An 84,721-nucleotide genomic window follows, 5' to 3' on the forward strand; every position below is an offset into this window, starting at 1 on the left:
GCGGGAAGACGGTCTCCCGGATACCCTTCGACGGCGCCGAAGCGATCGGAGGAGTTCTGCCAGTCGTCGCGGGCCTTGGCGATGTCCTCGTGGCTGCGCCCGATGAAGTTCCACCACATGACGATGTCCTCCTCGAACGGGGTTCCGCCGAGCAGGACCGTCCGTGCGGCGTCGTCCGACTCGTTCGTCAGCGTCAGCGCGTCGATGCCCGGGTGGGCGTAGCCCAACTCCGCGGGGCCGAGCAGGGTGTCGGCCAGGCGTACCTGCCCCTGGTCGACCAGCAGGCCGTGCTCGAAGCCGGGGTCCACCGTGAGCGTGAGGGCCGCGCGTGGCTGGAGGACGATCTCGGCGCCGAGCAGGGGAGTGAAGGTCCGCACCGGTGAGACGTGGCCGGCGAGGGAGCCCAGGAAGACCCTGATCACGGCCCCGTCGATCTGTACGGTCTCGGGTGCGTAGTGCTGGAAGTCCCGTTCGGTGTTGCGGTGTTCCTCCGGCAGGGCCACCCACAGCTGGACGCCGTGCAGGACGGTGGTGCGCGGGGTGGAGACCTCCGAGTGGCAGATGCCGTACCCGCCCGTCATGAGGTTCAGCTCGCCCGGCCGTACGAAGGCGTGGCTGCCCAGGCTGTCACGGTGCTCGATCTCCCCGCTGAACAGCCAGCTCACCGTCTGCAGCCCGGTGTGCGGATGCGGGGCGACATCCATGCCGCCCGTCACCGAGACGTCGTCGGGGCCGTAGTGATCGGCGAAACACCAGGCGCCGATCAGGGTCCGGGCCCGCTGCGGCAGTGTCCGCCGCACGGTCATCGCCCGGGGACCGCCGAGGGGCACATCACGCGCGGTCAGTACGTCGACCCTCGCCGCCCCGGCCGGCCGCTCCCCGTCCACCGCCGCCCCGCACCGCAGTTCCAAGGGTTTCGTTTCGACATTGCTCACTGAAGTCAGCCTCCCACCCAGAAGTTGTTATACATTCAACTATCATGCCGTGACGACAGGCGGTGGCACCAACAGGTGTACACCACACGACGAGGGAGCCGGACAGGCCCCGGAGGAGTCCCAGTTGAGCACCCACGCGACCGGGTCCGCGAGCCGGCGGATCTTCATCGACAAGCAGAGCCCCACCGCCTACCACGCACTGGTACAGACCTCGGAAGCAGTCCGCGCGGTCGCCGCCGAGGCGGGGCTCGACCGGACGCTCGTGGAACTGGTCAACCTGCGTGTGTCGCAGATCAACGGCTGTGCCTCCTGCCTCAACGTACACACCAGGGCCGCCCTGCGTGCGGGCGAGACCGCGCAGCGGCTGGGCGTGCTGGCGGCCTGGCGGGACACCGACCTGTTCACCCCGGACGAACGCGCGGCGCTCGCGCTCGCGGAGGCGACCACCCACCCCGGCGACGCGGCGCTGCAGGAGACCGCTTACGGCACGGCCCGCGAGGTGCTCACCGACGACCAGATCTCCGCCGTGATCTGGGTCGCGGTCACCATCAACGCGTTCAACCGCGTCTCGATCATGAGCAAGCATCCGGTACGGCCGCAGTAGACGGTCACCGGGGCGCGCCGATCACTCGGGTACGCCGATCAGAAGCAGCGTCACGTCGTCGTCATGGGCGGCTGCGTCGGGCATGAGGGTGCTGACGAGCCGGGCTGCGGCGTGATCGAGGTGCTCCGGGTCCGCGGGAGCGCCCTTCAGTGTGACGTCGAGGGTGTGGGCGAGGGCGTCGATCTGGGCGTCGATGTCGGTGCCCGGCCGCTCGACCAGTCCGTCCGTGTAGAGGGCGAGCGTGCTGCCCGGCGGCAGCGGATGGGTCGTCTGCTCGTACGGCTCGCCGCCGCACGCATCGTTGACCCCCAGCGGCACACTGACCGGTGCCGGCAGCCGACGGGCGGAGCCGTCGGGGTCGAGAGCGATGACCGGAGGGTGCCCGGCCGAGCACAGGGTGACCTCGCGGGTGCCCTGGTCGATCACCAGGTAGCAGCACGTGACGAGCTGGTCCGCCAGGTCGCTGACGAACGCGTCCAGCCCGGTCATGAGCCGGCCGGGCGGTACGCCCGTGCGGGCCAGGGCGTGCGCGGCGGCGCGCAGCTGGCCCATGACGGCCGCCGCGTCGAGGCCCCGGCCCATCACGTCTCCGATGACGATGCCGGTGCGGTCCTTGTCCAGGGGAATGATGTCGAACCAGTCGCCGCCCACTCCGGGGTCCTGGACGGACGCGAGGTACCGGTGGGCGCTGGGCAGGTACGGCAGGCGGGGCGGTTCGCCCATGAGGCTGTGCTGCAGGGTGTAGGCGATGCGTCGTTGCTGCTCGTAGCGCTCGGCCCGTTCGGCCTCGGCCTTCTTGCGTTCGGTGATGTCCCGCACGGTCAGGAACACCAGCGTTTCCTGCTCGGCCTGGAGGGTGCTGACGCTCACCTCGACGGGGAACTCACCGCCGTCGCTGTGCAGCCCGTACAGGTCCTTGTCCACCACCGTCGGCTGCGGGTCGGGCAGCCGCAGGTACCGGCGCAGCAGCGCGCTGTGCCGCGGACGCCGTGAACCGGGCACCAGCTGGTCGACCGTGGTGCCGACGAGGCCCGCCGGCGCATGGCCGAACAGCTGTTCCACCTGCGCGTTGGCCATGACGATGGTGCCGTCGCCGTCCGTGATGAGAGTGGCGTCGGGTGCGGACTCCAGCAGTGCGTGGAAGCGCCGGTTGGCCTGCTGGACCTCGCGCTGGGCCGCGACGCGTTCGGTGATGTCGGTGAACACACCGCATACGGCGTAGGGCGCGCCGGACGGATCGTTGAGCGGGAACAAGGTGGCGAGGACGTCCTGTGGGCCCACCGGCAGGCGGAGATGCTCGTGCCGTTGGACGGGGGTGCCCCGTGCCAGCATGTCGAGGTCGGCGTCCCGCGCCTGACGCACCATGTCCGGCGGCAGGACGTCCCGATCCAGGCGCCCCAGTACCTGTTCGCGGGAGCGGCCCAGGGACTCCTCGAACCGCGTGTTCACTGCCAGGAAGCGACCGTCCAGGTCCTTGATGAACATCGCCGCGGGCGTGTGGTCCATGAACGCCTGCAGCAGTTCGTTCTGCCGCACCTGCGACTCGGCACGGGCGTGCGCCACCTCGATGCGGCGGCCCACGTTCAGGGTGGTGAAAATGACCGCGGTGAACACGATCACGTGGCCACACACCAGCAGCGCGGTGCCCAGTCGCGCCTCGTACAGACCGGTGTCCTCACCGGTCAGGACGCCCCAGCCCAGCAGCAGCGGAGCGATCAGGGTGGTGGTGAACAGCCGGCGACCCAGCGCTCCCGTGGTGCCCGCGTTCATCAGCAGTCCCGCAGGGCCCTCGTCCGGCCGGGCCAGGAAGGCCGCTGTGCCTGCCAGCACCAGGGCGAGCGCGGTGTGCAGGGCCATGGCCGTGTAGTCGCCGAAGTGTTCCAGCTCCGGCACTTCGTAGGCGAAACCGTAGAGCCTCAGCATGCCCAGGGCGAGGACGGCCAGGCCAGGGATCTGACTCGTCCAGGCGGGCAGCCGGAATGTGCTCGCGCACAGTGACGCCACGCTTCCGAGCACCAGCGCCGCAGCCGTGTTCGGTGCCATGCGTCCGGGCGCCCCCGCCGCCACGCGCACGGTGCCGTCGTGGAAGAGGAACTGGTCGAAGCCCAGGTCCGCCCGAGTGATGTATTCCACAAGGGTGAGCACGCCGATCAGGGCCGCCAGGACTGCCGTCGTACGGGCCACGACGGTCATCCGCCGGGTCACGGGTCCGCGGGCCGTGATGGCCAGGGAGAGTCCCAGCGCCAGCAGAGCCAGGGCGGTGTTCGGCTTCATGGACCCGGCAACGCCGGGCAGCACACTCCTGAGGGCATCGATGCCGAAGAGCCAGCCGAACAGGCCTGCCGCGCCGAACAGTGCCGCCACGAGGGCCGCACCCTGAGCCACGAGGCCGACACCCGTCACGGCGCGCTCGTGGAACGGCAGCCCCTCGGCCGGCCCCCTGTCTGTCACCCAACATCACCCTCGGTCATAAACCACTCAATCGGCGCAATCGGATTAAGTGTCGCAAATGGTCGTGAGTTTGGTGGTGGGCCTGGGTGTCAGGAGCGTGACTATGAGTGACGTGCACCCGTAGCGGACAGCGATACCCGCATCTCCACGTACGTCCCGGAGCCGGGAGCCGACTCCACCTGTACCCGGCCGCCGACACCGGTCACCCGGTCCCGTACGGAGCTGCGCAGGCCCAGGCCGCCGCCCGGCACCGCGGACGGGTCGAAGCCGGTGCCGTTGTCGAGGACGCTGACCAGGACCGCGTTCCCGGACAGTTCCGCCCGTACCACCGCCCGTTCGGTTCCGGCGTGCCGGAGGACGTTGGCCAGGGCCTCCCGGGTGGCGTCGACCAGGGCTTCGGCGACCAGGGCCGGGACGGCTGCCCCGGTCCCCTCACGGCGGCCCGCGCTGCGCAGCTGGGCGGTGTTCAGCTCCACGGCGAGGCCGACGCGTGCCATGTCCTCCGCGAGGGACGACAGCCCGTGCACCAGGTGCGCCGTCCCGTCAGTCCCCGCCCCGCCCGGCGCCGGGTGCTCGCCGCGCACGAACCCGCGCAGCCACACCGCCTCCGCCCGCACATGGGCGCGTAAACCCGGATCGGTGATCCAGGGGGTGCGAGCCAGCGTCTCCAGGGTCTGCAGCACCCGGTCGTGCAGCAGGCGGGCGTGCCGGACCCGTTCCCGTTCGGCGGCGAGTTCCGCCTCTCGGGCGGCCGCGGTGGAGGTGGCCGCGTCCAGCTCCCGTCCGGTGCGCCGCAGGGCGCGGGCGACCGCCCAGGCGATGCCCGCGTTGGCCAGGTAGGGGACAGCGTTGGGGACCGCGTTCCACACGGGTTCGCCGAGCCGGAGTACGGCGGTGGCGGCGTACGCGCTCGCCGGCACGGCGGCCAGTGCGAGGACGGCCGGCAGCCGCGTGACCACGAGACCGAAGCCGATGCTGGCCAGCAGGCTGAACGGGTACGCGAAGTACGCCCAGGTGGAGCCGTGCGTGCGGTCGGCCAGCCCGCCGCCCACCACCAGGGCGACGGCCAGTACGGCGGAGTCCGCGACGGCGAGTACGGGCGGTGGCACCCGGCGGCGCCGTAACGCCACGGCCACGAGCGCAAGGCTCTCGGCGAACACCGCCGCGCACAGCGCCAGGCCGGCCCAGAGCGGGCGGTAGTGCGGGTGGGTCGCGACCGCGCCGACCGCCACCTGGAGCAGCCCGCCGAGGCGGAAAAGGACATACGCTCGCAGCACGATCCGCTCGTTGCGCAGGACCCCGCCACACCCGGGGTCCGCTCTCTCCTCCGCCGTTGTCACAGTGGCGCGGGCCCCGTGGAGTCGCGCCGCATCCTCGCGAGCGCGGCCCGGGTCAGCTCGGCCTTGTTGCCGACCTGGAGCTTCGCCCGGATCCGCTCGACGTAGGTGTCCACGGTGGTCTTGCGTACGCCGAGCCGTGTGGCGATCTGTGCGTGGGTGAAGCCGCGTGCCACGTAGCTCAGTGTCTCCTCCTCGCGGGCGGAGAGCCGGGGACTCCCGGGGTCGGCTGGGCCGCCGCCCACCCGGGTCAGCTCGGCCTGGAGGATGTCGGCCAGCTCGGCCGAGAGGGAGAAGCCGCCCGCGGCCACCGTCTCCACCGCCGACACGAACAGCTCCGCGCTGCAGTGCTTGGTGACGTAGCCGCAGGCACCGGCCCGAATCGCGCCGAGTACGTCCGCCGGGCGCGCCGAGGCGGACATCACCATGACCCGGGTGGTGGCGGCGAGCGCCGCGACGCCGTCCAGGGCGGGGGTGTCCGCGTCGAGGTAGAGATCCATGACGATCACGTCGGGGGCCGCGCCGGCCGCCAGCGCCTCTTCCAGTTCGGCGAGCGATCCCACGGACACGGATACGGATACGTCCCCGGACACGGTTCCGGAGGCGTCTGCCGACGTGCCCGAGCCCGGCGGGGCGCCGAGGATGTGGGCGACGCCGTGCCGGGCGAGGGGGTGGTCGTCCACCACCGCGACGGTGATCAAGCCGGGGTCCTCGGCGGCCGGGCCGCCGCGGGAGGGCGGCGCCACCGCGACGGGCGCAGGGGCACGGGCATGGGCATGGGCACGGGGATGGTCATGGTCATGTTCATCGGCGGTCATTGTTTACCTTCCTCCCGCCGCAGAGAAGTGCGAGGCGAAGAGAGCCGGGCCGGACTCCGCCCCGGTGCCCGCGCGGCGTCTTTGCGTGCTGCGCGGGGCCTTCCCGGTGTGGTGGCGGAGTCCGGCCCGGTGGCCGGTGCCCGAAGCGGTCAGTACGTCAGTAACAGACCTTCTGGCCCTTGGTGATGTAGTCGTAGTAGCCCTGTCCGCAGCCGAGGTGCCACAGACGGCGCGGCTGGGCGCTCTGGCCGCCGTAGACGCCGCCGGCCGCGGTCAGCTTGGCGTTGTACATGAGCGAGAAGTGCAGATGCGGAGCGAAGCCGCCCGTACCGCCCACCAGGCCGATGACGGTGGCGTCGGTGATCTGCTGGCCCTTGCTGACCAGGATCCTGCTCAGGTGGCACACCACGCTCCAGTAGCCGCCGCCGTGGTCCACGACGATGTACTGCCCGCAGGTCTCCCAGCCGGCCGGGGCCCATCCGGCGTAGAGGACGGTGCCGGGGCCGCCGGGGGCGAGCACCTCGTCGCCCTGGGCCATGCCGAGGTCGAGCGCGTAGTACTGGTTCATGTTGCCGGCGGCGTTGCAGTTGACGTGGTAGCCCTCGCCGTAGTAGCTGCCGTTCTGCCAGGCGTAGCCCGCGCCGCCGTTGGCCTTGTAGGTCAGCGGGGTCTGCAGGAACTTGCTGGTCGGCCAGTCCACGCAGCCGGCGATCGCCGACGGTGCGGCCGGTGCGGCGGACGCGGTGGGCACCGTGATGAGGGCGGCGAGCGCCGCCACCGCCGCGGTCAGCGCCAGAGCGAGCCGCCCCGGGCGTCTCGGCCGTCGGATCGGCATGGAACGTAGTGAGCGTCTGGAACGCATGGAGCCTCCCTGGGGGGTGACAAACAGGGGTGCCGAAGTGTCTGTACATCGGTCAGCCGCCCAAGAGTCACAGCGGAGGCGTCGCTGGGAGCAGGGTGCACTCTGTCGGCAATTCGCACGACAGGGGACTGTGGCGCGGGTGTGGTGCGGCCGGACGCTGCCGGCGGTGGCGGCGAGCGCCAAAAGGCGTCGTCGGATTGCCCGTCAAGAACGCTGCTTTCCCCTCAAGAACGCTGCAGACAGCCTTCCGGCAACCTCGCCCCGGTGTCGCACAGATGCTCGATGGCCGCCGCGAAGGAATAGCAGTCGAAAAGAGCCGAGTGCTCTTTCCCGGCCGCGGGCCTGGGGAGACCCAGAACCTGCCACAGGCGACCCACGTTGACGGTCGCCGTCGTCGGCGCGACGGCGTTCAACCAAGGGCGGATATTCAGGAAATGGGCAGCGAGGTAGCTGTTCTTGACTTCTTCTCCCCGGGCTCGCGCCCAGCCCACGTTCTCCCCGAGAACGACCATGTCGTTGCCGTAGGAGAGTACGGACTGACCGCGGCAGAAGCCCAGGAAGTCGCCAAGTGCTTCCGCCGGGGAGAGCCCTTCGCGGTCCACGGTGTCCTGGTCGATTCCGGTGAGCTCGGTGAAGTACGAGGACAGTTGCGGATTGGCCACGGGCCGTACCAGCGCTTCGTACTTCTCGACGATGGAAAAGTCCTCGCGCAGGCGTAGCGCGCCGATCTGCACAATCTCGCGAAGCTGCCCCGATGCCCCCCAGTCCTGCTCAAGTGCCCCCGGCCATGACGTGAATTCCAGGTCGAATAGAACGAACGTACGCAAAATGATTCTCCCTCTGGCATGGGTCGCTGACAGGCTAGCCCTGTTCCTTGGGCTCCTGCGCCGGCAGAGGTGATTTCCCGTCACGGCAACTTCGCCCGCCCTTGCAGAATCGCCGTCATTTATTAATGGCGAGTACAGCCTTCATTGCCTTGTGCGGCAAGCGGCGGCGCAAGGGCTGCCGTCCCCCTGAGGGCATCAGGCTCTAGACAAGACTGGACATGTATGGCTAGCTTCCAGCCATGCCCAAACAGGTCCTCAAGCATCAGCGCATCGCCCGTGTCCTGGCCCGCGAGATCCACAGCGGTGCTCTGGAGCCGGGCAGCAGGCTGCCCGGCGAACACGCGCTCACCCGGCGCTTCGAGGTCAGCCGGACCACGGTCCGGCAGGCGCTGGACGAGCTCAGCAGGCAAGGGCTGATCTCCACCCACGCCGGTGTCGGCTCGTTCGTCACCTTCGACGGCAGCCTGCTGGACAACCGCCTGGGGTGGACCAGGGCACTGGCCGACCAGGGTGCCCGGATCACCACCGAGACACTCCGCCTTGAGGCGGTGCGCGATGCCCGGCTGGCCGAGGAACTCGGCGTCGAGGAAACCGAGTTCATGGTGCTCGACCGGATGCGCGTGCTGCCGGAGGGCACCCCCGTCGCGCTGGAGCGCAGCAGGGTCCCGCTGGTCCCGGCCCTGGCCGACGTCCCGTTCCGCGGGCTGCTGGACGACTCGCTGACCAAGACCCTGGCCGCGGCCGGGCTGCGCGCCACCCACGGCGACGAGTGGGCGGGCGTGCAGCCGCTGACCACCGACGAGGCGGCACTGCTCCGCCGCACGGAGGGCGAGACCTGGCTCAGGACCCGCCGGGTCAGCCGCGGAGCGGACGGCCGGGTCGTGGAGCAGGTGACCAGCCTGCTCGACCCCGCCCGTTTCCAGTTGCACCTCGGCTTCGGCGAGCAGCCGGAATGAGCCGTCTCGTACCCGACGTACACGCGCACACTCGACACTCACAGGAACCGCGAATGAACCACCAGCATGACCGCGCGCTCGGCGCCCTGTACGGCCTGGCCATGGGCGACGCGCTGGGGATGCCCACCCAGATCATGTCCCGGCGGTCGATCGTCGCCCGGTTCGGCACCGTCACCGGCTTCGAGCCCGGCCCGTCGGACAATCCGGTGAGTGCCGGAATGCCCGCCGGTTCGGTCACGGACGACACCGACCAGGCCGTCATCGTCGGCAGGCTGCTCACCGAGTCCGGTGGCCGTATCGACCCGCTGCGGCTCGCACACGAGCTCCTGGAGTGGGAGCGCGACATGAAGGCCAAGGGCTCCTTCGACCTGCTCGGCCCCTCCACCAAGGCCGCCTTGGAGGCCGTGTCCCGCGGTGTACCGCCTCAGGAGGCGGGCAAGTCCGGTGCCACCAACGGCGCGGCCATGCGGATCACTCCTGTCGGTGTCGCCTTCTCCTCCACACCGCTGGAGCGCTTCCTCGACCAGGTCGCGGCGGCGTGCCAGGTCACCCATGACACCACCATCGGCATCGCCTCCGCCGCCGCCGTGGCCGCGGCGGTGAGCCGGGGCGTCGACGGCGGTGCCCTGGAGGACGTCTTCGACGCGGCGATCACGGCGGCCGCGGCCGGTGCGGAGCGCGGCCACTGGGTCGCCGGCGCCGATATCGCAGCCCGTATCGGCTGGGCCGTGGACCTGGTCCGCGGTCTGCCCGAGCAGCAGGCCCTGGACCGCATATGCGATCTGGTCGGCACCAGCGTCGCCAGCCAGGAGTCGATCCCCGCGGCCTTCGCCGTACTGGCCCTCGCCGACGGCGACCCATGGCGGGCCTGCCTGCTGGCGGCGAACCTCGGCGGCGACTGCGACACCATCGGCGCCATCGCCGGCGCTGTCGCCGGCGCCATCAGCGGGGCCTCCGGGCTGCCCGCCGAGGCACTGGCCACCCTGCGCTCGGTCAACGATCTCGACCTGGAACCGATGGCCACCGCTCTCCTCGCGCTGCGCGCGGATCCGGCCCAGTGACCCCATGCCCGCACACCGCCCCGCACCGGAGCTCCCCCGGCCAACGAGGCCGGGGAGCCCGGAGGGACGGGAGAGACCGGACAGCCCAGACAGCCAGACAGCCCGGACGGGCCGGATAGCCCGACAGCCCAGATAGCCCGGACAGGCCGGAGAGACCGGACAGCCCGGAGAGAAAGACAGGTACGACCATGGCGGCTTCAGAGAACGACCGCGTCGGCACCGTGGAGACCAGAGGCATCGAGCCGGTACCGGACACCGAGCGTCACGGCCACGCCGGACAGATGTTCTGGACCTGGTTCGCCGCGAACATCAGCATCCTCGGCCTGCCGCTCGGCGCGGCGCTCGTCAGCTTCCGCGGCCTGAACATCTGGCAGGCGGCCATCGTGGCCGTGCTCGGGTCCTTCGGCTCCTTCGCCCTGGTGGGCGCGCTCAGCATCGGCGGCAAGCGGGGCGGAGCGCCCGCGCTCACCCTCTCCCGGGCCGTGTTCGGGGTGCGCGGCAACGCGGGCCCCACGCTGGTCACCTGGCTCAGCCGGCTCGGCTGGGAGACCATCAACACCACCACGGCGGCGTTCGCCCTGCTGGCGCTCCTCGACGTCGCCTTCGGCATCCGGCGCAACACCGTGCTCACCGTGGTGTGTCTGCTGGTCTTCATCGGCTGCACCCTGCTGATCAGCGGCCTCGGGCACGCCACCATCATGTGGATCAACAAGTGGGCCACCTACGTCTTCGGTGTGCTCAACCTGATCGTCATCGCCTTCCTCGCGGCCACGGTGGACTGGAACAAGGTCTTCAGCGCGCCGGTGGGGCCGGTGAGCTCGATGGTCGTGGGAATCGGCATGATCGCCGCGGGGACCGGCATCGGCTGGGCCAACGCGGGCGCCGACTACGCCCGTTACCTGCCCCGGAAGGTCCCCGGCGGAAGGCTGGTGGCCGCCTCCGCCTTCGGCGCCGGTATTCCGCTCGTCGTGCTGATCTCCCTGGGGTCGCTGCTCGCGGCGGGTGAGCCGGACCTCGCCTCCGCCTCCGACCCGGTGTCGGCGATCAACGCGATGCTGCCCTCGTGGATGTCCATCCCGTACCTCATCGCCGCCTTCGGCGGGCTGCTGCTCTCCAACCACCTGTCCGTCTACTCGGCCGGACTCACCATGATTACCCTGGGGATACGGGTCCGGCGTACCCTCGCCGTCGGCCTGGACGTCGTCGTCACCTTCGCGGGCGGGATCTACTTCATCCTGATCGCCCAGGACTTCTACGGCCCGTTCATCACCTTCCTCACTCTCCTCGCCGTGCCGATCACCGCCTGGGTGGGCGTCTTCGCGGTGGACCTCATGGTCCGCCGGTCCTACGACAGCGACGCCCTGATGAACGTCGGACGCTCCAGCCGCTACTGGTTCCGCGGCGGTGTGGCCTGGGCCGCGATGATCGCCTGGGCGACGGCCATCGTGGTGGGCCTGCTGTTCACCGAGGCGAGCACCAGCGCGACCGATGTGTGGTTCTCCGGGCCGCTCGCCCACAGCTGGATCGGGTCCAACGGGCTCGGGTGGGTCGTGACCCTGGTGCTCGCGGCCGGCGTCTACGCACTGTTGCGCAGGCTGGACGGCACCGTCCGCCAGGAGGCGTCCGAACAGCTTCCTCAGCAGCAGGTCCTTCCCGCCGCGGCTGCGCAGGAGACCTCATGAACCGTCAGGCGGGAGACCTCGTGAACGGTCGGGCGGGAGGCCTGCTGAACGGCCAGGCGGGAGACCTGGTCAGCGGTCGGAACAGCGGCCTCGGCGAGATCACGGGTGCCCGGCTGGTCCTGGTCGGCAACGCCATCGTCGACCTGGTGATGCGGGTGCCCGCACTGCCCGAACGGGGCGGCGACATCATCTCCAGCGACACCGCCCTCACCACGGGTGGCGGCTTCAACGTCCTTACGGCCGCCCGCCGTCTGGGCCTGCCGGCTCTGTACGCGGGCGCCCATGGCACAGGTCCGTTCGGCGACCGGGTACGGACGGACCTCGCCCGGGAAGGCGTCGGACTGGCGCTGTCTCCGGTCACGGAGACGGACACCGGATTCTGTGTCGCCCTGGTCGACGACGGTGGCGAGCGCACCTTCGCCACCAGCCTCGGCGCGGAGGCCCGGCTGACCGAGGCCGACGCCACAGCCGTACTCGCCGCGCTGCGACCCGGCGACATGGTGCAGATCTCCGGATACGGGCTCGCCTACCCGGTCAACGGCCCGGTCCTGGCCTCTCTCGTGGCGCGGCTGCCGGAGCACACCCGGGTCTTCCTCGATCCGGGGCCCCTGGTCGCCCAGATCCCCGAGCAGGTACTGGAACCCGTCCTGGCGCGCTGCGACTGGGTCAGCTGCAACCAGCGGGAAGGGCGGTTGCTGACCGGACTGGCCGACGCCCGCGAAGCAGCGGTCGCGCTCGCCGCCCGGCTGGGTTCCCGCACCGGGGTGCTGCTGCGGGCCGACGCGGCCGGCTGCTGGCTGGTCCCGCCCGGCGGCGAGGCCCAGCACCTCCCCGGCCGCCGGGTGACCGCGGTCGACAGCAACGGCGCGGGCGATGCCCACATGGGAGCCTTCCTGGCCCTCCTCGGCCGCGGTCTTGACCCGACCGCCGCCGCACAGGGCGCCAACGCCGCGGCGGCCTTCGCGGTCACCCGGCACGGCCCCGCCACCGGACCGACACTCGGTGAGTTGCTCGACGTCCTCGACCAGGATCCGTCAGCGGCGCGGCTGGCGTCGGTGCTCCGGCGGTAGCCCGCCAACTGTGCCCAGTGCGCCAAGTACGACGTGGTCGTCGGAGAACACCTCCGTGCGCGACAGGTCATATGCCCCAAGACTGTACGATTTGCGTAGTGATACGCGTCCTCCTTCTCGGGCAAGCCGACCGATTCGAGGAGGTGCAACGGTATGCCCGGCAGACGTCCCCCACCTGAGTCACACGACTTTCCCGCGTGTACAGCTCCTTCGATGACCACGGTCCGGGAACTGGACGTGGCGGTGGCCGCATGCCGGGCCTGCCCGCGGCTGGTGGCCTGGCGGGAGGAGGTGGCGCGCGTCAAGCGCCGGACCTTCAGGGACTGGGAGTACTGGGCCAGGCCGGTGCCCGGCTTCGGCCCGCCGGACGCTCCCCTCGCGATCATCGGGCTCGCGCCGGCCGCGCACGGCGGCAACCGCACGGGGCGCATCTTCACCGGGGACCCGGCCGGCGACGCGCTGTACGCCGCGCTGTACGGCATCGGGCTGGCCTCCCGGCCGACCGCCACGCACCGTGGCGACGGGATGGAGCTGTACGGGGTGCGGATCACCGTGCCGGTGCACTGCGCGCCGCCTGACAACCGGCCGACCACCACCGAACGGGACACCTGCCGCCCCTGGCTCGCCCGCGAGCTGGAGCTGTTGCGGCCCACCCTGCGGGCGGTCCTGGTGCTCGGCGCCTTCGCGTGGCACGCGCTGTGGCCGGTGCTGTCGGAAGCGGGATGGCAAGTGCCCCGTCCGCGCCCGGCCTTCGGACACGGTGCCCACGTACGGGTCGTCGGCCCCGACGGCGAGCGGCAGGTGCATCTGCTGGGCGGCTACCACCCCAGCCAGCGCAATCTCTTCACCCGCACCCTCACCCCCACCATGCTCCGAGACGTGCTGCGCCACGGTGCCGACCTCGCCGGACTGCCGACCGGGCAGCGCCCAGACCCGCCGCCCGGCGCCTGATGTGCGTCCGCCCAGCTGCGCAGGGGTTCAGTCTCCCCGCCTGACCGGGAGGGTGATCGCGGAGGGGTGCACGGGGTCGTGGAAGACCTGCTGGTCCGCGGAGCGGAGTGTCGTGGCGGTGCCACGTGGTTCGCCGGTGCCGGGGTTGCGGTTGTAGCGGGGGAAGGCGCCGCTGGATATCTGCACGCGGATGCGGTGGCCCCGCTTGAAGCGGTAGGCCGTCGGCCACAACCGCACGGTCGCGCACGTGAGTTCGTCGGCGCCCGTGAGGCTGGTCAGGCCGTCGCAGACATTGACGGAGCGTCCCGACTCGTCGACGTCGCACAGGCGGACGAAGACATCTGCGTGAGGCAGGCTGGAGCGGAAGAAGATCTCCGCGCCGACCTCGCCGATCACCTCCACGTCCCCCTCCAGCGCGGACGTCGTGTAGGTCAGCACGTCGGGCCGGGCCTCCAGCTCCGCCTGGTCGACGGGGCCCGCCGTGGCGGCGAAGGACATGCGGGCGCCGCCGACGGCGGGCGTGGGGTCGGCCGGGTCGTAGCGGTAGCCGTCCGGGGCCGCGTCGGCGGGCGGTGGTTCGGTGGCCAGGGCGGCGCCGGGCCGGAGATGGAAGCGCTGAGGCGCGTGTCCGGGCGGCGGCCAGGAGGGGAAGCCGCGCCACTTGTCCTCGCCCATGACGTACAGGCGCACCGGGGCGCGTTCGGCGGGCTCCTCGCCCCGGCACAGGGTGAGGCCGAAGTCGACCGCCTCGCGGGCCGCAAGTCCGCCCACCTCAAGGGAGGTGTGCGGCCAGGGGCCGACGGTGAGGCGCAGGGGGGTGGCGCGCCCGGTGTCCTGCAGGACGCGGTAGTCGCGGAGCTGGCCGGGCAGGAAGATGTCGTACCAGCCGCCGATCACGCTGGCCGGCACGGTGATGTCGGCGACCCGGTGGCGGTGGTCGCCCGCCGACCAGAACGGGTCGTCGGTGGGATGGGCGAGGATGTTCTGGATGTACTCGTAGCGGTATCCCAGGGCGGCGGTGTCGGCCTGGTTCAACGGCAGTGTGCTCAGGGCGCGCAGGGTCTTCTTCGCTCCCGGCAGTTGGCGCGGCCTCGCGAACCGTCCTTCCTGGCCTGCGACCATGACGCCCCAGTTGAACGGGGTCTCCAGGGAGAACCCGTCCGAGCGGAGGAATTCCAGGGTGAGGGCCGATTCGGACACCACGGGGATCATGGCCTTGACCTGGGGTGGTACGGCGTCGGCGACCGCCCATTGGGTGAAGCCGCTGTAGCTGGCGCCGACCAGGATCATCGACTCGCCGAACCAGGGCTGCTTGATCACCCAGTCGATGGTGTCGAGGCCGTCCCCGCGCTCGCACCGCATCGGGTCGAAGGGGCCGTCGGAACCGAAGGTGCCGCGGGTGCTGTGGATGAGGACCTGGAAGCCGCGTTCTGCCAGGGGCCGGACCATCGGTTCTGCGGTCATTGGCCCATCGACATCTGATGCTCCGGAGCGGCGTGGGGCCGGTGCCCCGGAGGGCACCGGCCCCACATTCAGCCGACGAACTCGACCATGACGGTCGCCGTGCCGGGCACATGCTGGGCGTCGCCCGCGTAGGCGACCGTGTACTGGGGGTACGTGTTCCAGTCGGGCGGTGTGTCCCTGAAGCTGAAGGTGCCGTCCGGTCCGACCTTCACATCCGGCAACTGCACGCCGTTGCGTGTCACCGTGACCGTTCGGTGCTTGGGGAAGGGGACCAACGAGGTCAGGTGCCCCGTCACGGTGACCGGCGTGCCGACGGGGTTCGTCGGCGGGGCGGACAGAGTGATCGTGCTGGACGCCTTGGCGACGTCGGTGACGATGTCGAGAACTACCTCGCCCGAGTAGGGGAAGCGGGTGGTGAACAGCCTGTTGCCGTCGGGCGCCCAGGCCACGCCTCGGTCGAGTAGATCCGCGTACCCCGGCGACAACGCGACCGTGCGATAGGCGGCGGTCTCTCCCGGGCGGTAGACGTAGACGTCCCACTCCCCTCCCGCCACGATCCCCGCGGCGACCGTGCCGTGGGAGTCGACAGCGACGGAGTTGGGGTAGGCGCCGGTGTTGTACTGGGCCTCCTCCGTCAGGTCCGACAGGCGCCACCGCTGGTGGTAGTAGTTGGAGCCGTTTGCGGTGATCGCACTGCTGCCGTCCGGCGTCACCGCCACGTCCTCGACATCACCGACGGCCTCGCTGTAGGCGGTCTCCTGAAGCGTGCCGGTGTCCACGTCGTACACGCGCATGCCATTCGCGCCCTGGCTCTCCGCGGCGACGAGCCGGTCGGGGGCGCCCGGCGACGAGGCGAGCCGCGGCTTGCCGTACCAGACGGGGTTGTCGTCCAGGCTGACGGTCGGGGTCGCCTCGGCGATGGCGACCGACCCGATGCCGGCGTCGAAGACGGTGGCCTGGTAGCCGAAGAACAGCCGGCCGCCGGCGAGGGCGAGGCTCTCCGGTTCGGTGTCGGCCCCGGTTGAGATGCGCCGCGTCTCGGTCAAGGTCGCGGTGTCGATGACGGAGATCGCGTCAGCGTCCGGGAGCGCCACGTACAGGGTGGACTCGTCGGCCGACTCGGCCATGCCCCGCGCCCCGTCGAGACCCTCCACCTTCTTCACGACCTGCCCGTCGTGGTCGGTGGCCAGCACCGCGTCGTCGCCGGGCGCGCTGATGTACACATGGCGGCTGTCGGCGAGGGTCTGCCAGTGCGACCGCACGGGCAGAACGATGCCGCCCTGGGGTTGTGCCGCTGCCGTGCCGGGGGCACCGAGCAGATGGAACGACGCGGCCGCCAGGAGCAGCACGACACCCGCCGCACGTCTTCGTATACGCACCTTAAGAGCTCCTTCGAGAACGGATCCGACCGCACGGGCGCGGTCGGCGGAGCAACTGTAGTGATCCGCACTGACATTGGGCCCGCAGGACGATCGCGTACGGAGCGCGCGTCAGGCCACGGACGCGCCGGCAGCTCTCGCATCTGGCTCCGCACCCTGCCCACCGAGGCCGAGTGGGAGTACGCCGCGCATGGCGGCCTGGAGTAACAGCGCGGTCATGCAGTCACGTCCAGGGTGGTGGTGAGCTGGGCCGCGGAACTGCCCCCGACCCAGATGTCGAGTGTCGTGGCGTCCGCGACGAAGTCGCGGGTGGCGGCGGACCACCTCGTCGGCCGTGCGAGCGGAGGTGTTGCTGACCTCGACGGAGACTCTCGCGGTCCCGCCCACCGGGATCGATGTGCTGTCGACGCGCAGGTTCGCGTACTCGAACTCCCCGTAGGTCAGGCCGTGCCCGAACGGGTAGAGCGGCGTGCTCTCCTCCTCGAAGTAGCGCGCACCCTGCTGATCCGGTTCGAACGTCCGGTAGTGCGCGTACACCATGGGCACCTGGCTGACGTGCCGGGGCCAGGTGAACGGCAGACGCCCGGCCGGGGAGACGCCACCCAGCAGCAGGGCCGCGACGGCCTCGCCGCCACGCGTTTCCGGATACCACGCTTGCACGATCGCCGGTACGTTGGCGTCCGCCCAGCGGAGGTCCACCGGACGGCCGGTCATGACGACGACCACGATCGGGAGCCGGTGGCGGTGATCTGCTGGAGCTGTTCGAGTCGGCCTGGCGTGGTGAGGGCTGCCGCGGGATAGCCCCAGGCGAGGAAGGCGACGACGGCGACGGCGAAGAGGCCGAGGGTGGTGCCGCTGGTCCAGCCCCAGTCGCCGCCCTTGGAGATGGCCAGCAGCAGGCAGATCAGGGCGCTCGCCAGACCGAGGCCGCCGGTCAGGTCGAAGCGGCCGCCGGTGCGTACCTTGGACTCGGGTACGAGGGCCAGCACGGTGACGAGGGCGATGGCGCCCATGATGGCGGAGGCCCAGAACAGGACGTGCCAGTCGAAGTTGTCGGCGATGAAGGCGGCGATGGGCAGGCCGAGGGCGGCGCCGATACCGAGGGAGGCGCTCATCAGTGCGGTCGACGCACCGAGCCGGTCGGCGGGCAGTTCGTCGCGCATGATGCTGAGCCCGAGCGGGATGACCCCGGCGGACAGGCACTGCAGGACACGGCCGGTAACGCCAGTCGATGGTCGCCTTCAAGTCGGGCTGGCTGAGTCCACGGGAAGGCCACGTGCAGGGCCACGTGCAGGGCCATGCGGAGTGATCGTGGCGGAGGATGGTCTGAGGTGGCCGGTGCCGTTGCGTACGCTTTCGTCGTTTGACCTCGCCGACCTGGTCGAGGGGCTGCGGTGGCCTGGGGGACGGGCCCCGCGGGCTGATCCGATGTCCCGAAGTGGTGGTGGTGATGGCCGGCAGGACGAGGCGGGATGAGCAGGTCAGTGCGACGCGGGAGGCGCTCCTGATTGCGGCGGAGCGGCTGTTCGCCGAGCACGGGGTGCATGCGGTTGCCAACCGTCAGATCAGCGAGGCCGCCGGGCAGGGCAACAACGCCGCGGTCAGTTATCACTTCGGCACCAAGATCGACCTGGTGCGGGCCCTCGCTCGTCGGCATGCCGAGGGAATAGAGGCCGGCCGCGTGCGCATGCTGGCCGACATCGGCGATTCCGCCGACCTGCGGGAGTGGGTGGCCTGTGCGGTGCGCCCGGTCACCCGGCATGTGGAGGCTCTGGGGGCCTCCAGCTGGTACGGCCGGTTCATCGCCCAGGTCACGGCCGACCCGGCCCTCCGGGCGGTCACGAGTGAGGAGTTCGCGGCCGCGTCCCCGTCGATGCAGAAGCTGCAGGACGGCCTGAACCGCTGTCTGCCCGACCTCCCGGCCGAGGTGCACACGGAACGCAGTGCCATGACCCGACACCTGATCACGCAGATGGTCGCCGAACGGGAACGCGCCCTCGCGGACAACGCACCGACGTACCGCGCCAGTTGGCGTGAGACGGCGAACGGTCTGATCGATGCCATCGTTGCCCTGTGGCAGGCGCCGGTCACGCGGGAGGACTGACCGCGGCGCGGGGTCGCTGCCCGCGTCGATTGCCGCTTCGGCTCCGCTTCTCCGCTCGGGTTGCCGGTCGACTTCGGTGGGTGCGTGGGTCCTCGTGTGGGCTCGTGAAGAATTAAATCAATGAATTGACTTAATTTGCTGAGTGGGGTTGCCTGGTTCCCAGGGACGTCGAGTCGAAGGGGGTCGGATGGGCCGCACGACGAGTGACGGATATCGCCCGCTGCGGGGCCACGGCCACGGGGCGGCCGCGGTGGCCACGACGTCTGGCCGCATGGCGGGCAGAACCGCCGTCGGTTCGCGGGCCGCGTCGATGTGTGGAACGGGCTGAACAGCCCGGCGCACTCGCGTCCTGAACACGCGGCTCTCCTCGGTAGCGCTGTGCTCCGTGCTCCGTGCTCCGTGCTCCGCGATCCAGCGGTTGAGGAGCCTCTCGTACCCCTGCGGATGCGGTGGTTGAGCGCCCCCTCGACAAGGGCCATCCGAGTCTGCCACCCGTCCTACGAGCGCATCGCCATGGCTGTGCGCCGGTTCATTACACCCCTTTGCCCGAGCGGCGCATACAACAAAGCGGCGGTTTCCGAATCGTCGTTTCCAGAGGAGGAATCCAGTGACGACGTTGAACGATGCGGCGAGTGGCACCCCGGCCGAGATCCCGGAGTACGACATCAGCAGGCCCGCGCGGTGTCCGCTCGACCCCGCGCCGGCCATGCGGGCACGGCAGGCCGAGGGCCCGCTGGTGCGTATCCGGCTGTGGGACGGCACCATCGCCTGGCTGGTGACCGGTTGGGACGCGCACCGGGCGCTGCTGTCCGACCACCGGGTCAGCGTGGACCCCTTTGAGTGGAGGCGATCCGTCCACCCACCCAGAAGATCGTGGACGACCTGATCGACAAGATGCTCGACGGGCCGAAGCCGGCCGATCTGGTCGAGGCGTTCGCGCTGCCGGTGCCGTCGCTGGTGATCTCCGAACTGCTCGGGGTGCCCTACGACGACCACGACTTCTTCCAGTCCAACAGCAAGGCCATCATCAACCGGGACACGCCTGGCGAAGAGCGGGTAGCGGCCCGGCAGCGGCTGGCCGACTATCTGGGCGGACTGCTGGAGGAGAAGCTCGCCCACCCCCGTGAGGACCTGCTCTCCATGCTCGCCGAGCGGATCAACGCCGGCGAGCTGACCCGGCAGGAAGCCACCGAGATGGGCGTGCTGATGCTGTTCGCGGGGCACGAGACCACCGCGAACATGATCACCCTGGGCGCGCTGGCCCTGCTCCAGCACCCCGACCAACTGGCCCTCCTGCGCGACAGCGACGACGCCAAGCTGATCGCCTCCGCGGTCGATGAGCTGCTGCGCTACCTGACCATCACTCACGGGGGGTTGCGGCGGGTGGCCCTGGAGGACATCGAGATCGCCGGCCAGGTCATCCGCGCCGGCGAGGGGATCATCCCGGTGAACGAGACCGCCAACCGGGACCCGTCCCTCTTCCCCGACCCCGACCGGCTCGACCTCACGCGCGGCGCCCGCCGCCATGTGACCTTCGGATACGGCATCCACCAGTGCCTGGGACAGCCGCTGGCCCGAATGGAGCTGCAGGTCGTCTACCCCGCCCTGCTGCGGCGGATCCCCACCCTGGCGCTCGCCGTGGACCTGGAGGAGATCCCGTTCAAGCACGACGGGTTCGTCTACGGGGCCTACGAGCTGCCGGTGACCTGGTGAGGGACGCCCTGCCCAATGATGTGGTGATCGTAGCTGCCTCGGCAGCGGGACTGGCCACGGCCGAGGCCCTGCGCAACAAGGGATACGACGGGGCACTGACCCTCGTCGGAGACGAGTTGCACCTTCCGTACGACCGGCCGCCGCTGTCGAAGCAGATCCTGTCCGGCGCCTGGGAGCCGGAGCGGGTACGCCTGCGCGACCAAGAGGCCATCGGCAAGCTCTACGCGAACTTCCGGCTCGGCCGCGCAGCGGTCGGGCTGGATCTGCCCGAGCGCCGGGTGCTGCTGGACGGCGGCGACCCGCTCGGTTTCGACGCCCTGGTCATCGCCACCGGCGTTACCGCGCGCCGACTGCCCGACGACGACCTCGCGGGCGTGCACGTCCTGCGCACCCTCGACGACGCCCTGGGCCTGCGCGCCCATCTGTTGGGCGGACCGAAGGTCGTGGTGGTCGGCGCCGGGTTCCTCGGGGCCGAAGTGGCGGCGGTGGCCCGCACCATGGGGCTTGAGGTCACGCTGGTCGACCCGCTGCCAGTGCCCATGCAGCGCCAAGTCGGCGACCGGATCGGGGAACTGGTCGGGCAGATGCACAGAGACCACGGGGTCGAACTCCGCCTCGGCCTCGGAGTGACCCGGTTCGAGGAGTCCGCCGGCCGCGTGGTCGCCGTCGAACTGGCCGACGGTACCAAGCTCGACGCGGACGCGGTCGTGGTCGCCGTGGGGTCCACACCGGCGACCAACTGGCTGACCGGCTCGGGCCTGCCGCTCGGCAACGGCGTGGAATGCGACGCCAACTGCCGAGCCGCCCCGGGCATCTACGCCGCCGGAGACGTGGCGTCCTGGCACAACCCGCACTTCGACCGGCGGATGCGCATCGAGCACCGGCTCAACGCCGCCGAACAGGGCATGGCCGTGGCCGCCAACCTCCTGGGCGAGGATCGTCCCTTCGCCCCCGTCCCGTACTTCTGGAGCGACCAGTACGACGCCAGCATCCAGGCCTACGGCATCTTCCCTGAGGGCGCGGAGGTCACGGTCCTGCACGGGAGCCTGGACGACCGCAAGTTCGTCGCCGCCTACGGCCACGAGGGCAAGGTTGTCGGCGTACTCGGCTGGAACAGCCACCGTGAACTGCGCAAACTCCGTCAGCTCGTCGTCGACCGCGCTCCGGACCCTGGTCAGCGCACAGCGGAAGGAAGGCAGGAGCCGTGAAAGATCACCTGATGTACCGGCGGGAGTTCTTCCTAGGGGGCGAGTGGGTCAAGCCATCGGGTACCGCGGTCCTGGAGGTCGTCTCGCCGTCGACAGAGGACGTTGTCGGCGAGGTTCCGGTCTCGACCATTGTGGACATGGACCGCGCGGTGGCGGCTGCCCGTGCCGCGTTCGACGACGGTCCCTGGCCCCGGACGACACCGGACGAACGAGCCGACGTCCTGGCCCGCGCCGCCGAGTTGCTCCGGCAGCGGCGCGCCGAGATCGAAGTCCTCGTCGACGAGATGGGCGTGGCCAGCAGTCAGGTACCCCTCCAGACGGGGAGGATCGCCCCGGTCTTCGACTACTACGCCGACCTGATCCGCACCTTCGAGTTCGACCGCGTGGAAGCCGGTCGTCCTGCGTACCAGCCTCGACGCGCCCGAAGCAACGGATGCCGCGCCTGAGGCAGACGAAACGGGCCGCGCGTCCGTCGGTGACGCGCGGCCCGATCCGAACCGGTGAGCTGGGCACAGGCCGCGCCCGTCAGCAGCCCGGGGAAGCGGCCACTGCGGCCACTGCGGCCATCGGCGGCTCGGTCCGCCTCGATCACGCAGTCGTTGACGATCGCGCCGGTTCCGCCGGTGACCAGCGCCTTCACGTCGTGCGATGAGTTCCCGTTCGACCAGGTTGGTCGCGGCCGCGACGAGGTGCGCGTCACGGAGGCCGGTCCGATGGCGGAGCACGCGGCGGTCTGGCCGGCCGCGCTTGTGCAGCCTCCACACCACCGGGCAGTCGCGTACCGCGCGACGCCGTCCAACGCACGCTATGACCAGGGCAGGACCAGCGCGCCCCAGGCGACGACGGGCCCCAGGGCGACGATGCCGCCGGTGTAGCCGATGACCTGGCGGTAGAAGCGGCGGGGGTCCACCCCGCGGGCGTTGCTGAGGACGAGTGCGCCGTTGGTGGAGAAGGGCGAGGTGTCGACGATCGTCGTGGAGACGGCGAGCGCGGCGATCAGCCCGGCGGCGCTGAGGTGGCTGGAGAGCAGCAGCGGTACGGCGATGGGGATGATCGCGGTGAGGATCGCGGTGGAGGAGGCGAAGGCGGAGGTGATGGCCACGGTGAAGCACAGCAGCAGGGCGACGGCGATCGGGGCCCCGAGGTTCGCGGCGTGTTCGGAGATGTTCTCGATGATGCCGGCCTTCTCCAGCATGGCGATGTAGGTCATCATGCCCGCGACCAGCAGCAGAGTGGACCAGCTGACGCCGTCCACGGCCTTCTCCTGACGCTTCATGTCCACCAGGGCCAGCAGGGCGCCGGCCGCCAGCGCCAGGAAGCCGATCTCCAGATGGAATCCGAGCGCGCCGACGACGAGGGCGACCAGGCAGGCGAGGGTGAGCCACTGGCGCCAGTCGGGCCTGCCGGACACCGCGAGGTCCCCGTCCTCGGCCGCTTCCTCGGAACCCTCGGCCAGCGGGGCTTGGCGCTTGGCGAGCAGCACGTAGGTGAGTGCCGAGAGCACCAGGTTGATCAGGAAGCTGGCGCTGAACAACGTCACCGCGGAGACGTGCAGTTCGGTCTTGTCGACCAGGCCGAGCACCAGCGCACCGGACACGGCGAGTGGGGAGAACGCGCCCGCGTGCCCGCCGCTGATCACCATCATGCCGACGACCAGCGGATTGAGCTTGTAGCGGTAGGCGAAGTTCATGCCGATCGGCGCGAGGATCGCGACCGCGGCAGGAGTGAAGGTGCCGAACGCCGTCAGCAGGGCGGCCACCAGGAACAGTACCCAGGGAATGAGCGCGACGTTGCCGCGCACCAGCCGTACCCCGGCCGCGACGAGCCAGTCGATGGTGCCGTTGCGGCGGGCGACGGAGAACAGATAGGTGACCCCGACGATGGTGACGAAGAGCTTCGCCGGGAACCCCTCGAAAATCTCGTCCTCGGTGAGGCCGAGCGAGGCGGTGCCGACCGCGAAGGTGGCGACGAAGGCGAGGATGCCCAGGTTGATCGGCAGCACTGTGCCGACCACGAACATCACCAGCAGCGCGCCTATGGAGATCACTTCAGCAGACATCTTTGTCCTTGGTGCGATGAGGAGGGGCGCGCCCCGAGGGCGCGAGGGTATCCCGGTGCGGACGGCTGGGGGACCGGCCGGCCGAGGTGATGTCCGTCCCAGCTCAGGCGGCTTGCGTGCGGCCTGTTTCGGGGACGTAGATGCGGGCGTCGGCGAGCAGCCGTGCCGCGCGTTGCACGGTGACCCGCTGCGGCAGGCCGTCCCGTACGTCGGTGCAGCGGACCGCGACGATGCCGGCGGGTGTGCCGAGGCGCAGCCATTCGTCGGTCGGACCGCCCGTGATCCGCCAGACCACGGAGCCTTCGACGAGCCCGGCCGCCGCGACGGCGACGGCGGAGGTCAGGCCGATCGCGGGGTGCGGGGCGTTCATGCTGAGCATGCGCACCGAAATGTCGTAGTCCTCGGCCGGGACGGGTTCGCCGAGGGTGGTGGTGTAGGGCACCGGCGGGCCCACCAGGCCCACCTTGGGCACCGCGTCGCCCGGTTCTTCGCCCGGCTTGAGCAGTCCCATCAGTGGTGCGGCGGTGTGACGGACGGTGCGTAGCCAGGGCACGTCCGTGCTGATCCGTTCCAGGGGCTCGGAGCCGGTGCGCTGAGCTTCGAGGGCGTCGATGAGGACGACGGGCGCTCCGGCGTCCACCATGCTCACCCGTACCGGTTCGGCGGCAGCGACCGGCAGGTCCTGCGCGGCCTGCCCGGTGGGGAGCAGTAAACCGGTGGTGCCGCCGGCCGGATCACGGAAGGTGAGGCCGACGGCGACCCCGCCGGCAAGGGTGCCGGGCACCGTCTGGCGGCCGAAGTGGTGTACGACGCCACCGGTGGTGTCCACGAGCCCTTCGAGGACCGCGCCGGTGTTGGTATTGCGCATCACCACACGAGTCCGGTCACCGGTGATCGCCACCATGCCCTTTGCGACCGCGTACAGCGCGACCCCGGTGGCGCAGTTGCCGCAGTTGCTCGTCCACTCGACCTGGCCCGTGCCGATGCCGACCTGGGCGAAGAGGTAGTCCACGTCCACGCCGGGTTCGGGGGAGGCGCTGACAACCGCCGCCTTCGAGGTGGTGGGGGTCGCCCCGCCCACGCCGTCCAGTTCCACGGGATCGGTGGCGCCGTACGCGGAGACCAGCAACTTCTCCAGTTCGCCACGGCGGGCGGGGACGTCGACCTGGTTGAACAGCCAGCATTTGCTGGTGCCGCCACGCACCAGGGTCGCGGGAGTGTGCACGTCTGAGCTCTTCCTTGATCAACGAAGGGAGGGAAAGGGCCGAGGCGGTGGTTACGGGCGCATTGCGGGCCGGTGACCGCTCGGCGATTGCGGAGACCTTCGCAGAGGCGTGACTTCGGAACAATCGCAGTTCGCTTCACATGGGTTTAGGTCAGCTAAAGTCTCAGGCGTGTTGAACGTGCGCCGACTGCTGCTGCTCACCGAGGCCACCGAACGCGGTTCGCTCACCGCGGCGGCGGAGGCGCTGGGCATGACCACCTCCGCCGCCTCCCAGCAGATGTCCCTGCTGGAGCAGGAGGCCGGGCAGCCCCTGATCGAGCGGCTGCCGCGCGGGATCCGCCCCACCCCGGCCGGTGCCGCGCTGGCCGAACGCGGTCAGGTGATCCGCCGTGAACTGCGCGCCGCTCAGGCCGACTTGGACTCCTTCACGGCCCTCGACCAGGGCACGCTCCGGCTCGGTTCCTTCCCCACAGCCAGCGCATCCCTGCTGCCGCTCGCGCTCACCCGCTTCCGACGCAGCCACGCCGGCATCCGCATCGAGGTACGCGCCGGGGTCCTCGCGGAGCTCCGGGAGATGCTGCACACCGGGGAGGTGGAGCAGGGCCTGCTCTGGGACTACGAATGGAACCGGTTCGACGATCCCGCGCTCTCCCTCACCCACCTCCTGGACGACCCCACGGTGCTGGTCGTCCCCGCCGACTCGCCCCTGCGCAGCCATCCCTCCGTGCGCCTCGGCGACCTCGCCGACCAGGAGTGGATCATCCGCGCCGACAACCACCCCGTCGCCGACGTCCTGCGCCGGAGCTGCCGCCAGGCGGGATTCGAGCCGCGCATCGCCTACTCCTCGCACGACTACCAGGAGGCACAGGCCATGGTCGCCGCCGGTCTCGGCATCGCCCTCGCCCCCCGCCTGGCCCTCACCAGCCGACGCAGCGACGTACGTCTCCTGCCCTTCGCCTCCGACGTACCCGCACCCACCCGCCGCATCCTCCTCGCACGCGCCGCGGCACGCCCCGCCACGCCGCCCGCCCAGGCGATGGCCCGCGTCCTGCGCACCGTGGCGCAGCGCTTCACCGCCCCCGGCCTGCACAGGGCCCAACTCGGGGCGGTCCGGCGCGGCTGAGGATGCAAGTCTCCGTATCCGGAGAGAGCCCGAATCCCGAAGGAACCACGCATGGGGCGCGGGAGCGGTGCGGCCCGGGACGGCCGGAGTTCCACCGGCGCGTCCCGGGCGTCCGCGGGTTACTTCTGTGTGAGCGGTGTGACGGCGATACGGTCGATGACCGGCGCGTACGGGGAGCGCTGGTCGTACTCGTTGTAGGTGTCGCCGTTGAAGTCGGGCAGTTCTTCGGCGGTGAAGGTGAGCCGGTTGGTGCCCTTCTTCAGGGTGACCGGGACGGTCAGGTCCCAGAAGTTGTTGAAGTGGAAGGTCGTGGGGAAGAGGACGCGACGGGCGGGTCCGCCGTTGACGGAGAGGTCGGCGTGACGGGCGATCGGGTCGGGGTTGTAATGGGTGGCGGGGGCCTGTTCGGCGTTGGAGTAACGGATCGTCAGTGCGTGGCGGCCGGAGTGTTCGGCGACGACGTCGACAGTGAGGGCGTTGGTCTTTCCCTTGCCGATATCGGTGACCGTCTTCCCACCGGAGGCGAAGCTGTAGGCGCCGGTCACCTTGGCGGCGCCACTGAGTGAACCGTCTTCCGCCTGGTAGACCCTCGGCACCAGAGTGCCGCTGGACTGTGTGACACGCAGGCGGTCCAGGAGCAGCTCGCCCGAGGCGCCCGTGATGGTGATCTTGTTGATGCCGCCGGACAGGAACAGCCGTACGTCGTCAGTGCCCTTCCTGCCGCCGCCGGCCTGGGGGATGTCGAGCTTCTCGCCGTTGAGGGAAAGCCCGGCCCGGCCGCCGCCGAGGTGGTCCACGGACACGGTTGCCTCGCCGTCGGTGGGGGAGTGGACCCAGAAGCTCGCGGAGGCACCCTTCGGCAGCGGCACCGTGCCCGGCCCCGAGGCTCCGGCGTAGGAGTAGCGCGGCTCGGCTCCGGTGAGCGTGGCGTACTCCGCCTCGTAGATCGCGGGCGCGGTCACGCGTGCGTCGCGCAGGGACAGGTCGATCTTGTCGACGATCGCGTCGCCCCTGGTGACGCCCAGGTCCGGGTCCTGGGCGGAGAGCGTGATGCGGTGCTTGCCCGCGGTCAGCTTCACCGTGGTGTCGGTGTGGCCCCAGACCACCCACTTGTAGCCCAGCGGCAGGCGCAGCTCCTGCGGGTCCTTGCCGTCGACGCGCAGGAAGACGTTGGTGGGGCCCTGCTCCTTCACCAGGTCGTAGAGGTTGTAGGAGTTGGCGAAGACGCTCAGGTCGTACGTGCCATCCTGCGGGACCTCGACGTCGAACGCGAGCACTCCATCCGAACCCGTGCGCAGGCCGCCGACGTTGTAGCCGCCGGAGGTCGCGAACTTCCCCACCTCGGAAGGCGATCCCTCGGGACCGTTCTTGGAGTAGCCCTTGCCGGTGTAGGTGGCGTTCTCCGCCTCGTACGTCTTCCGCCAGCTCACCGAGGGCTCGGCCGGGATGCCGCCGCTGCCGCCGGGGGAGAGGATGACCTGGTAGGCGGACATCTCGTTCATGCCCGTCATCGGGAGGGTGACGGTGCCGTCCGCGCCGACCTCGAACTCCTGGTCCGCGAGCCGCAGCGGCTGGGGGGAGTCGCCGACCTGGCCGGTCCAGGGGATCTCCTGCACGGTGGCGTGCACGGTCGTACCGAACAGTGAGGGGTCGATGTTCTTGAAGACGATGTCCGCGTCGCCGCTGTTGCCGCCGAAGATGGCCCGGGACTGCTTCTTGTCCTTGTCGAGGGTGGCGACGCCCTGGAGGGTGTACTGCTGGTTGGGGTGCGGGGCCGTCACCTGGACGGTGCGGCCGGTCATCTGGCCGTAGGCGTTGAACAGCCACCACTGGCCGTTGCCCTTGTTGGCCTCCACGGCCGAGTCATTGAGGTTGCCGTCGATGTTCCAGTACGCCAGGTCGGCGTCGATCTTGGACTCCTCGATGGCGGAGACCCACTGGACGACCTGGCCGGGCACGGACAGGTGGTAGTTGTGGCCGTACTCGTTGACGTTGATGGGCAGCGGGCCGACGCCGGCGTCCTTCTCCATCTGCCGGTACTTGGCCACGTTGGTGCGGACCGCGGCGGGCGACGACAGCTCGTGCCAGGTCATCACGTCGGGGACGACGTCGTTGGCCTTGGCGTACTGCAGGAAGCCCTTGATCTGGTCGTAGAGCACGCTGGTGTTGGGACCGGCGACACGGGCGTCAGGGTCGAGGCTCTTGATGAGCTGGTAGACCTCCTTCCAGGCCGCGAAGTAGTACTGGGGGTCGTTCAGCCAGGAGACCTTGTTGTAGCTCCACTCGCCGGTGCCGAACATGTTCCCTTCGGGCTCGTTGAAGGGCACGTAGACGACGTGGTCCTTGTACTCGCCCAGGGTCAGGACCTGCTGGACCTGCTTCCTGATCTTCTCCTTGAAGTCGGCGAGCCGCGCGGGACCGTCGGCGCCCGGCCACTGGTAGGGGAAGCCGCGGTAGATGTCGGTCATGTAGATGTAGACGTCCTTGCCGCCCGAGTCCACGAAAGGCGGCAGGACCTCCAGGGCGTCCGCGCCCGGATGCTGGGGCCCGTCCTGTGCCTTCGTCGACACCGTACGCACATGCATGCCCTCCAGAAGGTTGCGGCTGGGCACCCCGTCGCCATAGACGCCGTACAGCGAGCCGGAGGCGCCCCCGTGGAACGCGCCGGTGTCGCTGCCGAGGTCCACGACGAGCCGTTCCGGCTCCGCGGCGCCTGCCGTGCCTGTGGTGGTGGCGAGTGCGGTGGCCAGGACCGTCACCGCCACCGCCGCGGCGCCTGCTCCTGTGGTTCTTCTTCTGCGTCGCACTGAAATCTCCGTTTGTCGGTGAGGGTGCGAGGTCGGTCGGGATGGTCGAACCGGTTCGACAGGGGTGTGAGACCACCTGGCTCGCTGTCACGGGGGAGGGGCGTGTGTACGGCGGGTCGACGGCAACTGTCGAACCGGTTCGCCGGAAGTTAGCACCGGCGAACCGGGCCAGCAATACTCCCCGCGCGACTCTCTCTGCCGGTAGATACCGGTTTCCCGTGTGGTGTGGGAACTGTGCTCAAGGCATTGACACGTGAGCGGTCAGCTCCTACCTTCCCTTCACGCGAACCGGTTCGATGACGTCGGACGAACTCGATGAAGGAGCCCCCGTGAACATCGGTGAGATCGCCAAGCGGGCCGGTGTCTCGCGGAGCACCGTGTCGTACGCACTGAGCGGCAAGCGCCCGGTGTCGAACGACACCCGCGAGAAGATCCAGCGGGTCATCGACGACCTGGGCTACCGGCCGAACGCGAGCGCACGCGCCCTCGCCAACGGCCGGACCAGGACCATCGGCCTGGTCTTTCCGCCGGCCGGCGACCACTACACCGGGATGCAGCTCGATTTCATCGGCAGCGTGGTGGAGGCCGCGGCCGCCTACGACTACGACGTACTGCTCTCCCCGAGCGGTGTGGACAGAGACCGTTCGTTCCAGCGGCTGCTGGGGGAGCGACGCGTCGACGGCGCGATCCTGATGGAGATCAGGCTCCAGGACGACCGGGTCGACCACCTCCTCGCCGCACACTTCCCCGCCGTCTGTATCGGCCGCACCGCGCAGCCGGAGCGCGACTGGTGGGTCGGCCTTGACCACACCGTGCTTGCGGCGGCCTGTGTCCACCACCTCGCTGACCTGGGTCACCGCAGGGTCGCCTTCGTCAATCGGCCCGAGCGGCTCCTGCGCGCCGGGTACGAGTCCGCGCACCGGGGGCTCGACGGCTTCACCAAGGCCGCCGCGGAACGCGGGCTCACCGTCCGCACGTACACCTGTGGCGACGACGCACCCTCGGGGCAGGCGTGCCTGGAGCGGATCCTGCACGACGACCCCGCCACCACGGCCCTGGTCACACTGAACGAGGCCGCACTGGGCGGCCTCTACCGGGGCTTGGCCCATGCGGGTCGCCATGTGCCGCGTGACTTCTCCGTCACCGGCGTCGTCGCCGCCCGGTGGGCCGAGACGGTGACACCGCAGCTCACAGCGGCCGACGTGCCCGCGGCGCAGATGGGGCGCCTGGCCGTCGAACTGCTCGTCGAGCGGCTCGACCAACCTGACGCGCCCCCTCGCCACCAGTTGCTTGCTCCGCCGATCTCTCTTCGTGCCAGCACCGGGCCCGTGGGCACGGTTGCGCCCGTGAGTGCGGGCTCCGACGTGAACGCCTGACCGGCTGCCCCGCGTCGGGGCCGCGACCGTCCGAGCGGGAGGCGCTTTTCGCCCCGCCGCCCCTACCCTTCCCGTCCCTTCCGGCCTCAGGGGCTCCGACCAGGCCCCGGCTCCTCAAACGCCAGGGGGGCGGCCGGCGTGGGCGGCGATGAGATGTGCGGGCCGGCCCCTCAACGCACCGACAACAACGGACCCCTAAGAGGAACACCCCCATGAACAGATTCACCAGACGCCATCTCACCGCCACCGCCATGACCGTCGTCGCCCTCACCATCGGCACCACCGCGTGCTCCTCCGGCGACGGCACCACATCCGCGAAGGCGGAGGACGACGGCAGCTACACCATCTGGGATCCTTACCCGCAGTTCGACAAGGGATCGGACTGGGCGAAGCTGCTGGACGGCTGCGGCAGCAAGGCCGGGGTCAAGACCAAGCGGACGGCCTTCGACACCAGCGACCTCACGAACAAGGCGCTGCTGGCAGCGCAGCAGGCCAATTCCCCGGACGTCCTCATCCTCGACAACCCCGTAGTGTCGACGCTCGCCGAGGCAGGCGTGCTCTCCACGACCGACGAGAACAAGGTGGACACCTCGAAGGTGGACCCGAACCTGCTCGCGGCTGGTCAGGCGGGCGGCAAGACCTATGGCACGCCCATCGGCGCCAACACCCTGGCCCTGTACTACAACAAGGATGTCCTCAAGGCGGCCGGCGTGGACATCGCCTCGGTCAAGGGCTGGAAGTCGCTGACGGCGGCGCTGGCGAAGGTCAAGAAGGCAGGGAAGAAAGGCATCACCTTCTCGGCGATCGGGACCGAGGAGGGCAGCTTCCAGTTCCTGCCGTGGTTCTGGGGCGCGGGCGCGAAGCTGACCGAACTCGGCTCCCCCCAGGCCGTGTCGGCCCTGTCCCTGTGGAGCGACTGGCTGAAGAAGGGCTACGCGCCGAACTCGGTCATCAACAACACCCAGACCACCAGCTGGCAGGAGTTCGTGAGCGGCGACTACGCGTTCGCCGAAAACGGCACCTGGCAGCTCGCGGGCGCGGAGAAGGCCGGCTTCGACTACGGCGTCCTGCCCATCCCCGGCCCCGACGGCGGCAACGCCGCGGCCCCGACCGGCGGCGAGTTCGTCACCGTCCCGGTCCAGGGCGACACCGGCCGGTACGCCACCACGCGGAAGCTCGTGTCCTGCCTGACCAGCACCGAGAACCTCTACGACACCGACACCACCCTCTCCTATGTGGCCCCCACCAGCGAAGTGCGGGACAAGCAAGTGGCGACCGACGCCGAGTTGAAGCCCTGGGTCGAGGCGGTCAAGGCGGCCAAGGGACGCACCAGCGACGACCTCGGCACCAAGTACCCCAAGATCTCAGAGCAGCTGTGGAAGGCGGTCCAGTCCGCCCTCAGCGGGTCCAAGTCGCCGAAGGAAGCGCTCACCGCGGCACAGGACGCCGTCAAGTAAACCGTCAGCCAACCGCGACCCGGGGCCAGTTGATGAACCGCACGACACGCCCGCCGGACCGTCGGCCGGTGCGCGACCGGAACGGGGCGGCCACCCCACCCCCGGCCCGCACCGCGCCGCGTCGCCGTCGTCCCACCTCACAGCAGTGGGCCGCCTGGGCCTTCCTCGCTCCGGTGACCCTCTACCTCGCCCTCTTCTACGCCTATCCGCTCTACCGCAACGTCGACCTCAGCCTGCGCGACTACACGGTCCGCTCCTTCGTCCAGGGCAACGCACCGTTCACCGGACTGGAGAACTACGAAACCGTCTTCCAGGACCCGGCCTTCCGCCCCGCCTTGACGCACACCATCGTGTTCACGGCCGTGTGCCTGTTCTTCCAGTACGCCATCGGCCTGGCCCTCGCGGTCTTCTTCAACCAGCACTTCCGGCTCTCCGCCACCCTGCGCGCCCTGTTCCTGGTGCCCTGGCTGCTGCCACTGATCGTGTCGGCCTCCACCTGGTCGTGGATGCTCAACAGCGACTCCGGTGTCGTCAACGCCGCCCTGCACACCGTCGGTATCGGCCCGGTGAACTGGCTGACCGCACCGTCGTGGTCGCTGACCTCGGTGATCATCGCCAACATATGGATCGGTGTGCCGTTCAACCTGGTCGTGCTCTACAGCGGACTGCAGTCGATCCCCCGAAGCCTCTACGAGGCGGCCGCCCTCGACGGGGCGAACGCCTGGCAGCGTTTCAGATGCGTCACCTTCCCGTTGCTGCGTCCGGTCTCCGCCGTCACCCTCCTGCTGGGCCTGGTCTACACGCTCAAGGTCTTCGACATCATCTGGATCATGACCAAGGGCGGCCCGGCGGACTCGTCCACCACCTTCGCCACCTGGTCCTACCGGCTCGGCTTCGGCAACCTGCTCCCCGCCTTCGGCCCCGGCGCGGCCGTCGGAAACCTGCTCGTCGTCGCGGCCCTGGTCTTCGGCCTGGTGTACCTGAGGCTCCAGCGAAAGCAGGCACTGACGTGACCGGGACCGCCATGAATGCCATGAATGCCAGGAATGATATGAAGCGACGCAACCGTACGTGGTGGAAGACCGCCACTGGCCTGCTGCTCACGGCTGTCATGCTCTTCCCGGTCTACTGGATGCTCAATGTGTCCTTCACCCGCGACCAGGACATGCGCAAGTCCCCACCCGACTGGTTCCCGGTCCACAGCACCCTGGACGGCTACCGCACCGTCCTCGACCAGCAAATGCCCTACCTCGCCACGAGCCTGGTCATCGGCCTGGGCACGGTCGTCCTGACCGTGGCGGTGGCCGCGCCCGCGGGCTACGCGCTGGCGAAACTCCGTCCGCGCGGCGGGGGCGTGATCGGCTTCCTTCTCCTGGTCGCTCAGATGATCCCCGGCATCATCATGGCGATGGGCTTCTACGCCATCTACCTCCAACTCGGCCTGCTGCAGTCGGTACCCGGTCTGATCGTCGCGGACTCCACACTGGCCGTCCCGTTCGCCGTACTGATCTTCACCGCGTTCATGTCCGGCATTCCCCGTGAGCTGATCCAGGCCGCGCAGATGGACGGAGCAAGGGCCCTGCGCACCTTCTGGTCCGTGGTGCTGCCCATGAGCCGGAACGCCGTCGTCACGGTGTCGCTGTTCGCGTTCCTGTGGTCCTGGTCCGACTTCGTCTTCGCCAGCACCCTCGCGGGCGGCGGGGCCCATGAGCCCGTCACCCTCGGCATCTACCACTACATCGGCAACAACAACCAGGAGTGGAACGCCATCATGGCGACCGCCGTCGTGGCCTCGCTGCCCGCCACAGTGATCCTCGTCCTCGCCCAGCGCTACGTCGCGGCCGGCGTCACAGCCGGAGCCGTCAAGGACTAGGGCGTGTTTCGAAAGTCCCGTCGTCCGCCCGAAGGGCGGGCCCCGCGACGTCTGGTGCGTGCGATCGCAAGGCGCCGGAGCGCCCTAATAGCGGAGCTATTCGGGCGTTTCGGCAACGCCGCGAGCGTGCGTGCCAGGCGTCGCGGGGCAGGCGGGACTTTCGAAACACGCCCTAGGCCCTCACCGGACACCGCTCCGACCTCCACGGAGATCCAACAGAAGGGCCCCAACCCTCCTGCGGCCAGTCCACCGTCCGGCCAGTCCGAGTCCCGCCCGGTCCTCTCTCGCCAGACCGCCGCGCCCACCGCCGAAGAAACGAGTAACAACCCATGACCGCCGCCCGATCCGGCCCGGCCTTCTCCGTCCACGACATCCCGTTCAGCACACACGGCTCCTGGTTCGACCTCTCGCCCGTGGTGGCGGAGAAGACGTACGCCGAGGACCTCCACCTGGTCTCCCACCAGAACGGCATGCACGCCGTCCTGCGTTTCGTGCCCCTCGACCCGACGACGGGCGACCGGGCCGAGACCCGCGTCGAGACGACGCCGAGCCTGCTCAGGTGGGCTCACCGAGGCGGGGGCATCGGCTGCGCCTACGAGTCACCGGACACCGTCCGCCTCCGGGGTGAGGGACTGGCGCTGCGTATCACCGCGGTCGCGGAGTCCCTCACCTCCTTCACGGGCACCTACTTCCACCACGACCCGGTGGCCGGCGCGCACGTCTTCACCTCGTACGAGACCGGGCGCAGGTACCGGATCACCGTGCTGTCCGGCTCCCTTGCCGAGGTGTCCGGCAGCCAGGCGCTCGGCAGCGGCGACCGCGGCCTCATGCTCACCGCGGACGGCGGCGGAGTCTGGGAAGCGGCGGTGGAGGAACTGGACAGCGCACGGCACCCCTACACCTCTTCCGGGACCTTCGGGCGGGTCGTGAAGGCCGCGGAGCGCGCCTTCGCCACCTTCGCCGACGCGGTGGCCCCCTGGCGCTCGTCCGACACCCCGGCCGCCGAACTCGCCGCGTACGTCCTGTGGTCGGCGACGGTCCGCCCGGCATCCCTGGTCACCCGCCCCGCCGTACTGATGTCCAAGCACTGGATGGACAAGGTCTGGAGCTGGGACCACTGCTTCAACGCCCTCGCGCTGGCACCCGGAGCACCCGCTCTCGCCCGGGACCAGTTCTCGCTGCCGTTCGACCATCAGGACGAGAGCGGGGCCCTGCCCGACTCGGTGACCCACTCGGAGGTCCTCTACAACTTCGTCAAACCACCCATCCACGGCTGGACCCTTGGCCACCTTCGCAGACGGCTCCCCGACCCCCTCGACCCGACCGACATCAGTGTGATCTACCGCCGGTTGGCGCGCTGGACGGACTTCTGGCTCACCTCGCGCCGCGCACCGGGCGCCGCCCTGCCCCACTACCAGCACGGCAACGACAGCGGCTGGGACAACGCCACGACCTTCGACCCCGAGCGCGTGGTCGTCAGCGCCGACCTGGCCGCCTTCCTCATCCTGCAACTCCGCGAACTCGCCGCCCTGGCCACGGGACTGGGCCTTCCCGACGCGGCCCGCCGCTGGACCCGTACCGCCGAGACCACGCAGGCGGCGATGCTCGACGAACTGTGGACGGGAGAGCGGTTCGTGGCCCGGAGCGTCGACAGTTCGGAGACCTGGAGCACCTCCAGCCTGCTGGACCTCATGCCGATGGTACTGGGCGAGCACCTGCCCGAGAACGTCTCCACCGCACTGGCGGCCCGTATCGAGGCGCACCTGACACCGTACGGACTCGCCACCGAACTGCCCACCTCACCCCACTACCGCTCCGACGGCTACTGGCGCGGCCCGATCTGGGCACCCGCCACCGTCCTCATCGAGGACGGCCTGCGCCGTAGCGGCCACCAGCGCCTCGCGGACGAGATCAGCGCCCGCTTCCGGGTCCTGTGCGAAACCCACGGCTTCGCCGAGAACTTCGACGCCCTCACCGGCACGGGCCTGCGCGACCGCGCCTACACCTGGACCGCGGCCGGCTACCTCCTCCTGGCCGAGGCACACGCACTCCGGGCAACCGCGGTTGCCTCACGCCCCGAAACACTCATCGAACAACAGGCGACATACCAGGCCCCCTGAAGGGGGGCGAGGATCCACCAGTGGACCTGCCCTCCGGCCGCTTGGGGGCTACCGCGTCGGGAGGACGATCGCAGAGGGGTGTTCGGGATCGTGGAAGACCTGCTGGTCGGCGGCGCGGAGGGTGGTGGCGGTGGCGCGGGGTTCGCCGGTTCCGGGGTTGCGGTTGTAGCGGGGGAAGGCGCCGCTGGATATCTGGACGCGGATGCTGTGGCCGCGTTGGAAGCGGTACGCGGTCGGCCACAGGGTCACTCGCGCCGCGCGGGTCTCGTCGGCGCCCGTGAGGCTGGTCAGGCCGTCGCAGACGTTGGTCGAGCGGCCGTCGGTGTCGACGTCGCAGAGGCGGACGAAGACGTCGGCGTGGGGCAGGCTGGAACGGAAGAAGATCTCGGCGCTGACGTCGCCGACGACCTCGACGTCCTTGTCCAGTACGGGGGTTGTGTAGGTGAGGACGTCGGGGCGGGCTTCCAGGGCGGTGTTGTCGACCCGGCCGGGCTTGACGCCGAAGGCCATGCGGACGCCGCCGACGGCGGGGGTGGGGTCGGCCGGGTCGTAGCGGTAGCCGTCGGGGGGTGAGTCGGCGGGTGTCCTGGGAGAGAGGGCGCCGCCCGGCTGGAGGTGGAAGCGCTGGGGCTCGTACCCCGGTGGCGGCCAGGACGGGAAGTCACGCCACTTCTCCTCGCCCATGACGAACAGGCGTACCGGGGCGCGCTCGGCCGGTTCCTCACCCTTGGCGAGGGCCAGGCCGAAGCCGAGGGCCTCGCCGAAGGCCGCCTCTCCCACGCCCCTGGAGGTGTGGGCCCAGGGGCCGACGGTCAGGCGGAGAGGGGAACGTCCGGCGTCCTGTAGGACGCGGTAGTCGCGGAGTTGGCCGGGCAGGAAGATGTCGTGCCAGCCGGCGACGCTGCTCACGGGCAGGTGCATGTCGGCGACCCGGTGGCGGTGGTCGAGGCCCTGCCAGAACGGCGCGTCGGCGTCGTGGTCGAGGATGTTCTGGACGTAGTCGTAGCGGTGCCCGATGGCGACGGTGTCGGCCTGGTTCAACGGCAGTGTGTGCAGGGCGCGTTGGACCTTCTTCGCGCCCAGCATCGCGCGGGGCATCGCGAACCGGCGCTCTTGCCCCGCGACCTGGACGGCCCAGCCGAAGGGGGTTTCCAGGGAGAAGCCGTCCGCGCGGAGGAATTCCAGGGTGAGGGCCGATTCGGAGACGATCGGAATCATGGCCTTGACCTGGGGCGGTACGGCGTCGGCGACGGCCCACTGGACGAAACCGAGGTAACTGAGCCCGTAAAGGATCATCGATTCGCCGAACCAGGATTGCCTGGTCACCCAGTCGATGGTGTCGAGGCCGTCCTCGCGCTCGCGGCGCAGCGGGTCGAAGGGGCCGTCGGAGCCGAAGGTGCCGCGCGTGCTCTGGACGAGCACCTGGAAGCCGCGCTCCGCCAGTGGCCTGGCCATCTGGCCGCCGACCATGCCCGCCCGGCCGTAGGGGATGCGGATGAGTGCGGTCGGCAGACCGTCGCCGCCGGACTTCGGGACCCAGCGGTCGGCCAGCAGGTCGGCACCGTCGCGCATCGGGACGCGCAGGTCCCGATGCACGGTCAGGTTCCTGGTGAGGGGCGGGGGCAGGCGAAGCACACGTTCGGTGATGTGGCTGCTCAGGTTCATCGGGGGAGGCCTCCGCGGGTGGCAGCGAGGGTGGGGTGGCTGCGGGCCAGTGTCGTGGAGAGGCGCAGCAGGCGGTCCGCCAGTTCTTCGGGGTCGAGGGGGTCGGCGGCGTCGACCAGCCAGTCTTTGACGATCGCGCCGGTTCCGCCGGTGATCAGTGCCTTCAGGTCCTCGGCCGTGGTCTCGTCGAGGTCGCCGAACAACTCCCGCAGGCCCGTCGTACTGATGAGGGACCCGAACAGCCTGTTCAGTGACCGGGCCATGAGGAAGGCGCAGGATCCGGTGAGCATCGCGCGGTAGAAGGGCCGGTGCCGGGCGAAGTGCCGAGCCATCGCCAGCAGGCGCGCATGAGGCGGTGCGCTGTCGTCCCCGGCCTCGGGGAGGAGCTCCCGTTCGACCAGATCGGTCGCGGCCGCCACGAGGAGCGCGTCACGGTCCCCGAACTGGATGTACACCAGTTGCCGGCTGACGTCCGCGGCCTCGGAGAGATCGATGACGGGGAGCGCGGTGGTGCCGCGCTCGGAGACCAGGCGGACGGCGGCGTCCATGAGGGCGGCACGGTTGCGGCGCACCTGGCGGGTGTGTCGATCCTGCATGTCCGCGAGGTTAGACAGATGTCGAAAGATGGGCAACTGTTAAATCAATCAATTTATTGATCCGATCGAGGAGCGCCCCCCATGGCCACAGTCCAATCCCCCGAACCCGAGGTCCGTACCACCGCCGGTCTGGTGCGCGGCCGCGCCGAGGGCGGCCTGGCCGTCTTCCGCGGCATTCCGTACGCCGAGGCCCCTCTCGGCGAGGCCCGCTTCCAGGCGCCGCCGCCCGTGCGCGGCTGGGACGGTGTTCGGGAGACGTACGACTTCGGTCCGCCGCCCCCGCAGGGCGCGAACATGCGCGGCCGCAGCGACAACGGCCTCTTCAGCGGCACCGGCGACAACTGGCTGACGGTCAACGTCTGGACCCCCGCACCGGCTCGGGCCGCCCGTCGCCCGGTGAGGGTGTGGATCCACGGCGGCGCCTACAAGCACGGCTTCTCCGGCAGCCCCGGCTACGACGCCCAGCACATCGCCCGCGACGGCGACGTGGTGTTCGTCTCGCTGAACTACCGCGTCGGCATCGAGGGCTTCGCGCAGATCGAGGGCGCGCCCGCCAACCGTGGCTTCCTGGACCAGGTGGCGGCGCTGGAGTGGGTGCGGGAGAACATCACGGCGTTCGGCGGCGACCCCGATCAGGTGACCGTCCTCGGTGACTCGGCCGGCGCAGGGTCCATCGCCTCACTGATGGTCATGCCGACCGCCTGACGCGCGATGAGTTTTCTGCTCGGCGCCGGTCCGTGTGTGGGGAGGAGAGCAGACTCGCCCCTCGCGTTCCGGCGCGACAACGGCGGTGAAAGGAACCGGTATCGGTATGTCCGACGACACTGAGCAGATCCGCGACCTGATCGAGCGGTGGGCGGCGGCCGTGCATCAGGGCGCCCTGAACGTGGTCACGGCCGAGCACGCCGACGACATCGTGATGTTCGATGTGCCGCCTCCGTACGAGGGCGTGCGGGGCCTTGACGCGTATCGGGAGGTCTGGCCGCCGTTCTTCGTCTGGCAGGCGCAAGGCGCCTGCTTCGACATCGAGGAGCTTGAGGTCACGGCGGGCGAGGACGTCGCCTTCGCCTTCGCGCTGCTGCGCTGCGGCACCGAGGAGGAGCTTGCCGATCAGCCCGAGCTCCGGCTGCGGCTCACATGGGGACTGCGCAAGGAGGAGGGACGCTGGGTGGTGGCGCACGAACACCATTCCTTCCCCGACCTCCACGGCCCGGACGAACAGGCCCGGGCCGAACGCGAGGTGCGCGCGGTGCACCAGCACTGGTTCGACCGCACCGCCGCGAAGGACCTGGACGGGCTGATGGCCCACATCGCCGAGGACATCGTCTCCTACGAGCACGACGCGCCCCTGCAGTACATCGGCCGGGACCGGGTGCGTGAGGTCTGCCGCGCGGGCCTGGACTCGGCGCCAGGCGCGGTGACCTGGGACGTGCCCGAGTTGAAGGTCCTGATCCGCGACGACCTCGCGGTTGTCTGGGGACTGAACCACATGACCGGCGAGACGGACGACGGGACAACCGACGGCACCTGGTCACGGGGCACCCGGGTGTTCCAGCGACGCGGCGGCGAATGGCACATGATCCACCAGCATGTCTCCTACCCCTACGACCCGGAAACCGGCGAGACGAAGACCGACCTCCGCCCCTGACCTCCCACACCGAACCCACACCGAACACCGCAGCCTTCAAAGAGTGCCGGCTCACGCGCCAGGGGTGCTCCTTCTCGATGTGGCGAAGCCGTGGCGTGGCGGCACTCGGCGGCACGGGTGAGGCTGGAAGTGCAGCGAACGGACGGCGGCGCGGAGACCTTGGAGGTGCTCATGACTGCTGCGTACGGGCGTCGGCCGATCGTTGTGGGCGTCGACCCCGATCCTTCGAAGCGGCTGGCACTGGCCTGGGCCGCCGACGAAGCGAGGCGACGTGGCCTGCCGCTGCGGCTCGTCCACGCCCAGGGCACGCCGACCCGTGGGTATCGATCGGGGGAGGTGCGGCCGTCCTGGGAGGAGTGGAACCGGGCGCTGCACGGCCTGGGCAACCAGGTGCTCAAGGAGGCGGTTGCGTTCGTCGAGTCCCGGTGGCCCGCGGTGGAGGTGTCGACGCTGCTGGCGGAGGGAGAGCCGGCGTGGGTCCTGCGCGAGGAGGCGCGGGGCGCCGCCCAGGTCGTGGTGGGCTCCTGGCGCCTGAGCAGACGACGTGAGATGTTCTCCTCCGCCTCGGTGGCGCTTCCGCTCGCGGCGCACGCTCCCTGCCCTGTTGTGGTCGTACCGGAGCCGGAACACATCACCCAGCAGCCCGCGTACTTCGTGGTCGGCGTCGACGGCAGCCCGCATTCGGCAGCGGCGGTGGACGCGGCGTTCGAGGAGGCATCCCTGCGGGGAGCGCTCCTGCGGGCCCTGTACGTGTGGCACCCGCCGCTTCTCGGTGCCCTGGACGAGGGTGCCGCGGTGCGGGAGTGCCGTCGTGTGCTGTCTGAGACTGTCGCGGGCCGCAGGGCGACGCACCCGGATGTGGAGTTGCACCACGAAGTCGTCCGCGGGCACCCGGTGCAGGTCCTGACGGAAGCCTCGGGACACGCCCTGGGCCTGGTCGTGGGCACCCGGGGGCGCGGCGGATTCACGGGCATGCTGCTGGGCTCGGTGAGCCAGGGAGTACTGCACCACGCCCGCTGCCCCGTCATCACGGTCCCGGTGTGAGTCGGCTCCCTGACGGAAGCCGCACTCAAGGCACTCCGCGTGCGGGGCCGATTCCACCGGCGAAGACCTCGTCACCGCGCGGGAACGCATGATGCGCACCGGCCCGGCTGGAGCGGTGGAACGGGAGATCCATGCGGCTTTCCAGCGAGCTGCCTTGCATGGAAGGAGCACGCGGAACGGTCACCATCCAGCCGCCCGGGCGGCCCAGCGTCGGCGGACGGTGTCCTCGTGCTCGGCCTGCTCCAACGACAGGTTGGCATGGTCGAGCGCCTCCCGCAGGTGGGGGATCCAGTGGCGCCGCAGGGCACGGACCCTGTGCCGGGTGCTGATGAGCTCCGCGCCCACCAACTCGGTTGCGGCGTGCGCGGCCGCGTACTCGGCGGCGGCACGCACCGCGTGGCCGTAGGCCGCTTCGGCGTGCACGAGGGCCGTGTTGGCGGGAGCGGCGGCGGAGGGCGGACGGGCGGGTACGGTCAGGGAGACCGCCGCCGGGTGGCGTACCCCCATGGAGACGGTCCAGCGAACCGTGACATCGGCAGGGCCGATGCCCGCGGCGGCCGAGTCGAGGGCCTGTTGGCCGCCCAGGAGCAGTCCTCGCAGTAGCCAGCTCTCGGCCTCCGACAGCAGGTTCCGCCAGGCGCGGTCGGCTGCCTCCTCCGCGTGCAGCAGCCGCTGGTGCTCGGAGCGCAGGATGCGGAGCTTGTGTTCCAGCAGGTCGGCTCCGCGCTCGGCGACATCGAGGCTGTGCCGCAGCCGCAGTCGTCCCGCGCGGCCGGGCGGCGTACGACGGGCGCCGGTCATCGGGACGCCTCCCCGTCGAGACCGTCGAGACCGTCGAGATGGTCGAGATCATCGGGATGGCCGGGGTGGCCGGGCTCGTCGAGGCCCTTCGCCCCGTGGGCGTCCAGGAGGCGGGCGGGAAGCATGGAGAGCTGGCTGCGGGGCAGCGTGAGCAGAGCCCGCCAGCCCCGCTCCAGCGAGGCGTCGAGGGCGCGCGGTTCGTCACTGCGCTGGTCGACGAAGTCCCACAGGAACGCCTCCTCGAAGTCGAGGTAGCGGCGGTCGGTGGGGCTCAGCGCCGCCTGGCCGACCAGGTCCGCGAGATCGCGGACCTGCCGGACCCGGGCCAGGGCGGCCAGTAGCTGGGCCGCGACGTCGAGGTGGTCGTCACGGGTACGGCCGGGACCGGCGCCCTTGCGCATCAGCCGGGAGAGCGAGGACAGGGCGTCCAGCGGCGGGTACACGCCCCGCGCGTGTGTCTCGGCCGAGAGCACGATCTGGCCCTCGGTGATGTAACCGGTCAGGTCCGGCACGGGGTGGGTGATGTCCCCCGCGGGCATGGTGAGCACCGGCAGCACGGTGACGGAGCCGGGACGGTCGCGGAGGCGTCCGCAACGTTCGTACAGCGAGGCCAGGTCGCTGTACAGATAGCCGGGGTAGGCGCGGCGGGCGGGGATCTCCCCGCGGGCGGCGGAGACCTCGCGCAGGGCTTCGGCGTACGTGGTCATATCGGTCATCACCACGAGGACGTGCCGTGCCTCGGTGAAGGCGAGGTGTTCGGCGACGGTGAGCGCGATGCGCGGGGTGAGAATTCGTTCGATCACCGGGTCGTCGGCGGTGTTCAGCAGCAGGACGAGCTCTCCGGCCACGGACCGTGCCTCCAGGGCGTCCCGTACGAAGGAGGCGTCGGCGTGGGTCAGGCCCATGCCCGCGAAGACCACGCTGAACGCCTCTCCCGCGGTGGTGGCCTGGGCGGCGATCTGGGCGGCCAGTTCCAGATGCGGCAGCCCGGCCACGGAGAACACCGGCAGTTTCTGTCCCCGTACCAGCGTGGTCAGGGCGTCGACGGCCCCGACACCGGTGAGCACCGGCTCGGACGGCGGCTCGCGGCGCACCGGGTTGAGGGGGGCGCCGCCCACCTCGGCGGTGTGGGAGCCGAGGACGGGCGGGCCTCCGTCGAGGGGCTCGCCGCGGCCGTTGCAGACACGGCCGAGCCAGTCCGTGCCGACCGGAACGCGCAGCGGGCTGCCCGTGAACGCCGCCCGGACGCCCTCCGGGTCCATGCCCGCGGTGCCCTCCAGCACCTGTACCACCGCCCTGTCGCGGTCGGCGTCCAGGACCACGCCGTGGCGCCGTTCGCCCGACGCGAGGGTGATGCGTACGTATTCGTCCCAGCCGACCCCCGAGACGCCTTCGACGATGGCGAGCGGACCTCGAAGTTCGCCCACATGCGTGTACTCGATCGCACCGGACAGGCTCATGGATCCGGACGGGTTCATGGCTGCACCGCTCCCAGTCCGGCGAGCATGGCGTCCCGCCGCGCCGCCACCCCGGCGATATCGTGCGGGCCGGTGTCCTCGCGGGCGCGCAGGAGCGGACCGAAGTCGACCTCCTCGACCGAGGCCGCCGGGACGCCGGAGTCCACCAGTTCACGGCAGCGGTCGGCGACCGCGAGGACGGCGTCGGTCAGGGCGGCCGTCTTCTCCCGGCCGCAGTACGCGTCCCGCTCGGACAGTGCGCTCTGCTGCAGCACGCCCTCCCGGACCAGCCTCCCCGCCAGCACACTCATCCGCTCCCGCGCGGGCAGGGCCGCTATGCCGATCAGTTCCACCAGATCGGCCAGCCGGTCGGCCTCCGCCAGCACCGCCCCCACCCGGTCGCGACGCCCGGCCCATGCCGGGTCTCCGGCCGCCCGGTGTCCCGCGGCCAGAACCGGTACGTCCCGGGAGAAGGACCCCGCCCAGGAGAGGGCCGGGTAGTGGCGGGCGTACGCGAGGTCGCGGTCGAGGGACCACAGACAGCGGACGAAGCGTTCGGTGTGCGCGGTCACCGGTTCCGTCATGTCCCCGCCGGGCGGGGACACCGCGCCGATCACGGTCACCGATCCCCGTTCGCCGCCAAGGGTGGTCACGGCGGCGGCCCGCTCGTAGAAGGCCGCGATCGCGGAGGCAAGCCCGGCCGGGTAGCCCTCCTCGGCGGGCAGCGCGCCGGTACGGGACGCGAACTCGCGCAGCGCCTCGGCCCACCGGGAGGTCGAGTCGGCGATGACCACCACGTCCAGACCCATGTCCCGGAAGTACTCGGCGACCGTCACCCCCGTGTGGACGCTCGCCTCACGCGCCATCATCGGCATGTTGGAGGTGTTGGCGATCGTCACGGTGCGGTCCGCGAGGCGTCCGCCCGTGCGCGGGTCCCGCAGCTCCGACAGTTCGGTGATGACGTCGGCCATCTCGTTGCCACGCTCCCCGCAGCCGACGTAGACGATGACGTCGGCGTCGCACCACTTGGCGATCTGCTGCAGCAGTACGGTCTTGCCGGTGCCGAAGCCACCGGGCACGGCCACCGTGCTGCCCCGGGCCACGGGGAAGAGCAGGTCGATCACCCGCTGACCGGTGTTCAGGGCCTCGTGGCTGTCGACCCGCTCCCGCACCGGGCGTGGCCGACGCACCGGCCACCGGGTGCCGGCCGTCACCTCGGTACCGTCCACCACCGCCACCACTGCCTCCCGAGGGTGGTCCCCGGCGACGGCGATCTCCTCCACCGCGCCCCGGCATCCGGGTGGCACGAGGACTTTCACCGGCACCGGTCCGGCACCGCGGATCTCCCCAAGCGTCTGTCCCTCGGTCACCTGCTCGTCCTGAGCCACCAAGGGGGAGAAGGACCAGGTGCGTTCCTCTGCCGCGGCTCGCTGCGTGCCGGGCAGCAGCCAGTCCCCGGCACCGGACAGGGGGCGCAGCAGACCGTCGAAGATTCCGCCGAGCAGTTCTGGACCGAGCCGCACCGACAGCGGATGGCCCCGGGGCAGCGCCGTCTGCCCGGGAGCGAGGCCGCCGGTGTACTCGTATGCCTGGACGGTGACCACGTCACCGCTGATGGCCACGACCTCGCCGGGCAGCCCGGCCGGGCCGATCGAGACCAGGTCGTACATCGCGATGCCACCCGAGTACTCCATTTCGACCAACGGCCCGGTGACACGCAGGATCCGGGAGACCGGCTGCCGCGCAGCAGGTCGTCGACGAGTCCCGGAGGCTCCCGTCACGGCTCCCACAGGCTCCGCACCTCCCCTCCCATTCGGTCCAGCGCGCGGTCGGCCAGCACCGTCAGCGAGAGATCGACCTGCTTTCCCGGCGCCCGGCCCACCACACCTCCTTCGGCGTGCTCGCTCACCTCGGCGGCGGGACCCAGCAGGACACGGGCGCGCTGCTCCAGCCGCTCCCGCACGGCGGCGTAGCCGTCGGTCCGGCGCAGCTCGCGGACCCGTTCGGCGGCCTCGTGGCGCAGTTCTTCATACGCCTCCCGGCGGGCGGCGAGCGTGCGGGACCTGGCCTGCCGCCGGGCCGTGACGAGGAGATCGCGGGCGGCGTCCGCGCCGTCGGCCTCGCCCTGCCGCCGGGCCTCGTCGAGGATCGCGCGGGCCTCGGCGCGGGCCTGGTCGAGCCGGGCGGCGGTCTCGCGCTCCGTGCGGGCCAGGAGCGCTGCGGCGTCGGCGTGAGCGGACCGCAGCAGGCCCGCCCGTACCGGGTGGAGCGCGTCCGTCGTCTGGTCGGGGGCCGGGGGCGTCATGGCGGCATCACCGCGGTCAGCGGCCGGCGGCTCCCGAGCGCCGCGAGATCCGGCCCCAGCGCCTCGGCCGCGGCAGGGGTGAGGATCACCAGCTCGATGCCGTCCGGCAGGCTGCGCCAGAGGCGGCGTACGGCGTCGGGGTCGTCGGCGAGGAGGACGACGGCTCCGGCCAGGGCCAGACCGGCCACACGGTCCCGTTCTCCGAGGGCGGCGACGCTGCCCATGATCAGGCCTTCCCGATGAGAATGACGGCGACGACCAGCCCGTAGATGGCGATGCCCTCGGCCAGACCGACGATGACCATGGCACGACCGAAGAGTTCGGGCCGTTCGCTGAGCGCCGCGAGGGCGGCCGCGCCGGTGTAGGCGACGGCGACGCCCGCCCCGATCGTCGACCCGGCCACCGCGATCGCGGCACCGATCAGGGCGGCGGAGCCGGCGCCGGGGTCCCGTGCCACCGTGGTCGCGGCCTGCGCGGATCCTCCACCGAGCGCCAGGGTCAGCACCACGGCGGCCGCCACCAGCAGCACGGCGTCGGCGGCGACCATCCACCACAGGGCCGTCCGGCCCGAGCGTCGCAGCACAAGGCGTACGACGACGAATCCCGCCACGATGACGGGCAGGGCCAAGAACCAGGTGATCACGATTGCTCCTCCCTCGCCGGGGCATGCCGGACGGCCTCCCCATCTGCGGGCGGCTCGGTGTCGGGGGCCGGTCCCGTGAGGTGCCGCACGGGCAGATGCCACGGCTTGAAGGGGCGGCCCTCGCCCACGAAGAGCCGGGAGAACAGCTCGTAGAACTCCAGCCGCAGCGCCTGGACACCCGCCACCAGTGCCTCCAGCGAGAAGGCCACGGCATTGCCGAGCAGGAAGACGAATGCCGCCGCGACGACACCCGCCGGGCCCCGGCCCGCCAGAGCCGTCGTGCCGTCCCAGACGATCGCGCCGAGCGCCGCGTGGGTCAGACCGAAGGCCGCGAGTCGCGCGAAGGACACGACGTTGGAGCCGATCCGGACCAGCGCGTCGAAGAGCTGGACACCGGTCTGCACGGCACCGCCCGGACCGCCCGCCGTGGTCGTGTACAGTCCCACCCCGGCCAACGTCAGGCCGACCGCCGCGATCGCGGCGCCCACGACCACGTACACCACCTGACCGAGCCACACATACCCGGCGATGACGGCGAGACCGAGGTAGAGCGCCGCGCCGGCGATTCCGGTGGTCGCGTACAGGGCCGCGGTCGGTCCGCCCTCCCGCCACCGGTTCACGATCCCCGCGGCATAGGCCACGGCCAGCAGCACGGCGCCGAGCCCGACGGCGGAGGTCAGCAGCCGCATGGGCTCCTGCAACGGTTCCAGCCACAGCACGGGCAGCACCCCGGTCGGGCCGAAGAACTCGCCGTACGCGGCCCCGGCCAGGGTGGCGGCCAGCCCGGCCCCGGCGACGAAGGGCCACAGCGGGTGCAGTGCCGCCAGTCGGCGCGGCCGGCCCGCCCGCAGCAGGAGCGCGATGGCGACCAGGAGCAGCCCGTGACCGGCGTCACCGAACATCAGGCCGAACATCACCACGTAGACGATCCCGGCCGGCAGGGTGGGATCGAGGTCGGCGTAGGGCACGGTCCCGTACGTCGTGACCAGGGGCGTGAAGGAGCGGCGCACGGTGCTCGCCGCGTACCCCGCGGGCACCGTGCCCGCTCCGGTCAGCAAGGTCGGCGGATCGACACCGCGCGGGCCCCGCAACGGCACCAACGCACCCCCGACCCCGGCGATGCGCGCGGCCGTGGAACCCACCTCCGTCTCGGGGCACCAGCCGGCCAGCGCCGCGACCTCACCGTGCCGGACCGCGCTGCCGAGCCGTTCCTCCAACTGCGCCTCGCCCGCCAGCAGATCCGTCCGGCCCTCGCGCTCCAGGGCGTCCAGGTCGGGGGGAGCCTCGCTGAGCACCGGTCGCGTCGGCTCGGCGCGCAGCCGCTGCAGGCGCGTCGCCGCAGGTCCACGGACATCCGGCCCGCTGTCCCCGGCCAGGTCGATCTCGACGCAGCCCACCTCGGCGATCCGCACCAGGCTTGCCCGCAGCGCCTGCTCGGGAGCCACGACGGCCACCCTGCGCATACGGACCGGGACGGCCGCCTCAGCCCGGAGCATCGAGCACCTCCACGGGCCAGTCCCCGGGGCCACCGCCCCGGGCGGCCAGTTCCAGCGCACCGCGGGTCCGCCATGCGTCGGCGGACAGCAACGCCACGGCCCCGACCACCGGCTGCGGGCCGAACCGTGACCGGCGCAGCAGTTCCCGGCCATCCCGCTCGACTGCCTCCCACCATCGTGCCTCCGCCCGCCACAGATCCGCCGCCTCGTCGACGTCGTCCAGCAGCCACCTCGCGGTGACCGGCAGCGCCTGCCGGAACTCGGCGTACGACGCCGCTGCCACCGCACGTGGGCCGAGCAGGCGGGCTGTCCGGCGGGCGGAGACGTCCGGCATCCGGCGGCCGACGACGAACACCTCGCGGGCGAACAACAGGGCGAGCCGGGCCGTGGCCCAGCGCACCGCGTCGGGAACGGTGGTGGCGAGCCGTACGGCAGCGGAGGCCCGCATGCCGGTGGCGACCGCGGCGGGGGAGTCGCCTCCGGGGTCGCCCCAGGCGGAGGTTGCGAGGGCCGTACGCAGTTCCGACGGCGTACGGGTGCGGACGAGCCGTGGCCAGGCGAGCCCCAGCGCGCCCAGGCGGTAGGGCGGGGGGTGGAGGCGCCCAGAGCCCTGCTGTCGTGGGTCGGGCCCCGCCCGGCCGGAGGGCTCGGCCGAGAGGGAACGCAGATGGTGCCCGGTGTTGGAGATCTCGAATCCGGCGGCGAGCGCCCGGACGGCGTCGGCGCCGGTGGCCGGCTGCCAGCCGGCGAGGACCCGCAGATGCCAGAGCAGGGTCGCCGAGACCGCACGCTGGGCCTCGGCCAAGGTGGCGCCGGGGGTGACGTCGTGCCGGTATGCGGTGGCCGCCAAGTAGCGCAGGGCGTCGTCCAACGTCCGGGACCCGGCCACGCTGCGGACGCCGTCCGCGCCCAGGCATCTCGTGCGCAGGGCCCGTGCCCGGGTCACACCGGCCACCCATCCGGCGCCCATCAGGGATCATCCTCCCCGCGCCTTCCGCGGCCCGGAGCCCCCTGAGGCGCCGGTGCGGGTGGCGGTCCCTCTTCCGCCGCGAGGTCCTCCAGCACCAGTGCGAGCACACGGTCGGCGAGCGGGGACGTCCGGGACCTGGCGCGGTCGCGTACAGCGGTCGCCTCCCGTTCAGCCGCGGCGCGCAGGGCCGCCGCCTCGCCTTCGGCGGCACGCAGCACCTGCTCGGCGGCGCCTGCCCGTATCCGACCGGCCTCCTCACGCGCCTCGGCCACGATTGCCTCCGCCTGCCGATCGGCTTCCCGCCGGCGTGACGCGGCGGTGTCGGCGGCCCGCTCGCGTACGGTCCGGGCTTCCGCCTCGGCATGCTCAAGCAGGGCCAGGGGCGGTGCGAGTTCCGCACGGAGTTCGGCGGAGCGGTCCCCGGGGACACCACCGGGTGCGGCACGGCCGGGCGAGGCCGCCGGCCGGAACCGTGTCAGAAAGTCCCGGAAACCCGCCACGAACTCTCCTACAGGTCGGTCCAAGACCCTGCTCTCAGTCTTCCCCTGGCGCGCTTCCCAGTCTCTACGGTGGACGGGGACCTGTCGCGTCGCACTGGGCCAGTTGTCCCGCATCCGGGAGCCCTCATGGCGGAACCGCACAAGGCTCTGGTCCCCGAACCGCTCGCTTCTGTGGGGACGCCGACGGCACCGAAGCGGTCTGAGCCGTAGCAGTCCACTGGGTGCACATCACAGCGTGTGGCTGTCACTGCGTGTGGGCGACGAGGAAGTCGGCGCAGCCCGCGAGCGTGGTGAGCCGGGGTGTGTCCTCGTCCTCGATGCGGATGCCGGACCGTTCGCTGAGGACCTCGACGAAACTCAGGAAATCCAGTGAGTCCATCTCCAGCATGTCGCGGAACGCGTCGTCCGGTCCCAGTGCGCCGACGTCGGCGTCGGGAATGACGCGGGAGATCGACTCCCTGACCATGTCCAGTGCATCGGTTCGGTTCATGTTCACAGGTGCTCCGGTTCACAGGTGCTCCGGGTTCTGCAGGAGGCGGGCGACCACCGTGAGGTACCGGGCACCGACGGCACCGTCCGTCGCCCGGTGGTCGGCCGAGAGGGTCGCCGTGACCACGGGCCGCACGCCCAGCAGGCCGTTGACGGCGCACGGCCGGTCGACCACGCGCCCGAAACCGACCAGGGCCACTTGCGGCGGGTGGATCACGCCGAAGATCGTCTCCACTCCTTGATCGCCGAGGTTGGTGACCGTGAGCGTGGCGTCGGACACCTCGGACCCGCGCAGCCTGCCCGTACGGGCTCGGGTGACCACGTCCTTCAGGGCCGTCATCAACTGCGGGAGCGCCAGGGCGTCGGCATGGTGCAGCGCCGGGGCCACGAGCCCGCCGCCGCGCAGGGACACGGCCACGCCGAGGTGGACGCCCTCGCCGGCCGTGAAGTGGTCATCGGTCCAGAAGCCGTTGAGCTCGGGGACGTTCCGGGCAGCCAGAGCCGCCGCCTTGAGCAGCAGGGCCGCGGGGAGCAGCCGTTCACCGACCGGGCTGTGCCGGTTGTGCTCGTGCAGCCAGTCCATCGCGGCGGCCATGTCCACGGTGGTGGAGAGGTAGTAGTGGGGGATGTCCCGGTTGGCGCGTGTCATCAGGCCGGCTATCGCCTGGCGCATGGCCGCGGACCGGTCTTCCAACGGGCCTTCGGCAGAGGGCCGTGCGGCGGAAGGACGTACCGGGGTGGCGCCCGAGGGCCGTGCGGGGGCCGACGGGCCCGGGGCTGCCTGGCGGACGTCCGTGGCACGGACGGCCGACTCCCTGCCCGTCCCCGTCACCGTGGTCAGGTCGACGCCCAGTTCGGCGGCGAGCCTCCGGGCGAGGGGGGTGGCCCGCACGCGAGGCGGCCGAGCAGTGGCTCGGGCAGCCGCCGCTTCCTCGACATCGGTCCGGGTGACGCGCCCTCCGGGGCCGGTGCCGTGGAGGGTCTCCAGGTCGATGCCGCTCTGTTCGGCGAGATGCCGTACCAAGGGGACTGCCTCGATGCGGCCGGGCTGCCGAGCGGCGGTCGGTACGGGCACGGGCACCGGGACGGTTACGTGGGGTGGGGACGGGGGCTCGGAGGGTTCGCCCTCCGTCGGTACCGGGCGGACCGGTCGTCGCCCTTCCACCTTCTCGGCTTCCGTCGGCCCCTCAGGTTTCCTGGCCTTCGCCGGTTTCCGGGGTTTGTGCGGCTTCTTCGTCCTTCCCGGTTTCCCGGCTTTCTCCGCCATTGGCCCGATCAGCGCGAGCGGCGTGCCCACCGGCACCGTCGTGCCGGGCTCGACGAGCAGATTCGCCATGGTCCCGGTTTCGAAGCACTCCACCTCGATCGTCGACTTGGCGGTTTCGACGACCGCGACCGGATCGCCCTTGTGGACCGGGTCGCCGGGCGCCACCAGCCATTCCAGGAGCGTGCCCTCGTCCATGTCGGCGCCGAGGGACGGCATGGTGAACTCGGCCATGATCAGTCCACCGCCCGGTGGGCGGCCGCGACGATGTCAGCGGTCTGCGGCAGGGCGGCCTGCTCCAGCCGCCGGGCGTACGGTATGGGCACCTCCGCACTGCACACCCGCTCCACGGGTGCGTCCAATTCGTAGAACGACCCTTCGGCGATGCGGGCGGACACTTCGGCCGCGAGGCTTCCCGTGCGCCACGCCTCGTCGATGACCACCGCACGGTGGGTACGTGCCACGGAGGCGGTGATGGCCGCGTCGTCGAGAGGGCGGAGCGCGCGCAGGTCGATGACTTCGGCGCGGATGCCCTCGGCAGCCAGTTCGTCCGCTGCCGCGAGGGCCTTGGGCAGCGAACCGCCGTATGTGATCAGGGAGATGTCGGTGCCGGCGCGGCGGATCGCGGCATGGTCCAGGTCCATGGCTTCGGAGGGCGGGCGGAGTTCGCCGGAGACGTTGTAGAGGCTCCCGTGCTCGAAGATCAGTACGGGGTCGGGGTCGGCGAGTGCCGGGGCGAGCATGTGGCGTGCGTCCTCCAGCGTGGCGGGGGCGAGGACGCGGATGCCGGGGATGTGCGCGTACCAGCCTTCCAGGCTGTGCGAGTGCTGGGCGGCGAGCTGCCGTCCGGCGCCCGTGGTCATGCGGATGACCAGCGGCACGGGTAGCTGGCCGCCCGACATGTGCAGCAGAGTGGCGGCGTTGTTGAGGATCTGGTCCAGGGCGAGCAGGCTGAAGTTGACGGTCATGATCTCGACGATGGGCCGCATCCCGGCCAGGGCGGCGCCGATGCCGGCGCCCACGAACGCGGACTCCGACAGCGGGGTGTCGCGGACGCGTTCGGGGCCGAACTCCTCCAGCAGACCGAGGCTGACACCGAAGCATCCGCCGTATCGGCCCACATCCTCGCCCATGAGGAAGACGCGGTCGTCGGAGCGCAGGGCCTCCCGGAGGGCCTCGCGCATCGCCTCCCGGTAGGTCGTCTTCTCCTCGTGTGTTCGGCCGCCGCCCACGGTCAACCCACCGCCCGTGCAGAGGAACTCGTGACGTGGTGGAGCAGGTGCCCGACTGGCTCCTCGGGCGCTTGTTCGGCCGCTTCGACGGCGTGGTCGACCTCGGCGGTGATCCGCTGCTCGATCCGGGCCACATCCTCGTCGCTCAACTCGCGGTTCTCACGCATGCGGTCCGTGAGAAGGCTGATCGGATCCCGGGATTTCCACTGCTCGATCTCTCCCTTCTCGCGGTACCGGTCCGGGTCGTACATCGAGTGAGCCCGGAAGCGGTAGGTGCGCAGCTCCAGGAAGTGCGGTCCGGTGCCGGCCCGGATCCCCTCCACGGCCTGTCGGGCGGCCCGCTCGACGGCCTCGACGTCCATGCCGTCCACGGCCCAGGCGACCATGCCGTAGGAGGTGGCGCGCATCGCCAGGTCGGTCTGTGCCTCGTGCCGCTCCAGGGCCGTGCCCATGGCGTAGAGGTTGTTCTCGCAGATGAGGAGCAGAGGCAGCTTCCACAGGGCCGCCAGGTTCGCGGTCTCGTGGAACTCGCCCTCGGCGAAGGCACCGTCGCCGAAGAAACAGCAGGTGACATGGGTCTGTCCGCGCATGTGGTCGGCGAGGGCGAGCCCGGCGGCCAGGGGGAGTCCACCGGCGACGATCGCGTTGCCGCCGTAGAAGCGGCGGCTCGCGTCGAACAGGTGCATCGATCCGCCCCGGCCGCCGCTGCACCCGGTCGTCCTGCCGTACATCTCGGCCATGACGGCCTCCGCGGTGATCCCGCGGGCCAGCGCGTGGCCATGTTCTCGGTAGGTGGAGACCACCGCGTCCTCGGGTGTCAGTGCTTCGTTGACGCCGACGGCGACGGCTTCCTCGCCGATGTACAGGTGGACGAAGCCGCGGATCTTGGCGGCGCTGTACAGCTCGACGCACCGTTCCTCGAAGCGCCGGATGCGCAGCATGTCCTCCAGCAGCTCCATCCTGTGCGCGGTGTCCGGTCCAGCGGCCGGAACCCTTGTCGTCGGGCCCCTGGCGCTCTTCGTCTTCTTCATCGTCGTGGTCTTCTTCGCGGCCGTTCTGGCGGTTTTCTGGGGTGCCGGGGCCTTCTTGGCCCGGGTGGTGCCGGCCGGACTCATGAGGATCCCTCCAACGTCGACAAGTCGCCGGTGGGCAGACCGAGTTCGCGTGCGCGCAGCAGTCGGCGCATGACCTTGCCGCTGCGGGTCTTGGGCAGGTTCTGGTCGAAGGCGATCTCCCGGGGCGCGACGGCCGGGCCGAGCCGGCGACGGGCGAAGGCCAGCAGTTCGCGCTCCAGTCCCCCGGTCGCCTCGACGCCGGGGCGCAGCGACACGAACGCCTTGACGACCGTCCCGGCGACCGGATCGGGTCTGCCGATCACTCCGGCCTCCGCGACCGCCGTGTGTTCCATCAGGGCGCTCTCCACTTCGAACGGGCCGATCAGATGCCCGGCCGACTTGATGACGTCGTCGGTGCGTCCCACGAACCAGTACCAGCCGTCCGCGTCCCGCCTGACCAGGTCGCCGGTGAGATACCAGTCGTCGGTGAACGCGGCTTCGTAGCGTTTCTTGTCGTGCAGATAGCCGCGGAACATCGACGGCCACCCCGGCCGCAAGGCCAACTCGCCTTCCACCTCCGGGCTGTCCACCTCCGTCACCCTGCCGTCGGTGACCATCGCCCGGCCGTCCTCACCCTGCTTCAGCACGGTCGCCTCGACACCCGGCAGCGGCCGTCCCATGGAGCCGGGTCGGATCTCGCAGGCCGCGAAGTTCGCGATCATGATGGAGCCGGTCTCGGTCTGCCACCAGTTGTCGTGGACCGGCAGGCCCAGGACCTCCCGGCCCCACACCACGGCCTCCGGGTTGAGGGGCTCGCCGACGGATGCGATGAATCGCAGGGCAGACAGGTCGTAGGAGCGCGGCAGATCGTACGGGCCCTCGCGCGGCGTGGCACGCATCAGCATCCGCAGGGCTGTGGGCGCGGTATACCAGACGCTGACCCGCTGCTCGCTGAGGATCCGGTACCAGCGCCGGGCGTCGTAGTCGCCCTCGTCGACGACCACCGTGACGCCGTGCACGAGCGGGGCGACGATGCCGTACGACATGCCGGTGACCCAGCCGGGGTCGGCGGTGCACCAGTACACGTCCTCGGGGTGCAGATCGAGCGCGTACGCGGCCGTGGCGTAGTGGGCCACGACCGCTTCGTGGACGTGGACGGCGCCCTTGGGGGCGCCGGTCGTTCCGCTGGTGAAGTGCAGCAGCGCCATGTCCTCCGGCGAGGTCGGCGGGATGGTGAACGCGTCCGAGGCCGCGGACATCAACTCGTCGAAGGAGAGCGTGCCGGCAAGCTCCTCGGCACCGGGCCCGACGATGAGGACGTGTTCGAGGACGGGGAGCGACGCGCGCCGGCCGGCGACCTTGCGTCGGTACAGGGCCGCCGTGGTCACCAGTACGCGGGCGTCGCCGAGCCGCAGCCGCTGTTCCACCGGGTCCGGGCCGAAGGCCGAGAACAGCGGGCACAGGACGCTGGTGTTCTTCAGTGTGCCCAGCACCGCCGTGTAGAGCTCGGGACAGCGGCCGAGCAGGGTGAACACCCGGTCCCCGTGGCCGACGCCAAGTGACCGCAGGACGTTCGCGAAGCGGGCCGTACAGTGGGCCAGTTCCTCATACGTGACGGTGGAGACCGTGTCGTCCCGGGCGACGCACCGCAACGCGGCCTTGTCCGCGTGGTCCGACGCCGCGTGCCGGTCGACCGCCTCGTAGGCCATGTTGAGCCCGCCGCAGGGCAGCCCGGCCAGTGAGGTGCGCGCCTGGGACCATGTGAAGGCGGAGCGTGCCCGGTCGTAGTCGATGAGATGAGGAAGGACGACCGGTGCGGTGTCTTTGTGGATCGTTTCCCAGTGCATGGGTCACTCCTCCCGGCACTGCCCCCGATCTCCAGAGTCGCCGAGCCCAGCCCCGGCCGCATGTCGGTCGCGGGACACGGCCGCGGCCCGCCCGGACGGGCCGCGGCGGGCGGGCGCCCACGTCCGGCAGCCGGTCACGGTGCTTTCTCGGGCGCGCCCGAAGCGGCTGACTGGCCGGTGAGATGTGGTTCGACGTCCACGACACCCTCCACGGCGCGCACGAGGCGCACAGCGACCGAGATGAGCGAGGTGTCGCTGATGTGTCCGCGGAGCGTGACGACCCCCTCGTGCACGTTCACGTGGATGGCGTGGCTGAAGGCCGGGAAGAGGTACGACACCACGGTGCGGCGGACCTCCTCCTCGATCTCCTCGTCCGGCCGCAGGAAGACCTTCAGCAGGTCGGCGCGGCTGACAATCCCCTGGAGCATGCCTTCGTCGTCGATCACGGGCAGTCGTTTGACGCGCCGGACGGCCATGATCCGGGCTGCCTGGGCGAGTGTGGCGTCGGAATGGACCGTGATGGCGGGCGCACTCATGAGCTCCCCGGCCGTCACGGCCCCCGCCTTGGCGAGGTCGGACAGACGCCGGCGCTGCTCAAGGAGGTTCGGGTCGCTGTCGCGGAACTCCTCCTTCGGCAGCAGATCGGCTTCGGAGACGACGCCGACGACGCGCCCTTCACCCTCCAGCACCGGCATGGCACTGACCTTCCACTGCTCCATCGTCCGGATGATCTCCTTGAAGAGCGCGTCGCGCCCCACAGCCACGACTGTCCGGGTCATCACATCGCTCACGATGTGCGGGGTCTCAGGCACTTGGGGCCTCCTCGTTCAGCCTCATCAGGGCACCTCGCCCGCACCGTGGGGTGCGTACAGGTCGAGGAGCCGCACCCGGGCGGACCTGAGCCGGCCGGCGATCACTCCGGAGACATAGGTCAGCAGCGCGTGATCCAGCTCCGGGTCCTTCCCGCACAGCTCACGGACCGCGGTCGCGTCGAACTCGTAGGCACGCACCGGGCTGCTGGCCTGAGCCCCCAGGTGCCAGCGATGGGGAGGGACCAGCCACGACCAGCCCAGCAGTTCCCCCGCGCCAACGGTCTCGATGACCGCCGCACGGCGGCCGGGTACGTGAAGGTCGAGGGCGACGGTGCCCGTGTGGATGATCCAGAAGCGGTCGGCCCGGCCGCCCTCGTCGAAGATGCGCTCGTCGATCGCGAAGGACACCTCGCGAGCGAGTGACATGAACTGCTCGCGATGTTCCTTGGTCAGGGCGCCGAAGACGCCGGTCCTCGCAACCACGATGGGCCCTCCCTTCGCCATGCCGTCGAAGCAGAGGCGGGCTCGTGTCAGGCCGATGCGGCAGCCATGGTGGTGATGCGCATGGCACCCTGTTCCTCCTCCCGGTCCTATGACTCCACGATCGCCGCAAACCGGCGCGGTGCAACCCGGACCGGGACCCGCTTTCGGGAGCCGGTCTCCTCTGAAGGCCACGGACTGGGCGGTGGGCGGCTTGTCCTCTTCGCCGGGAATGCGCGAGGAATCCGGAGAACTCACACTGGCCGTAAGGAGCACCGGTCGGCGCGGGCCAGGCTGCACGGGGCCGCTCCGACCGGATCGCGAGGCTCGAAGGAGACGGTCATGACAACAGCACGGGAGATCATGCACACCGGTGCCATCTGTGTGCAGGAGAGCGAAACGCTGGAGGACGCGGCGCGCCGGATGAGCGAACTGGGTGTCGGCGCACTCCCGATCTGCGGGCCGGACGACCGGCTCCACGGGATCGTCACCGACCGGGACATCGTGGTGAAGTGCCTCGCCAAGGGCAAGGACCCGAAGGCCATGCAGGCGGGACAGCTCGCGCAGGGCAAGCCGATCACGATCGACGCCGAAGCCGACACGGACCAGGTGCTGCGGGCCATGGAGGAGCACAGGATCCGGCGGCTGCCGGTCATCGACCACCACCGGCTGGTCGGCATGATCAGCGAAGCGGACCTCGCACGCCGACTGCCGGAGGACAAAGTGGGCCACTTCGTCGAGGTGGTGTGCGCCTCTCGCTGACCGCCAGGCCATGCCCTGGCCCCGGCGGACGCACCGTCACGGCCCAGGCACCGCCGAGTGCCCCGGACCGCAGCCGTCACGGCGCGGCCACGCGGACCGCCGTGACCTTGTACTCCGGGCAGGACGTGACGGTGTCCGCGTGGTCGGAGGTGAGGCGGTTCACCCCGCTCGCGGGGAAGTGGAAGGAGCAGAAGACCTGGCCAGGGGCTGTCTGTTCGCTGACGCGGGCGATGAGCCGGGCCCGGCCGTGCCGGCTCTCCACCGTGACGTGCTCTTGGTCCCGCAGGCCGTACCTGGCGGCGTCGTCGGTGTGGACGTCCAGGAAATCGACGGGGTCGAGTGCGAGATTGCCGCCCCGCCGGGTCATGCTGCCGGAGTTGTAGTGCGCCCAGCGCCGCCCGGTGACCAGGAGCAGCGGATAGCGGCCGTCGGGCTGTTCGCCGGGCGGGAGGTAAGGGGCGGCGGACAGGTGGGCCCGGCCGTCCGGCGTGGCGAATCGCTCGGTGTACAGCTTCGCTGCTCCCGGGCGGCCGGGGTCCGGGCAGGGCCATGGAATGGCGCCCTCCCGGTCCAGTCGGTCGTGGGAGATTCCGGCGAAGACGGGCGCGAGCCGTCCGCACTCGGCGAGGGCGTCGGCGGGAGTCGCGCAGCCCAGGTCGACTCCCATCGCCGCGGCGAGCGCTCGTACGGTGTCGAAGTCGGTCCGCGCCTCTGCGAGCGGGGGCACGGCGGGACGGACACGCTGGAACCTGCGGTCGAAGTTGACGAAGGTGCCGTCCTTCTCCAGCCAGGAGGCGACGGGCAGGACGACGTCGGCGTGCCGGGCGGTCTCGGACAGGAACAGTTCGTTGCAGACGACGAGCGGGCAGACGTCCAGGGCCCGGGCCACCTGGTTGGCGTCGGGGTCGGTTGCGCAGACGTCCTCGCCGATGACCCACAACGCCCGCAGATCTCCGGCTCGTGCGGCGGCGAACATGTCCGGGATGCGCAGACCGGGCCGCTCCGGAACGGGGACGCCCCAGACGTCCTCCGCCCGTGCGCGGACGGCCGGGTCGGTGACCTTTCGGTATCCGGGCAGGACGTCCGGCAGAGCGCCCATGTCGGAGGCGCCCTGGACGTTGTTCTGGCCGCGCAACGGGTTCACCCCGTAGCCCCGGTCGCTGCCCACGGCGCCCCGCAGGATCGCCAGGTTGGCCAGGGACCGCACACCGTCGGTGCCATGGAGGTGCTCCGTGACGCCCAAGCCGTAGACGATGGCCGGCCGCTCGGCTCTGCCGTAGAGGCGTGCGGCGGCGACCAGGTCCGAAACGGGCACGCCGGTGATGTCCGCGACCCGGTCGGGCGGGTAGTCGCCCAGCAGCTCGGTGAGTTCCGGTAGCCCGGTGGCCCGTGCGCGCAGGAACTCCTCGTCGGTCAGCCCTTCGGCGAGCAGGACGTGGGCAAGCCCGTGGCACAGCGCGACGTTGGTGCCGGGGCGGGGCCGCAGGTGTATGTCCGCGTGCAGGGCGAGGCCGACCGCGCGGGGATCGGCGACGATCAGCTTGGCCCCGTGCAGCACGCGCCGCAGCAGACGTGCCCCGACCACCGGATGGGCCTCGACGGGGTTGGCCCCGACCACCAGCAGGCAGTCGGCCCGCTCGACATCGTCGAACGTGTCGGTGCCGCCGGAGAGCCCGAAGGAAGCGGTGAGGCCGGCGGCGGACGGGGAGTGGCAGAGCCGCGAGCAGTTGTCGACGTTGTTCGTGCCGATGACCACCCGCATGAACTTCTGCACGAGGTAGTTCTCCTCGTTGGTGGCACGGGCCGAGGAGATCGCCGCCACGGCGTCCGGGCCGCCCGCCCCCACGGCGGCCTGAAGCCCACGGGCGATGTGGTTCAGTGCCTCGTCCCAGCCGACCGCCTCCAGCGCGCCGCCGCGCCGCAGCAGGGGCCGGGTGAGCCGCTCGGGCGATGTACGGAATCCGTGAGCGAAGCGGCCCTTCACGCAGGCGTGCCCCTGGTTGACCGGGCCGTCCCGGGCGGGCAGCACCGCCGCGACGTCGCCGTCCTGGGTGACCACGTCGAGGGTGCAGCCCACGCCGCAGTAGCCACAGGTGGTGCGTGTCCGGGTAGCTGCGGGCTGGAACGCGGAGGTGAGCCCGCGGGCCGGTCCGGGCTGGGTGATCGCCCCTGTGGGGCAGGTGTCGACGCAGCCGCCGCAGGCCACGCAGTCCGACTCGGCCCAGGGCCCGCCGGTGCCGGGCGCCACGACGGTGTCGCTGCCCCGGCCGACCAGGGTGAGGGCGAAGGTGCCCTGCACTTCGGAGCACATCCGTACACACCGGCCGCAGGCGATGCACAGGTCCCGGTCCAGGTGGACGTAAGGGTGGGTGTCGTCCCCGCCCCGGCCTCCGGCACCCTGCGCCGCCTCGGGGCCGATCTCCATCGTCCGGCAGACATGGGCCAGTTCGCTGGGGTTGCCGTCGGCGAGGGCCCGGGGCGGCAGAGCGGAGACGATGACCTCCACCGCGTCCCGGCGCAGCCGCACGAGATCACTCGTCGCGGTCTCGATACGGGTACCGGAGGATGCCGGAGTGACACAGGCCGCCGCGATCCGCCCGTCGGCCCGTACGAGGCACGTGCGGCAGGACCCGGCGGGGCTGAACCGGTCGTCGGAGCAGAGCGCGGGCAGCTCGATCCCGGCCGCCCGCACTGCCGTCAGCAGCGACGCGCCCTCGGGCACATGGACGCCCGTGCCGTCGACCTCGACTGCGAATCCGGTCATTCGCCCCATCCCGCCAGTCGATCTCCGTAAGCGCGGGCAAGGCTGCGCACGGCAGGCGGGATACGCCGTCCGAAGGCACACAGGCTTGCCTCGGCCAGGACCCGCGACAGCCGTTCCCAGTCCTGGCCCGGCGGCGTTCCGGCGGACGACAGGTCCAGGCCACGACGCGAGCCGACCCGGCAGGGCGAACACGCTCCGCAACTCTCGGCGGCGGCGAACTCCCATACGTGGCGCAGCACTTCCTCCGGTGCCACGCGCTCATCGAAGGCGACCAGTCCGGCGTGGCCGAGTGCGGCGCCCCGGGCCGACAGTGCCGCCTCCGACAGCGGCACGTCCAGCGCGTCGGCGGCGAGGAAGCCGCCCAGCGGCCCCCCGACCTGGAGAGCGGCCGGCTCGGCGCCGTCCTTCAGACCACCACCCAACTCGGTGACGATCCGCCGCACCGGCGTGCCCAACTCGACCTCGTAGCAACCGGGCCGGGCGAACCGCTCGGAGAGACAGACCAGTTTGGTCCCCGTCTCGGCGGGTGTACCGCGCCGGGCGTACGCCTCGCCGCCGTGACGCACGATCCACGGCACGGCCGCCAGGGTCTCCACGTTGTTGACCACGGTCGGCGCATCCCACAGCCCGCGCTCGGTGGGATACGGCGGACGGGGCCGGGCGCATCCCCGGCCGCCCTCCAACCCCGCGATCAGCGCGGTCTCCTCACCGGCGACGTAGGAGCCGGCGCCCTCGACGATGCGGATGTCCAGGGAGGTGGCCGTCCCGTGCACCGAAGGCCCGAGATGCCCGTCGGCATACGCCTGGCGCACCGCTTCCCGCATCCGGGCCAGAGCGGCCGGGTACTCGGAGCGCACCAGCACGATGCCGCGACGGGCGCCGCACGCGAAACAGGCCAGGGCCAGACCCTCCAGCACGCGCCCCGGGTCGGCTTCCATCAGCAGCCTGTCAGCGTACGAACCCGGATCGCCTTCGTCGCCGTTGGCGACGACCACGGCGTCGGCCGCACGGCTGGTCGCCTCCCATTTCGCGGCCACCCGGAAACCCGCGCCGCCCCGCCCCCGGAGCCCGGATGCCGCCACCTGCCCGAGGACTTCCTCCGGACCGCCGGCCAGAACCGTCCCCGGCCACACCTGCCACGCCGGCGCACCGAAGAGCACACCGCCCAGCAGGACCGGGTCACCGGTGTCGTCGGCCACCGGGATCTCCGGCGCCGACGGTGGCTCCTGCCCGGCGAGCTGCCTGGCGAGGGTCGGACCGGTGCAGGGCACGTCGCCGTCGAGCGCGGCGGGCCCCGCATAGCAGTACCCCAGGCAACGTACGGGCTGCACAGAGGTCTCCCCGTCCAGGGTGGCGCGGCCCGCGGACACGTCCAGCGCGTGCTCCACCTCGTCGAGGTGCCGTCCGGCTCGCGCGGCGAAGCATGCCGTCGCGGCGCAGACTCGGATGTGACGGCGGCCATGCGGGGCGGCGAGGTCCGCGTAGTACGTGGCCGGTCCGAGCCCGGCGGCAGCGGGTAGTCCGACCTGGCCCGCGACAGCCGGCGCCCAGACCTCGGGGCCGTCCGCGGTCCCAGCCCTGGCCTCGGCCAGCGACTCGATCAACCTGCCGCCAGGTCGGCCACGCCGGTCGGCCAGAGCCCGGAACGCGTCGAAACGGTCGGCAGGAACGACGGGAACCATGCCTTCATCGTGGAGGTAGCGGGACGCGACTGCATCCCGGCGCCGACGCATCGCCGCCGCCCTGTCGACCGGACCGAGGCCGGCCGAACGGACGCACCGGGGCGCGCTCGGCCGGCTCCTCGCCTCCGGGACAGGGCCAGCAGCTCATCGCGCAGGCGGCCACCGCATCGCGGTTGGCCGCCGCGCGTGTGCAAGGAATGTGCGACGGCCACGGTCAGGGGCGCTTGCCGCGCAGGTCAGAGCGCCGCCACAGGCACGAACGAACTGTCCTGCCGGAAGAGATCCGTGCCGTCCGACGGGTCCACCCGCAGCTCGTAGTTGTAGTGGCGCAGGTAGTGGCCCGGGTAGTTGTACGACTCGAAGCGGAGGGAACCGGAGGCCGTGCCCGTCCGGGCGACGTACGTGGCGTCCCTGGCGAACACCGACGAGCCGTCGTTCGCATCGAAGCGGGCCCGGAAGTCCCAGTGCCGCAGATAGTTCCCGGCCGCGTCCCGGAACGAGAAGCCGTTCGAGTCGGCGAGGCCCGGCACCACCGTGAACGTCGACGCCTGCTTCTCCGCCGCGGAGCTGGAGGAGCTCACCACGGGCAGGTTGAGCAGCGACGACTGCTGCTGCCAGTAGCGGGTGGAGAAGTTGGCGGCACGGAAGGAGCGGGTGACCCCGGTGGGCAGGCTCGGTCCGCCCGACACCGTTTCCCTGATCACCGTGAAGTGCCGGGCCGTGCCCGAGATCCCCGGCAGCTTCTTCGGCGCCGTCCAGGTGGCGAACGTGTCGTAGCTGTCGCTGTAGTAGTAACTGCCGTCGCCGTAGCCGTCGAAGAAGATCCGCCAGCCGCCGTTGTCGAGCTGGATCAGCGCCGGCCCCTCACGGGTGCCGCCCCAGCCCGCCCAGTTCCCCGTCCTGCGGATCGTGTACGGGCCGTTCAGGCTGGAGGCGGTGGCGTACTCGATGTACTTCGTCGTCTCGTTCTTCGGGAACGCGTGGTACGTCGAGCCGATCCGCACGATGAACGTGTCGATGTGGTTGGCGCCGATCCCGGACAGGGCAATGGGTGAACTCCACGCGGTGAGTGAGGAGTTGGTCGCGCGCAGGCGGTACGGCGTGAAGATCCACTCGTCGTTCGTCGTCGAGCACGACACGATGACGTTCACACTGCCGTCGCTGTCGACGAACCACTCGGGCGCCCACGCCCGCGAGAGGTTCGCGATCGGGACCGTGTAGTCGTACAGGAACGTCCAGTTGACCCGGTTGGAACTGCGCGCGAAGCCGATCGTCGTGCTGGTGTCCTGCCAGGTGTGCGTAGTGTAGGTGATGTAGTAGTAGCCGTCCGTGTGCTTGAAGATGCTGGCGTCGCGGATGCGGTTACTGGGCGGCGTGTACGCGGACGACTGGACGAGCCGGAAGTCGGTCGCGTCGTCGGACTGGTAGACGTTCACGGTGCCGTCGTTGCTGTTGAGGAACGGCACGATCGTGTAGCGGGTGGCGGACCCGTTCGGCGGCGCGGCGGCCAGGGCGGTGCCCGGCATGCCCGGCAGTTCACCCAGGACGAGCGCCGAGGCGGGCAGCGCGGCCATGGCGCGCAGCAGGGTGCGGCGGGACGGCGTGAAGGGACGTCCGGATCTGTCCCGTGGGGATCCGTCCCGGTCGGCGGTGGTCATGTCGCGGCTCTCCTCAGTACGGCAGTACGGCAGTGCGGGGCAGTGCGGGCGGTACGGCTTGTGCCCGGCTCACTGGGTGTAGAAGGTGGCGTCGGCCCGGTCGGTCGCCGTGCTCAGGGCCTGGACGCCCAGCAGGTAGTCGTAGTGGCGGATGTAGCGGCCCGGGTAGTTGTACGACTCGTACGAGACCCCGGCGGAGTCCGCGAGGCCGGCCCGCGCGGTGAACGAGGCGTCGCCGCGGAACTGCGCCGTCCCGTCGTCCTTCTCCACCCACACCTCGAAGTTCTTGTGCCGCAGGTAGGAGCCGGGGAAGTTCGCCGACTCCAGCGAGACGGTGCCACTGCCCGCGAGACCGGTGACCACGCGGAACTGCGAGTCGGCCAGCGGGGAGACGCCCGCCTCGATCCGGGCGCGGTACTCCCAGTGCCGGATGAACCGGTCGGGGAAGTTGTACGACGACAGCCGGACCGGGGTGGGGCCGTCGGCGACCGGGATGCCGAAGTCGGGCGTGCCGTCGGCCTTCCAGTACAGCTTCTGGACGCGGGTGCGGCGGTTGGGGTCGTTGAGTGGGTCCCCGCTGATGTCCTTGTAACCGCGGTCGTGGTAGACGAGGACGTCCGACCTGCCGTCCTCGGACACCGTGAACGAGTTGTGCCCGGGACCGTACTGGCTGGTGGCGGCGTTGCTCGCGAAGACCGGGTTCGCGGTCTTCGCCCACGACGAGGCGTTGAGCAGGTTGGCGGAGGCGGACGCGGTCAGCAGGCCCATGCAGTAGTTGGCGTCGGTGGCGCTCGCCGAGAAGGTCATGAAGACCTTGCCGTTCCGCTGGATCACGGCCGGGCCCTCGTTGACGCGGTGGCCGATGGTCTCCCACGAGGCGGTCGGCGTGCTGATCCTGACCGGAGTGCCCGTGATGGTCCAGGGGTTCGACAGCCTCGCCAGGTAGAGGTTGGTGCCGCTGCCGACGGCCGGGTCGTTCTGTGCCCAGCACAGGTAGCGCGACCCGTTCACCACGAACGTCGTCGCGTCCAGGGAGAAGGTGTCGAGCGGCAGCGCGATACGGCCCTTCTCGGTCCACGCACCGGTGATCGGGTTGGCGGCGGCGCACTCCAGCACGTACGGCCGGATCTTCCAGACGTCGTTCGTGGCGCCGGCGGCGAAGTAGACGTACCACTTGCCGTCGATGAAGTGGATCTCCGGGGCCCAGATGTGGGCGCCCATCTCACCGGTCGCGTGCCTGGTCCAGATGGTGGTCTCGGCGGCCGAGGCCAGGCCCTGGATCGTGGTGGCGCGGCGCAGCACGATCCGGTCGTACGCGGGCACCGTGGCCGTGAAGTAGTAGTAGCCGTCGGTGTGCTTCCAGATGTGCGGATCGGCCCGCTGCTCGGCGATGGAGTTCGTGTACGTCACTCCGGGCGAGGCGGGGACGGCGGCGCGGGCGGTACCGGCCGAGACACCGGTGACGGTGGTGGCGGCGGCCGAGCCGGCGATCATGCCGAGGACCGTTCGACGGGTGAGCGCAGGTCTCACGGGCTTCTCCCTGGGGGCGGGGTTCACCGACTGCTGCCGGTATTTCGAACGTGGTTCGTAAGCTCGGCCAGAAGATAGGACCTGTGCATGACCACGTCAACGCTTCCGTCACAGGGGTTTCACGCAACACCGTTGACTGTTAATCCGTTGCGGCCAGGCGAAGCCCTCTGATCCACTGCACGGAACGAGACCCCGGAGGTCCCGGAGGTCCAGGAACCGGAGATCCCCGAGATCCCGGTGATCCCAGAGAGTGAGGAGCCGCCATGCGTCCTGCGTTCATGTCCACCCGACAGGAAATCCCCCTCACTCCAAAGGACATGACGCTCGGTGCACATGCTCAACCTGGGAATTCTCGCGCACATCGACGCAGGTAAGACCAGCCTGACCGAACGGCTTCTGCACGCCGTCGGTGTCATCGACGAGATCGGCAGCGTCGATGACGGGAACACCCAGACCGATTCCCTCGCGCTGGAACAGCGGCGCGGTATCACGATCAAGTCCGCCGTCGTCTCCTTCGAGATCGACGACGTGACGGTCAATCTGATCGACACGCCCGGCCATCCGGATTTCATCGCCGAGGTGGAGCGGGTGCTCGGTGTGCTCGACGGCGCCGTGCTCGTCGTCTCGGCCGTCGAGGGCGTCCAGGCGCAGACCCGCGTCCTGATGCGGACGTTGCAGCGGCTGCGCATCCCCACGCTGATCTTCGTCAACAAGATCGACCGCCGTGGAGCGCGCCCCGGGGAAGTCCTCCGGAACGTCTCCGCACGGCTGACCCCGGCGGTCGTCGCCATGGGTGAGGTGGGCCAGGCGGGGTCCCGAGACGCCCGCTTCACGCCCTTCGACGGCTACCGGCCCCGGCTCCTCGAACTGCTCGCCGAGCACGACGACGGACTGCTCGCCGCGTACGTCGACGACGAGGTGACCGTCCCGTACGACCGCCTGCACACCGAACTGGCCGCGCAGACCGCGCAGGCCCTGGTCCACCCGGTGTTCTTCGGCTCCGCCATCACGGGCGCGGGCATCGGGGAACTCGTCGCGGGCGTCCGCCAGTTGCTCCCGTGCGCCAAGGGTGACGCGGAGGGGCCGCTCTCCGGCACCGTCTTCAAGGTCGAACGCGGGGCGGCGGGGGAGAAGATCGCGTACGTACGCATGTTCTCCGGCACCCTGCGGACGCGGGAGCGCATCACCTTCCGGGACGGCGAACCGGAGGGCAGGGTCACCGCGATCGACGTGTTCGAGCGCGGCTCGGCCGTCCGGGCGGCGGCCGTCGCGGCGGGGCGGATCGCGAGACTGCGGGGCCTTGCCGACGTCCGGATCGGGGACGCCATCGGTGTTCCCCGCAAAGGAACCGACGAGCACCATTTCGCACCGCCGACCCTGGAAACGGTCGTCGTTCCCGTGCGTTCCCGCGACAAGGGCGCCCTGCACACCGCGCTCACCCAGCTCGCCGAACAGGACCCGCTGATCAATCTGCGGCACGACGGAATCCGCCAGGAGATCTCCGTGTCGCTCTACGGCGAGGTGCAGAAGGAGGTCATCCAGGCCACCCTGGCCGACGCGTTCGGTCTCGACGTCACCTTCCGTGAGACCACACCCCTCTGCGTCGAGCGGCTGACCGGCACCGGTGCGGCCGTCGAGTTCAACAAGAAGGACGGGAACCCCTTTCTCGCGACGGTCGGACTGCGCGTCGATCCGGCGCCCGTCGGCTCCGGGGTGGAGTTCCGGCTGGAGGTCGAACTCGGGTCGATGCCGTACGCGTTCTTCAAGGCGGTCGAGGACACCGTGCGCGAGACGCTGACCCAGGGAGTTCACGGCTGGCAGATCCCCGACTGCACGGTCACCATGACGCACTCCGGCTACTCACCCCGGCAGAGCCACGCCCACCAGAGGTTCGACAAGAGCATGTCGAGCACGGGCGCGGACTTCCGCGGACTCACCCCGCTGGTGCTGACGACCGCGCTGCTGCGGGCCGGCACCCGTGTGCACGAGCCGCTGCACCGCTTCCGGCTGGACGTCCCGGCGGACACGCTCGGCGCGATCCTGCCCGTGCTGGCGAAGCTGCGCGCCGTGCCGCGGTCCACCAGGACGCTTGGCCCGGTGGCCGTGCTGGAGGGGTGGGTGCCGGCCGCGCAGGTGCACGGACTGGAGCAGCGGCTGCCGGGGCTCACGCGCGGTGAGGGCGAGCTGGAGTCCGTCTTCGACCACTACGCCCCCGTCGTTCCCGGTGCCGTACCGGAGCGGCCGCGTACCGACCACAACCCGCTCGACCGGGGGGAGTACCTGCTGAACCTGACCAGGCGGGTGGCTACCTGACCGGATAAGCGACGGCAAGCAACTCGCCTTAGCCATAAGGTACTTACTCGCGAGTCAGATAGTCTTGACGCCTCGCGTGGTCGTTGCGACGGTAGGGGCCATGTCGAATGTGGTGTCCATGTCAAGAATGCGTACGCGTTGGCTCGGTGTCCTCGTCCTCGTCACCGGCCTCCTGTCCACGGCGGGCTCCCAGCCCGCCACCGCTCTCCCCGACGAACTCTGGTTCGACGCCCCCGCCGCGGCCACCCTCACCGTCGAGAACGGCCGCTTCACCGACGGTCTCGGCCGCGAGGTCGTCCTGCGCGGCTACAACGTCTCCGGCGAGACGAAACTGAAGGAGAACAACGGACTGCCCTTCGCCTCGGTCGCGGACGCCAGGAAGTCCGCGACCGCGCTGAGGGCGCTCGGCGGCGGCAACTCGGTCCGCTTCCTGCTCTCCTGGGCGTACGCGGAGCCCGTGCGCGGCCAGGTCGACACGGCCTACCTGGCCGCCGCGACCGACCAGATGCGCGCGTTCCTGGACGCGGGCATCCGCGTGTATCCCGACTTCCACCAGGACCTCTACTCCCGCTGGCTGTTCGACCCGGACAGCTGGTACACCGGCGACGGCGCCCCCAAGTGGGCGGTCGACCTCGGCGACTACCCCGACGAGTACTGCGGAATCTGCCCGTTCTGGGGTCAGAACATCACCTCCAACGAGGCCGTGAAGCAGGCGACGTACGACTTCTGGCACAACGAGTACGGCCTCCAGGACGCCTTCCTCGACACCGCCCAGAAGACGATGGCGTACGTCAAGCAGAACCTCACGGCGACCCAGTTCGCGGGCGTCGTCGGCTTCGACCCGTGGAACGAGCCGCACGCGGGCACCTACGACTCGGGCCAGACCAGCCGGGCGTGGGAGAAGGACGTCCTGTGGTCGTTCTACGTCAAGTTCCGCTCCCGTATGGACGCGGCGGGCTGGCAGGCCAAGCCGGCCTTCGTCGAACCGAACCTCTTCTGGAACGCCAACCTCGACTTCCAGAAGCAGGAGGGCGGACTGCTCGACGCGGGCACGATGGGCCCGCGCTTCGTCTTCAACACCCACTTCTACGACCAGAAGGCCATCTCCGGCGTCTTCATGTGGGGCAAGGCGGAGGACGGCCAGTACGCCGGCGACTTCGGCACGGTGCGCGACCGGGCGTCCGCCGCCGGGACGGCCGGCATCATCAGCGAGTTCGGGCACCCGCTCACCGGGTCCGTCTCCGACAAGGCGCCGACGGTCTACAAGGCCATGTACCAAGCCCTCGACTCCCGGGTGAAGGGAGCGAACTGGTGGTCGGACCCGGCGGGTTCCGGCCCCGTCCTGTCGGGCTCCCAGTGGCAGTGGGACATCTACAACGGCCGCCACCGCGAGCTGATGAACGACAACCCGGACAAGGCGCAGACCGAGGGCGACGCCTGGAACGGCGAGGACCTGTCCGCGGTACGCCTCGACGACTCGGGCAAGGCCGTACTGCGCCAGGACGCACGGTTGCTGGACCGCGTCTACCCGAGCGCCACCGCGGGCCGCTCGGTCGCGTTCACCTATGAGGACCGGTCACGGGACGGCTCCACGACGCTGACCTGGAACCCGGTGCCGAACTCCCTGCCGAACGTCAAGCAGCTCGTGGGCTCGGGCCAGTACGCGCTGCTGGTGTGGCGCTCCGACGGCAGCTCCGAGCCGACGGAACTGCACCTCCCGGCGTCCTTCCCGAACGCGTCGACCACCGTGGTCTCCGACCTCGGCACGACGGCGAACCCGCCCGCGTACACCCGCACCACCCCGATCGCCACCGCGGCCGAGCCCGGCGGCACCGGCAGCCGCCGGCTGCTGCTCACCGCCGCCGACTCGGGCACGCTGCACTACGCCCTGGTCACCAACGGCGCGACAGCCCCGTCCGAGTCGCTGCTGAGCGCGGCACGGACGGAGCTGTCGTCGTGGACGGCCTCGGAGTTCAACCAGTAGGCCGCTCCGAGGCGGAGGTGGATCAGTCGGCGGCCGGTCCCGTCCAGTTGGCAGGCACGTGCGCCAGCCGGACACGCTGGGGGTGGTCGCCGACCGCCACGGACACCGTCTTCTTGCCGGTGGCGAAGTCGATCGCCGTGACCTGGTCGGCGCCGCTCTCGGAGACCACGCAGGACTTGCCGTCACCGCTCACGGTCGCCCAGTACGGCTTGGAGGCGGTGACGAGCGGGCCCTCCTGGAGGGTGGCGCGGTCGACGACGACCGCGTAGTCGTCCATCGTGCCCGCGACGCACAGCTTCGTGCCGTCGGGCTTCATCGATATGCCGTGGTGGCGTGAGTCGTTGACCCAGGTGGTGCGGTCCGTGCTGGTCGCCGGGTTCTTCGGCAGCTCCTTGGTACGGGTGATCTTGTCCGTGGCGACGTCGTACTCGAAGAAGCCGTTGAAGAACGACACCTGGAAGTACAGCTTCGACTCGTCCGGGCTGAACGTGGCCGGGCGGACCGCGTCCGAGTAGTCGGAGAGACCGATCGCGTTGAGCCGCTCCCGCATGTCGATGACCTTGACCTGCTTGAACGTGGACGCGTCGACGACGGTGATCTTGCGGTCGCCCTTCGTCCAGTCCAGCCACGGTTCGTCGAGCGCCGTGGTGACGTCGCCGATCGCCATGTTCCAGATGTACTTGCCGTCGCTGGTGAAGATGTTCTCGTGCGGCTTGTCGCCCGTGGCGAACGAACCCACCTGTTTGCCCGTGTTGATGTCCAGCACGTGCACGGTGTTGGAGGTGGAGGCCGAGACGGCGACCCGCTTGCCGTCGGGGGAGACCGCCATGTGGTCGGCGCGGAAACCCGACACCGGGAAGCGCCAGTTGATGTCGCCCGAGGCCAGGTCGATCGAGACCACGTCGGCGAAGCTCGGGCGGGAGACCACCATCGACGTGCCGTCGGGGGTGGAGTACATGTCGTCGACGAACTGGTCGTGGCCCTCGCCCACGCTGCTGCGGATGGTCATGAAGGCGATCCACTTGATCGGATCGGCGTTGATCTCCGCCATCCGCTCGTCCTTGTCCGGGATCACGTTGACCCGGCCGATCTTGGCGAAGTCGCCCGAGGACCTGATGACGTCGGCGGTGCCGTCCCAGTTGTTGCCCACGAACATCACCTCCCGCAGATCGGCGGACGCGGCCGGGGCGGCCGACGCGGACGCCGTGGCCCCCGCGGTCAGGGCGAGGGCGGCGGCGACCGCGCACAGGTGACGGGTTCTCATACGACGCGTTCCGGAGGCGGGCATGGGTCGTTCCTCCTGCTCGGTGGGGGTCACAGCAAGGCGGCTCATGGCGGCGTGGAGTCTGAACACGCCGCCTTTCAGAATGAACTTACTGGAAAGTAAGGAAGGGGCGGTGGTCAACACAAGAGCGCGGACACGACAAAATTGAGCGACGGCGCCGAACCGGATCCGAGGGCCGTCGCGCGTGAGAGGGGAACGGGGTGACGGGCAGGCTCAAGCAGCCGACCGGTCGTTACGGGGGCAGGTCCGCCGAGGAGCGCCAGGCAGAAAGACGCCGACGCTTCCTCGACGCCGCTCTCCAGCTCTTCGGCGACAGCCCGGGGTTCCGTGGCGCGACCGTGGCGGGCCTGAGTGAGGCGGCGGGTCTGTCGACCCGTCAGTTCTACGAGCAGTTCCACACCCTGGAGGACGCCCTGGCCGCCCTTCACCTCCAGGTCAACGACTGGGCGGAGGAGGCCGCGCTGGCCGGGCTCGCCGCCGCGCGGGGACAGTCGGTCACCGTGCGTGCCACGGCGGCCTTCCGTGCCTACGCCGCCAACGTCACCGGTGACCCGCGCCGGCTGCGCATCACCTTCATCGAGATCAACGGCGTCAGCCCGCGACTGGAACGGCAGCGCCTGGAACGCCGCGCCCGCTGGGTCGACTTCATCTGCGCGGAGGCGGCCGCGGCCGCCGAACGGGGCGAGGCGGCCCGGCGTGACTACCGCATCGCGGCCGCCGCCTTCATCGGCAGCGTCAACGGCCTGCTGCACGACTGGCAGGCGGGCTGGGTGGACGCGAGCCTCGACGAGGTGGTCGACGAACTCGTCCGGCTGCTCCTCGGGATACTCCGGCCGCCGGGGTGGGAGGTGTGCGACGGGCGCACCGACTCCGGGCCCTGACGCGCGGCCGAACCCACCGGCAGGCGATCACGCGGAGGCGGCGACGCGCCGCACCGCGGCGAGGACCGGCGCCACCGCGTCCTCGCCACGGACGTGCTCGGCGAGAGCTCGTGCGCGCTGCCCGTACGAGGAGTCGGCCGTCGCCTCCCGCAGCGCCGCGGCCAGCGCCCCGGAGGTGAGGCCGCGCAGCGGCACGGCCCGGGGTGCCACTCCGAGCGCCACGAGCCGGGCGGCCCAGAAGCCCTCGTCGAACTGGACGGGCACGGGCACCGCCGGCACGCCCGCGCGCAGCCCCGCCGCTGTCGTGCCCGCACCTCCGTGATGCACCACCGCCGCCATGTGCGGGAACAGCAGGGAGTGGGGGACCTCGCCGATGGTGAGCATGTCGTCGCCGTCACCGCGCAGTTCGCCCCAGCCCCGCTGGATCACCCCGCGCAGCCCGGCCGCCCGCAGCGCCCGTACGACCTGACCGCTCAGCCGCTCGGCGTCGGGCACGGTGGCGCTGCCCAGACCCACGAAGACCGGGGGAGGCCCGGCGCCCAGGAAGTCCCGCAGCTCCTGCGGCAGTTGACTTTCCCGGTCGTACGGCCACCAGTAGCCGACGACGTCCAGCCCGGCCCGCCAGTCGCGGGGCCGGGACACCATCAGCGGGCTGAAACCGTGGAGCACGGGCCAGCCCCGCCGTTCATGGGCCTTGCGGACGGTCCCGAGACCGGCCCGGGGCAGACCGAGCCGGGCCCGCAGATCCCGTACCGTCTCGGCGAAGACCCGCTCCACGGCCAGGGTCACACCGTGCCCGGCCGCCCGGTTCAGCACCGGGCCCCAGGAACGGGTGCCGGTCAGCGGTGGCGCGAACTCCCTTGTCGGAGCCAGCGGTTGCAGGTACACGCCCATGCTCGGCAGCGACAACCCCTCGGCGACGGCATGCCCGAGCGGCCCGAGGGCTCCGGACAGCAGCAGGACATCACTGATGCGGGCGGCGGCCAGGACGTCGTCGGCCATCTGCCCGGCGAGCCTGCGGGCCATCTCCACCACGCGGACCAGCTTTCCGGCACCCGTGGCGCTGCGGTGCAGCCCGCGCCCGCGCTGCGACTCCAACTCGGCCCGGGGATCGACGGGCAGCGCGTGGAACCGCACCCCGGACCCCTCCACCAGCGGCTCGAAACGCCCGTGCGTCACCAGGGTGACGTCATGTCCCGCCCGCGCCAGTCCGTGTCCCAGTCCGGTGTACGGGGCCACGTCGCCCCGTGAACCGGCCGTCATGATCGCTACCCGCACACCGGCCAGTATGGCGGCGTACGCGTGACGCTGTCCGGTGCGACGGGCCGCACGTCCGAAAGCGTCCCCCCGGCTTCCGAAAGAGTTCGCCACGTGAAGGAAGAGCTTCGGTTCAGGCGGTGGCGAGGAACTGGGTGGCCGCCAGTTCGGCGTAGAGCGGGTCGGCGGTCACGAGTTCCCGGTGGGTGCCGACCGCCCGTACCCGGCCCGCGTCCATGACGACGATGCGGTCGGCCATCGTCACCGTGGACAGCCGGTGCGCGACGACGAGCACCGTGGTCGTCCGGGCGACATCGGCGACCGTGTCCCGCAGCGCCGCCTCGTTGACCGCGTCGAGCTGCGAGGTCGCCTCGTCGAGGAGCAGCAGACGCGGGCGGCGCAGCAGGGCGCGGGCGATGGCGACGCGCTGACGCTCGCCACCGGAGAGCTTGGTGCCGCGATGCCCGACGAGGGTCTCAAGCCCCTGAGGAAGCTTCGCGACCAGTCCGTCCAGGCGCGTCGTCTTCAGCACGCGCGTGAGCTCGCCCTCGTCCGCGTCCGGGTTGCCCAGCAGCAGGTTGTCCCGCAGCGAGCCCGACAGCACGGGCGCGTCCTGCTCCACATAACCGATCGCGGACCGCAGCCGGGGCAGCTCCCAGTCGGTGACATCACGGCCGTCGAGCGTGATGACGCCGGCCTCGGGGTCGTAGAACCGCTCGATGAGGGAGAACACCGTCGTCTTGCCCGCGCCCGACGGACCCACGAACGCGGTCATGCCCCGCGCCGGCACCGCGAAGGTCACGCCGTGGTGGACGTACGGCAGGTCCTCGGCGTACCGGAAGCGGACGTCCTCGAAGGCGAGCGCGGCGGGCTCGGCGCCGGGGGAGGGCAACGGCGCGGGCCGGGAGGCCGGTTCGGCGGGCAGCCGCTGCGCCTCCTGGATGCGGGCGAGCGCGGCGGCCCCGGTCTGGTACTGGGTGAGGGCGCCGACGACCTGCTGGATCGGCGACATCAGATAGAAGACGAACAGCAGGAACGCCACCAGGGTGCCCACGTCGATCGCGCCCGTCGCGACCCGGCCCCCGCCCACCGCGAGCACGGTGATGAAGGCGATCTGCATCGAAAGACCGGCCGTGTTGCCCGCCGCCGCCGACCACTTGGCGGCCCGCACGCTCTGCCGCCACGACTCCTCGGCCGCCTCGTGGATCCTCTCCTCCTCGCGATGCTCGGCACCGGACGCCTTGATGGTGCGCAGCGCGCCGAGGATCCGCTCCAGGGAGGCGCCCATCGCGCCGACGGCGTTCTGCGCCTCACGGCTGGCCCGGTTGATGCGCGGCACGATCACGCCGAGCACGGTGCCCGCTACCAGGATCACGCCGACGGTGACCGCGAGCAGCACCGGGTCGACCAGACCCATCATGACGACGGTCGCGACGAGCGTGAGCCCGCCGGTGCCGAGGCCCACCAGCGAGTCCGTCGTGACCTCGCGCAGGAGCGTGGTGTCCGAGGTGATGCGGGCCATGAGATCGCCCGGCTCACTCCGGTCCACGGCGGCTATCCGCAGCCGCAGCAGATACGACGACAGGGTGCGCCGCGCCCCGAGCACCACGGACTCGGCGGTGCGCCGCAGTACGTACGCCCCCAGCGCGCCGATGGCCGCGTTGGCGATCACCAGTCCCGACATGAGGAGCAGCGCCCCGGTGATGGGCCGGTCGTGCGACAGGTCGTCGATCAACTCCCGTGCCACCAGCGGCAGCGCCAGCCCGCTGGCGCCCGTGGCGAGCGCCAGCAGCGCGCCCAGCAGCAGTGTCCACCGGTGCGGTCGTACGTACCCGAGCAGCAGCCGCCACGCGGGCTGCTGCTCGGTCTCTGTCTCCTGTGCGCTCACGTCGCTCCTCGCGAGGGAGTGGGGCGGAGCGATCAGGTTACGTGGGGCAGGGGGCGCGGCCGTAGCGGTTTTGCGAACGGGGCCGTTTCCTCGCGGGCCTCTCCAGCGGCCGTTCCCCAGCCCTCCGCCGCCGTTCCCCGGCCGTCCGCCGTTGAGTCACATCCCCTACCGATCAGTCACGCGTAGGGTCGGTAGCGAACCACCGACCGACGGAAGGGCCCACCATGGCGCAGGAAGTACGCGGGGTGATCGCACCGGGCAGGAACGAGCCGGTGCGGATCGAGACGATCCTCGTACCGGATCCCGGTCCGGGCGAGGCCGTGGTGAAGGTGCAGGCCTGCGGCGTGTGCCACACCGACCTGCACTACAAGCAGGGCGGCATCAACGACGACTTCCCCTTCCTGCTCGGCCATGAGGCGGCCGGCGTCGTGGAGTCGGTCGGCGACGGCGTCACCGACGTCGCGCCCGGAGACTTCGTGATCCTCAACTGGCGTGCCGTGTGCGGCACCTGCCGCGCATGCCGGCGCGGACGGCCCTGGTACTGCTTCGCCACGCACAACGCCGAGCAGAAGATGACCCTCTCCTCGACGGGTCAGGAACTGTCCCCGGCCCTGGGCATCGGCGCCTTCGCGGAGAAGACGCTCGTCGCGGCCGGACAGTGCACCAAGGTCGACCCGGCCGCCTCACCGGCGGTGGCCGGACTGCTCGGCTGCGGCGTGATGGCCGGCATCGGCGCCGCCATCAACACCGGCAACGTGGGCCGCGGCGACAGCGTCGCCGTCATCGGCTGCGGCGGCGTCGGCGACGCCGCCATCGCCGGGTCCCGGCTGGCCGGCGCCGAGAAGATCATCGCCGTCGACATCGACGACCGGAAGCTGACCACCGCCAAGAACATCGGCGCCACGCACACCGTCAACTCCCGCGAGACCGACCCCGTCGAGGCCATCCGCGAGCTGACCGGCGGCTTCGGCGCCGATGTCGTCATCGAGGCGGTCGGCCGCCCGGAGACGTACCAGCAGGCGTTCTACGCCCGCGACCTGGCCGGCACGGTCGTCCTGGTCGGTGTACCGACACCCGAGATGAAGCTGGAACTGCCGCTGCTGGACGTCTTCGGACGCGGCGGTGCCCTGAAGTCGTCCTGGTACGGCGACTGTCTGCCGGACCGCGACTTCCCGATGCTGATCAACCTGTACCTCCAGGGCCGTCTGGACCTGGAGGCGTTCGTGACGGAGACCATCCAGCTCGACGAGGTGGAGAAGGCGTTCGAGCGGATGCACGCCGGTGACGTCCTGCGCTCGGTGGTGACGCTGTGACCGACGCACGCATCGAACACCTCGTCACCTCCGGCCAGTTCACGCTCGACGGCGGCCACTGGGACGTCGACAACAACGTGTGGATCGTCGGCGACGACCGCGAGGCGATCGTCATCGACGCCGCCCACGACGCGGACGCCATCGCCGAGGCGTTGGGGGACCGGCGGTTGCTGGCCATCGTGTGCACCCACGCCCACAACGACCACATCGACGCCGCGCCCGCCCTGGCCGAGCGCACCGGCGCCACGATCTGGCTCCACCCCGACGACCTGCCGCTGTGGAAGCAGACCCACCCCGACCGCCTCCCCGACAACCGGCTGGCCGACGGCCAGGTCATCGAGGTGGCCGGCACCGAACTCACCGTCCTGCACACCCCGGGCCACGCCCCGGGCGCCGTCTGCCTCCACGCCCCCGGACTGGGCACCGTCTTCACCGGTGACACCCTCTTCCAGGGCGGTCCGGGCGCCACCGGACGCTCGTACTCCCACTTCCCGACGATCATCGACTCGATCCGCGACCGGCTGCTCGTGCTCCCGCCCGAGACGGTCGTCCGCACCGGACACGGCGAGTCCACGACGATCGGCGCCGAGGCACCCCACCTCGACGCGTGGATTGCCCGCGGGCACTGACCGACCCGCGGACGAGGCGGACGAGGCGGACGAGGCGTACGACTGACGGGCCGGGGCCGGGCCGCCGCGAAGGCATGGCGGCCCGGCCCCGGCCCTCCCCGACCACCGGCACGGCTCCAGGAAACTCCGAAGCCGCCAGGAAACCCGAAGCTGTCGGGAAACCCGAAGCTGTCGGGAAAGCCGAAGCTGTCGGGAAAGCCGACAGAAGGTGTCCAGTTTCCACGACACCCTCGAAGAGACACCGGTTCCGGAGCCGGTGTTCGCCAGGGTGGCGGTTCACAGACACTGGAGGTCGTACATGGCAGGGCTGTTGCAGGGCAGGGTCGCACTGGTCGCGGGGGCGACGCGCGGGGCCGGGCGCGGGATCGCCGTGGAACTGGGGGCCGCCGGGGCCACCGTGTACGTCACCGGCCGCAGCACCCGCGAACGGCGCTCGGAGTACGACCGGCCGGAGACCATCGAGGACACCGCCGACCTCGTCACCGCGGCGGGCGGGCACGGGATCGCCGTACCCACCGACCACCTGGACCCGGACCGCGTCCGGGCACTCGTGGACCGTATCGCCGACGAACAGGGGCGCCTGGACGTCCTCGTCAACGACATCTGGGGCGGCGAACTGCTCTTCGCGTGGGACACCCCCGTCTGGGAACACGATCTCGACAAGGGCCTGCGGCTGCTGCGGCTCGCCGTCGAGACGCACGCGATCACCCTCCACCACGCCCTGCCCCTGCTGCTGCGCCGGCCCGGCGGCCTGGTGGTGGAGATGACCGACGGCACCGCCGAGTACAACCGCGGCACCTACCGCAACTCCTTCTTCTACGACCTCGCCAAGTCGTCCGTCCTGCGCATGGGTTTCTCCCTGGGGCACGAACTCGGCCCGCGCGGCGCCACCGCCGTGGCCCTCACTCCCGGTTGGCTCCGCTCGGAGATCATGCTGGAGGGCTTCGGTGTCACCGAGGACACCTGGCGGGACGCCCTGGAGCGGGTCCCCCACTTCTGCATCTCCGAGACCCCGCGCTATGTCGGCCGGGCCGTCACGGCCCTGGCCGCGGACCCGGACGTCGCGCGCTGGAACGGTGAGTCGCTCTCCAGCGGTGGCCTCGCCCAGGTGTACGGCTTCACCGACCTCGACGGCAGCCGCCCCGACGCCTGGCGCTACATCGTCGAGGTCCAGGACGCGGACAAGCCGGCGGACGCGACGGGGTACCGCTGACCACCGTCCGGCGGACGCCGAGCAAGTACGTTCGGCCCATGAACCCCATGAACCCCATGAACCCGATGGATCCGACGCATCCGGCGCATCCGAGGGGGCATCAGGCCCCTCCGGACAGCCCGATGAAGCGCTTCGAAGGGTACGGGGTCCTCATCACGGGCGCGGCCCGCGGTATCGGCGCGGCCACCGCCCGGCGGCTGGGCGCGGAGGGCGCCCGCGTGCTCGTCACCGACCTGGATCTGGACGCGGCGGAGAAGACGGCCGCGGACCTGCGCGAGCGCGGGCTGACGGCCGAGGCGTACGGGTGTGACGTGGGCGACCGGTCGTCGGTGGAGGCGGCCGTCGCGTACGCCGTGGACGCCTTCGGCTCGCTCGACGTGCTGGTCAACAGCGCGGCCCGCTGCACGCCCGACGTCCCGCTCTTCGAGGACGGGCCCGATGAGGTGTGGGAGCGCGACCTCGACCTCACTCTGACCGGCGCGTACCGCTGCTGTCGCGCGGCGCTCCCGCACCTGGTGGCCTCGGGGCGCGGCGCGATCGTCACCATCGGTTCCGTGAACGGCATCCAGGACTTCGGCAACCACGCCTACAGCGCCGCGAAGGCCGGGCTGATGTCGCTGACCCGTACCCTCGCCGGGCACGCGGCGCCGCGCGGGGTCCGCGTCAACCTGGTGGCGCCGGGCACGGTCCGCACCTCGGCGTGGGAGGGCCGCGCCGCCGAGCTCGACTCGGTGGCGCGGGTCTACCCGCTGGGGCGGGTCGGCGAGCCGGAGGACATCGCGGCGGCGGTCGCGTTCCTCGCCTCACGGGACGCGGCCTGGATCACGGGGACGACCCTGTGTGTGGACGGCGGTCTGCTGGCGGTCAACACCGCGTTCCATGAGGCGATACGGCCACTGCCGTGACGGACCGGTCCCGCGGCTAGGAGCGCAGCGGGCTCTCGGCACCCTCATGCGGGGCTGGGGCTGGGGCTGGATAGAACTGGGCGTACCAGCGGCGCAGCGCCCTGATCCCCTTCTCGTGCGGAAGCAGGACGGGGCGAGCCTGGTGGATCTTGTGGTCCCAGATCCGGACCTCCTCGCGCACCTCGTTCAGGGCTTCCGCGCGGAAGACCAGCTTGAGCGCGGGAGCCAGGAGCGGGAGGCGGGACGGCTTGCGGACGTAGTACAGCATCCGCATCTCGCTCGTGCGGTCGTCGACGGGGGTGGTGAGGGCGACGGCGGTCACCGACAGCACGGGGCCGTGGGCGCGGACCACCATGACGCCAGGCCCGTACATGAACGCGTCGAAGGTGTTGTCGATGTCCCAGCCGAACACGCGCCGGCGGATCCGGCCGCGGACCTCGGCGAACGGACCGTCCGTCCGCAGGTCCTGGACAGGTGGCTCGCTCTGACCGTGGATGAAGTGGAAGTGGGACTCGTCCACGATGTTCTCGCGCATCTCCTGGATGTGGATGCGCGCCCGGCAGGTGTCGTCGATGGGTTCGGTGAAGTCCCTGGATCCCGTCTCGGGGATGTCGGGTACCTCCCACGACGGCTCACCCGGCCCGGTGTGGACGAACACGAGCCCGCTGTGCTCACGGACCGGGAAGCCGCCGATGGCCACCTTGGGGGTCCGGACCGCGAACGGTGCCTCCACGCACCGGCCGTCCGCACCGAAGCGCCAGCCGTGGAACGGGCACTCCACGGTGCCGTCCACGACTTTCCCGCCGGCTCCCAGGTGCGCGCCGTAGTGCGGACAGTGCGCGTCCCGTACCGCGGGCCGGCCGTCCGCTCCGCGGAAGGCGATGAGGGCACGTCCGAAGTAGTGCAGGCTGACGACCCGGCCCGGCCGCAGCTCGGCGCTGCGGAGCACGGCGTACCAGCCGTACGGGACGGACGGCATCGGATACTCGTCGGCTCGCGGATCGCGAGGTAAGTCGGGCAGGTTGTCATGGCTACGACCAAAGCGCATGCCCCGATGCTAACGGCCTTGTCGAGTACGGATCTTCTCCCGAATTTCGGGCGGGTTCGGCACGGAGGGCGAGGTCGTTAGCATCGGGGAGTACACCGGCCGGATCTGCTACGAGGTGAGGGGGCGCCCGCACTTCCTGCTGAAGGCGACCAACGGGGAACAGACGGAGGGCCGCAGGCCGTGCAGCACGACGAGGGGTCTCATTCGCTGATGCGCGCGGCCACACACACCACGGCCACACACACCACGGCCTCATGCACGCCGAACCCTCCCAAAGCCCGCCCCGCACCGGCGCGCCCCATCTCGGGCCAGATCCTGGCCTTCGCCCTGGTCGGTGTGGTGAACACCGCGACCTATTACGGCCTTTACCTGCTGTTCCTCATGCGCCTGCCGTATCTCGCGGCCCACCTTCTCGCCTTCGCCCTGAGCATGACGGGATCGTTCTTCCTGAACGCGCGGTTCACCTACCGCACGCGCCCGACCTGGCGGAAATTCCTGCTGTTCCCCCTGACCAACGCCACCAGCTTCCTGATCACGACAGCGGGCGTCTACCTGATGGCCGGTGTCCTGCACGCCGGCCATCGGCTCGCCCCGCTGCTCGCCTCCGGAGCGGCGGTTCCGGTGACGTTCGCGGTGTCCCGGACGATCATGCTGCGGGGTGCCGCTACGGCCGGGGCGAAGGGCACACCCGAGGGCACCCGTTTGGAGTCGGACGCACGGTGACCGGGCCGTCGCGGTCCGGAGTCGATCCCGGGCGCGGAAGCGCGGTGGGCGCGGGCGGCGCACACTGGGAAGCGGGTGGCGGGAAAATGGGCGGCGGTTGGTGCTCGTAGGGGGTGTCGGCCGATGACGCAGTCGCAGGAAAAGAGAGCCCTCACCCGCGCGGGACTGTGGCGATGGCGCCGCAACCCGCTGAGACGAGGCAGCGACCTCGTGGAGGCGTGGGTGCTGCTGGTGGCCTGGGTGCTGGCCGTGGTCGGCGGTGCCCTGGTCGGAGCGACGGCTGCCGAGTCCGCGGACCACACCTTCGAAGGGCAGCGGGCCGAACGCCGCGCGGTGGCCGCCACGGTCGTCGAGAACGCCAGGAACGCCGTCGACAGCAAGGCCGCGGCGTCCCGGCGCGTGGCGGACGACGACCTGGCCTGGGTCACCGTCCGCTGGAGGTCAACGGGCGGCGTGGAGCACACGGGCCGCACCCAGGTGGCGCCCGGCACCCGGCCCGGCACCCGCGTCACCGTCTGGACCGACCGGCACGGCGTCCTGACGGCGCGGCCGCTCGACCCCGGCGACGCGCGGGTGGAGGCGGCCCTGCTGGGCACGATGGCCGCGGCCTTCTCGGGCGGGGCCGTATGGGCCTGCGCGTACGGCGTACGCGAGCGGCTGGAGCAGCGGCGCATGGCGCAGTGGGACGAGGAGTGGCGGCGCATGGACACCCGGTGGGGGCGGAGGACGGGGTGACGTCGAGCGGCGCCGATCCACGCGCCGATCCCGGGAGCCCCGGCCGGGGTCGGCCCTCACCTGTCGTGTGGGCGCCCGGAACGAGGCCGCTCAGCCCGCCCAGCGGCGCACGAGTGCTCGCCGAAGCAAATCGGTCATGTGCGTGGCTTGTTGCCGTGAGGTTTCCTGGCATGGGCGGATCCGTGTCCGAGGGCCCGTTAGGATCACGGCGTGGTCACGGCTTGCTTACCTCTGCGCATGGCGCGGTCCCGCTCCGGTGCGGGTCCGCTGTTGCGTCTGCTGGCTCTCGCCGCGCTGCTGTTGGGCGTCGTCCTCACGCACGGAGCGAGCCCCGACGGCATCGCGGGACAGCTGGTGACCAGCGCGGCGGCGCCTGCCGACGGAGCGGCCGAGAAGGCCCACGGCGCGACGGACGCACACGGCTTGATGCCTCCGACCGCCAAGGACGAACGCCACGGCGACCATGCCCCGTCACATCCGGCCGAGCACTGCGCCGCCGGACAGGCCTACCAGGGCCCGGCCCTCACCCAGCCGTGCTTCGCAGTGTCGGTTGGCGAACCGGTCAGCCCCCGGCGAGTCACGGTGCACCGGAGCCTCACCGAGCCCGAGCGCTCCGTCTCGTCGTCAGGAAGCCTCAGAGCAGCGGTCGTCCAGCAGGTCTAGAGCCCGGCGAACTCCTCTACTCCCACTGTTCCGTCGCGCGTCCGAGGCCGACGTTCGGGTCCGATTCCCGGGTTTGAGCCCGGTCCGAGCCTGAGCCCGGTCCGAGCCTGAGCCCGAGTTCGGGTCCGGGTCCGAGCCCGCGTCCGACGGACAGCAGGACCGTTTGCCGTACACGCCCGACTCATGCCCGCTGCCGCCGGGCGCCATGGCTCCCGCCGTGGTGCCCTGGAGCGCGGCGCCCGGAGAACCTGTTGCCGACCCCTACCCGCATGCCCGCACGCACCACCCACGGAACCCTCACCGCATCGCGCCGACTGCGTCGGCTGATGGCTCTCGTGAGCAGCACCCTGCTCGCGGTGATCGGCCTGTGCGCCCTCGCACACGGCCCCTCCTCCGACGACAGACATGCGCCGACCCCGTCCGCTGTGCCGACGTCCACGCCCATCGCCCCCGCAACCACCGTCGCCGTGGCGGGCGATGAGGCACCACATGGTTCCCATCGCCATCACGGCGGGGACGAGTGCGCGGCGGACGGAGCCCTCCGTACGACGACCGCCGTGGCCGAGCAACCACCCGCCGCCACGGGGGCGGTGCCCCTCTCCGGTGTTCTCACGACCGTGAGGCGTCGTCCGTGTCGGCTGTGCGGACGCCGCAGAGCACGCACGGGACGGATGGCGCTCGTTCGCACCTCACGCTGGCGGATCTAGACCTCTCGCCCGCAGCCGACCGCACCGGCTGCCGCGCCCACCCGCCGACGGGCAGGTCCGACCGACCTGCCGCCCCGGGGCCGTGGCGCGAGACGAGCACGCCCACGCAGGCCCCCGCATTCATCGAGCGAGAGCGAACGGAAATGCACTCCCTGACGAACACGAACATGACCATGAGCACGAACACGAACACGAGCACGACCATGAGCACGAGCACGAGCACGAGCACGGACACGAACACCGCCACGGCCACGGCCACGGCCACGGCCCCGACCACGAACACCCCTGTCGCACCCAACCGTTCCGCCTTGTCGGCGCTGGTCGGGAACACCCCGCTGCTGCGCGTGTCGGAGCCCCTGGCCCCGGCGGGCCGCGGGTTCTGGGCGAAGCTGGAGGGCTTCAACCCCGGCGGCATCAAGGACCGGCCGGGTCTCTACATGGTCGAACGGGCCCGCGCCCGCGGGGATCTGCGTCCTGGCGGACGGATCATCGAGTCCACCAGCGGCACCCTCGGCCTGGGCCTCGCCCTGGCCGGACTGGTGCACGGCCACCCCGTCACCCTGGTCACCGACCCCGGCCTTGAACCGTCCATGACGCGGCTGCTCGGTGTCTACGGCGCCCATGTCGACATCGTCGACGAGCCCCACCCCACGGGTGGCTGGCAGCAGGCGCGGCGCGACCGGGTCGTCGAACTGCTTCGGGAACACCCGGGTTCCTGGTGCCCCGACCAGTACAACAACCCCGACAACACCGCCGCGTACACCCCGCTGGCCCTCGAACTCGCCTCCGAGCTGGGGCACATCGACGTCCTCGTGTGCAGTGTGGGCACCGGCGGGCACTCCGCGGGCGTCGGCCGGGTGCTGCGGCAGCTCTACCCGGAGATCACGATCGTCGGCGTCGACACCATCGGCTCGACCATCTTCGGCCAGCCCGCCCGTACCCGGGTGATGCGTGGCCTCGGCTCCAGCATCTATCCGCGCAACGTGGCGTACGACTGCTTCAGCGAGGTCCACTGGGTCGCCCCGCACGAGGCGGTATGGGCCTGCCGGAAGCTGGCGGCATCCCACTACGCCACCGGCGGCTGGAGCGTGGGTGCCGTGGCGCTCGTGGCGGGCTGGCTGGCCCGCACCATGCCCGCCGACGCGCGCATCGCGGCGATCTTCCCCGACGGGCCGCAGCGCTACCTCGGCACGGTGTACGACGACGAGTACTGCGCCCGGCACGGGCTTCTGGATGTGCCGCCGCCCCCGGAGCCGGAGCTCATCGGCCGAGCCGACGAGAGGGAGGTCGCCCGCTGGACCCGGTGCACCGATGTCGTCGACCCGCTCGTCCTGCGTGCGCCCTCGGAGGAGGAGGGCAAGTGAAGGGGACTCTCGCACAGCTGCGGTCGTACGAGCGCAGCGTCCAGCTGTTGATGGTGAACCAGTTCACCATCAACCTCGGCTTCTACATGCTGATGCCGTACCTGGCCGCTCACCTGTCCGGAACGCTCGGTCTGGCCGGCTGGCTGGTCGGACTCGTCCTGGGCATACGGAACTTCAGCCAGCAGGGCATGTTCCTCGTCGGCGGGACGCTGGCCGACCGGCTCGGCTACAAGCCGCTGATCGTCGCCGGGTGCGTGCTGCGCACCGTGGGCTTCGCGACGCTCGGGCTGGTGGACTCGCTGGCCGCGCTGCTCGCCGCGTCGGCCGCGACCGGTCTCGCGGGCGCGTTGTTCAACCCGGCGGTACGGGCCTATCTCGCGGCGGACGCGGGGGAGCGCAGGGTCGAGGCGTTCGCTCTGTTCAACGTCTTCTATCAGGCGGGCATCCTGCTCGGGCCCCTCGTGGGCATGGTGCTGACCGGGGTGGACTTCCGGATCACCTGCCTGGTGTCGGCCGGGATCTTCGCGCTGCTGTCCGTCGTGCAGATCCGTGCCCTGCCCACCCGCGGGGCTCAGGACCGCGAGGAGCCGGCCGAGCAGGGCCGCGAGAGCGTGCTCGCCCAGTGGCGGGGCATCCTCGCCAACCGGCCGTTCCTGCTCTTCTCCGGCGCCATGATCGGCTCGTACGTCCTCACCTTCCAGGTCTATCTGTCGCTGCCGCTGGAGGTGCGCCGGCTCGGCGGCGACGGCGAGTTCGGTACGGCGGCGGTGGCGGTGCTGTTCGCGGTCTCCGGGCTGAGCACGATCCTCGGGCAGACGAGGGTGACGGCCTGGTGCAAGGCCCGGTACGAGCCGGGGCAGTCGCTGATCCGGGGGCTGGCCGTGATGGGCCTGGCGTTCGTGCCGCTGCTGGCGGCCACCGCCGTGCCCGTCCCGGAGTCCGGTGTGGGGCTGTGGCTACTGGCCGCGGTGCCGCCGACGCTCGCCGCGCTGCTGCTGGCCGTCGGCACGATGATCGCGTACCCGTTCGAAATGGACACGATCGTCCGGCTCGCCGGTGACCGTCTCGTCGCCACGCACTACGGGCTCTACAACACGATCTGCGGGATCGGTATCACGCTCGGGAACCTGCTGACCGGCGCGGCACTCGACGCCGCCCGCGCGGCGGGGATGCCCGCGCTGCCCTGGATCTCGCTGTGCGCGCTGGGCGGCGCCTGCGCGGCCGCCCTGTACGGCCTGCACCGTACGGGCCGGCTGGCGACTCCGGCGCCGCAGCCCGCGGCCGTGTGACACGGCGGCAGTGAGGGGAGGGGGCGGGTGCCGCACAGGGCACCCGCCCCTGCCGAGCACCCGCCCCTGCCGAGCACCCGCCCCTGCCGGGCGTCCGAACCGGTGCCGGGCTCAGCCGTTCCCGCTCTCGTCGTACGGGTCGCGCGGAGCTTTGACCAGGTGTCCGGCCGGAGCACGGGCGGTGCTGCCCGGCAGCACCGCCCCGGCCAAGGGCACGGTGGGCCGGTTGCTTGCCCTCCCCTTCCGGTACGCCAGTCGCGCTGCGGCTGGTCAACGCGCGTTCCGCGCCGGGCAGTAACGAAATCGGGGGGGTGCCTCTATGTCTTTCGTCAAGCGAGGCGTGGGGTCCGGGGTTCGTAGAA

The 84,721-nt window shown here is 70.9% G+C and carries 68 protein-coding genes and 6 pseudogenes; 35 read left to right on the plus strand and 39 right to left on the minus strand.

Annotation, left to right across the window (positions count from 1 at the left end; translation table 11 throughout):
- The coding region (locus tag IE262_RS36445; protein ID WP_189879779.1) for a pirin family protein at window positions 1-935 on the minus strand (935 nt) is incomplete at its 3' end.
- A 124-nt stretch (window positions 936-1,059) separates the two neighbouring features.
- Here IE262_RS36445 and IE262_RS36450 point away from each other — a divergent pair.
- Entirely contained in the window at window positions 1,060-1,539 is a 480-nt protein-coding gene (locus IE262_RS36450) for a carboxymuconolactone decarboxylase family protein (RefSeq protein WP_189879781.1), read from the plus strand.
- A gap of 21 nt (window positions 1,540-1,560) precedes the next feature.
- On the opposite strand, the gene IE262_RS36455 is transcribed toward IE262_RS36450, so the two are convergent.
- The 5 genes from IE262_RS36455 to IE262_RS36475 form a co-directional block, all read right to left on the minus strand.
- The gene (locus IE262_RS36455) at window positions 1,561-3,990 is read right to left on the minus strand and encodes a SpoIIE family protein phosphatase (RefSeq protein WP_189879783.1); all 2,430 of its coding nucleotides are present in this window, start codon (window positions 3,988-3,990) and stop codon (window positions 1,561-1,563) included.
- A gap of 101 nt (window positions 3,991-4,091) precedes the next feature.
- On the minus strand, window positions 4,092-5,267 hold the full coding sequence (locus tag IE262_RS36460) for a sensor histidine kinase (protein ID WP_189879785.1): 1,176 nt from the start codon (window positions 5,265-5,267) through the stop codon (window positions 4,092-4,094).
- A 59-nt stretch (window positions 5,268-5,326) separates the two neighbouring features.
- Window positions 5,327-6,145: a LuxR C-terminal-related transcriptional regulator gene (locus tag IE262_RS36465; protein ID WP_189879786.1), complete on the minus strand. Its 819-nt coding sequence runs from the start codon at window positions 6,143-6,145 to the stop codon at window positions 5,327-5,329.
- Window positions 6,146-6,302: 157 nt separating this feature from the next.
- Window positions 6,303-6,980 (minus strand): M23 family metallopeptidase, encoded by a 678-nt coding sequence (locus IE262_RS36470; protein ID WP_189879788.1) that lies wholly within the window; start codon window positions 6,978-6,980, stop codon window positions 6,303-6,305.
- A gap of 251 nt (window positions 6,981-7,231) precedes the next feature.
- Window positions 7,232-7,834: a 3'-5' exonuclease gene (locus tag IE262_RS36475; RefSeq protein WP_189879790.1), complete on the minus strand. Its 603-nt coding sequence runs from the start codon at window positions 7,832-7,834 to the stop codon at window positions 7,232-7,234.
- 239 nt (window positions 7,835-8,073) lie between these two features.
- Here IE262_RS36475 and IE262_RS36480 point away from each other — a divergent pair, with 239 nt between their 5' ends.
- The 5 genes from IE262_RS36480 to IE262_RS36500 all read left to right on the plus strand — a co-directional run bounded on the left by IE262_RS36480 (window position 8,074) and on the right by IE262_RS36500 (window position 13,554).
- The gene (locus IE262_RS36480; RefSeq protein ID WP_134043838.1) at window positions 8,074-8,790 is read left to right on the plus strand and encodes a GntR family transcriptional regulator; all 717 of its coding nucleotides are present in this window, start codon (window positions 8,074-8,076) and stop codon (window positions 8,788-8,790) included.
- A 53-nt stretch (window positions 8,791-8,843) separates the two neighbouring features.
- A complete protein-coding gene (locus tag IE262_RS36485) occupies window positions 8,844-9,851 on the plus strand; it encodes an ADP-ribosylglycohydrolase family protein (protein WP_134043835.1) in 1,008 nt (335 codons plus the stop codon).
- A gap of 188 nt (window positions 9,852-10,039) precedes the next feature.
- Window positions 10,040-11,533 carry a purine-cytosine permease family protein gene (locus IE262_RS36490; RefSeq protein ID WP_189879792.1) on the plus strand — a complete coding sequence of 498 codons (1,494 nt, stop codon included), beginning with the start codon at window positions 10,040-10,042 and terminating at the stop codon, window positions 11,531-11,533.
- The gene (locus tag IE262_RS36495; RefSeq protein WP_134043828.1) at window positions 11,530-12,603 is read left to right on the plus strand and encodes a PfkB family carbohydrate kinase; all 1,074 of its coding nucleotides are present in this window, start codon (window positions 11,530-11,532) and stop codon (window positions 12,601-12,603) included. Before IE262_RS36490 ends, IE262_RS36495 begins: the two co-directional genes overlap by 4 nt.
- Before the next feature lie 213 nt (window positions 12,604-12,816).
- Window positions 12,817-13,554: a uracil-DNA glycosylase gene (locus IE262_RS36500; RefSeq protein ID WP_229877870.1), complete on the plus strand. Its 738-nt coding sequence runs from the start codon at window positions 12,817-12,819 to the stop codon at window positions 13,552-13,554.
- A gap of 27 nt (window positions 13,555-13,581) precedes the next feature.
- Here IE262_RS36500 and IE262_RS36505 read toward each other — a convergent pair whose 3' ends face one another.
- The 4 genes and pseudogenes from IE262_RS36505 to IE262_RS36520 all read right to left on the minus strand — a co-directional run.
- The gene (locus IE262_RS36505) at window positions 13,582-15,018 is read right to left on the minus strand and encodes a CocE/NonD family hydrolase (protein ID WP_189879794.1); all 1,437 of its coding nucleotides are present in this window, start codon (window positions 15,016-15,018) and stop codon (window positions 13,582-13,584) included.
- 68 nt (window positions 15,019-15,086) lie between these two features.
- Complete coding sequence (locus IE262_RS36510) at window positions 15,087-16,397, minus strand: hypothetical protein (RefSeq protein ID WP_189879796.1); 1,311 nt, start codon at window positions 16,395-16,397, stop codon at window positions 15,087-15,089.
- A gap of 111 nt (window positions 16,398-16,508) precedes the next feature.
- The gene (locus tag IE262_RS36515; protein ID WP_229877871.1) at window positions 16,509-17,111 is read right to left on the minus strand and encodes a glycoside hydrolase family 3 C-terminal domain-containing protein; all 603 of its coding nucleotides are present in this window, start codon (window positions 17,109-17,111) and stop codon (window positions 16,509-16,511) included.
- Window positions 17,112-17,194: 83 nt separating this feature from the next.
- Window positions 17,195-17,620 (minus strand): annotated as a pseudogene (locus IE262_RS36520) (MFS transporter); the annotation flags it as partial.
- 227 nt (window positions 17,621-17,847) lie between these two features.
- Here IE262_RS36520 and IE262_RS36525 point away from each other — a divergent pair.
- The 4 genes and pseudogenes from IE262_RS36525 to IE262_RS36540 all read left to right on the plus strand — a co-directional run bounded on the left by IE262_RS36525 (window position 17,848) and on the right by IE262_RS36540 (window position 21,868).
- Window positions 17,848-18,501, plus strand: coding sequence for a TetR/AcrR family transcriptional regulator (locus IE262_RS36525; protein ID WP_189879798.1), 654 nt, complete (start codon window positions 17,848-17,850; stop codon window positions 18,499-18,501).
- Window positions 18,502-19,117: 616 nt separating this feature from the next.
- Window positions 19,118-20,214 (plus strand): annotated as a pseudogene (locus tag IE262_RS36530) (cytochrome P450).
- 20 nt (window positions 20,215-20,234) lie between these two features.
- Complete coding sequence (locus tag IE262_RS36535; protein WP_229877890.1) at window positions 20,235-21,422, plus strand: NAD(P)/FAD-dependent oxidoreductase; 1,188 nt, start codon at window positions 20,235-20,237, stop codon at window positions 21,420-21,422.
- On the plus strand, window positions 21,419-21,868 hold the full coding sequence (locus tag IE262_RS36540; protein WP_189879800.1) for an aldehyde dehydrogenase family protein: 450 nt from the start codon (window positions 21,419-21,421) through the stop codon (window positions 21,866-21,868). Before IE262_RS36535 ends, IE262_RS36540 begins: the two co-directional genes overlap by 4 nt.
- A 359-nt stretch (window positions 21,869-22,227) precedes the next feature.
- On the opposite strand, the gene IE262_RS36545 is transcribed toward IE262_RS36540, so the two are convergent.
- Together IE262_RS36545 and IE262_RS36550 are read right to left on the minus strand one after the other, a co-directional pair.
- Entirely contained in the window at window positions 22,228-23,481 is a 1,254-nt protein-coding gene (locus IE262_RS36545) for an SLC13 family permease (protein WP_229877873.1), read from the minus strand.
- Between the two features lie 103 nt (window positions 23,482-23,584).
- The gene (locus tag IE262_RS36550) at window positions 23,585-24,706 is read right to left on the minus strand and encodes a PrpF domain-containing protein (protein WP_189879802.1); all 1,122 of its coding nucleotides are present in this window, start codon (window positions 24,704-24,706) and stop codon (window positions 23,585-23,587) included.
- A 169-nt stretch (window positions 24,707-24,875) separates the two neighbouring features.
- On the opposite strand from IE262_RS36550, the gene IE262_RS36555 reads away from it, so the two are divergent.
- Window positions 24,876-25,829 carry a LysR family transcriptional regulator gene (locus IE262_RS36555; protein ID WP_134043804.1) on the plus strand — a complete coding sequence of 318 codons (954 nt, stop codon included), beginning with the start codon at window positions 24,876-24,878 and terminating at the stop codon, window positions 25,827-25,829.
- 119 nt (window positions 25,830-25,948) lie between these two features.
- Here IE262_RS36555 and IE262_RS36560 read toward each other — a convergent pair whose 3' ends face one another.
- Complete coding sequence (locus tag IE262_RS36560) at window positions 25,949-28,636, minus strand: carbohydrate-binding protein (RefSeq protein WP_229877875.1); 2,688 nt, start codon at window positions 28,634-28,636, stop codon at window positions 25,949-25,951.
- A 329-nt stretch (window positions 28,637-28,965) separates the two neighbouring features.
- Between IE262_RS36560 and IE262_RS36565 the strand changes: the two genes are divergently transcribed.
- From IE262_RS36565 to IE262_RS36585, 5 genes are all read left to right on the plus strand, one after another.
- On the plus strand, window positions 28,966-30,012 hold the full coding sequence (locus tag IE262_RS36565) for a LacI family DNA-binding transcriptional regulator (RefSeq protein WP_134043801.1): 1,047 nt from the start codon (window positions 28,966-28,968) through the stop codon (window positions 30,010-30,012).
- 212 nt (window positions 30,013-30,224) lie between these two features.
- Complete coding sequence (locus tag IE262_RS36570) at window positions 30,225-31,469, plus strand: sugar ABC transporter substrate-binding protein (protein ID WP_134043798.1); 1,245 nt, start codon at window positions 30,225-30,227, stop codon at window positions 31,467-31,469.
- A 32-nt stretch (window positions 31,470-31,501) separates the two neighbouring features.
- Window positions 31,502-32,482, plus strand: a complete 981-nt coding sequence (locus IE262_RS36575; protein ID WP_189879804.1) for a carbohydrate ABC transporter permease — start codon at window positions 31,502-31,504, stop codon at window positions 32,480-32,482.
- 38 nt (window positions 32,483-32,520) lie between these two features.
- Window positions 32,521-33,342: a carbohydrate ABC transporter permease gene (locus tag IE262_RS36580; protein ID WP_189879806.1), complete on the plus strand. Its 822-nt coding sequence runs from the start codon at window positions 32,521-32,523 to the stop codon at window positions 33,340-33,342.
- A gap of 329 nt (window positions 33,343-33,671) precedes the next feature.
- A complete protein-coding gene (locus IE262_RS36585; RefSeq protein ID WP_189879808.1) occupies window positions 33,672-35,462 on the plus strand; it encodes an amylo-alpha-1,6-glucosidase in 1,791 nt (596 codons plus the stop codon).
- A 48-nt stretch (window positions 35,463-35,510) separates the two neighbouring features.
- On the opposite strand, the gene IE262_RS36590 is transcribed toward IE262_RS36585, so the two are convergent.
- Window positions 35,511-37,127, minus strand: coding sequence for a CocE/NonD family hydrolase (locus tag IE262_RS36590; protein WP_189879809.1), 1,617 nt, complete (start codon window positions 37,125-37,127; stop codon window positions 35,511-35,513).
- The gene (locus IE262_RS36595) at window positions 37,124-37,723 is read right to left on the minus strand and encodes a TetR/AcrR family transcriptional regulator (protein ID WP_229877877.1); all 600 of its coding nucleotides are present in this window, start codon (window positions 37,721-37,723) and stop codon (window positions 37,124-37,126) included. The genes IE262_RS36590 and IE262_RS36595 overlap by 4 nt, the downstream gene beginning before the upstream one ends.
- Window positions 37,724-37,804: 81 nt before the next feature.
- Between IE262_RS36595 and IE262_RS36600 the strand changes: the two are divergent.
- From IE262_RS36600 to IE262_RS36610, 4 genes and pseudogenes are all read left to right on the plus strand, one after another.
- Window positions 37,805-38,425: pseudogene (locus IE262_RS36600) on the plus strand (carboxylesterase family protein); the annotation flags it as partial.
- 109 nt (window positions 38,426-38,534) lie between these two features.
- Window positions 38,535-38,927 (plus strand): annotated as a pseudogene (locus tag IE262_RS40395) (YybH family protein); the annotation flags it as partial.
- 87 nt (window positions 38,928-39,014) lie between these two features.
- Window positions 39,015-39,371: pseudogene (locus tag IE262_RS40400) on the plus strand (YybH family protein); the annotation flags it as partial.
- A 171-nt stretch (window positions 39,372-39,542) separates the two neighbouring features.
- Window positions 39,543-40,415, plus strand: coding sequence for a universal stress protein (locus IE262_RS36610; protein WP_189879832.1), 873 nt, complete (start codon window positions 39,543-39,545; stop codon window positions 40,413-40,415).
- A 180-nt stretch (window positions 40,416-40,595) separates the two neighbouring features.
- Here IE262_RS36610 and IE262_RS36615 read toward each other — a convergent pair whose 3' ends face one another.
- The 16 genes from IE262_RS36615 to IE262_RS36690 all read right to left on the minus strand — a co-directional run bounded on the left by IE262_RS36615 (window position 40,596) and on the right by IE262_RS36690 (window position 55,790).
- Window positions 40,596-41,216 carry a V-type ATP synthase subunit D gene (locus tag IE262_RS36615; protein ID WP_189879834.1) on the minus strand — a complete coding sequence of 207 codons (621 nt, stop codon included), beginning with the start codon at window positions 41,214-41,216 and terminating at the stop codon, window positions 40,596-40,598.
- The gene (locus tag IE262_RS36620) at window positions 41,213-42,694 is read right to left on the minus strand and encodes a V-type ATP synthase subunit B (protein WP_308432838.1); all 1,482 of its coding nucleotides are present in this window, start codon (window positions 42,692-42,694) and stop codon (window positions 41,213-41,215) included. The genes IE262_RS36615 and IE262_RS36620 overlap by 4 nt, the downstream gene beginning before the upstream one ends.
- Window positions 42,691-44,367, minus strand: a complete 1,677-nt coding sequence (locus IE262_RS36625) for a V-type ATP synthase subunit A (protein ID WP_229877879.1) — start codon at window positions 44,365-44,367, stop codon at window positions 42,691-42,693. Before IE262_RS36625 ends, IE262_RS36620 begins: the two co-directional genes overlap by 4 nt.
- 83 nt (window positions 44,368-44,450) lie before the next feature.
- Window positions 44,451-44,978 (minus strand): hypothetical protein, encoded by a 528-nt coding sequence (locus IE262_RS36630; protein WP_134042329.1) that lies wholly within the window; start codon window positions 44,976-44,978, stop codon window positions 44,451-44,453.
- Window positions 44,975-45,202 (minus strand): hypothetical protein, encoded by a 228-nt coding sequence (locus tag IE262_RS36635; RefSeq protein WP_229877881.1) that lies wholly within the window; start codon window positions 45,200-45,202, stop codon window positions 44,975-44,977. Before IE262_RS36635 ends, IE262_RS36630 begins: the two co-directional genes overlap by 4 nt.
- Window positions 45,203-45,204: 2 nt before the next feature.
- Window positions 45,205-45,621 (minus strand): ATP synthase subunit C, encoded by a 417-nt coding sequence (locus IE262_RS36640; protein WP_134042327.1) that lies wholly within the window; start codon window positions 45,619-45,621, stop codon window positions 45,205-45,207.
- Entirely contained in the window at window positions 45,618-47,117 is a 1,500-nt protein-coding gene (locus IE262_RS36645) for a V-type ATPase 116kDa subunit family protein (protein WP_189879838.1), read from the minus strand. Before IE262_RS36645 ends, IE262_RS36640 begins: the two co-directional genes overlap by 4 nt.
- Entirely contained in the window at window positions 47,104-48,087 is a 984-nt protein-coding gene (locus IE262_RS36650; RefSeq protein WP_189879840.1) for a V-type ATPase subunit, read from the minus strand. Before IE262_RS36650 ends, IE262_RS36645 begins: the two co-directional genes overlap by 14 nt.
- On the minus strand, window positions 48,087-48,587 hold the full coding sequence (locus IE262_RS36655) for an ATP synthase subunit B family protein (protein WP_189879841.1): 501 nt from the start codon (window positions 48,585-48,587) through the stop codon (window positions 48,087-48,089). The genes IE262_RS36650 and IE262_RS36655 overlap by 1 nt, the downstream gene beginning before the upstream one ends.
- A gap of 244 nt (window positions 48,588-48,831) precedes the next feature.
- Complete coding sequence (locus IE262_RS36660) at window positions 48,832-49,077, minus strand: acyl carrier protein (protein ID WP_134042321.1); 246 nt, start codon at window positions 49,075-49,077, stop codon at window positions 48,832-48,834.
- 18 nt (window positions 49,078-49,095) lie between these two features.
- On the minus strand, window positions 49,096-50,574 hold the full coding sequence (locus tag IE262_RS36665) for a dihydrolipoamide acetyltransferase family protein (RefSeq protein WP_189879843.1): 1,479 nt from the start codon (window positions 50,572-50,574) through the stop codon (window positions 49,096-49,098).
- Between the two features lie 2 nt (window positions 50,575-50,576).
- Entirely contained in the window at window positions 50,577-51,572 is a 996-nt protein-coding gene (locus IE262_RS36670) for an alpha-ketoacid dehydrogenase subunit beta (RefSeq protein ID WP_189879845.1), read from the minus strand.
- A gap of 2 nt (window positions 51,573-51,574) precedes the next feature.
- Entirely contained in the window at window positions 51,575-52,687 is a 1,113-nt protein-coding gene (pdhA, locus tag IE262_RS36675) for a pyruvate dehydrogenase (acetyl-transferring) E1 component subunit alpha (RefSeq protein ID WP_134042315.1), read from the minus strand.
- Window positions 52,684-54,474 (minus strand): acetate--CoA ligase, encoded by a 1,791-nt coding sequence (gene acsA / locus IE262_RS36680; RefSeq protein ID WP_189879847.1) that lies wholly within the window; start codon window positions 54,472-54,474, stop codon window positions 52,684-52,686. The genes pdhA and acsA overlap by 4 nt, the downstream gene beginning before the upstream one ends.
- A 134-nt stretch (window positions 54,475-54,608) precedes the next feature.
- Window positions 54,609-55,286: a CBS domain-containing protein gene (locus tag IE262_RS36685; protein WP_189879849.1), complete on the minus strand. Its 678-nt coding sequence runs from the start codon at window positions 55,284-55,286 to the stop codon at window positions 54,609-54,611.
- Between the two features lie 24 nt (window positions 55,287-55,310).
- Complete coding sequence (locus tag IE262_RS36690) at window positions 55,311-55,790, minus strand: cyclic nucleotide-binding domain-containing protein (RefSeq protein WP_134042309.1); 480 nt, start codon at window positions 55,788-55,790, stop codon at window positions 55,311-55,313.
- 318 nt (window positions 55,791-56,108) lie between these two features.
- On the opposite strand from IE262_RS36690, the gene IE262_RS36695 reads away from it, so the two are divergent.
- Window positions 56,109-56,528: a CBS domain-containing protein gene (locus tag IE262_RS36695; protein WP_134042307.1), complete on the plus strand. Its 420-nt coding sequence runs from the start codon at window positions 56,109-56,111 to the stop codon at window positions 56,526-56,528.
- Window positions 56,529-56,604: 76 nt separating this feature from the next.
- On the opposite strand, the gene fdhF is transcribed toward IE262_RS36695, so the two are convergent.
- From fdhF to IE262_RS36715, 4 genes are all read right to left on the minus strand, one after another.
- Window positions 56,605-59,292 carry a formate dehydrogenase subunit alpha gene (gene fdhF / locus IE262_RS36700; RefSeq protein WP_189879851.1) on the minus strand — a complete coding sequence of 896 codons (2,688 nt, stop codon included), beginning with the start codon at window positions 59,290-59,292 and terminating at the stop codon, window positions 56,605-56,607.
- Window positions 59,289-60,974, minus strand: coding sequence for an NAD(P)H-dependent oxidoreductase subunit E (locus IE262_RS36705; protein WP_189879852.1), 1,686 nt, complete (start codon window positions 60,972-60,974; stop codon window positions 59,289-59,291). The genes fdhF and IE262_RS36705 overlap by 4 nt, the downstream gene beginning before the upstream one ends.
- A 236-nt stretch (window positions 60,975-61,210) precedes the next feature.
- Entirely contained in the window at window positions 61,211-62,632 is a 1,422-nt protein-coding gene (locus IE262_RS36710; protein ID WP_189879855.1) for a glycoside hydrolase family 43 protein, read from the minus strand.
- Between the two features lie 69 nt (window positions 62,633-62,701).
- Window positions 62,702-64,126 (minus strand): family 43 glycosylhydrolase, encoded by a 1,425-nt coding sequence (locus IE262_RS36715; RefSeq protein WP_189879880.1) that lies wholly within the window; start codon window positions 64,124-64,126, stop codon window positions 62,702-62,704.
- A gap of 369 nt (window positions 64,127-64,495) precedes the next feature.
- Between IE262_RS36715 and IE262_RS36720 the strand changes: the two genes are divergently transcribed.
- Window positions 64,496-66,475, plus strand: coding sequence for an elongation factor G (locus IE262_RS36720; protein WP_229877883.1), 1,980 nt, complete (start codon window positions 64,496-64,498; stop codon window positions 66,473-66,475).
- Window positions 66,476-66,602: 127 nt separating this feature from the next.
- On the plus strand, window positions 66,603-68,459 hold the full coding sequence (locus IE262_RS36725; protein WP_373305224.1) for a cellulase family glycosylhydrolase: 1,857 nt from the start codon (window positions 66,603-66,605) through the stop codon (window positions 68,457-68,459).
- Between the two features lie 22 nt (window positions 68,460-68,481).
- Here the strand turns inward: IE262_RS36725 and IE262_RS36730 are convergent, their stop codons facing one another.
- Window positions 68,482-69,747, minus strand: coding sequence for a YncE family protein (locus tag IE262_RS36730; RefSeq protein ID WP_189879881.1), 1,266 nt, complete (start codon window positions 69,745-69,747; stop codon window positions 68,482-68,484).
- Window positions 69,748-69,944: 197 nt separating this feature from the next.
- Between IE262_RS36730 and IE262_RS36735 the strand changes: the two genes are divergently transcribed.
- The gene (locus IE262_RS36735) at window positions 69,945-70,625 is read left to right on the plus strand and encodes a TetR/AcrR family transcriptional regulator (protein WP_189879860.1); all 681 of its coding nucleotides are present in this window, start codon (window positions 69,945-69,947) and stop codon (window positions 70,623-70,625) included.
- A gap of 27 nt (window positions 70,626-70,652) precedes the next feature.
- On the opposite strand, the gene IE262_RS36740 is transcribed toward IE262_RS36735, so the two are convergent.
- The gene (locus tag IE262_RS36740) at window positions 70,653-71,888 is read right to left on the minus strand and encodes a glycosyltransferase (protein WP_189879882.1); all 1,236 of its coding nucleotides are present in this window, start codon (window positions 71,886-71,888) and stop codon (window positions 70,653-70,655) included.
- 127 nt (window positions 71,889-72,015) lie between these two features.
- Window positions 72,016-73,770, minus strand: a complete 1,755-nt coding sequence (locus IE262_RS36745) for an ABC transporter ATP-binding protein (RefSeq protein WP_134042291.1) — start codon at window positions 73,768-73,770, stop codon at window positions 72,016-72,018.
- Window positions 73,771-73,994: 224 nt separating this feature from the next.
- Between IE262_RS36745 and IE262_RS36750 the strand changes: the two genes are divergently transcribed.
- From IE262_RS36750 to IE262_RS36765, 4 genes are all read left to right on the plus strand, one after another.
- Entirely contained in the window at window positions 73,995-75,083 is a 1,089-nt protein-coding gene (locus IE262_RS36750) for an S-(hydroxymethyl)mycothiol dehydrogenase (protein WP_134042288.1), read from the plus strand.
- Complete coding sequence (locus IE262_RS36755; RefSeq protein ID WP_189879862.1) at window positions 75,080-75,712, plus strand: MBL fold metallo-hydrolase; 633 nt, start codon at window positions 75,080-75,082, stop codon at window positions 75,710-75,712. The genes IE262_RS36750 and IE262_RS36755 overlap by 4 nt, the downstream gene beginning before the upstream one ends.
- 298 nt (window positions 75,713-76,010) lie before the next feature.
- Window positions 76,011-76,925 carry an SDR family oxidoreductase gene (locus IE262_RS36760; RefSeq protein ID WP_134042284.1) on the plus strand — a complete coding sequence of 305 codons (915 nt, stop codon included), beginning with the start codon at window positions 76,011-76,013 and terminating at the stop codon, window positions 76,923-76,925.
- A gap of 122 nt (window positions 76,926-77,047) precedes the next feature.
- Window positions 77,048-77,830 (plus strand): SDR family NAD(P)-dependent oxidoreductase, encoded by a 783-nt coding sequence (locus IE262_RS36765; protein ID WP_189879864.1) that lies wholly within the window; start codon window positions 77,048-77,050, stop codon window positions 77,828-77,830.
- A 16-nt stretch (window positions 77,831-77,846) separates the two neighbouring features.
- On the opposite strand, the gene IE262_RS36770 is transcribed toward IE262_RS36765, so the two are convergent.
- Entirely contained in the window at window positions 77,847-78,878 is a 1,032-nt protein-coding gene (locus tag IE262_RS36770; protein WP_229877885.1) for a Rieske 2Fe-2S domain-containing protein, read from the minus strand.
- A gap of 82 nt (window positions 78,879-78,960) precedes the next feature.
- On the opposite strand from IE262_RS36770, the pseudogene IE262_RS40750 reads away from it, so the two are divergent.
- From IE262_RS40750 to IE262_RS36800, 7 genes and pseudogenes are all read left to right on the plus strand, one after another.
- Window positions 78,961-79,089 (plus strand): annotated as a pseudogene (locus IE262_RS40750) (glycosyltransferase); the annotation flags it as partial.
- Complete coding sequence (locus IE262_RS36775) at window positions 79,089-79,601, plus strand: GtrA family protein (RefSeq protein WP_189879866.1); 513 nt, start codon at window positions 79,089-79,091, stop codon at window positions 79,599-79,601. The pseudogene IE262_RS40750 and the gene IE262_RS36775, both read left to right, overlap by 1 nt.
- Window positions 79,602-79,724: 123 nt before the next feature.
- Window positions 79,725-80,336: an Rv1733c family protein gene (locus tag IE262_RS36780; protein WP_189879868.1), complete on the plus strand. Its 612-nt coding sequence runs from the start codon at window positions 79,725-79,727 to the stop codon at window positions 80,334-80,336.
- A gap of 237 nt (window positions 80,337-80,573) precedes the next feature.
- A complete protein-coding gene (locus tag IE262_RS36785; RefSeq protein WP_134042275.1) occupies window positions 80,574-80,999 on the plus strand; it encodes a hypothetical protein in 426 nt (141 codons plus the stop codon).
- 269 nt (window positions 81,000-81,268) lie between these two features.
- Window positions 81,269-81,706: a hypothetical protein gene (locus tag IE262_RS36790; protein ID WP_189879870.1), complete on the plus strand. Its 438-nt coding sequence runs from the start codon at window positions 81,269-81,271 to the stop codon at window positions 81,704-81,706.
- Window positions 81,707-81,909: 203 nt separating this feature from the next.
- Window positions 81,910-83,070, plus strand: a complete 1,161-nt coding sequence (locus tag IE262_RS36795; RefSeq protein WP_189879884.1) for a PLP-dependent cysteine synthase family protein — start codon at window positions 81,910-81,912, stop codon at window positions 83,068-83,070.
- Window positions 83,067-84,359, plus strand: coding sequence for an MFS transporter (locus IE262_RS36800; protein ID WP_189879873.1), 1,293 nt, complete (start codon window positions 83,067-83,069; stop codon window positions 84,357-84,359). The genes IE262_RS36795 and IE262_RS36800 overlap by 4 nt, the downstream gene beginning before the upstream one ends.
- Window positions 84,360-84,721: the final 362 nt, after the last annotated feature.

Origin of the sequence: Streptomyces bluensis, from assembly GCF_014650715.1 — a bacterium.
In the GTDB taxonomy this organism is placed as follows: Bacteria; Actinomycetota; Actinomycetes; order Streptomycetales; family Streptomycetaceae; genus Streptomyces; species Streptomyces bluensis.

What these genes read in the sequence shown, in the direction of transcription:
- IE262_RS36765 (WP_189879864.1), top strand. Translation starts at nt 77,048, where the DNA reads ATGAAGCGCTTCGAAGGGTACGGGGTCCTCATCACGGGCGCGGCCCGC.
- IE262_RS36505 (WP_189879794.1), bottom strand. Translation starts at nt 15,018, where the DNA reads ATGACCGCAGAACCGATGGTCCGGCCCCTGGCAGAACGCGGCTTCCAG.
- IE262_RS36635 (WP_229877881.1), bottom strand. Translation starts at nt 45,202, where the DNA reads ATGGGCAGCGTCGCCGCCCTCGGAGAACGGGACCGTGTGGCCGGTCTG.
- IE262_RS36625 (WP_229877879.1), bottom strand. Translation starts at nt 44,367, where the DNA reads ATGGAGTACTCGGGTGGCATCGCGATGTACGACCTGGTCTCGATCGGC.
- IE262_RS36665 (WP_189879843.1), bottom strand. Translation starts at nt 50,574, where the DNA reads ATGGCCGAGTTCACCATGCCGTCCCTCGGCGCCGACATGGACGAGGGC.
- IE262_RS36705 (WP_189879852.1), bottom strand. Translation starts at nt 60,974, where the DNA reads ATGGTTCCCGTCGTTCCTGCCGACCGTTTCGACGCGTTCCGGGCTCTG.
- IE262_RS36515 (WP_229877871.1), bottom strand. Translation starts at nt 17,111, where the DNA reads ATGACCGGCCGTCCGGTGGACCTCCGCTGGGCGGACGCCAACGTACCG.
- IE262_RS36500 (WP_229877870.1), top strand. Translation starts at nt 12,817, where the DNA reads ATGACCACGGTCCGGGAACTGGACGTGGCGGTGGCCGCATGCCGGGCC.
- pdhA (WP_134042315.1), bottom strand. Translation starts at nt 52,687, where the DNA reads ATGAGTCCGGCCGGCACCACCCGGGCCAAGAAGGCCCCGGCACCCCAG.
- IE262_RS36760 (WP_134042284.1), top strand. Translation starts at nt 76,011, where the DNA reads ATGGCAGGGCTGTTGCAGGGCAGGGTCGCACTGGTCGCGGGGGCGACG.
- IE262_RS36465 (WP_189879786.1), bottom strand. Translation starts at nt 6,145, where the DNA reads ATGACCGCCGATGAACATGACCATGACCATCCCCGTGCCCATGCCCAT.
- IE262_RS36660 (WP_134042321.1), bottom strand. Translation starts at nt 49,077, where the DNA reads ATGAACCGAACCGATGCACTGGACATGGTCAGGGAGTCGATCTCCCGC.
- IE262_RS36575 (WP_189879804.1), top strand. Translation starts at nt 31,502, where the DNA reads ATGAACCGCACGACACGCCCGCCGGACCGTCGGCCGGTGCGCGACCGG.
- IE262_RS36630 (WP_134042329.1), bottom strand. Translation starts at nt 44,978, where the DNA reads ATGACGCCCCCGGCCCCCGACCAGACGACGGACGCGCTCCACCCGGTA.
- IE262_RS36770 (WP_229877885.1), bottom strand. Translation starts at nt 78,878, where the DNA reads ATGCGCTTTGGTCGTAGCCATGACAACCTGCCCGACTTACCTCGCGAT.
- IE262_RS36570 (WP_134043798.1), top strand. Translation starts at nt 30,225, where the DNA reads ATGAACAGATTCACCAGACGCCATCTCACCGCCACCGCCATGACCGTC.
- IE262_RS36545 (WP_229877873.1), bottom strand. Translation starts at nt 23,481, where the DNA reads ATGTCTGCTGAAGTGATCTCCATAGGCGCGCTGCTGGTGATGTTCGTG.
- IE262_RS36580 (WP_189879806.1), top strand. Translation starts at nt 32,521, where the DNA reads ATGAAGCGACGCAACCGTACGTGGTGGAAGACCGCCACTGGCCTGCTG.
- IE262_RS36730 (WP_189879881.1), bottom strand. Translation starts at nt 69,747, where the DNA reads ATGCCCGCCTCCGGAACGCGTCGTATGAGAACCCGTCACCTGTGCGCG.
- IE262_RS36785 (WP_134042275.1), top strand. Translation starts at nt 80,574, where the DNA reads ATGGCGCGGTCCCGCTCCGGTGCGGGTCCGCTGTTGCGTCTGCTGGCT.
- IE262_RS36715 (WP_189879880.1), bottom strand. Translation starts at nt 64,126, where the DNA reads ATGATCGCCGGCTCGGCCGCCGCCACCACCGTCACCGGTGTCTCGGCC.
- IE262_RS36595 (WP_229877877.1), bottom strand. Translation starts at nt 37,723, where the DNA reads ATGCAGGATCGACACACCCGCCAGGTGCGCCGCAACCGTGCCGCCCTC.
- IE262_RS36480 (WP_134043838.1), top strand. Translation starts at nt 8,074, where the DNA reads ATGCCCAAACAGGTCCTCAAGCATCAGCGCATCGCCCGTGTCCTGGCC.
- IE262_RS36695 (WP_134042307.1), top strand. Translation starts at nt 56,109, where the DNA reads ATGACAACAGCACGGGAGATCATGCACACCGGTGCCATCTGTGTGCAG.
- acsA (WP_189879847.1), bottom strand. Translation starts at nt 54,474, where the DNA reads ATGCACTGGGAAACGATCCACAAAGACACCGCACCGGTCGTCCTTCCT.
- IE262_RS36780 (WP_189879868.1), top strand. Translation starts at nt 79,725, where the DNA reads ATGACGCAGTCGCAGGAAAAGAGAGCCCTCACCCGCGCGGGACTGTGG.
- fdhF (WP_189879851.1), bottom strand. Translation starts at nt 59,292, where the DNA reads ATGACCGGATTCGCAGTCGAGGTCGACGGCACGGGCGTCCATGTGCCC.
- IE262_RS36590 (WP_189879809.1), bottom strand. Translation starts at nt 37,127, where the DNA reads ATGAACCTGAGCAGCCACATCACCGAACGTGTGCTTCGCCTGCCCCCG.
- IE262_RS36490 (WP_189879792.1), top strand. Translation starts at nt 10,040, where the DNA reads ATGGCGGCTTCAGAGAACGACCGCGTCGGCACCGTGGAGACCAGAGGC.
- IE262_RS36740 (WP_189879882.1), bottom strand. Translation starts at nt 71,888, where the DNA reads ATGACGGCCGGTTCACGGGGCGACGTGGCCCCGTACACCGGACTGGGA.
- IE262_RS36495 (WP_134043828.1), top strand. Translation starts at nt 11,530, where the DNA reads ATGAACCGTCAGGCGGGAGACCTCGTGAACGGTCGGGCGGGAGGCCTG.
- IE262_RS36750 (WP_134042288.1), top strand. Translation starts at nt 73,995, where the DNA reads ATGGCGCAGGAAGTACGCGGGGTGATCGCACCGGGCAGGAACGAGCCG.
- IE262_RS36650 (WP_189879840.1), bottom strand. Translation starts at nt 48,087, where the DNA reads ATGGGCGCCGGATGGGTGGCCGGTGTGACCCGGGCACGGGCCCTGCGC.
- IE262_RS36775 (WP_189879866.1), top strand. Translation starts at nt 79,089, where the DNA reads ATGCGCGCGGCCACACACACCACGGCCACACACACCACGGCCTCATGC.
- IE262_RS36470 (WP_189879788.1), bottom strand. Translation starts at nt 6,980, where the DNA reads ATGCCGATCCGACGGCCGAGACGCCCGGGGCGGCTCGCTCTGGCGCTG.
- IE262_RS36610 (WP_189879832.1), top strand. Translation starts at nt 39,543, where the DNA reads ATGACTGCTGCGTACGGGCGTCGGCCGATCGTTGTGGGCGTCGACCCC.
- IE262_RS36525 (WP_189879798.1), top strand. Translation starts at nt 17,848, where the DNA reads ATGGCCGGCAGGACGAGGCGGGATGAGCAGGTCAGTGCGACGCGGGAG.
- IE262_RS36585 (WP_189879808.1), top strand. Translation starts at nt 33,672, where the DNA reads ATGACCGCCGCCCGATCCGGCCCGGCCTTCTCCGTCCACGACATCCCG.
- IE262_RS36620 (WP_308432838.1), bottom strand. Translation starts at nt 42,694, where the DNA reads ATGAACCCGTCCGGATCCATGAGCCTGTCCGGTGCGATCGAGTACACG.
- IE262_RS36795 (WP_189879884.1), top strand. Translation starts at nt 81,910, where the DNA reads ATGAGCACGAGCACGAGCACGAGCACGGACACGAACACCGCCACGGCC.
- IE262_RS36485 (WP_134043835.1), top strand. Translation starts at nt 8,844, where the DNA reads ATGAACCACCAGCATGACCGCGCGCTCGGCGCCCTGTACGGCCTGGCC.
- IE262_RS36615 (WP_189879834.1), bottom strand. Translation starts at nt 41,216, where the DNA reads ATGACCGGCGCCCGTCGTACGCCGCCCGGCCGCGCGGGACGACTGCGG.
- IE262_RS36790 (WP_189879870.1), top strand. Translation starts at nt 81,269, where the DNA reads ATGCCCGCACGCACCACCCACGGAACCCTCACCGCATCGCGCCGACTG.
- IE262_RS36690 (WP_134042309.1), bottom strand. Translation starts at nt 55,790, where the DNA reads ATGGCGAAGGGAGGGCCCATCGTGGTTGCGAGGACCGGCGTCTTCGGC.
- IE262_RS36725 (WP_373305224.1), top strand. Translation starts at nt 66,603, where the DNA reads ATGCGTACGCGTTGGCTCGGTGTCCTCGTCCTCGTCACCGGCCTCCTG.
- IE262_RS36720 (WP_229877883.1), top strand. Translation starts at nt 64,496, where the DNA reads ATGCTCAACCTGGGAATTCTCGCGCACATCGACGCAGGTAAGACCAGC.
- IE262_RS36645 (WP_189879838.1), bottom strand. Translation starts at nt 47,117, where the DNA reads ATGCTCCGGGCTGAGGCGGCCGTCCCGGTCCGTATGCGCAGGGTGGCC.
- IE262_RS36710 (WP_189879855.1), bottom strand. Translation starts at nt 62,632, where the DNA reads ATGACCACCGCCGACCGGGACGGATCCCCACGGGACAGATCCGGACGT.